At 69.1% G+C, this 81,130-nt stretch carries 69 protein-coding genes and 1 pseudogene; 42 read left to right on the top strand and 28 right to left on the bottom strand.

Features of this window, described 5'->3' with window-relative positions:
• From VN779_RS11780 to VN779_RS11770, 3 genes are all read left to right on the top strand, one after another.
• Positions 1-163: LuxR C-terminal-related transcriptional regulator (locus tag VN779_RS11780; protein WP_414639650.1), on the top strand; the 163-nt coding region annotated here is incomplete at its 5' end.
• Between the two features lie 66 nt (positions 164-229).
• Complete coding sequence (locus VN779_RS11775) at positions 230-1,114, top strand: DUF4097 family beta strand repeat-containing protein (RefSeq protein ID WP_325722525.1); 885 nt, start codon at positions 230-232, stop codon at positions 1,112-1,114.
• A 113-nt stretch (positions 1,115-1,227) separates the two neighbouring features.
• Positions 1,228-2,463, top strand: a complete 1,236-nt coding sequence (locus VN779_RS11770) for an NAD(P)/FAD-dependent oxidoreductase (protein ID WP_325722524.1) — start codon at positions 1,228-1,230, stop codon at positions 2,461-2,463.
• A gap of 52 nt (positions 2,464-2,515) precedes the next feature.
• Here the strand turns inward: VN779_RS11770 and VN779_RS26460 are convergent, their stop codons facing one another.
• The 3 genes and pseudogenes from VN779_RS26460 to VN779_RS26450 all read right to left on the bottom strand — a co-directional run bounded on the left by VN779_RS26460 (position 2,516) and on the right by VN779_RS26450 (position 4,638).
• Entirely contained in the window at positions 2,516-3,307 is a 792-nt protein-coding gene (locus tag VN779_RS26460) for a class I SAM-dependent methyltransferase (protein ID WP_349260744.1), read from the bottom strand.
• Positions 3,308-3,313: 6 nt separating this feature from the next.
• Positions 3,314-3,988: pseudogene (locus VN779_RS26455) on the bottom strand (TIGR04282 family arsenosugar biosynthesis glycosyltransferase); the annotation flags it as partial.
• Positions 3,985-4,638 carry a glycosyltransferase family 2 protein gene (locus VN779_RS26450; RefSeq protein ID WP_414639649.1) on the bottom strand — a complete coding sequence of 218 codons (654 nt, stop codon included), beginning with the start codon at positions 4,636-4,638 and terminating at the stop codon, positions 3,985-3,987. The gene VN779_RS26450 and the pseudogene VN779_RS26455, both read right to left, overlap by 4 nt.
• A 1,829-nt stretch (positions 4,639-6,467) precedes the next feature.
• On the opposite strand from VN779_RS26450, the gene VN779_RS11755 reads away from it, so the two are divergent.
• Genes VN779_RS11755 through VN779_RS11745 form a run of 3 tightly spaced genes read left to right on the top strand, consistent with a single transcriptional unit; the run spans position 6,468 to position 9,130 of the window.
• Positions 6,468-7,331 (top strand): response regulator transcription factor, encoded by an 864-nt coding sequence (locus tag VN779_RS11755; protein WP_325722521.1) that lies wholly within the window; start codon positions 6,468-6,470, stop codon positions 7,329-7,331.
• A complete protein-coding gene (locus VN779_RS11750) occupies positions 7,328-8,509 on the top strand; it encodes a HAMP domain-containing sensor histidine kinase (protein ID WP_325722520.1) in 1,182 nt (393 codons plus the stop codon). Before VN779_RS11755 ends, VN779_RS11750 begins: the two co-directional genes overlap by 4 nt.
• Before the next feature lie 36 nt (positions 8,510-8,545).
• Positions 8,546-9,130 carry a DUF1697 domain-containing protein gene (locus tag VN779_RS11745; RefSeq protein WP_325722519.1) on the top strand — a complete coding sequence of 195 codons (585 nt, stop codon included), beginning with the start codon at positions 8,546-8,548 and terminating at the stop codon, positions 9,128-9,130.
• A gap of 29 nt (positions 9,131-9,159) precedes the next feature.
• Here VN779_RS11745 and VN779_RS11740 read toward each other — a convergent pair whose 3' ends face one another.
• The 3 genes from VN779_RS11740 to VN779_RS11730 all read right to left on the bottom strand — a co-directional run bounded on the left by VN779_RS11740 (position 9,160) and on the right by VN779_RS11730 (position 11,597).
• On the bottom strand, positions 9,160-9,456 hold the full coding sequence (locus VN779_RS11740) for a hypothetical protein (protein ID WP_325722518.1): 297 nt from the start codon (positions 9,454-9,456) through the stop codon (positions 9,160-9,162).
• Positions 9,457-9,620: 164 nt separating this feature from the next.
• Positions 9,621-10,523 carry a hypothetical protein gene (locus VN779_RS11735; RefSeq protein ID WP_325722517.1) on the bottom strand — a complete coding sequence of 301 codons (903 nt, stop codon included), beginning with the start codon at positions 10,521-10,523 and terminating at the stop codon, positions 9,621-9,623.
• A gap of 21 nt (positions 10,524-10,544) precedes the next feature.
• Positions 10,545-11,597 carry an NAD-dependent epimerase/dehydratase family protein gene (locus tag VN779_RS11730; protein WP_325722516.1) on the bottom strand — a complete coding sequence of 351 codons (1,053 nt, stop codon included), beginning with the start codon at positions 11,595-11,597 and terminating at the stop codon, positions 10,545-10,547.
• A 272-nt stretch (positions 11,598-11,869) separates the two neighbouring features.
• Here VN779_RS11730 and VN779_RS11725 point away from each other — a divergent pair, with 272 nt between their 5' ends.
• From VN779_RS11725 to VN779_RS11715, 3 genes are all read left to right on the top strand, one after another.
• A complete protein-coding gene (locus VN779_RS11725) occupies positions 11,870-13,060 on the top strand; it encodes an ROK family transcriptional regulator (protein WP_325722515.1) in 1,191 nt (396 codons plus the stop codon).
• Positions 13,061-13,275: 215 nt separating this feature from the next.
• Positions 13,276-15,207 (top strand): glycoside hydrolase, encoded by a 1,932-nt coding sequence (locus tag VN779_RS11720; protein ID WP_325722514.1) that lies wholly within the window; start codon positions 13,276-13,278, stop codon positions 15,205-15,207.
• 192 nt (positions 15,208-15,399) lie between these two features.
• Positions 15,400-17,841 carry an HAD-IC family P-type ATPase gene (locus VN779_RS11715; protein ID WP_325722513.1) on the top strand — a complete coding sequence of 814 codons (2,442 nt, stop codon included), beginning with the start codon at positions 15,400-15,402 and terminating at the stop codon, positions 17,839-17,841.
• On the opposite strand, the gene VN779_RS11710 is transcribed toward VN779_RS11715, so the two are convergent.
• Together VN779_RS11710 and VN779_RS11705 are read right to left on the bottom strand one after the other, a co-directional pair.
• Complete coding sequence (locus VN779_RS11710) at positions 17,838-18,350, bottom strand: hypothetical protein (RefSeq protein WP_325722512.1); 513 nt, start codon at positions 18,348-18,350, stop codon at positions 17,838-17,840. The genes VN779_RS11715 and VN779_RS11710 overlap by 4 nt on opposite strands.
• Before the next feature lie 5 nt (positions 18,351-18,355).
• Entirely contained in the window at positions 18,356-18,784 is a 429-nt protein-coding gene (locus VN779_RS11705) for a TIGR03667 family PPOX class F420-dependent oxidoreductase (RefSeq protein WP_325722511.1), read from the bottom strand.
• 142 nt (positions 18,785-18,926) lie between these two features.
• Between VN779_RS11705 and VN779_RS11700 the strand changes: the two genes are divergently transcribed.
• The 4 genes from VN779_RS11700 (at position 18,927) to VN779_RS11685 (ending at position 22,821) form a co-directional block, all read left to right on the top strand.
• Positions 18,927-19,805, top strand: a complete 879-nt coding sequence (locus tag VN779_RS11700; protein ID WP_325722510.1) for a GRP family sugar transporter — start codon at positions 18,927-18,929, stop codon at positions 19,803-19,805.
• Positions 19,806-20,002: 197 nt separating this feature from the next.
• Entirely contained in the window at positions 20,003-20,776 is a 774-nt protein-coding gene (locus VN779_RS11695) for an MHYT domain-containing protein (RefSeq protein ID WP_325722509.1), read from the top strand.
• Between the two features lie 162 nt (positions 20,777-20,938).
• Entirely contained in the window at positions 20,939-22,048 is a 1,110-nt protein-coding gene (locus VN779_RS11690) for an ATP-binding cassette domain-containing protein (RefSeq protein WP_349260742.1), read from the top strand.
• Positions 22,045-22,821: an ABC transporter permease gene (locus VN779_RS11685; RefSeq protein ID WP_325722507.1), complete on the top strand. Its 777-nt coding sequence runs from the start codon at positions 22,045-22,047 to the stop codon at positions 22,819-22,821. Before VN779_RS11690 ends, VN779_RS11685 begins: the two co-directional genes overlap by 4 nt.
• Before the next feature lie 55 nt (positions 22,822-22,876).
• Here VN779_RS11685 and VN779_RS11680 read toward each other — a convergent pair whose 3' ends face one another.
• Positions 22,877-23,443 (bottom strand): hypothetical protein, encoded by a 567-nt coding sequence (locus VN779_RS11680; protein ID WP_325722506.1) that lies wholly within the window; start codon positions 23,441-23,443, stop codon positions 22,877-22,879.
• Between the two features lie 274 nt (positions 23,444-23,717).
• Here VN779_RS11680 and VN779_RS11675 point away from each other — a divergent pair, with 274 nt between their 5' ends.
• Both VN779_RS11675 and VN779_RS11670 read left to right on the top strand, forming a co-directional pair.
• Positions 23,718-25,121 (top strand): NAD(P)/FAD-dependent oxidoreductase, encoded by a 1,404-nt coding sequence (locus VN779_RS11675; RefSeq protein ID WP_325722505.1) that lies wholly within the window; start codon positions 23,718-23,720, stop codon positions 25,119-25,121.
• A gap of 233 nt (positions 25,122-25,354) precedes the next feature.
• Positions 25,355-26,383 carry an esterase/lipase family protein gene (locus VN779_RS11670; protein WP_325722504.1) on the top strand — a complete coding sequence of 343 codons (1,029 nt, stop codon included), beginning with the start codon at positions 25,355-25,357 and terminating at the stop codon, positions 26,381-26,383.
• 1 nt (position 26,384) lies between these two features.
• On the opposite strand, the gene VN779_RS11665 is transcribed toward VN779_RS11670, so the two are convergent.
• Both VN779_RS11665 and VN779_RS11660 read right to left on the bottom strand, forming a co-directional pair.
• A complete protein-coding gene (locus VN779_RS11665; RefSeq protein WP_325722503.1) occupies positions 26,385-28,217 on the bottom strand; it encodes a serine/threonine-protein kinase in 1,833 nt (610 codons plus the stop codon).
• 148 nt (positions 28,218-28,365) lie between these two features.
• Complete coding sequence (locus VN779_RS11660) at positions 28,366-29,622, bottom strand: hypothetical protein (RefSeq protein ID WP_325722502.1); 1,257 nt, start codon at positions 29,620-29,622, stop codon at positions 28,366-28,368.
• A 571-nt stretch (positions 29,623-30,193) separates the two neighbouring features.
• Between VN779_RS11660 and VN779_RS11655 the strand changes: the two genes are divergently transcribed.
• Positions 30,194-30,826 (top strand): hypothetical protein, encoded by a 633-nt coding sequence (locus VN779_RS11655; RefSeq protein WP_325722501.1) that lies wholly within the window; start codon positions 30,194-30,196, stop codon positions 30,824-30,826.
• Positions 30,827-30,835: 9 nt separating this feature from the next.
• Positions 30,836-32,845 carry a hypothetical protein gene (locus VN779_RS11650; protein WP_325722500.1) on the top strand — a complete coding sequence of 670 codons (2,010 nt, stop codon included), beginning with the start codon at positions 30,836-30,838 and terminating at the stop codon, positions 32,843-32,845.
• Between the two features lie 116 nt (positions 32,846-32,961).
• Here the strand turns inward: VN779_RS11650 and VN779_RS11645 are convergent, their stop codons facing one another.
• The 5 genes from VN779_RS11645 to VN779_RS11625 all read right to left on the bottom strand — a co-directional run bounded on the left by VN779_RS11645 (position 32,962) and on the right by VN779_RS11625 (position 37,059).
• The gene (locus VN779_RS11645) at positions 32,962-33,837 is read right to left on the bottom strand and encodes a hypothetical protein (RefSeq protein WP_325722499.1); all 876 of its coding nucleotides are present in this window, start codon (positions 33,835-33,837) and stop codon (positions 32,962-32,964) included.
• Between the two features lie 106 nt (positions 33,838-33,943).
• Entirely contained in the window at positions 33,944-34,897 is a 954-nt protein-coding gene (locus VN779_RS11640; protein WP_325722498.1) for an anti-sigma factor family protein, read from the bottom strand.
• A complete protein-coding gene (locus tag VN779_RS11635) occupies positions 34,894-35,457 on the bottom strand; it encodes a sigma-70 family RNA polymerase sigma factor (RefSeq protein WP_349260741.1) in 564 nt (187 codons plus the stop codon). Before VN779_RS11635 ends, VN779_RS11640 begins: the two co-directional genes overlap by 4 nt.
• Positions 35,458-35,521: 64 nt before the next feature.
• Complete coding sequence (locus tag VN779_RS11630; RefSeq protein ID WP_325722496.1) at positions 35,522-36,337, bottom strand: hypothetical protein; 816 nt, start codon at positions 36,335-36,337, stop codon at positions 35,522-35,524.
• A 167-nt stretch (positions 36,338-36,504) separates the two neighbouring features.
• The gene (locus tag VN779_RS11625; protein ID WP_325722495.1) at positions 36,505-37,059 is read right to left on the bottom strand and encodes an ATP-binding protein; all 555 of its coding nucleotides are present in this window, start codon (positions 37,057-37,059) and stop codon (positions 36,505-36,507) included.
• 261 nt (positions 37,060-37,320) lie between these two features.
• Between VN779_RS11625 and VN779_RS11620 the strand changes: the two genes are divergently transcribed.
• The 8 genes from VN779_RS11620 (at position 37,321) to VN779_RS11585 (ending at position 48,968) form a co-directional block, all read left to right on the top strand.
• A complete protein-coding gene (locus VN779_RS11620) occupies positions 37,321-38,142 on the top strand; it encodes a helix-turn-helix transcriptional regulator (RefSeq protein WP_325722494.1) in 822 nt (273 codons plus the stop codon).
• A gap of 2 nt (positions 38,143-38,144) precedes the next feature.
• Positions 38,145-38,387 (top strand): DUF397 domain-containing protein, encoded by a 243-nt coding sequence (locus VN779_RS11615; RefSeq protein WP_325722493.1) that lies wholly within the window; start codon positions 38,145-38,147, stop codon positions 38,385-38,387.
• A gap of 393 nt (positions 38,388-38,780) precedes the next feature.
• Positions 38,781-41,777: a penicillin acylase family protein gene (locus VN779_RS11610; protein WP_325722492.1), complete on the top strand. Its 2,997-nt coding sequence runs from the start codon at positions 38,781-38,783 to the stop codon at positions 41,775-41,777.
• 248 nt (positions 41,778-42,025) lie between these two features.
• Positions 42,026-42,688 carry a helix-turn-helix domain-containing protein gene (locus VN779_RS11605; RefSeq protein WP_325722491.1) on the top strand — a complete coding sequence of 221 codons (663 nt, stop codon included), beginning with the start codon at positions 42,026-42,028 and terminating at the stop codon, positions 42,686-42,688.
• A gap of 11 nt (positions 42,689-42,699) precedes the next feature.
• A complete protein-coding gene (locus VN779_RS11600) occupies positions 42,700-43,455 on the top strand; it encodes an SRPBCC domain-containing protein (protein WP_325722490.1) in 756 nt (251 codons plus the stop codon).
• Between the two features lie 225 nt (positions 43,456-43,680).
• On the top strand, positions 43,681-44,991 hold the full coding sequence (locus VN779_RS11595) for a YhjD/YihY/BrkB family envelope integrity protein (protein ID WP_325722489.1): 1,311 nt from the start codon (positions 43,681-43,683) through the stop codon (positions 44,989-44,991).
• Positions 44,988-45,332: a hypothetical protein gene (locus VN779_RS11590; protein WP_325722488.1), complete on the top strand. Its 345-nt coding sequence runs from the start codon at positions 44,988-44,990 to the stop codon at positions 45,330-45,332. The genes VN779_RS11595 and VN779_RS11590 overlap by 4 nt, the downstream gene beginning before the upstream one ends.
• Before the next feature lie 195 nt (positions 45,333-45,527).
• Positions 45,528-48,968, top strand: coding sequence for an ATP-binding protein (locus tag VN779_RS11585; protein ID WP_325722487.1), 3,441 nt, complete (start codon positions 45,528-45,530; stop codon positions 48,966-48,968).
• A gap of 86 nt (positions 48,969-49,054) precedes the next feature.
• Here the strand turns inward: VN779_RS11585 and VN779_RS11580 are convergent, their stop codons facing one another.
• On the bottom strand, positions 49,055-50,788 hold the full coding sequence (locus tag VN779_RS11580; protein ID WP_325722486.1) for an IclR family transcriptional regulator domain-containing protein: 1,734 nt from the start codon (positions 50,786-50,788) through the stop codon (positions 49,055-49,057).
• 162 nt (positions 50,789-50,950) lie between these two features.
• On the opposite strand from VN779_RS11580, the gene VN779_RS11575 reads away from it, so the two are divergent.
• The 7 genes from VN779_RS11575 to VN779_RS11545 are packed head-to-tail and all read left to right on the top strand — an operon-like array spanning position 50,951 to position 57,239.
• Complete coding sequence (locus VN779_RS11575; RefSeq protein ID WP_325722485.1) at positions 50,951-51,736, top strand: CoA transferase subunit A; 786 nt, start codon at positions 50,951-50,953, stop codon at positions 51,734-51,736.
• Positions 51,736-52,368 carry a CoA transferase subunit B gene (locus tag VN779_RS11570; protein WP_325722484.1) on the top strand — a complete coding sequence of 211 codons (633 nt, stop codon included), beginning with the start codon at positions 51,736-51,738 and terminating at the stop codon, positions 52,366-52,368. The genes VN779_RS11575 and VN779_RS11570 overlap by 1 nt, the downstream gene beginning before the upstream one ends.
• A complete protein-coding gene (gene pcaH, locus VN779_RS11565) occupies positions 52,368-53,228 on the top strand; it encodes a protocatechuate 3,4-dioxygenase subunit beta (protein ID WP_325722483.1) in 861 nt (286 codons plus the stop codon). The genes VN779_RS11570 and pcaH overlap by 1 nt, the downstream gene beginning before the upstream one ends.
• A complete protein-coding gene (pcaG, locus tag VN779_RS11560; protein ID WP_325722482.1) occupies positions 53,228-53,854 on the top strand; it encodes a protocatechuate 3,4-dioxygenase subunit alpha in 627 nt (208 codons plus the stop codon). Before pcaH ends, pcaG begins: the two co-directional genes overlap by 1 nt.
• Positions 53,817-54,839 carry a lyase family protein gene (locus tag VN779_RS11555; protein WP_325722481.1) on the top strand — a complete coding sequence of 341 codons (1,023 nt, stop codon included), beginning with the start codon at positions 53,817-53,819 and terminating at the stop codon, positions 54,837-54,839. Before pcaG ends, VN779_RS11555 begins: the two co-directional genes overlap by 38 nt.
• Positions 54,832-56,046 (top strand): 3-oxoadipate enol-lactonase, encoded by a 1,215-nt coding sequence (gene pcaD, locus VN779_RS11550; protein ID WP_325722480.1) that lies wholly within the window; start codon positions 54,832-54,834, stop codon positions 56,044-56,046. The genes VN779_RS11555 and pcaD overlap by 8 nt, the downstream gene beginning before the upstream one ends.
• Positions 56,047-56,066: 20 nt before the next feature.
• Positions 56,067-57,239 (top strand): 4-hydroxybenzoate 3-monooxygenase, encoded by a 1,173-nt coding sequence (locus VN779_RS11545; RefSeq protein WP_325722479.1) that lies wholly within the window; start codon positions 56,067-56,069, stop codon positions 57,237-57,239.
• A 15-nt stretch (positions 57,240-57,254) separates the two neighbouring features.
• On the opposite strand, the gene VN779_RS11540 is transcribed toward VN779_RS11545, so the two are convergent.
• The 3 genes from VN779_RS11540 to VN779_RS11530 are packed head-to-tail and all read right to left on the bottom strand — an operon-like array spanning position 57,255 to position 59,595.
• Positions 57,255-58,232, bottom strand: coding sequence for an alpha/beta fold hydrolase (locus VN779_RS11540; protein ID WP_325722478.1), 978 nt, complete (start codon positions 58,230-58,232; stop codon positions 57,255-57,257).
• Positions 58,233-58,288: 56 nt separating this feature from the next.
• Positions 58,289-58,888 carry a TetR/AcrR family transcriptional regulator gene (locus VN779_RS11535; protein WP_325722477.1) on the bottom strand — a complete coding sequence of 200 codons (600 nt, stop codon included), beginning with the start codon at positions 58,886-58,888 and terminating at the stop codon, positions 58,289-58,291.
• Between the two features lie 8 nt (positions 58,889-58,896).
• Positions 58,897-59,595 (bottom strand): 4'-phosphopantetheinyl transferase family protein, encoded by a 699-nt coding sequence (locus VN779_RS11530; protein ID WP_325722476.1) that lies wholly within the window; start codon positions 59,593-59,595, stop codon positions 58,897-58,899.
• A 219-nt stretch (positions 59,596-59,814) separates the two neighbouring features.
• Here VN779_RS11530 and VN779_RS11525 point away from each other — a divergent pair, with 219 nt between their 5' ends.
• Positions 59,815-61,464: an FAD-binding dehydrogenase gene (locus tag VN779_RS11525; protein WP_325722475.1), complete on the top strand. Its 1,650-nt coding sequence runs from the start codon at positions 59,815-59,817 to the stop codon at positions 61,462-61,464.
• A 91-nt stretch (positions 61,465-61,555) separates the two neighbouring features.
• On the opposite strand, the gene VN779_RS11520 is transcribed toward VN779_RS11525, so the two are convergent.
• The 3 genes from VN779_RS11520 to VN779_RS11510 all read right to left on the bottom strand — a co-directional run bounded on the left by VN779_RS11520 (position 61,556) and on the right by VN779_RS11510 (position 64,244).
• Positions 61,556-62,503 (bottom strand): hypothetical protein, encoded by a 948-nt coding sequence (locus VN779_RS11520; protein ID WP_325722474.1) that lies wholly within the window; start codon positions 62,501-62,503, stop codon positions 61,556-61,558.
• Complete coding sequence (locus tag VN779_RS11515; protein WP_325722473.1) at positions 62,500-63,087, bottom strand: SigE family RNA polymerase sigma factor; 588 nt, start codon at positions 63,085-63,087, stop codon at positions 62,500-62,502. The genes VN779_RS11520 and VN779_RS11515 overlap by 4 nt, the downstream gene beginning before the upstream one ends.
• A 251-nt stretch (positions 63,088-63,338) precedes the next feature.
• A complete protein-coding gene (locus VN779_RS11510) occupies positions 63,339-64,244 on the bottom strand; it encodes a metal-dependent hydrolase (RefSeq protein WP_325722472.1) in 906 nt (301 codons plus the stop codon).
• A gap of 160 nt (positions 64,245-64,404) precedes the next feature.
• On the opposite strand from VN779_RS11510, the gene VN779_RS11505 reads away from it, so the two are divergent.
• The 3 genes from VN779_RS11505 (at position 64,405) to VN779_RS11495 (ending at position 67,342) form a co-directional block, all read left to right on the top strand.
• Positions 64,405-64,932, top strand: a complete 528-nt coding sequence (locus tag VN779_RS11505) for an NUDIX hydrolase (RefSeq protein WP_325722471.1) — start codon at positions 64,405-64,407, stop codon at positions 64,930-64,932.
• 66 nt (positions 64,933-64,998) lie between these two features.
• Positions 64,999-65,772 (top strand): 5-oxoprolinase subunit PxpA, encoded by a 774-nt coding sequence (locus VN779_RS11500; RefSeq protein WP_325722470.1) that lies wholly within the window; start codon positions 64,999-65,001, stop codon positions 65,770-65,772.
• 13 nt (positions 65,773-65,785) lie between these two features.
• Entirely contained in the window at positions 65,786-67,342 is a 1,557-nt protein-coding gene (locus VN779_RS11495) for an urea amidolyase family protein (RefSeq protein ID WP_325722469.1), read from the top strand.
• 75 nt (positions 67,343-67,417) lie between these two features.
• Here VN779_RS11495 and galK read toward each other — a convergent pair whose 3' ends face one another.
• From galK to galT, 3 genes are all read right to left on the bottom strand, one after another.
• Positions 67,418-68,596 (bottom strand): galactokinase, encoded by a 1,179-nt coding sequence (gene galK / locus VN779_RS11490; protein WP_325722468.1) that lies wholly within the window; start codon positions 68,594-68,596, stop codon positions 67,418-67,420.
• 76 nt (positions 68,597-68,672) lie between these two features.
• Positions 68,673-69,671 (bottom strand): UDP-glucose 4-epimerase GalE, encoded by a 999-nt coding sequence (gene galE, locus VN779_RS11485; RefSeq protein ID WP_325722467.1) that lies wholly within the window; start codon positions 69,669-69,671, stop codon positions 68,673-68,675.
• Positions 69,668-70,765: a galactose-1-phosphate uridylyltransferase gene (galT, locus tag VN779_RS11480; RefSeq protein WP_325722466.1), complete on the bottom strand. Its 1,098-nt coding sequence runs from the start codon at positions 70,763-70,765 to the stop codon at positions 69,668-69,670. Before galT ends, galE begins: the two co-directional genes overlap by 4 nt.
• 168 nt (positions 70,766-70,933) lie before the next feature.
• Here galT and VN779_RS11475 point away from each other — a divergent pair, with 168 nt between their 5' ends.
• Entirely contained in the window at positions 70,934-71,749 is an 816-nt protein-coding gene (locus VN779_RS11475) for a DeoR/GlpR family DNA-binding transcription regulator (RefSeq protein WP_325722465.1), read from the top strand.
• A gap of 133 nt (positions 71,750-71,882) precedes the next feature.
• Here VN779_RS11475 and VN779_RS11470 read toward each other — a convergent pair whose 3' ends face one another.
• A complete protein-coding gene (locus tag VN779_RS11470) occupies positions 71,883-73,865 on the bottom strand; it encodes a beta-galactosidase (RefSeq protein WP_325722464.1) in 1,983 nt (660 codons plus the stop codon).
• A 37-nt stretch (positions 73,866-73,902) separates the two neighbouring features.
• Positions 73,903-76,005 carry a beta-galactosidase gene (locus VN779_RS11465; RefSeq protein ID WP_325722463.1) on the bottom strand — a complete coding sequence of 701 codons (2,103 nt, stop codon included), beginning with the start codon at positions 76,003-76,005 and terminating at the stop codon, positions 73,903-73,905.
• A gap of 219 nt (positions 76,006-76,224) precedes the next feature.
• Between VN779_RS11465 and VN779_RS11460 the strand changes: the two genes are divergently transcribed.
• The 5 genes from VN779_RS11460 to VN779_RS26665 all read left to right on the top strand — a co-directional run.
• Positions 76,225-77,538, top strand: coding sequence for an ABC transporter substrate-binding protein (locus VN779_RS11460; protein ID WP_325722462.1), 1,314 nt, complete (start codon positions 76,225-76,227; stop codon positions 77,536-77,538).
• 143 nt (positions 77,539-77,681) lie between these two features.
• Complete coding sequence (locus VN779_RS11455) at positions 77,682-78,656, top strand: sugar ABC transporter permease (protein WP_325722461.1); 975 nt, start codon at positions 77,682-77,684, stop codon at positions 78,654-78,656.
• Complete coding sequence (locus tag VN779_RS11450; protein ID WP_414639648.1) at positions 78,647-79,525, top strand: carbohydrate ABC transporter permease; 879 nt, start codon at positions 78,647-78,649, stop codon at positions 79,523-79,525. Before VN779_RS11455 ends, VN779_RS11450 begins: the two co-directional genes overlap by 10 nt.
• A gap of 49 nt (positions 79,526-79,574) precedes the next feature.
• Positions 79,575-80,618: a LacI family DNA-binding transcriptional regulator gene (locus tag VN779_RS11445; protein WP_325722459.1), complete on the top strand. Its 1,044-nt coding sequence runs from the start codon at positions 79,575-79,577 to the stop codon at positions 80,616-80,618.
• A 69-nt stretch (positions 80,619-80,687) separates the two neighbouring features.
• Positions 80,688-81,130 (top strand): type II toxin-antitoxin system RelE/ParE family toxin (locus VN779_RS26665; protein WP_414639644.1); only part of this gene is annotated, 443 nt, incomplete at its 3' end.

The following is an 81,130-nucleotide window of genomic DNA, read 5'->3' as shown; positions in this document are numbered from 1 at the left end:
GGAGGGCCGCTCGAACGCCCGGATCGCGCACACCCTGGTCATCACGGAGAGCGCGGTCGGCAAGCACATCAACAACATCTTCACGAAGCTCGACCTGCCGCCCGACGAGGGCGACCATCGCAGGGTCCTGGCGGTCCTGCGCTTTCTGAACAGCGCTTCTTGAACACCCTGCTTATCAAGCATTGCTTGTTTAAGCGTGTGTGCATATTGGGCTAGGGAGGTATTCGGGGTGAATGAGCTCTTTGAGGTCGAGGACGCCAGACCGGCATCGTCCGCCGGCCCGGCCGGGCCGCACTCGGCGGCCGGACCGCCGCACCGCGTGGCTGGTCGAAAGGGCCAGCGCGCGCTGTGGTTCGGCATCGCGGGAATGACCGCCGTCGTCACCATCGCGGCGGTCGGCCTGCCGCAGATCGGCTGGCTCGCGGCGCAGACCACGACGACCACGTGGATCTCACGCCACGCGATCACAGCAGTCGAGGTCGATGTCACCGGCGGCGACCTGACCGTCCGGCCCACCGCCGGCGGCGAGCCGATCTCGCTGCGCCAGACCTTGACCTGGACAGTCAACAAGCCACAGGTCACCGAGACCTGGCAGGGCAACACGCTGTTGATCAACGAGGACTGCGCGGCGCCGTCCTTCGAGATGGTCAACCCGTGCGGCGCGGATCTGGAACTGGCGGTGCCCGCGACGGTCTCCGTGCAGTCCATCCTCGACTCGGGCTCGGTGACGATCAAGCGGATGAGCGGGGCCGTGAACGCCCGAGCCCAATCCGGTGACATTGACCTTGACGGCGACCGCGGCATGATCTCGGCGCGCGCGGACTCCGGGGATATCCACGCCGACGGCCTGGCCTCGCCGCAAGTCAACGCACAGACGCTCTCTGGGGACGTCGACCTCACCTTCTCAAGCGCCCCCGTGTCTGTCACCGCATCGGTCGAATCCGGCGGCGTCAGCGTCACGGTTCCGCGCGGCGCGACGTACCGCGTCTCCGGGCAGACCTCTTCCGGTGATCGTCACGTCGAACAGGGCATCGAGGACGAGGCCTCGCAGCGCAGCATCGACATCAACACCCAGTCCGGCGACGCCTCGCTCAATTACGCGGGTGATAACTGATGCCGTGACCGGTTTGCGGCTAACCTGGTCACCGTGGGTGCCGCGGGCGTCACGCACGTCCGCCGCGCCTTAACGACCCGAGCAGGCGATAGTCGCGGCGACGAGGAGAACCGATGCCAGCATCCGAACCATTCGTCATCGTCGGAGCGAGCCTGAGCGGCGCCAAGGCCGCCGAGGCGCTGCGCGCGAAGGGCTACGACGGCCGGATCGTGCTGGTCGGCGACGAAGAGCACCGGCCGTACGAGCGCCCGCCGCTGTCGAAGGATTATCTGATCGGCAAGAGCGAGCGCGAGAAGGCGTTCGTGCACCCGGAGTCCTGGTACGCCGAGCACGACGTCGAGCTGCGGCTCGGCAGCCACGTCTCCGCGATCGACCGCGCCTCGCACCAGATCCGGCTTGCGGACGCCACACGGCTCGAATACGCCAAACTGCTGCTTGCCACCGGCGCCAGCCCGCGGCACCTGCCGGTCCTCGGCGGAAACGCGGACCGCGTGCTCTACCTGCGCACCATCGACGACTCCGAGCGGCTGCGTGCGCTTTTCGGCCAGATCCAGCGGCTGGTCGTCATCGGCGCCGGCTGGATCGGCCTCGAGGCGACGGCCGCGGCGCGCGGCGCGGGCGTCGAGGTCACCGTCGTGGAGACCGCCGAGCTGCCGCTGCTGCGCGTGCTCGGCCCGGAGATGGGCCGGCACTTCGCCGAGCTGCACCGCCGCAACGGCGTCGAGTTCCGGTTCGGCGAGATCGTCAATGAGATCACCACCGAGGGCGGTTACGCGACCGGGGTGCGGCTGCGCGACGGCTCGGTGCTGCCGACGGACGCGGTGCTGGTCGCGGTCGGCGTCGCACCTAACTCGCAGCTGGCTGAGGACGCCGACTTGGCCGTGGACAACGGCGTGCTGGTGGACGCTTCGCTGCGTACCGAAGACCCGGACATTTTCGCGGTCGGCGATGTGGCGCGGGCCTATCATCCGAAGTACGACAAGCGGATCCGGGTCGAGCACTGGGCCAACGCGCTGAACCAGCCCGAGGTGGCCGCCGCGGCGATGCTCGGCGAGGAGGCCGCGTACACCCGGCTGCCGTACTTCTTCACCGACCAGTACGACCTCGGCATGGAGTACTTCGGCTACGTCGAGCCCGACGGCTACGACGCGCTCGTCACGCGCGGCGACCCGGCCGGCGGCGAGTTCATCGCCTTCTGGCTGGCCGGGGGCCGGGTGCTGGCCGGGATGAACGTCAACGTCTGGGACGTCGGCGACCAGATCCGGGCTCTGATCGAGTCCGGTCAGAGCATTGACGCGGACCGGCTCGCCGATCCGAACACGCCGCTGGAGTCGCTGGTTTCGGCTTGATTAAGTCAGGAGTCTGATCAGCGGCCGGCCGGCAGCCGTCAGCAGGACCCGGTCAGGTCGCCAATGCCATGAAGTTGCGCCCGGCCGACTCCCAGCTCGCTTCGAGCCGGAAACCGAGCGGCCGGGCCAGCGCGAGCAGCGCGCTCGCGCCGACGCTGGCCCACGGCACCGGCGCCCCCTGCTCGCCGAGGCGCAACTCGTGCCGCTCGTCGAGTTCGCCGGCCGCGGCCTCGACCAGGAGTTGCCCGTTGCGCGGCCGCAGCAGCGCCTTGATGCGCGCGAGCAGCGCCCGCGGATCCCCGCCGATCCCGATATTGCCGTCGATCAGCAGCGCGTACGGCCAGCGGCCCTCGCCGGGCAGCCTGTCGAACACCGAGCGGCGCAGCGCGGTCGCTCCGGCGGCCCGCGCGATGAGCAGCGCTACCGGCGTAACGTCCACGCCGAGCGACGGGACGCCGCGCCGCGCCAGTTCGGCGGCGAGCCGTCCGGGCCCGCAGCCGATGTCGAGGGTCGGACCGGTACATCGATCCAGCAGGGAGCTGTCGGTCTCGTCCGGCGCGGCCGCGTACTTGGCGACGTCGAGGTGGAAGACCGCGCCGCTCTCGCAACGCAGCAGGATCGGTTCGTGCTTCTGCGATGAGGCGCGGGAAGCGGCGGACGCGTGCCTCGGCGCCTGCGCGATCGTCTGCCAGAGGGCGCGTTCGTAGCCTGATGAGACCGGCCCGCTCCAGCTGGTGTTCGACGCGGTGATAGCTACGGTTGCTGCTGCCGCTTCGGGCTCGGGTTCGGTCGGCCGCTCAAGCTCGGTTCTAGGTTCGGTTTGGGGCTCGTCTTGGCCAGGCACGATGCAGCTCAGTAAGACGGCGAACCGGGTATTCGGGGCCTGCGCCGCGGCAACACGCGCATCGGCCTCGTGGTCGACGTCCCGCAGCGTCGGCAGGATGCTGATGCGCAGGTCCGCGTCGACGAGCCGGTCATGCTGCTGCTTGCCCGTGTCGTCGCGCGACATCGGCACGCCGACCAACAGGCCGTTCACGCGCGGATGGCCCGGCTCACGAAGTCCCAGTGCCCAGAATCCGCCATCCTCGGCCGGCCCGAAAACCGCGTCCGCGTCGGCGTAAGAACCGGCCGTACCGGAGCCTGCCATGCCCGCGCCGAGCGCCAGCATGCCCTTGCCCAGCACCTCGGCCGTCAGTTGCGGCGTGTCCATCCCGACCAGCAACGCGGGGCCTCGGTCGAGCCGGGCCGCCTCGGCGAAAGCCGCCGCCAGCCGCAGGTCCAGCGTGCCCGATACCTGAGGCACGATAGCGAACCCGTCCCGCAGCGCCCGTGGAAGCCAGTCCCCTGCTTCACCGTCCAGGACGAGCAGCCGATGATCGGCCGGCGCCCGGCGGACCGCTTCGAGCGTGTCCAGCAGCGCCGCGCGAGCCAACGAAGCGGCCTGTTTCGGGGTGAACGCAGGAGAGAGCCGGGTCTTGACGCGTCCCGGCACCGGCTCCTTGGCGATGACAATCAGAGTGCTCATCGACTTGTCGCCTCCCGCCACACCCGGTTCATGTCCCGGATCGCCTGCAGTGTGCCGGTGAGCGTCCCGGTGACCTTCGACTTGCCGGTGCGCGGCGCGTAATCGACCTCTGTCTCATCGATTCGCCAGCCGGACCGCGCGGCCGCGAGCACGGTCTCCAGCGGATAGCCGGAGCGCCGGTCCGCGACGCCGAGCGCGAGCAGCGATTCGCGGCGGGCCGCGCGCATCGGGCCCAGATCGCGCACCTGCACTCCGGTGCGCCGCAACCGGAAGGCGAGCACCTGGTTCGCGACCCGCGCGTGCGGCGGCCACGCCCCGGCGCCGACCGGACGCCGCCGGCCGAGTACGAGGTCTGACTCACCGCTGAGCACCGGACCGGCGACCCGCGGCAGTTGCCGGGGATCGAGCGAACCGTCGCAGTCGCAGAAGCACACCACCGGCGCGGTCGCCGCGGAAAGCCCGGCGTGGCAGGCGGCGCCGAAGCCGCGCCGCTTCTCGGTCACCACCAGCGCGCCGAGTTCGGCGGCGAGCCGAGCGGAGCCGTCGGTGGACCCGTTGTCCACCACGATCGCGCGATATCCCTCGGGCAGCCGCCCCAGGACGTAGGGCAGCGCGCCCTCTTCATTCAGACACGGCAGGACGACGTCCACGAGTGGCACGGCGGGCTCCTCGGCAGCAGCAGGGACGGAGGTAGGGCAGGGTTCGGCGGCAGGCGAGCGGTCGAAGGCAGCTGAGACGGCGTCGAGTGAAGCGGATGGGCTCGGCGTGCGCCGCCGCCGTTCCCGCAGGGCTGTCACGGTGAGCACGACGACCAGCGCGAAGCCGTAGCCGCATCGCAGTGCATTGACCAGGTCGAGTCCGAGCGACTGTGCGATGTCTGAGATGAAGACCGGCACCGCGAGCGCCAGCCATTCCCATCGGCCGTCGAGCGCGACCAGCGCGACCAGCAGGATCGCGTACCACTGGAAGACCGGCGTCGTGGCGAACATGGTCACGCCCGCGATCACGAGCGTCCCGCGCCACGGCCGGCACGGGTCGCCGCGCAACAGCACGGTCAGTGCGGTCGCGCCGATGATCAGCACCGCGGCCGCGCCTGCCACCGCGTTCGGCAGCACCGTGTCGAGCAGCATGAATCCGCCGCCGCCGGCGTAGCCCTGCTCGCGCATGTAACCGGGGATGTAGCCGATGACCTTTGCGCCGACCGCGATCACGTGCGGCAGGTAGACGGCCGCGAAGGTCCCGGCGACCGTGGTGGCGATGAGGATCGGCCGGCGGCGCAGCACGGCGGGCATGGCTATCGCCGGAGTCAGCTTCGCGCCGACGCCAAGGCCCAGAATGAGCGAGCCGATCAGATAGCGTCTGCGCGCCGCCTTGGTGCCCGGCTCGGTCCTGGCTGCCAACGCGAGGCAGCCGAGCGCGCTCACGGTGAGCAGCGCGGCCAGCACGTCGACGTGCGCGCCGTTGCCGGTTTCGAAGGCGATCATCGGGCACCACGCCCACAGCGCGGCGAGCCGTGGATTGCGGCCGAGCGCGCGCAGGGCGAGTAGCAGCGCGATCGTGGTGGCGAGGGCGAGGAGCACCGCGGCGAACTGAATCGGCTTGTAGCGGCTGCCCGGTGGCGAGATCGCGTGCACGCCGAGGAAGTACGCCTCGGAGACCGGCGGGTAGATCGTGTGCACGGCGGGCCGGTTGATCAGCGCGCAACCCCCGACCAGGGTGCCGCCGTCCGGATCCGGCTGGTCCGCTCTGATGCACCAGCGCGTCTTGTAGTCCGGCCAGAGCGCGGGATCGCGCAGCCCGGCGAGTTGCGGCGCGGCGGGGACGTAGTCGTAGGGGTCGATCCCGGCGGCTTGCACCCGGCCGTCCCAGACGTAGCGGTACAGGTCGTCGCTGGTGCGTTCGGGAGCGGTGGCGCACGCGAAGCCCGCCGCGAGTCCACCCAGCAGGATCAGCACGACCGCTGCTCGCGCAGGGACCTTTCGCAGCAACCAGACCGCGATGACGAAGGCCACCCACGCGCCGCCGAACAGCAGGATCGTGGGCCAAATCGAGCCGTGAGCGGGCGGCAGGTGAACGCGTTCGGCCAGGCAGACGACGATCCCCGCGACCGCGACGGCGCACAGGGCGGTGACTGCCAGCGTGCGCAACCGGGCCCCGGGACTGGTTGTCTCGTTCAACGAGACACGGGACTCTGATACAGGCTCGAGACGTTCGGCGCGCTCCCGTGTGGATCGCTGCGCCGGTATCGCCCTAGGAGGCGCGGGCCGCGTGACGTCGGACTGCTCAGCCGCTTGCGAATCTCGCCCGGTAGATCTTGTGGAGCCCATAGCGAACCACCGTGGCAGCCGCGCCGCCTTAAGACCCGTCTTCAGGTCCGACCGTAAGGGCTCCGTAATCGCTGGCCGGCCAGTTCTTACGGAGTAAAGAACCGCATGCCGCGCGGCTACCGGCTCTTGCGGCGGCGCTTAGAGTGGTCGGAATGGAAGCCAGCGCAGACGTGCTCGTCGTCGACGACGACCCCACCGTGTCCGAGGTCGTCGCCGCTTACCTGCGCCGCTGCGGCCACCGGGTCAGGCTCGCCGCGGACGGGCCGAGCGCGGTCGCCTCCGCGCACCTCAAGCGGCCTGACCTGATCGTGCTCGACCTCATGCTGCCCGGTTTCGACGGCTTCGAGGTCTACCGGCGCATCCGCAGGCTCGGCCCGGTCCCGGTGATCATGCTGACCGCGCGCGGCGAGGAGCACGACCGCATCCTCGGCCTGGAACTCGGCGCCGACGACTACGTCACCAAGCCGTTCAGCCCGCGGGAGCTGTCCCTGCGCGCCAACTCGGTGCTGCGCCGGGCCAGGCACAACGCGGCCCCGCCGGACCAGGCCCCGGACATCCGGCGCGTCGGAGAGCTCGAAGTCGACGTCACCGGCCATCAGGCCACGCGCGCGGGCGAGCCGCTGTCGCTGACCGGCCGCGAATTCGACCTGCTCGCTTTCCTCCTCGCGCATCCAGGCCAAGCCTTCACCCGAGCCGAGCTGATGCAGTTGGTATGGGGTTGGGATTACGGCGACCAGTCCACGGTTACCGTCCACGTGCGCCGCCTGCGTGAGAAGATCGAACAGGACCCGGCCGAGCCGCGGCTGCTCGTCACCGTGTGGGGCGTCGGCTACCGGCTCGATTCGCCGGAAGCGCAGGAGGCGCTCGAACCGCCCGCCCCCGCCGGCCACGGTGAACCGGGGCAGCGCGCCCAACGTGGTCAGGCAGACGTGTCCACCGACCACCTGCCCGGCTCCCCATCCAGACCGTCCACCAACCCGGCCCGACCCGGCTCGCCTTCCGGAGCGCACCAGTGAGCGACAACGTCCTGATCGTGCTGATCGGTGGCGGCAGTTCAATCGGCGTCGGCGTCCTGGGACTGCTCGTGCTGCGGATGCTGCGCGGTCGCTCGATTCGCCTGAAGCTTTTCGTCGTCGCGATGTTCACGGTCCTGGCCATGGTCGCCGGGGTGTTGGCGGCGGCGCAGAAGATGTTCCTTTCCCAGCACGACTTCGGCGTCGCGCTGGTGGTGTGCATCGCGGCCGGGGTCGTCGCGCTCGCGATGGCGATACCCCTGGCCCGCAGCGTCACCGCGGACAGCCGCGCCCTGCGCAACGCGATGCGCGCGCTCGGCGACGAAGGGCAGGACTTCGAGTTCTCCTCTCGCGGTGCCGGCCGGCACGCGGCCCCCGGCAACTCGACCGCGGACCGCGCGAACCCGGTCTCGCTGGCCACCGCGGAACTCGACGGCCTCAGCCGCGAGTTGGCCACCACCGCCTCGCGCCTGGCCGAGTCCCGCGAGCGCGAGCGAGCCCTTGAGCGTTCGCGCCGTGAGTTGGTCGCCTGGGTTTCGCACGACCTGCGTACCCCGCTGGCCGGGTTGCGCGCGATGGCCGAGGCGCTGGAGGACGGCGTCGCGACCGATCCAATGCGCTACCACACCCAGATCCGCATGTCGGTGGACCGGCTGGCCGGCATGGTGGACGACCTGTTCGAGATGTCACGGATCCACGCGGGCGCACTGCGGCTGACCCTGGAGCGGGTGCCGCTGACCGATCTGGTGGACGAGGCGGTGATCGGCGCCGATCCGCTTGCCAGGGCTTGCGGCGTGGCCTTGGAGGCGGATGTGCGCACCCCGCTCGCGGTGCGCGTCGACCCGCGCGAGCTGTCCCGCGCGCTCACGAACCTGGTCGCCAACGCCATCCGGCACACCCCGAGCGCGGGCGAGGTCCGCGTGGAGGCGACCGAGCGGGACGGACACGCGGTGCTCGCGGTCGTGGACGCCTGCGGCGGGATCCCCGACGAGGATCTGGATCGCGTCTTCGAAGTGGCCTGGCGCGGGACCGCGGCCCGCACCCCGGAGCCGCTCGCGGGAGCCGGCCTCGGCCTGGCGATCGTGCGCGGCATCGTCGAGGCGCACGCCGGCGAGGTGGACGTGCGCAACGTGGTCGGCGGCTGCCGGTTCGAGGTCCGGCTGCCCGTACCGGTCGGCTAGGGATGTGCTGTCAGCGCCTGTCCCTAGACTGACGGCATGACGAGCACGACCGGTACCACCACCTATGTGGCGCTCCTCGCGGCGGTGAACGTCGGGAAGCGCAAGGTTCCGATGGCTGACCTGCGCGACCTGCTCACCGGCCTGGGCTACCGGGACGTGCGCACGTATCTCGCCAGCGGCAATGCGGTATTCGACGTGCCGGATGACGCCAAAGACTCCGGCAGTTCGGACGCGATCGCCGCGCGGATCTCGGCGGCGCTCGCCGACCGGTTCGGGTTCGACGTGCCCTGCTTAGTGCGCACCGGGGCGTACCTCGAAGCCGTGATCAAGGCCTGTCCGTTTCCGGCCGACACCCTGGAAGGCAAGCAACTGCACGCGGTCTTCTACTCGGCGGACGTCACCGCCGACCGGTACGCCGACCTTGACCAGGCCGCCTTTCTCCCGGAGGAGTTTCGGCTCGGCGAGCAGGTCATGTACCTCTACGCGCCCAACGGGCTCGGCCGTTCCGAGCTGGCTGCCGCGCTGGCCAAACCGGCCGGCCGCCTGAAAGGGATCCAGGCGACCGGCCGGAATTGGAACTCGGTCAAGGCGCTTGCGGAAATGGCCTCGGGCGCCGCGTAGCGTCAACCAGCCTTCTTGTAGCCGGAGCGCTACCTTTCGCCGAGACGGCTAAGGCCGCCGCGCAGGTCATCCGCGCTCATACACGGGATGACTTCGACCTTTGCGTTCAGCTGCGTCCAGAACGGCTCGCACATCGTCACGAGCGACGATTCGTCGGGCGCGTCGACGACCAGCGTCATCGCGCGGTGCCCGTTGTGCGGGTAAAAGTACGCGGCCTCCGGCTTGAGCATGCTGAGGACCTCTTCCATCGACTTGCCCATGGTGCCGTCGGCAATGGCCTTGCTGCCTGCGGTGTTGTCCAACTCCACGAGAAGCATCGTGCGCATCGGGCTGTCTCCCTCCTTGGTTGAGCCAGGTCCTTGTCACGGAGACTGCTCCGCCTGCCCGTACCGCGCAAGGGAACGGTCGCGTAGCGCGTCCGTGCCCTCACCTGAATGGACCTACCCGATGCGTGGCCCGGTCCGGGCGAGCGGGTGACCGGCGCCGGCCGCTAGCTCGCCTTGTACTCGTAGACCGTCGTGGCAGCCGCGCACACGCTCGGCTGGATGATCTCGACCCGCAGGATTGCGCTGGCTGGGTCGTAATCGACGCCCTCGGACTCGAAGCTGCCTGAGCAGATGCTGTTGGTCTGCGGGATCGGGCCGAGGTCGGTGACGTGACCGGCGACATCTCCGCTGGACAGTGCGTGTGACAGGTCAACCTCCAGCAATGGCTTCTGGTCCGGGAAGAGCGACTGGCTGCCGTCGTCCGAGGCGCAGATCAGCTTTGTCGCGGTGACGAAGTCGCAGCCCTGGATGTCGTTGACCGGGTGGTCGAGCTGGATGTAGCCGGACAGCGCCAGGCTGCCGCCGGTCGCGGGGGTCTGCGGGTTGAGGATCGGCGTCGGATACACCTGGAGGTGCGACATCGTGCCCCACTCGCCCGCGACCATCCACTGGGTGTCCGGGGAGACGGCATCGAAGGAGTTGTTGTACTGCTCGCCGGACACCAGGCTGTGGGTGTATTCGTAGGTTGATCCGGAGGGCGTGGTGACCCGGAACATCTTCGAGCTAGGAGCCGAGGCGCCGCTCTGGAAGGCGTCGAAGATGTAGCCGTTCACCGAATCCGGGTCGCCGACGTGGTTGTAGCCCTCCATCAGCACGCTGATTGGAACTGAGGCGACACCGCGGAAGAGCTGGTAAGCCGAACCGCCGGGCGGGTTGACGGTCGCGACCCCTTCGTCGGCCGAGAGGCTGCTCTCCAGGTAGTGGGTGACCTGGGTCCAGCCCGATACCGCCGCGACGGTGGGGCGGGTCGCGGCGTGCGCGGCCGACGCGGGCAGCACGGCGCCGAGCAGGCCGGCCGCACTCGCGGCGGCGAATATACGGGTTCGTGGGTGAATAAGTGGGCGCATGCCCTCAGCATCGTGCGCCCGTCACGCCGGGACAACGAACTGAGCGAGACCATCGGCAAAACTTACGGCAGGTGCCCAGCCGAGCTCGGTGCGCAGCCGCAGATTCGAAGCGGTCACATGCCGCACGTCGCCGAGCCGGTACTGGCCGGTGACGACCGGGATCGGCCCGCCCATCGCCTCGGCGAGGCCGGCTGCCAACTCGCCGACGGTGCGCGGCGTGCCGCTGCCGACGTTGAACGACCGCCCGCTGCCCGGATCCGCCTTTCCAGTCCATTCGAGGGCTGCGACGTTGGCGGTCGCGATATCGCGCACATGGACGAAGTCGCGCCGCTGGCCGCCATCCTCGAAGACCCGCGGCGGCCGCCCGGCCTGGAGTTCGGAGCGGAAGATCGCGGCGACCCCGGCGTAGGGCGTGTCGCGCGGCATCCGCGGGCCGTACACGTTGTGGTACCGCAGCATCGCGACCGTCCCCTCGGCGGCGCGTGCCCACGATGTCGCCAGATACTCCTGCGCCGCCTTCGTCGCGGCGTAGACGTTGCGCGGGTCGAGCCGCGCGTCCTCATCGACCATGCCCGGAGCCAGCGCCTTGCCGCAATGTGGGCACGGCGGCTCGAACTGGCCCGCGGCGAGATCCGCCGTCACCCGCGGTCCCGGTTCGACGCGGCCGTGCTCGGCGCAGTCGTAGCGGCCCTCGCCGTAAACGACCATCGACGATGCGAGTGCGAGCCTTGACACACCGGCGCGCGCCATCGCGGCGAGCAGCACCGCCGTGCCGAGATCGTTGCAACCCGCGTAGTGCGGCGCGTCGTCAAGATTGAGCCCGAGGCCGACCATCGCCGCCTGGTGGCACACCGCGTCGACGCCGCGCAGCGCGCGCTCGACGGCGTCCGCATCGCGCACATCGGCGCGGATGAACTCGACCTCGGACGCGACCCGCTCCCGCGAGCGCTCCGGCTCCGGATGCACGGCCGGCAGCAGCGCGTCGAATGCCACCGGCTCGTGCCCGGCGTCCAGCAGCGACTCGACGATATGCGATCCGATGAATCCGGCAGCTCCGGTGACCAGTACCCTCATGGCAGCCACGCTAGGCGGCAGAGCGCGGCCGAGGGAAAGGGCAGCGCACGGGCGTCACGGCTTCGTAAGGAGTGGCGAAGGTGGCGCGGTCTCACGCCTCGCGGGCGCCGGGCCGGCCGCCGGAGCGCGCCGCGGCGCGCCGCGGGCTCGAAACTCCGCCGAAAATTGCTGGTACCGGCGGTGCCGGCTGGTTGCGCGGGCTAAGCTCTCAGCATTCGTACTGCACGGGATTCGTACTGCACGGGCCTGGTCCACAAAGGGGCGGTCAGTTGGTGAAGCGCACGTCTCGGGATATCCGCCGGGCCAATCGCAATGAGCTGCTGCGCTACGTGATCGCGCAGTCTCCGGTCTCCCGGCAGGAGCTCGCCGCGGCCACCGGGCTGAGCCTGGCCACCGTCGCCAACCTGGTCGGGGAACTGCTCGAGCGCGGCGTGCTCGTCGAGGTCGGGTTCGAGGACTCGGACGGCGGACGGCCGCGCGGGCTGATCGCGATGAAGGCCGACGGCGGCGCGCTGATCGGCGTCGACGTCGCCGAGACGTACATCCACGTCGAGCTGTTCGATCTGGCGCTGCGGCTGCTCTCCCGGGCCGAGGAGCCGCTGTCCGCCAGCGAGAACCGGCCGGAACAGGTGGTCGGGCACATCGCCTCCGGGGTGCGCACCGTGCTCGCCGACGCCGGGGTGGACGCCGGGCTGGTCTTCGGCGTCGGGGTGAGCATGCCGGGTCAGGTCGAGCGCGAGGGCGGCCTGTCCGTGTTCGCCCCCAACTGGAACTGGCACGAGGTGCCGCTGCGCGAAATGCTCGCCGAGCAGCTGGCGTTTCCGATCTATCTCGATAACCCGCTGATGGCCTGCACCGTCGCGGAGCTCTGGTTCGGCGCGGCGCGCGGCTGCGACGACGTGGTGGTGGTGAACCTCGGCACCGGTGTGGGCGCGGGGATCGCGGTGGCCGGCTCGCTGTACCGTGGCGCGTCGAACACCGCGGGGGAGTGGGGCCACACCACGCTGGTTCTCGACGGCCGGGCCTGCCACTGCGGTGCGATGGGCTGCGTGGAGGCGTACGTCGGGGCGTTGGGCATCATCAATACGCTGAGAGAGGTCGATCCGGACAGCGGCATCCTGAGCGTGGATCAGACCACTGCGATAGACGCGCTCGCCGAGGCGCTGGCCAAGGGCGAGGCGGCCGCGGTCGAGACGATCAAGCGCACCGCGCGATATCTCGGCGTGGCCGTGGGCAACCTGGTGAACCTGATCAACCCGCAGGTGATCGTGCTGAGCAGCTGGGTGGCGGCTCGGCTCGGCGACGCGCTGCTCGCCGGAATGCGCGAGGCGGTGGCCGAGCACGCGCTGCCGCGGCCGCTTGAGCACACGCGCATCATGCTGTGCCCGATCGCGACGAACCCGGTGAGTCTGGGTGCGGCGACTTTCGCGCTCGAGGGAGCGTTGGCCCCGAACCGGTCGTAGCCGCACGGGTGGCGCGGCGACGCACCCGTGGCCGTGTAATGTCCGTGATCGCCGAAGTGGGCATGGAATGTGCTGTTCGGGACTTTCTCCATGGGGTTGACGAAGTGTCGGCGTCCGGTTAGCTTTCCGGATCGCACGCCCGACATGACGCCGCGCTCTCAGAGAGGAGAGCAGCAATGTCCCGACCCTTATTCACAGGTCGCCACCCACATCGCGTGCCAGAACCCTCACATCAGCGACACAAGACCCGGCGATCAGCCGGCGGCGCGCTGGCCGGCTTGGCCGGCCTCGCCCTCGTTGCCGCAACCAGCTTCGCGACGTCGAATTCAGCCGCGGTCCACCTAGCCCCGGCCGCCTCCTCCGTCGCGCAGATCACCGCGCCCGCGCAGACCGTGGCCGGATTCGGGGCCTCCGGTGCGTGGTGGGTCAACGATCTGGCGAACTTCTCGGCGGCGAACCAGGCGCAGGCTGCCTCGCTGCTGTTCACCTCGGCCGGGCTGGATCTGAGCCAGTACCGGTACAACATCGGCGGCGGGGGCGTCGGCGTGGCGAGCGGTCCGCGCGCCGCCGCCACCTTCCTTACCTCGTCAGGGTCCTACGACTGGACGAAGGACCCGACCGGCCAGTACTTCCTCAAGGCGGCCGCCGCCGACGGCGTGCCTGACCTGATCGGCTTCGTCAACAGCGCGCCGGAACAGTACACCAGCAACAACAAGAGCTGCGCCGGCACGCTCGTCGCCGCGGACGAGGGCGCTTACGGCAGCTATCTGGCCACCGTCGCCGCGCACTTCGCGTCGCAGGGCGTGCCGCTGAGCGAGATCAGCCCGATGAACGAGCCCGACAACAGCTTCTCCAGTTGCAGCCAGGAGGGCATGAGCGTTCCCGCCTCCGAGCGCGCCGGGACGATCGACGCGGTCGGCTCGGCGCTCAAGTCCGCCGGCCTGTCCACGAAGGTGATCGCGGACGAGTCGAGTAAGACCTCTCAATTGCTCTCCGAGGCGCCCACCTGGCTGGCCGACGCGAACGCGCCCTCGTACATCGGCGCGATCGCGCACCACACCTACGACTTCCCCGGCGCCACGCAGATGGAGTTGGTCGCGGCGCTCGGCGACGTCAACAACAAGGCCAAGTGGGCCACCGAGATCTGCTGCCAGGTCACCGGCGGCGGCTACGGCGCGCAGTACGACCCCACCATCTCCGGAGGCGTCGCGCTCGCGAAGATCGTGTACAACGACTTCGCCTACGGCGACGACAGTGCGTTCCAGTGGTGGACCGCGCTCTCCCCGGTGATGGGCTGCGACCCCAAGAGCAGCTCCTCCTGCGCGACCAGCGTCAACTCCAGCGGCTACAACGACGGGCTGATCTACTACAACCCGAACTACGCCGCCGACAATGATCAGAACTTTTACATCACGAAGCGCTTCTACGTCCTCGCGCAGTACAGCAGGTACGTGCGGCCCGGAGCGGTCAGATACGGACTGACCGGCGCGCCCTCGGGCGTGCAGGCGCTGGCGTTCTGGGCGAACAACGCCTGGACCATCGTCGCCACCAACACCAACTCCTCGGCCACTTCGTTCAGCCTCAACCTGAACAGCGGCGCGATCACCGCGCAGGGTGCTTACCGGACCAGCGCCACGGAGAACACGGCGAGCATCGGCGCGCCCTCGATCTCCGGCTCGACGCTCAGCACCTCGCTGCCGGCGCAGAGCGTGAGCACCTTCGTTCTCGGCAGCTCCGGTCAGCCGGGCAGCGGCGGCGCGAGCGCGTCGCAGCTCGTAGGTGCCCAGTCCGGCCGCTGCCTCGCGGTACCGGGCAGTTCGACCACGAACGGCACGCAGGTCGACATCGAGACCTGCTCCGCCGCGCCGAACCAGGAGTTCACGCTGCAAGCCGATGGCACGGTCACCGTCTACGGCAACAAGTGCCTCGACGCCTACCAGCAGGGCAAGTCCGCGGGCACGATCGTGGACATCTACACCTGCAACGGCGGCAGCAACCAACGCTGGGAGCTTCATCCGGACGGCTCGCTCACCAACAGCGAATCAGGTCTCTGTCTCGACGTGGTCGGCCAGAAGACCGCCTCGGGTTCGCTCGTCGACCTGTGGACCTGCAACGGCGGAAGCAACCAGCTGTGGTCGCAAGGCTGATCGGATAGCGCGCGAAGGCCGTCCGGCCCGGACCGGACGGCCCCGCTCGCGGCAACCCGCACGGCTGGGCCGAATGAGCGATAAGTCGCGTCCTCGATTACCGCGGGTTGAACTCGACCCGCCCTGCGACGAGGCCCGCGGTTAGGGTCTGATCATGGCGACCGTGACGACCTGGCTCCAGATCCCCGGCTCATGACCATCGAGCCGCTGCTTCCCGAGAGCCCGACGCTGCCTTCCGGCGCCGGCGGACTGACCGCAGCGCAGGTCGCCGAGCGGGTCGCGAGCGGCAGGGTGAACGAGGTCCCGGTCCGCTCCAGCAGGTCGACGGCCGCGATCCTGCGCGCGAACATGCTGACCTGGTTCAACGGGCTGATCGGCGCGCTGTTCGCGGTCATGTTGGTGGTGGCGCCGATCCAGGACGCGCTGTTCGGTTTCGTGATCGTGTTCAACGCGGCGATCGGCATCGTGCAGGAATGGCGGGCAAAGCGCACCCTCGATTCGCTCGCCATTGTCGGCGAGGCGCGGCCACGGGTGCGCAGGGACGGGGTCGAGACCCAGGTCGCCGCCGCCGAGTTGGTGCAAGACGATCTTGTGCTGCTGGCCACCGGGGACAAGATTCCAGTGGACGGGCTCGTGCTCGACGCGGAGGCGCTTGAGGTCGACGAGTCGCTGCTGACCGGCGAGGCCGATCCGGTGACGAAGCGCTCCGGCGATGAGCTGCTGTCTGGCTCGTTTGTCGTGGCCGGCTCCGGCGTCATGCGTGCCACCCGCGTCGGCCCGGACGCGCACGCGGCCAAACTAGCGGCGCAGGCGCAGCAGTTCACGCTGGTGCGCTCGCAGCTGCGCGACGGCATCAACCGGATCCTGCGCTATCTGACCTACCTGCTCATCCCGGCCGCCGCGCTGCAGGTGGCGGTGCAGGCCGGTGTGGCCGGCGGATTCAGCCGCGACGGGATCAGCCGGACGGTCGCCGGGATCGTGCCGATGGTGCCGGAAGGACTGGTGCTGCTGACCTCGGTCGCGTTCGCGGTCGGCGTGGTGCGGCTCGGGCGACGCCAGTGCCTCGTGCAGGAGCTACCCGCGATCGAGGGGCTGGCGCGGGTCGACGTCGTGTGCCTGGACAAGACCGGGACGCTCACCGAGGGCGGCATGCGACTCGCGGAGATAAGAGTACTGATTCCCGCCGAGACCGAGCTCGACGTGCGCCGGGTTCTTGGCGCGCTCGGAGCCGCGGAGGAACGACCCAACGCGACGATGACAGCCGTGATCGAAGCTTGCCCCGATCCCGGCGGCTGGCGGCCACAGGCCATCGCGGCCTTCTCTTCGGCGCGCAAGTGGAGCGGCGTGACCTTCGCGGACGGCCACGGCACCTGGCTGATCGGCGCGCCTGACGTGCTCGGCCTGGACACGGAGGCCGCCGAGGAAGCCGAGCGGCTCGGCGCGACTGGACTGCGTGTCCTGATGCTTGCTTCGTCCGCCGACCCGCTTCCCGCGGAGGGCAGCGCCGGCCTGGCCCACGACGCGATCACCCCGACCGCGCTCCTCACGCTGGAACAGCGGATCCGGGACGACGCCGCGCCGACGCTCGAATACTTCGCCCGCCAGTCGGTCGCGCTCAAGGTCATCTCCGGCGACAACGCGGTGTCGGTCGGCGCGGTGGCCGGCTCGCTGGGCCTGCCTGGCGCGGATCATCCGGTCGACGCGCGCGACCTGCCGGACGACCCGGAGGCGCTGGCCGCGGCGCTGGAGGCGAACTCGGTGTTCGGCCGGGTAACCCCGCGCCAGAAGCAGCAGATGGTCGCCGCGCTGCAATCGCGCGGCCATACGGTCGCGATGACCGGCGACGGCGTGAACGACGTGCTGGCGCTGAAGACCGCGGACATCGGCGTCGCGATGGGTTCCGGCTCCGGGGCGGCGCGGGCGGTGGCGCAGATCGTGCTGCTCGACGAACGCTTCGCGACCCTGCCTTCCGTCGTCGCCGAGGGCCGGCGCGTGGTCGGCAACATCGAGCGGGTCTCGAACCTGTTCCTGGTGAAGTCCTTCGAGTCTTTCCTCATGGTGCTGCTGGTTGGCATCGCCCGGCTGCCGTACCCGTTCCTGCCTCGGCACACCACTCTCATCAGCACACTGACGATTGGCACCCCGGCCTTCTTCCTCGCCCTGGCGCCCAATGCGAGCCGGGCCGGATCGGGGTTCGTCGCCAGGGTGCTGCGATTCGCCATCCCGGCCGGATTGATCGCCGGCGCCGCCTCGTTCACCTCGTACTATCTGGCGCGGCTTGAGCCCGGCGCTCAACTCGCGGTCGAGCAAACCTCAGCGATGGTCACCTTGTTCGCGGTTGGTATCTGGGTGCTGACGCTGGTGGCGCGGCCACTCGCGTGGTGGAAGACGGTCCTGATCGCCGTGATGTCCGGCGGGTTCGTGCTGGTCGCGCTGTTGCCGGTGGGCCGGCGGGTGTTCGACCTGCACTTCGGCGGCTGGCAGCAGACCCTCACCGCGCTCGCGGTGGCCGGCTGCGCGGCAGTGGCGCTGGAAGTGTTGTGGCGCATCGACGTACGCCGCACCGCGCGCTTAAGCCTCACGCCGGCTCCGGGGCTGGATATTGAAACGAGAGCCGAAGCGGCCCGAGATTAGTCGCCCTCTGATTGCGTGCCGGGTAAATAGATGTCATCGAGTTCGAATTCGCCTCGCCCGGCGGAATAAGTCATCTGATCCTCTGCCGCTTCGGCGCGGGCGCGCAATTCGGCCGCGAGCCGCAACAACCGGGTCGCATATGGCCCGAGCCCCTGCGCGAGTTCCTGCCGGAATGGTTCGGTGCGCTCGTCACGCCGTCCGGAGAAGGCCAGGTCCCCGGCGTCGCGCAGCATGTGCAGGTGATAGGAGAGCAGGCTGAGCAGTTCATCGCGCGGCTCGGTCAGCGCCGCATCCACTTCCAGGCGCCGCACGCGCTCGTACAACGGCGAGTACGAGCGCGAAAGCCGACCGAGCTCCAGCGCCGCCGCGTCGGGTACCGGCCAGACGCCGCCGCATTGCGCGACCGCCTTGTCCGCGCCGGGTTGCAGCGTGGCGGCCTGCGCGGCGATGTCGGCAAGCGTCGCCACCTGTTCGCGGTAATCCGGCTCCGTCCAGCCGTCTCGATCCACCGTGATCACCGCACGCGGGTGATCCGCACGCGCATCGCCACCGGGTACCTGCGGGCGAAGTCCTCCTCGACGCCGGATACGCGCCGCATTTCCGCGGCGTACTTCTCCACGTAGGGCGGGTACTCGTGCGCGAGTGGGAAGTCCTCCAGCACCTCGGCGTCCCCGGTGAGCACGACGATCTCGCCGCCGCGGCCGTTTCCGTCGAAGTTCAGCGACACCCGAGGGCGGGCCCTGACATGGGCGATCCGGTTGGCGTCCGCGCGGTTGTAAATCAGGATCGTGTCCTCGCCCTCCCACAGGAACCACACCGGGTTGGGCTGCGGCGTTCCGTCCGCGCCGATCGTGGTGAGCCACAGCACGATCTCCTCGGCGAGCCGTTCGCGCACGCGCTTGCCGGACGTGGTGGACGGGTCGGGGAGTACTTCGTTCGCCATAGGGGCAGCCTACGACGGACAGCGCCGCGGCGCCGTGCTTCGCGCGCCTTTCGACTCTCGCGCCGCGCCGCGATCACCCTGGTGATCATCCTCGAAGCGCAAAGAAATTCACCACGGTAAGAGCCTCCGCTATGGTGCGCTTATGACGCTCGTCGCGGCCGCCGCTCCCTCCGCGATCGGCGGTGCGGCGGTAGTCGCGGTCGTCCTCGGCTCAGCACTCTTACACGCGTCGTGGAACGCCCTCACGCACTCCGCGCGCGATCGGGTAGCGACGATGACCTTGATGGGCCTCGCGTACGCCGTGTGTGCACTGCCGCTGCTGTGGCTCGCTCCCGCGCCGGCCCGCGCGGCCTGGCCGTTTGTGGCCGCCTCGATCGTGCTGGAGACGGCGTACTCATACGGACTGGTCCTCGCCTACCGGTATGGCGACTTCAGTAGGACGTATCCGCTCGCCCGCGGCACCTCACCACTGCTCGTAGCGCTGTTCGCCACCCTCGTCCTCGGGCAGCATGCGTCCCTGGCTCAGCTGCTCGGAATCGGCGTCGTGTGCGCCGGACTGCTCATCCTCTCCTTCGCCGAAGGACTGCCGCGACGCGAGGACCGAGCCGCCGTCTGCGCCGCCATCGCCACCGGCTGCACGATCGCCGCGTACACGATCATCGACGGGCTCGGCGTGCGCCGCTCCGGATCAGTGCTCGGATACGCCGCGTGGACCTTCCTCGGCGAGGGCGCCGGCATCGTGCTGATCGCCCTCGCCCTGCGCCGCGCCAGGTTCCCTGAGATCTTCCGCGCGAACGTGCCGCGCAGCCTGCTCGGGGGAGTGGTCGCGATGACCGCTTACAGCCTGGTGCTGTGGGCGCAGACCCGCGGCACGCTGGCCGGAGTGGCGACGCTTCGGGAGACCTCGATCCTGATCGGCTGCCTCATCGGGACACTCCTCTTCCGCGAGCGCTTCGGCCGCACCCGGCTGCTCGCCTCCCTCGGCGTCGTCACCGGCATCCTGCTTATCGCGCACACCTGACGAAAGCCGCCAAATTCGGCCGCATCGAACCACAGTTTCCCTTGCTGCGCAAAGCTTTTCGTAAAAACTGCCATTTCCCGGCAGTGCCATCAGTCTCTTGAATCGATCTCACTAAACCGGATAGGCTGCGGCTCCTGAATAAGGGGGGAAATGTCATGCTGGCGACCGTATTCACAGTTTCTGCGCACGCAATGCAAATGGACGGTCACATAAACGGACCGAGCACCCCGCTGCTCGCCTACGCCATGTCCTGCGTCGGTTCGGCGCTTGGCCTCTCGGCCATGTCGCGGGCTCGCGCCACCGCCGGGGCGGTCCGCTGGCGCTGGCTCAGCCTCGGCGCGGTGTCGATCGGCGGCACCGGAATCTGGGTGATGCATTTCATCGCCATGCTCGGCTACGGGGTCACCGGGATTCAGATCACCTACGACCTGACCACGACGATCATCAGCATGCTCATCGCGATCATCGTCGTCGGAATCGGTCTGGTGATCGCCGTCTCCAGAGGCGCGACGCTGCCCGCACTCGCCACCGGCGGATTCGTCACGGGCATCGGCGTGGCGAGCATGCACTACTTCGGCATCTCCGCGATGCGTATGCCGGCCAGCGTGCATTATCGGCCGCTGATCGTGATCGCCTCAGTCGTGATCGCCGTGGTCGCGGCCACCGCGGCGCTGTGGGCGACGATGAACATCCGCGGTATCTTCGCGACCATCGGCGCCGCGTTGCTCATGGGCGTCGCCGTCACCGGGATGCACTACACCGGCATCGCGGCGATGCTGATCTACGCGGCTCCGGCGCCGGCCGTGTCTGGCATGACCGCGAGCGCGCTGCTCGAACCGCTGATCGGTGGGATCAGTCTGACCACCGTGGTCATCCTGTTCGTGGTCGGCCTCGCCGCCACCGAGAAGGACCTGCTCGAGCAGGCCGAGATCCGCGCCGATCTGCAAAAACTCGCCGAACGCAACGGTTAGGGTCAACCGGACGGTTCTTGTCGGCGCGGTGCCGTAGCTTTTACTTCCTCGGTCAACGCACGCAGCGATTGACTTACTGCACAGTCGACCCCACCGCACACCCAACCCGCTGCACGCAGAAGCAGGAGGCGCCCGATGACGGACTCACCCGGCATCGCCGAGATGATCCAGGTCACCGGGCTGGCCAAGACGTTCAAGACCAAGCGCGGCACGGTAGAGGCGGTGCGCGGCCTCGACCTGAGCGTGCGGGCCGGCGAGATCGTCGGCTTCCTCGGCCCGAATGGCGCGGGCAAGACCACCACGCTGCGCATGCTCACCACCTTGCTGGAGCCCAGCGGCGGCACCGCCGTGGTGGCCGGCGCGGATCTGCTGCGCGAGCCGACCGAGGTGCGCAAGCGGATCGGCTACGTGGCACAGACCGGCGGGACCGACGGCGCGTGCACGGTCGCCGAGGAACTGATCACTCAGGCCGAGCTCTACCGCCTCGGCGCGGCCGAAGCCCGGCAGCGCTGCGCCGCGCTCTTGAAGCAGCTCGACCTGTCCGGGCTCGAAGATCGCTATGTCAAGACCCTGTCGGGCGGTCAGAAGCGGCGGCTGGACATCGCGCTCGGCCTAGTGCACGCCCCGGGGCTGGTGTTCCTCGACGAGCCGACGACCGGCCTCGACCCGCAGAGCCGAGCCAACCTCTGGACACACGTGCGGCGGCTGCGCGACGAGCTGAACACCACGGTCTTCCTGACCACGCATTACCTCGACGAGGCCGATGCGCTGTGCGACCGGATCCTGATCATCGACTTCGGCCGGATCGTCGCGGAAGGCACGCCTGAAGAGCTCAAGCACCGTATCTCCGGCGACCTGGTGACTATCGAACTGCCGGGTGACCGCGACGGCGAGACAGCGCTCTCCGCACTGAAGAACGTTGAGGGCGTACGGGATGCGACGCTGAGCGGCAAGACGCTGCGTGTGATCGTCGACGCCGGCGGCCAGCAGCTGATGGGAATCATGCGCGCGCTGGACGCGGCCGGGGTGCCCATCGCATCCATCCAGCTGGCCCGGCCGACGCTCGACGACGTATTCCTCACATTGACCGGCCGCTCACTGCGCGACGACAGCCCCGGCTCCGGCGCCCCACCGCAACCCGGCGGTGCGGCCGGCGACTCGGCGGGCGCCGCGAACTTGGACGCATCCGACCCTGCGGCCGAGAGCGCTGCCGACGAGACAGCCGCTGACGAGACAGCCGCCCCGAGCGATGTGACCGGGAGCTCCCGATGAGCCTTGCCAGCACTCTGCGAGACACCCGGCTGATCTTCCGCCGGCAGCTGCGCCTTTCGCTACGCAACCCCGCGTGGCTGATCATCGGCGTAATCCAGCCGATCCTGTACTTGGCCCTGTTCGGACCGCTGGTCAAGCACTTCGTCAGCGCTCCCGGCGCGTCCTCGGATCAGGCCTGGCGGATCTTCGTGCCCGGTCTGCTGGTGCAGCTCGGCCTGTTCGGCAGCCTCTTCGTCGGCTTCGCGATCATCGCCGAGTGGCGCGCGGGCGTGATCGAGCGGATGCGCGTCACCCCGGTCAGCCGGTTCGCCCTGCTGTTCGGTCGGGTGCTGCGCGACATGATCGCGCTGCTCGTCCAGTCGACGATCCTGGTCCTCACCGGCCTGATCATGGGTCTGCGCGCGCCGGTCGGCGGGGTGCTGTTCGCCCTCGCGTTCATCGCGGTGCTCGCGATCAGCATGTCCTCGCTCTCTTACGCGGTCGGTCTCGCGCTCAAGAGCGAGGATTCGCTCGCTCCGCTGCTCAACTCGGTCGCCGTCCCGGTGCTGCTGCTCTCCGGCATCCTGCTGCCGATCACCCGCCAGTCCGCACCGAGTTGGCTCTATTACCTGTCCCGGATCAACCCGTTCCGCTACATCGTCGACGCGATGCGCGAGGTTTTCCTTGGTACCTACGCCGACCTCACCGTGTTGTGGGGCACGCTGATCAGCCTCGGCCTCGCCGTCGTCTGCATCATGCTCGGCGTGCGCCGCTTCCAGATCGACAGTGCTTGATCAAGAACGTGCTTGATCAGGAGCGCACCTGATCAAGGCGGTGCCCGACCGCGGCTCAGCTGAACGCAACGGCGAGCCAAAGCGCTGATTCGGCCGCCCAGCGCAGCCAGACGCCGTCGAACTCGGGCGCTTCCAGGTCGAGGCCGGCCAGGCTCGACCAGGACTCGGCCGGCCACCGGGATTCGTCGCGGGGGAGGATGACGGCGACGCGCGGCGGCTTGACTGGAACAAGGCGGGTGCCCGCGCGTTCGCCGTTCCGGCGCTGCTCGGCCCAGCGGTCAAGCAGCGCGGCGAGTGCGGCAGGGGCTTGGTCCTGCATTTCGAGCAGCAGGGCCTTGACGAAAGGCGCGCTGATCGCGACCAGGCCCGGTTCGCCGCCGTTGTGCTCACCTGCGCCGTTGTGCTCCGCCGCCGCGGCGGCGAACGAGAAGTAGGGGCCCGAATCGCGCTGCGGCCGCCAGGACTCGGCCAGTCGCACGACCTCATCCTCAGTCAGATCGCGGTAGCGGCGGCGCAGCGCGACCAACTGCTCCGTCGCGGCGGCGCGCGCGGCCGCCTGGTGCGCGCCGAAGGTCCAGTCCAGCCATTCGGCGCGGATGCGGGCTTCGAAAAACTCGCTCACCAAGCCGAGGCTACGCCAGGCGCGGTCAGAATCGGTCCGAAACCGCCATGGCCAGCCTGCCGGCGCAACTTCGCGGCCGCCGATCCGCTGACGCCCCGGCGGCGCACTGAATCAGCGAGTGAATCAGGATCCGTTCATCCCGGCCGGAACACCGCATGGCGGCTTTGGCTTGACTCGGCCGGTGCTCTGGTGTGGGTTTGGTGGTGACGGGTACGTCTGGAGCACTGGCGGAGAGGTCGCGCGTCGGGCAGTTACCAAAGCTGGGAGGCTGAGCATGACTGAACAGACTGGCCATACGACCGATGAGACCGGTTACCGCACCGATGGGGGCGCCACCCACCGGGTCGTGGTCATCGGCTCCGGATTCGGCGGCCTGTTCGCGACCCGCGCGCTACGTCACGCGAACGTGCAGGTCACCATAGTCGCCGCGACCCCGCATCACCTCTTCCAGCCGCTGCTCTACCAGGTCGCCACCGGCATTCTCTCCCAGGGCGAGGTGGCGCCCGCGACCCGGGAGATCCTGGCCAGGCAGCACAACGCCCGGGTGCTGCTCGGTGAGGTCATCGACATCGACCCGAGCGCGCGCAAGCTCACCGCTCGCGCACCCGGCCGCGGCGACCTGTTCCACGTCGAGTACGACAGCCTGATCGTGGCGACCGGCGCGACCCAGTCCTACTTCGGCAACGACCAGTTCGCCGAGTTCGCCCCCGGCCTCAAGAGCATCGACGACGCGCTCGAGCTGCGCGGCCGGATCTTCGGCGCCTTCGAACTGGCCGAGCTCGAACCGGATCCCGAGGTGGAGCGGCGGCGGCTGACCTTCGTCGTGGTCGGCGCCGGAGCGACCGGAGTGGAGATATCCGGGCAGATCGCCGAGCTGGCCCACCGCGCGCTGGTGGGGGAGTTCCGCCGGATCGACACTCGAAAGGCGCGCATCGTGCTGGTCGACGCCGCGCCGATGGTGTTGCCCACCTTCGGCGATCCGCTCTCCACCAAGGCCGCCGAGCGGTTGCGCAAGCTCGGCGTCGAGATTCACCTCGGTGCGATGGTGGTCGGCCTCGACGCCGGCGGCATCGAGATCAAACTGCACGACGGCGGGCACGAGCGGATCGAGGCGCTGACCAAGATCTGGGCCGCAGGCGTCTCCGCCTCGCCGCTCGGCCGGATTCTCGCGCAGCACGCCGGAGCCGAGGTGGACCGGGCCGGTCGGGTGAAGGTGAACCCGGACTGCTCGCTGCCCGGATTCCCGAACGTCTACGTGGTCGGCGACCTGATGGCGCTGGACAATCTGCCGGGTGTCGCGCAGGTCGCCATTCAGAGCGGCCGGCACGCGGCGCGCCAGATCCAGCTGCGCCTCGAGGGCAAGCCCGCCGGCGAGTCGTTCCACTACCACGACAAGGGCAGCATGGCGACGGTGTCCCGGTTCAACGCCGTGGCCAGCATCGGCAAGCTGAAACTCAGCGGCTTCGTCGCTTGGCTGCTCTGGCTGGTGGTGCACCTGATGTACCTAGTCGGGTTCAAGCACCGGGTCACCACGGTCCTGCACTGGGCGGTTAGCTTTGTCGGCCGCGGCCGTTCCGAGCGCGCCGTCACCGCGCAGCAGGTCTTCGCGCGCACCGCGTTGGAACAGCGCGCCGCGCAAGAGGTGATCGAGGCGGAGACCAGGGCCAGCGTGCAGTAGCAGACGCCGCGATCGCTGCGGGCCAAGTAATGAGGCGGTCGAGGACAGGACAGCAGAACGGCCTCGGCGCGCCTTAGCGTGCTGTTTCCGTGACGTCAATTAATATCTACGCAAAGCCCTTGTCTATGTGACAAGGCTCACTTACCGTCCAGTAATACTACCGGCCGGTAGCTGTGACGGTCGCAATGCCGCGACCGGCTCCGTGCATTTCCTGTCCTGTCACGGAGGACCCCATGGCTCCGGCCCACCCACACCCTTCACAGACCCCTGATTCGGCCCGCCCGGCGCAGCGTCGCGCCGCCCGACGAATTCGCGCTCGCACTCGCGCTCGCACGACACTGTCCGCCCTCGCGGTTGCCGCCATCCTCGGCGCGACCACCGTCGCCACCGCTGCGGGGCCCGCCGCTGCGGCGTCTACCGCGCAGCCGGTCAACAGGCCGGTGCCCTACAGCTTCGCCGCCGGGATCGCCGCCGAACTGCTCACTCCCGGCGCCGCCCCGCCGGGCTCGAATGATTTCGGCTGTAAGCCCACTGCTGCACACCCGTATCCCGTCGTCCTCGTGCACGGCACTTTCGGCGACATGACAGACTCCTGGCAAGCCCTCTCCCCGCTCCTGGCCAACCACGGCTACTGCGTCTTCGCGCTCAACTACGGCGGCGCGGCCGGCAGCATTTTCCAGGGCTACGAGGAGATCGCGGCTGGCGCGGGTCAGCTATCCGCCTTCATCGACCAGGTCCTCAGCGCGACCGGCGCCGCGAAGGTGGACATCGTCGGCCACTCCCAGGGCGGCATGCTCCCGCGCTATTACCTCGACTTCCTCGGCGGGGCGAACAAAGTGGACGCCCTGGTCGGCCTCTCGCCATCGAATCATGGCACCACTCTTGACGGCTTGTTCGGCCTGCTGGCCGCCTTCCCCGGCGGTTCGTCGTTCCTCGGCTCGCTCTGCGCGGCCTGCACTGAACAAGCCGTCGGCTCCTCGTTCCTGACGAACCTGAACGCAGGCGGCGACACCGTGCCAGGAGTGCGCTACACCGTCATCTCGACCAAATACGACGAGGTCGTCACGCCCTACACGTCCCAGTTCCTCTCCGGGCCTTCCGTCACGAACATCACGCTGCAGAACCAGTGCGGCCTGGACTTCGCCGATCACCTGGCCGTCATCTACGACCCGGTGGCGTTGAACGACGTGCTCAACGCCCTGGATCCAGCGCACCATGTGCCGGTCGGCTGCACGCTCGTCCTGCCGGTGCTCGGCGGCTGACTCAGCTGCCGCAGTAGGGAAGGCCGGGCTCGGGCTGGTCGTTCGCACCGCCACTGAGGTCGACCACTGACACCCAGCCGAAGGTACCCTGCGCCGACTCGGTCCAGGCCCACCAGTGATTACGCAGTCCCTGGAAGGTGTGCTCGGCGCCCGAGGACTGGCAGTAGAAGGGCTGCGGCCCGGCGCCGATCGTGCCGGAGGGGTTCAGCGTTTCGGGCTGGAACACCGCCGCACCGCCGTCGCGACCGACGGTGCACTCGAACTGGCCGGGTGCCAGCTTCGTGCAGCCACCGCTGCCGGCCGCGACGGCGGTGTAGCGCAGGTAAGGCGTGATCGGCGCGGGCGGCGTGACATTCGACGTCGCGCCCTGATTCGTCGTCTTCGCGGTCGTGCCGGTGGTGGCGCCGTTTCCGCCGGCGCCGCCTGCGCCACCCGCGCCGCCCATACCCATCGCCGGGACAGAGGGCTTCGCCGCGGTCGAACCCGGCGCGCCACCCATCCCGGCGCCCGGCTTGGCAGCCTGGCTGCCGCCGGTCATCGCGGGAGTATTCGTCGCCTTCGGGCGATCCGCGCTGGGCATCGCACCGATCACGGTCCCGTTGCCGGTCATCGCCTGGCGGCTGAGCACGACGCCGAGGGTCAGGCCCGCGACGATGCTGACGATCAGGAAAGCGGCCGGGGCGCGGCGCTTGCGCCCGGTTTTCACATAGGCGCCGTCAGCACCCTGCCGCTTCGAACCGCCGCGGCCACCGCGCCCGCCGCCCCGGCCGCTGTCGCGGCTCTCGGCGCGCGGCTTCGGCTTTCCGCCGCCTTCGCCGTTCCACTCGCGCAGCGCGTCGAGGCCGAAGTCCGGCGCGGGCTCCTGCTCGAGGTCCAGTTCGACGTACGGCACCGACTGCGTCGCGGTGGTCGCGCCGAACAAGTCGTCAAGGGTCTGCTCGTGCGCGGCCTCGGCGCTCGCGTTCGGATACGCCATGGCCAGTGACTCGAGCCGGCCGGCCACGATCGCCGCGGACGCGGGCCGCGCCGCGGGTTCCTTCGCCAGCATCCACAGCACCAGCTGGTCGATCTCGGGGGCCACCTCCGGGCGCCAGCGCCGCACCGGCGTCGGCTCGTCGTGCAGGTGGCGGTGCAGGATGGTGAGGCTGTCGTCAGCGGGGAACGGCGGCAGTCCGGTCAGCAGAACGTAGAGGATGCAGCCGACCGAGTACAGGTCGGACTGGATGGTCGCCGGACCGCCCATGATCCGCTCAGGGGCCGTATACGCCGGGGTGCCGAGGCTGTTCGCCCCGGTGCGGGTCAGCCGCTCGGTGAACCCGGCGCCCTGCAGGAAACCGGCGATGCCGAAGTCCAGGACTTTCACCATGCCGTCGTGGCTGACCATGATGTTGGCCGGTTTGATGTCCCGGTGCAGCACCCCAGCCTCGTGCGCCGCTTCCAGCGCCCGGCTCATCTGCACGCCGATGGCGAGGGCCGCGCCGATCGGCATCGGGCGCCCGCCGCGCAGCTCGTCCAGGTTGCAGCCGGTGACCAGCTCCATGACCACGAACTGGTGCCGCTGGTATTCGCCTTGGTCGTAGACCGCGACCACATTGGGGTGGGTGATCCGGGCCACCGCGATCGCCTCGCGGGTGAACCGGTCGGCGGTCTCCGGGTCGGTGCTCGGGTCGCCGAGCACCAGCTTGACCGCCACGTCCCGGCTCAGCCGTTCGTCCCGCGCCGCCCACACCTCGCCCATCGCGCCGAGGCCGAGCCAACGCGAGAGCCGGTACCGGCCCGCGATCAGGGCTCCTTCGTCGATCTGCTGCGAGTAGTGGTGGTCGGTGCTGGTCACAGGTCCCCCCTGGTCGGGCTCGCTGCGGAAACGTGGGTGTGTTCGGGACTGGACTCTTACTCAGGGCGTCCCGCGCCGGTGTGCGGCACCGGCGCGGGACGTCGTGGGTATATTCGGATGGACCGTCACTCTGGCGGTCGCGGCCGGATCAGCTGTTGTAGCCCCAGCTGTTCATATCACTACTGCTGTAGTTGTAGCCGCCCCAGTAGTTCCCGTTGCCGCCGTTGCGCAGCGGGCCGACCGCGCTCAGGTTGTTGCCGAGGTCGTTCACGTAGAACAGCCACTTGCCGTCCCAGCTGGGCGCCAGGCCGAACAGCGCGCCCGCGCCCGGACTCGAGCCGGAGACCGCGGTGGTGTCCAGCGCCTTGACCAAGACGACCTGGCCCTTGAGGCTGATCGCGATCAGGTTGCCGTTCGCCGCGTTGACCGTGAGCAGGAAGCCGCCGAACGAGGTCAATCCGAGCGGCATCTTGAGCAGCCCGGCCTCGGCCAGGGTGAATCCGAGCCCTGCGCTGTTGTGCCGGGTCGTGGCCCAGTTGATCTGCGCGATCCGGTTGGCGAGGGAGTCGGCGACGAACAGGGTGTTGCCGATGAGCGTTACTCCGGTCGGGCCCTGTACGAACCCGTCCTTGCTGACCATCTCCGGGAAGCCGGAGCCGACGATCACCGCGGTGTCCAGACGGAAGGTCTGCCGGGTGACATCCAGCTTCAGCCGCACGACAGTGCCCTTGTTGACCTGCTGGCCCATGTGCCCACCCACGCCGTTGAGGACGTTGGTGACGAACAGCTGCACGTCATCGCCGTGCTCCCAGGCCGAAAGGCCCCAGGGTCCGTTGATCCCGTGCCCGGTGATGACCGCCTTGGCGTGTCCCAGGCTGTTGAGCACGATCAGGCAGCCGGAGCCGGCCGTCTTGTAGGTGCCGTCGGTGGTGGGCAGGCTGCCGACGATGACCCAGCCGTTCTGCAGCACCGTCAGCGCGGTGGTCAGTCCGATGCCGCCGGGGCACCTGGACGGAAGCCGCGACTGGGTCAGCCACGAGAACAGCGTCTTCTTGCCGGTGTTCGGGTTGATCTCGACGATGCTCGAGCCGGTGCCGTTGAGGTTGCCCTTGTTGTTGTAGTTGCTCACCAGCACGTCGCCGCGCACCAGGTTGCCGATGCTGCGCGGCACGATCGCGACGCCGTACGGGTTGACGTCGCCGTTGGACGGAACCGTCGAGGAGATGGTCTTGAGGGTGGTGGTGCCCGTGGCGACGTTCGGAGACCACTTCGACGAGTAGCTCGCGTTCGACGAGGAGCTTCCATGACTCCAAGGCGACGCGTAAGCGGTCGTCAGCGCGCCGGCGGCAAGGGCGACCGCCGCGGCGGACCCGATGCCGACCCGGACCTTCGTTCTGCTCAACATGTCGCTGAACACGCTCCTTGAGATTTGTAATGCTTCAGGCTTTGTTCGGCTGATGCCGAGGGCGAGGCTTCGGACGGTTATCGGCCAAGCACGCGGCAAGTGCGGATCCGGTTCAACCCCGCGGCCCGAATCGGTATTACGAAACGCTGACGCGCCTCGCGCGCAGCAATACATCCGACTGTCCGTCAGTTCCTGCATCGCTCGGCACGGCCCCTGGCCGCCTGGGGTTCATCGTCGGATGAACTGGCTGTTGTGCTCGGCGATGCGTCGCCTTGTATACCGCGTCATACACGGCCTGATCCTCGGCACCAGGTGTGCCTGATGCGCCGCTGGTCCGCGGCGGGTGCGCGTTCGCGTTGAACCGCTTTCGAGAGTCCTGCGTGCTAGCGGTCACGCGCGCGCCGAGTCAGTCGGCTTGGCGCCTCGACAGCCACGGAAAGGGCGTGATGAGCACGTGCGCCGTCCTCTAGCAGCCCGCTTATCTGGCCTTGCCGTCCCACTCGGGGCGGCGGCTGCGCTGCTGCTGTCCGTCGGGCCCGCGCACGCGAGTTCCGGGTATGGACAGCTGATTGTGAACCCGGGCAAGGTCGCCCCCGGACAGAGTGTCAGCATTCTCGGCACCTGCCCGAACAACGGCCACGGCCTCGGTGGTGTTTACTCTTCCGCGTTCGTGGGCGGATCGGCGTCGCTGACACAGACCTCGATCAACTTCTCGGGCTCGGCGACCATCGCGTCGAACGCGTCCGGCAGCTACCAGGTGACCGCCGACTGCGGCCCGGGCAGCCCCAACGCGGTGACGATCACTGTTGCCGGCTCGGCGGTCGCGCCACCCACGACGCAACCGGCTTCCGCACCGGCCATGGCGAAGAGCTCAGCGGCCATGCCGCCGGCCGCGACGAGCAAGGCCGCAATGGGCGGCGGAATGAACCAGACCACCGCCAAGCCGGCCTCCCCCACGGCGAGCGGCGGTGCGATGGCCATGGGCGGCGGCGCCCAGGCGATGTCCCCGACGCCGGGCATGACCGCGGCCGGAAACGGGCCGGTGACCAGCACGGGCATCGTGCGGGTCGGCCTGGCCGGATCGAGCCGTTCCGCACTGACCACAGCAGGAGCCGCGGCGATAGCCGTGGCGCTGGCGCTGGCCGGCGGGGTCGGGTTCCTCGTGATCCGCCGCCGTCGCAACACACCTGGTACGCACTTCTAAGGAGCGAGAGTGTCCGCATCGAGTTCGCACGGACGGGACCGGCGCCAACAGCCCGGCCAGCCGTTGCGCAGGACGACGAGGGCTGAGTCGACCCGGGCCCGCCGGGAGCGTCGCAGTTGGCGGACGCGCAAGGTCGGTACGATCTTCGCCGCCATGCCGGTCGTGGTCATCGCCGCTGTAGGTGTAGCCATGGCCTCGCCCTTCCACCATCACCACAACAACAACGGCCAGGCTGCCGGCGCGACAGCGTGTATAAGCCCGGCTGCCGGAATGACCACGACGACCGTGGCCAACACCGGCGCGAATAACGCCGGCACGACCGGTGCGACGGCCAACAACGGTGGTGCGGCCAACAACGGCGGCGCCGCGAACAATGGCGGGACCGCCAACAACGGCGGCGCCGGCATGGCGAGCAGCAGCGCCGCGGCCAACACCAACATGGGTGGCGCTGCCAACCACATGACGACGGTGTACACGAGGCACCACTACGGTCCGAGTGCCTCGCCGACCGCGGCCGCGGCAGGCGCCGCCGGAGCCGGCGCTACCACAGCCGCCGCCGGCACTGGCGCGGCTGCGGGTACGGGCGCCGCCGCCACCACCTCGGCCGCCGCAGGTACCGGTACCGGCGCCGCCGCCGCGACCACCTCGGCCGCCGCCGCGAAGCCGACCTGCACCGCGACCGCAGCCGCGGCCACCACCTCGGCCGCCGCCGCTGCCGCGGCCACCCCGAACCCGAACTGCACCCTGATCGTCCCGGCCAACCCGCTCACGGCGGCCGGCCTGGCCACGCCGTACCAGCTCGTCGCGACCGACGCGGCGATGGGTCCGTGCAACGAGGCCAACGCGGCGCAGTCGGCCTTCGTCGAAGGCGCGATCCTTACCGCGGACGGACAGCTGACGCTGTACGACCCGCTGGTGATCGACAAGGGCACCCAGCCCGCGGCGCCCACGAAGGCCGCACAGGTCCCGGCCGGCTCGACCGTCGGGCTCTGGTTCGGGTTCAACGGCACCAACCTGACGCTTCAGTCCGCAGCGGGAACCAACAGCCTGACGCAGGGCAACTGTGTCAACGGCGCCCAGGGCTCGATCTTCGGCCAGTTCTCCTACTGCAACGCCCCGGCGTTCTTCCAGACGGCGAACCAGGAGATCGGCGCGAACATGCTGCAGGTGCCGCCGGTCGGCACCGCGACGGACGGGCTGCCTTGCCCGACCACGCGTGACTTCTCCCTGGTGGACCAGGACCAGAGCGACAACGTCGTGACCCACTACCTCGCCAACGCGAACGGCCAGACCGCGCAGATGAACGCGGCGTCGATGGCCGCGGTCCCGAACGCCACCGACCTGGCGAACGGCTCGGACAACCTGCTGCTGAACAAGTTCGTGGACCCGACGCTCGGCTGCCAGCCGTGGACCCGTCCGAACCAGTCCAGCGACGGGCAGGCCACTGGCGCTCTGCCGCTCGACGAGCTCTCAGCGATGGCCAACCAGCAGGCTCCGATCGCGATGGTGCCGCTGAACGACCCGATGACCCTGAACAACAACAACATGTCGCAGAGCAAGGCGAACCTGTACCGCGCCGGCGTCGACCAGGGTGCGATCGGTCAGGCTGCTGACAACGGCAACGGTGCCACGTACTGCACCAACCTGTTCGGCAACCCGGCGGGTATCGCGCGGGTGTTCAAGGACATGGCCATCTTCCAGAACGGTCCCTCGGTGGACGCGGCTATGGCCACCAACCTGTTCACCTTCCTGGCGATGCGCGCCAACCAGTCCTTCACCAACCTCAACTGCCAGGGCCTGCTCAACATGCCCAACCCGATCGCGCTCACCACCAACGGCCAGGGCGTCGTGACGGCCGCGGTCATGGTGCCGCTCGGCCAGACCCCGCCGCAGGTCATGGCGGGAGCGGGCGCGGCGGCCGGTGGCGCCAACACGGCCACCACCGCCCCGGCGGCCGGTGGCGCGACTCCCACGCCGACCATGACCATGCAGAAGAAGCCCAAGAAGGTCCGCTGGTAACCGCAGCACCTTGATTCGATAGCAGGGCCCTTTGAAGACTGGGTCCGCTTGAAAGCCTGGCCCGCGTACCTTGGAAAGTCAGGGTACGCGGGCCGGTCGCGCGTCCGAGGCCGCCTCTAGGCGGCGGTCAACGCCGCCTCGATCGCCGCTCCGTTGCGCTCCAGCCAGGCCTCGCGCCGCTTGATCTCGTCGCCGACTCCGGCCTCCCACATGCGCGCCCAGCCGCCTCCCTCCGCCTGCGCGATGTAGCGCATCGAGAACCAGATACGGCGCGCACGCAGCACTGCGACCTCCACGACACGAGAGCGATCGATGTCCGACAGCCCGTACGCGTCGGCGAGGATCCGGCATCGGCGCGGGACGTCGACGTCGCGAAGCAGCGGGTCGCGGTCGGCGGGGTCCTCGAACGGCGCCCAGAAGCGCATCGCGTTCTGTACTTCGTCAACCCTCGAGACCGGCTTGGCCAGGTCGAAATCGATGAGCGCGACCGCCCGGCCGTCCCGGAACACAATGTTGTCCGGTGAGACGTCCATGTGGCCGACCAACTCGACGGGATAGGGCGGAGGCGGTGGCCGGTCCGGGTCCTGCGGCGCCGCCGATCCCTGAAACGCCCGGATCCCCTCAGGTAGCGTGAACCCGGCTGCGGCATCGTCGTATTCGCGCAGGAATTCACCGACCGACACCAGCCGCCGCTCGTCCGCGATCCATGCCGGCCTCGGCCGAGCGGCCACCTCTCCGTGGATGAACGTCAGCACCTCGCGGCCCGCCGCGTCGATGCCGAGGAGCCTCGGCGCGCCCTGGAAACCGACCGATTCGAGGTAGCGCAGCAGCGCGTGCACCAGCGGCGCATTGGCGCCGATCGGCCTGCGCACCGTCTCGCCGACGCGCACGACGCCTTCGGTGACGTCCCCGCCGACAAGCGGGATTTCGGGCTCTGTCTCGCTCGGCTCGGCGTACCTCTGCGTCCCGGTCACCGGGTCGGATGGCGTCACAGTCCCAAGAGCCTATAGAGACACGCCTATCGAGACATACCAACGCCCCCGAAGCGGACCGAGCCGTCTGGTCTCGGCCGCCTCGGGGGCGCCAACCCATCCCGGGTTATGAGTGCTGCACAGGCACGTCCAGCAGGGTCTTGCCGGTGGCCGTCACCACCTGGAACTTCGAGATCTCACTCGCCTGCATCGCCACCCCGCCGGGGATGGTGGCCGTGCCGCTAGACGGAGCCCACCAGGTGCTGGCCACTACGCGATCGCCCTTGCCGTCGACCGCGAGGAGCATGCAGTCGTCGCCCGGCGGGACGTTGTGCATCGTGACCTGGACCCAGCTGCCCCACTCTGTCGCGTGGTACTGGACCGTGCCGGTGATGCCCATCGCCGCGTTGGCCGCGTTGATCGTCGTCGTCACCGGCGCGTTCGAGCCGGCGGTCCCCGCGTACACGCTGATCACCGCGGTCGCGGCCAGGACGCCGCCGGCCGCCGCGATGGAGACGCGGCGCATCAGGCTGCCGGACCACAGGCTCGAAAGCAGGCCGGATTTCTGATGCCCGGCCGACTTCTGCCGCGCCGGACGCCGACGTCGCGCGCGCCCGGAGTGGCTCGAACCGCCGGGGGACAGGTCGAGATCGGGGTCGCCGGCGAATCCGGACGAGCCCGGCCCCGAGCTCCAGGCGGAGGCGGGCGAGGAAGCCGCCGAGTTGGGCACCGCGCCCCGACCCGACGCCTCCCGAGCCGCGGCCTTCTCCAGCAGCCGGGTCAGCAGTTCGCCGTCCGGGGGTACCGGTCCGGCTGCCATTTCGGTCTCGGTGATGCGGGCCAGCACCGCCGGTACCGCGGCAAGCTCGCGGTACTCGGCGCGGCAGGCTGCGCAGTCCACCAAGTGAATACGGACCTGGTCGGCCTCGGCCGGGTCCAGTGCGCCGAGCGCGTAAGAGCCCAGCGCGATGCGTTGATCCGGCGAGCAGGAGTCTGCCGCCGGCGGATAACCGGGCGGGTAGCCAGGCGGTCCGGTCCTTCCCCGACCGGACCCGGCGCCCGCGTGCGAGCGATCGGTCACGGAGTAACCCCCCGTTCCTCACAGGCGAGCCGCAGGGCTCTCAATGCGTAGTAGGTGCGGGACTTTACGGTTCCAGGAGGTATGCCGAGCGTCTTCGCGGCCTGCGCGACGGACGCCCCATGGTAATAGGTTTCCACAAGCACGGCCCGGTGCTCCGGGGAGAGCACGGCCACCACCTCGGCCAGTTCCCAGGCGTCCAGGCTGCGGTCGTACGGGTCGGCGCCGGTGTCGGCCAGCGACTGCGCCCAGTCCTCCCCTAGGCGCCCCTCGCCGACCTCGGGCGGGCGGGTCTTGCGTGCCCTGATGGCATCGATGACCAGGTTGCGGGCCACCGTGAACAGCCAGTTGCGCGGCGAGCCGCGCGACGGGTCCATCGCCTCAGGATGGGTCCAGGCCCGCAGCAGGGTCTCCTGCACCACGTCCTCGGCGGCCGAGCGGTCACCGTGCAGCAGCCGCAGCGCGTATCCGAGCAGCGGGCCGGCGTGCTCCGCGTAGAGCGCCCTCAGCCGGTCCTCGCTGGTACGCGCCGGTTTTCGGGACTGATCCGCCTTGGTTGGCAGGGTCCTGCCAAACGACCGGTTCAACAGTTCCACTCCGAGTGGGTAGGGCTTCGGAAGAGTAGTGCTATCTGCCACGGAGTTCTCGCATGGCTGCTCCGAGCCGGCTGCTCCATCCGCCGCCGCCGGCATCGTACGGCGGTTCGTCCATCTCCTCCTCGCTTTGCGGGCGGGCGCCCTGCGCGGTCTGGCCGAGCCAACCGGCCCAGTCCTCGCTGAGCATCCCACCGAAAGTCTGCGTGGCTTCGGCCGGAGGCAGCGCCGGGGGCGCGCCCAGTCCGGGGACCATGGCCGGGTCCGGGGCCGGGGGAAGCGCGGGCAGCGCCGGCTCGAACTGGCTGGCGGCGAGCGCTGCCTGCTGCTGCGCCGCCCATTGGTAAGCCTGCTGATATGCCTGCGCCATCGCGCCTTCGGTCATGCCACCGGCATTGTTCGACCCATAGCCGAAGCCGCCGCCGAAGCCGTAACCGGGAACGTTAGCGTACCCTGACGCGCCCGGTGGGGCGTATTGCGGATTTGTGCCGAACTGCTGCATGAACTGGTTCTGGCGCAGCTGATCGGCGATCGGGCCGCCGAAGATCATGACCGCGACCCAGCTCTGCCCGTCGCCGAGCATGCGGCCGAGGAACTGCGAGAGCATGGCGGGTCCGGCGTTCGGTGGCAGGCCACCGCCCGCGCCGCCCCACTGCGCGCCGCTGTCCCAGCCGGGTCCCGCTCCGCCGGCGCCGCCGCCCGAGCCGTCGCCGTACGCGGCGACCTCTGAGCCCGAGCCGTACACGTCGGGCAGCTGATAGGCGGGGGGCTGATACGGATCACCGCTGGTGGCTACGAGACTCTCGTAGATCGGTGATCCGGCGATGTTCAGATCAGACGTGCTGGTCATCCGGGCCCTCGCCGTTTCATGTTCCTTCGCTCTTCGAAGGCTGTCCCTGAGGCGAAAGCACGTGCGGATGCCGGGATCGGTTCACCGGCGTCGGGAAAGATTTTTCCGAACGGGCTTGCGGCCCTCTTCCGGCAGCTCATCGCGGCGGTCGGGGCGTCGAGAACCTGTCAGGCGGTGTCGGCGGAGGGCAGAGCCCAGGGCAGCATCGCCCACACGGTACGGCCGCAGCCATGTTCCGTATTCACGCCCCACAGCTGGGCGAGCGCGCTGACCAGAATCAGGCCGCGGCCGCTCTCGGCGTCAGGCTCCCGGACCCGCGGCCCCGACGGGCCGCAGCCCTGATCGGTGATCGCGAGGTACACGGTCTGCGCGGTGGTCTGCAGCTGGCAGGTGATCTCGCTGCTGTCCGTGTGCACGAGCGCGTTGGTGAACAGCTCGCTGACGATCAGCGCCGCGTCCTCATATACCGACTCGCCGACGCCCCAGTCGTGCAGCTGCTCGGTGATCCGGCTGCGCGCGGTGGACACGCTGGCTCCGTGCGCCGGCAGGTGGAAAACGTCGCGGTGCAGGAACCCGGACTCGCCATGGAAGTTATGCGCGGGAAGGACGGCCGTCGTGATGGCGGCCGGACTGGAATGCGCCGGTCCGTCCTCATCGGCTGCGCTCGCGGCGGCATCGAACGCCGCCGGAATGGCCGCCGAGGCCGGGTGGGAACGGTTCACGAGCGTCTCGCCTTCCGCGCCGAGGTGATCGGGCCTCGCGCGGCGCGCCGTCGGCGGCGACTGCGGACGCTGAATCACAGGAATCACTATGCTGTCCGCCAGCAACGGATGGCAAGAGTCAACCTGGAAATTGCAGAATCGGATGAGCAGACTGTTCGCTGCGTTACCGACATGGCACACTGAGCCGCATGGCGGCCGGTGCGGAGGCAGAACGTGAGCGGTGACGTACGGTCGTCGGGTGGCGCCCCGACGGTGATGCGAATGGTCCTTGGCAAGCGACTCGAGGACCTGCGCAAGCAGGCCGGGCTCGGCTACGAGGAGGCCGCGGCGGCCTTGGACGTCACGCATTCCACGATCCGGCGCATGGAGAAGGCTGAGGTCAGCCTCAAGATTCTCTATGTCGACCGGCTCTTGCGCATGTACGGCGTCACCGAGCCCAGCGAGATCGAGGCCTTCCTGGCCCTGGTGCGCGAGGCCAACCAGCCCGGCTGGTGGCACCGCTACCGGGACGTGCTGCCTGACTGGTTCAGCGCGCACGTCAGCCTGGAGGTCGAGGCCGCGCTCATCCGTGCCTACGAGCCGCACTACGTGCATGGGCTGCTGCAGACGCCCGATTACGCACGTACGGTGCTGCGCGCGGGCCTTCCGCACGCCCCCGATCCGGAGATCAACCGGCTGGTCGATCTGCGGGTCGAGCGTCAGTCTTTGCTGAGCCGTGACAACGCGCCACGGTTCTGGGGCGTCATGGATGAGACGGTCTTCCGGCGCGCGGCCGACCGCAAGGTGCTGCGCGCTCAGGTGGACCGGCTGATCGAGGCTTGTTCGCAGCCCAATGTGACTCTCCAGGTGATGCCGTTCGCGGCCGGTCCGCATCCCGCGATGTACGGGCCGTTCTGTATCTTCCGGTTCCGCTTCCAGGAACTGCCGGACATCGTCTACGGCGAATCGCTGACCGGGGCCGTCTACATCGACGACCGCGATGACGTGTCCGTCTACCTGGAGGCATTGGACCGGATGTGCGCACAAGCCGCACCCGCACCATCCACTGAGGCGTATCTCAGTGGCATTCGCAAGGAGATCTAGAAATGACCGACACCGACATATACAACGGAATGCCGGCGACCCACCTGGGTCAGCATGGCTGGATGAAGCCCTGGAGCGGAGGGAACGGCGGAAACTGCGTCGAGGTCCTCAAGCTGCAGGACGGCAGGATCGCGATGCGCCAGTCCACCGACCCGGAGGGGCCGGCCCTGGTGTACACCGTCTCGGAACTGTCCGCCTTCATCGAGGCGGCCAAGACCGGCGGCGCGGACTTCCTGCTCGGATAACACCGCACTATCGCAGTACCGAACAACGCAGTATCGAACAACGCAGCACCGAAACACCGAAAGACCGCAGTACAGAACACCGCATCACCCACGTGACGGTGCACGGGACGTGTCCGGGCGCTGATTACGAATCCTGATACCGTCCCGGTTCCGCCGTACGAGCAGAGCCCCGCCCCCACGGGCCTCACCCCCACAGGTCCCGCGGGTCCCTGCCACGAGGCGGAACCGGGCGTCCACGCACCGCGCGGCCCGTTACGCGGAATTTGAATGATCCTCATGTTTTAGCTCAGTCTTGGCAGTGCGCTGACTGACTCTTTACCCTACTCACGAGTAGGTTGACGCGACGCAAGGCACTCCTCACCGCCTGTTCTTCCTGCCTTCGGAGCGTCAGCAGTGCGCCCAACCCACACCCACACCGTCCCCACCAGCATCCGGCGCCCATTCGGGCGCCGTCCTTACACCCGCCGTCCACACCTGTTCACCGTCGCGGCCGCGACCGCGGCGCTATTGGTGTCGGCAGCCGCCGGTCAGGCGCAGGCAGTGGCGTCGAACGTCGCTTCACGAGCGACCGCCGTCACCTCGCCGACCGACTACTGCGGGGGTCAATGCTCCGACATTCTCCCCCCGGGAGAGAACGGGTCCGAAACCCTCGCCGACATCATCCTGTTCAAGGTCTTCGGCGTACATCCATCGAACAACAACGATCAGCTGACCAAGTATGACAACCTGGTCAATTCCTACACGGGGCTGACGACCGCTCAGATCAACAACTTCTACAACGACTCCTCCCTCGGTGCCACCAGCATCACGCGTACCGAGACACCGGAAACCGGAGTCACGATCCAGCGAGACACCGCTGACATCCCGCACATCTACGGCCAAACCAGGGCCGAGACCGAGTTCGGAGCCGGATACGCGGGCGCCGAGGACCGGCTGTGGGTCATGGACCTGTTCCGGCACATCGGACGGGCCGAGCTGACCTCCTTCGCCGGCGGCGCACCCGCCAACCGAGGGCTCGAACAGAACGTGTGGCGGACCGCCCCCTACACCGAGGCCGATCTCCAGGCGCAGGTCAACGCGCTGGCCGCGGACGGCGCCCGTGGCGCGCAGCTTAAGGCGGACGCGGACAACTACCTGGCCGGCGTCAACAACTACATCTCGGTCGTCAAAGCCGCCAACGACTTCCCCGGCGAGTACGACCTCACCGGGCAGTCGATGGCGAACTTCACCGAGACCGACCTGATCGCCATCGCCGGCGTCATCGGCGGCCTGTTCGGCAACGGCGGCGGCACCGAGGTGCAGTCCGCGCTGGTGAAGGAGGCGGCCGAGTCGGCGTACGGGGTCACTCAGGGTGACGCGATCTGGGCCGCGCTGCGCGAGCAGAACGACCCCGAGGCAACGCTGACCCTGCACAACGGCCAGAGCTTCCCCTACGGCGAGACGTCCGGCGCAGTCACTGGCACCGCGATGCCCGATTCCGGCTCGGTGCAGGGTGTCAACGTCGTGCAGAACGCGACCGGCTCCGCGAGCACCAGCGCGGTGAAGGCCTCGGCCACGGCAAAGGCGGCTACCAATGCCGCGACCGCCAAGGCCGTGCAAGCGGCTGACACCAAGCTTGCCGCGAAGCTTCCGGCCTCGCTGCGCGCGCAGACGAGCGGAAAGCTCAGCGCGCTCAACGGCATTTACAACAACGGCGCGGCGCCCGGCATCGACATGCCCGGGCCCGGCCAGCAGCACCCGGGCATGTCCAACGCGCTGGTCATCTCCGCGGCTAACAGCGCGTCAGGCCATCCGATCGCGGTGTTCGGCCCGCAGACCGGGTACTTCGCTCCGCAGCTGCTCATGCTGGAGGAGATCGAGGGTCCGGGTATCAGCGCCCGCGGAGCCGCCTTCTCCGGGTTCAACCTGTATGTGGAACTCGGCCGCGGCCCCAGCTACTCCTGGAGCGCGACCTCCAGCGAGCAGGACACCACCGACACGTACGCGGTCACGCTGTGCAACGCGGACGGCTCCAAGCCCACCACAAGCTCGACTTCGTACCTGTACCACGGCGTCTGCACACCGATGGACAAGATGGTGGCGCACGACTCGTGGAGCCCGACCGTCGCCGACAGCACCGCGGCCGGCTCCTACGACTTGACGACGTATCGCACTAAGTACGGGCTCGTCGACTACACCGCTACGGTCGGCGGCGTGCCCGTGGCGTATACGGCGCTGCGTTCGACGTACATGCACGAAGCGGATTCCGCCATCGGCTTCCAGATGTTCAACGATCCGAGCGTCATGTCCACGCCGCAGGGCTTCGAGAGCGCGGCCTCGAACATCGGCTACGACTTCAACTGGTTCTACGTCAACTCGGCCCACGTCGCGTACTTCAACTCGGGCCTGAACCCGGTACGCGCGGCCGGGACCGACCCGAACCTGCCGATGTGGGGGACCGCCGCCGACGAATGGCAGGGGTACAACCCGACCACTAACTCGGCGAGCTACACGGCGCCGTCAAGCCATCCGAACTCGATCGACCAGGACTACTACGTCAGCTGGAACAACAAGCAGTCCCTCGACTACAGCGCGGCGGACGGCAACTTCAGCTGGGGTCCGGTTCAGCGGGTCGACCTGCTCGACCAGGGCGTGAAGGCGTACTTGGCGACCGGGGCGAAGTTCACCCGGCCCGCGCTGGTGCAGGTGATGGAGAAGGCGGCGTTGACCGACCTGCGCGGCAAGCAGGTGTTGCCGCTGCTGCTCCAGGTCATCAACAGCCAGCCGGTCACCGACGCGAACCAGAAGGCCTTGGTCGACGAGTTGACGACCTGGCTCAATGCCGGGGCGACGCTCACGCCGACCGCGGCCGGTTCGAAGGCCTATCAGAACGCGGCCGCGCTCCAGGTGTTCGACGCCTGGTGGCCGCTGCTGATCCAGGCCGAGTTCCAGTCCGGAATGGGTACGAACCTATTCAACGCGCTGGTCAACGCGATGCAGGTCAATGAGTCCCCGTCGGCGGGCCAGCAGATCACGGTGAGCGGGACGGTGGTCTCGTCGACCGAAGCGCAGCCGCACAAGGGCTCGTCGTTCCAATACGGCTGGTGGGGCTACGTCAGCAAGGATCTGCGTAAGGAACTCGGACAGAGCGTCACCGACCCGCTACCGGTGGCGTACTGCGGCGGCGGCAATCTGTCCGCTTGCCGGAGCGCGCTGCTCAGCTCGCTGACGCAGGCCGCGGCCGAGTCCGCCGCGACGGTGTACCCGGCCGACTCGACCTGCTCGGCAGGCGACCAGTGGTGCGCGGACAGCATCGTCCAGGACCCGCTCGGTGGCATCACCGACAGTCCGACGAACTGGCAGAACCGGCCGACGTTCCAGCAGGTCGTCGAGTACGCCTCGGGGCCGTGATATCGAATTGCCCGCGGCAATGGATACGGTGTACCAATAGAAGCAGTATCCTGATATAATAAGTTCACACCGAGCAGCCGGCCCGGACCTCGAGGGGAGGTCCGGGCCGACTGCTGTCTCGGGCTCTTCCACGATCGTGGCGGCCCGACCGTGAGCGCGCAGGCTTTCGATACCTGCCGGGCCCAACCACGCTCACCGACAAAAAAAGTTGTCTTGACAAGAACTGCCGTCGGTGGGACGGTGGGGTCATGTTCGAGGTGACGGTGATCGAGGATCCGGCGGCCGCGGAGGCCTCCCTGGATCCGATGCGCGCGAAGCTGCTGGCCGCACTGGCCGAGCCCGGTTCGGCCACCTCGCTGGCCGCCCGGGTCGGCCTGCCGCGGCAGAAGGTGAACTACCACCTGCGCGAACTGGAGCGGCACGGCCTCGTCGAGTTGGTCGAGGAGCGGCGCAAGGGCAACGTCACCGAGCGTGTCCTGCGGGCCACCGCGGCCGCCTACGTGATCTCGCCGGTGGCGCTCGCCGCGGTGCAGCCCGACCCCGGCCGCTCGCCCGACCGGCTCTCCGCGCACTGGCTGCTCGCCCTCGCGGCCAAGCTGGTGCGCGACGTCGGGGAACTGCTGGTCGGCTCGGCCAAAGAGCACAAGCGGCTGGCCACCTTCGCGCTCGACGGCGAGGTGCGCTTCGCCTCCGCCGCCGATCGGTCCGCTTTCGCGCAGGAACTCGCCTCCGCCGTCGCGGCCCTGGTCAGCAAGTACCACGACGAGACCGCGCCGCGTGGCCGGCCGCATCGGCTGGTGGTGGCGGTGCACCCGGTGGTCCGTCCCGGCGAGCCGCAGACCGGCGCGGCCGATACAACAGACGAAGACGAATCTGGGCAATCAACGCAATCCACGCAAGAGACGGACTGAGGGATCCTGAGATGACGCACGAATTCGAGATCAGCGAGCAGATCGAGGTCGAGGGCACACCCGAGCAGATCTGGGACGCCATCGCCACCGGTCCCGGCATCGACTCCTGGCTGATGGGTCGCAACCAGATCGATGCGCGCGTGGGCGGGCGCGGCAGCATGGAGATGGGCGGGTTCGTCAGCGAATCCACGGTCACCGTCTGCGATCCGCTCAAGCATTTCGCCTTCCGCACCGACCCCGGGCCCGACGGCTCCTTCCACGCCTTCGAGTTCCTGATCGAGGCGCGCGACGGCGCCAGCGCCGTGCTGCGGTTCGTGCACAGCGGCTTCCTCGGTGAGGATTGGGAAGCCGAGTACAACGGGCTGCGCAAGGGGGACCCGATGTACCTCCAGAAGCTCGCGGAATACGTCAAGTACTTCTCCGGCCGGTACTCCGCGCCGATCGGCGCCTATGTCGGCGAGACGCCCGACCGGCAGCGCACGTGGGAGTTGCTGCACAGCGCCTTGGGAACCTCCGCCTCGGGCGCGGTAGGCGACGAAGTACGCCTGACGCCGGCCGGGTTGGCACCGATCGACGCAGTCGTGGACTACGTCAGCGAGGACTTCTTCGGGGTGCGCTCCGCCGACGCGCTCTACCGGTTCATCTACGGCTACAACGGAGCGGTCGTGCTCGGCCATCACATCTACGGTGCGCCGGGCCAGCCCGCGCCGGATGTGAACGAAGCCCAGGAGGCTTGGCAGAACTGGCTCGCCGCAGTGTTCGGCTAACCGGCGGCGCAAGTGGCTACGGCGTGGCCCGGCTCGCTTTCGCGAGCCGGGTCACAGTGCTATTGCGGCAGGGTACGGTGCGTAATAACCGCCTTTGCGGGCAACGAGGAAACCGGCCGCCCCGCATGGCCGAGCCGAGAAGAGACTGAGATTCTGGCAATAAGTACGGAAAAGCTCAGGCCGATCGGTCCACGCCAGGTCGGCGACCTTGTTAGCCTGGCGTGCGTGCCCAAGCTCGATGCCCCGAACGGCCGCGTAGTCCTGCCAGGTCCAGGCATCGGCGACGAGGTGAACACGATCGACGCGAACAGCCCGTTCCCGCGGGACGCGGCGCCGCAGCGCCCGGTCTTCGAGGGCACCGCCCTCCAGGGTGCGAACCCCCAGGACCAGGGCTCGAACGGCGTCGCGCGCGGTGAGGGCGCCCCGGCGAAGTACCGGCCGCATTCGCGTCATCCGCATCAGCTTCAGCAGACCGACGAGATCACCGGGATCGAGCCCAGGTCCGCCGGCTCCGCGGTGAAATCCGCCGGCTCTGGCGTGAAGGCCACGGTCCCGGGCGCGAAGTCCGCGGCCAAGGCTGCTCCCGAAGCCGACGCGGAAGTCCACGGCGACGCCGATACCGAGCCGGCGCCGGTGATCATCGCCGAGTCGATCATCGCGGCCGAGGCGACGAAGAGCGCGGGCTCCGAGGTTCTCGCGCCCGGCGCGGCCGAACTGCTCGAAATCCAACTCGGCGGCCGCCCGCACGGCCTGCGCGGCGTCTTGCGCATCGCGCGCGAGCTGGTTGCCCAGACTTACCGGCGCGGCGTCGAGATCGAATTGATGCACCGGGCCTTCGGATTCGCGGCCCTGGGCTTCGTGACCCTCGTGCCGCTGCTGATCGTCGTGGCCGCCGCGGCGCCGCTCAACGGCCGCAGCTTCCCGGCCTGGGCGATCGCCGGGCTCGGCCTTTCCGGCCGGGCGGCCAGCGCGGTCAACGGCCTGTTCGGTCCGGCCGCGCGCGTGCTGTCCACCACCACCGCGCTCAGCGCCGCCGTACTGGCGGTCTTCGGCCTCTCCTTCGTCTCCGTGGTGCAGACCGGGATGGCGCGGGTCTGGGAACTGCCGGCCGCGCGGCTGCTGTCCGTGTGGCGGCAGGCGATCTGGCTGGCCGTGCTGATCGGGCTGCTGATCGTGGGCGCGGACCTGCTCGCGTTGCTGCACGACGGCTGGTTCATCACGACACTGCGATGGTGCGCCACGGCCGGCGGAGCGCTCGCCTTCTTCTGGTGGACCCAGCACTTCCTGCTGGAGAGCCGGGTGCCGTGGCGGGCCCTGCTGCCGGGCGCGGTGCTCACCGTGGCCGGCCTGGTCGGGCTGCGCATCTTCTCCGCGGTGATCTTCAGCCCGCTGATCGTGTCGAGCGCTATCACCTATGGAGCGATCGGCGCGGTCCTCATCGTGGTCTCCTGGCTGATCGGCATCGGCTACGTCATATTCGGCGCCGCCCTGCTCGGCCGGGTCATCTATGAGGCGTTCGGAGGCGAACACACGTGACCGGCCGGGGACTATCACCGCCGGAGCGGTTCGACAGGTTGGTCGGCGAGCTGATCGACCGGCCCGGCGTCAGCTACGGCAAGGACGAGCCGGGCGCCGCGAACCGCTTCGGCTCGAACGCGCTGAAGGTCGGCGGCAAGATCTTCGCGATGCTGGTGCGCGACAGCCTGGTGGTGAAACTGCCGCGGCGCCGGGTGGACGAACTGGTCGACGCGGGCGAAGGCATCCGTTTCGACCCCCGCGGCGGCCGCCCGATGACGCAGTGGCTGGTGCTCGATCCGGCCTCGAAGCTGGGTTGGCTGCCGCTCGCCGCAGAGGCGATGCAGTTCGTAGCGCCGTAGGCCACGTCGAAAGCAGCCCAAAACACCACACGAATGCGGCGTCGAAGAACGGCGCGGCGCGCCTACCTCGCAGATCTGGCTGCTGGACAACGTGTAGGCGAGATGTAGGCGGCCCCTAGCAGACTGTGTCCGGGGCGTCGGTGTGGCGTGAGCACGGGGCATGCCACACCGACGCGGTCGGCGTAACATTCCTGCATGGCCGCTGTAGACGGGGTATCCAGCGACGACGACAAGGCAACCACCGCAACCGACATCGACAAGGCAAGCAAGACCGGCGCACTCACCGGAACCGAGCAGAACGCGACGGCGACCGAGGCGCACGCCGCCATGGACGTGCTCGTACTTGGTCCGGTCGGCGTCGGTCATCCATTTCGCACGCCTTCCTCCAACATTCTGCGCGCGGTTCTCGCCGCGCTAGCGCTGGCCGGGCCGGGCGGGCTCTCCGGCGGGGAGCTTTTCGAGACGGTCTGGGGCTCGCGAGACGCGCGCTCCATGGACTCCACGCTCACCGTGAGCATCCACCGCCTGCGTCAATGGCTGCGTACCTTCGCGCACAGTCACGTGTCGGTAACCCGCACGACGACGGGTTACGCCCTCGATCTCTCCACCGGTGAGGTAGACGCCGACCGATTCCTACGGCTCGTCGAGGCCGCCGAGTCGCTGGAACCTGCCGCAAAGGCCGAGGCGCTCGGCGCCGCGCTCGCCCTGTGGCGAGGACCGGCCCTCGCGGACGTGCCGGACGGAAGCGCGGATCAGGCCGCGGTGATGCGGCTGGAACTGCGGCGCGTAACCGTCGTCGTCGACTACGCACGCGCCCTGTTGGCGATCGGACAACCGGAGCAGGCGGTGCACGCACTCAGCCCGCTCGTCGAGAGCCACCCACTCGATGAACGCGTTATCGGCGCCTGGATCGAAGCCCTTGCCGCTACCGGCAGGCAGGCGGACGCCCTCGACGCCTACGAGCGGCTTCGCCTTCGGTTGCGCGACGAGATGGGCGCCGACCCCGGCCGGGCGCTGAGCCAGGCGCTCACCCGAGTATTGCGGCAGGAGGTGGCGGAGCAGTCCTTCGACGAGGAATTCGAACAGTCCGAGGCGGCGGTTGCGAGCCGCGATGTGCTGACACCGGCTCAGCTCCCGGCCGACACGTACGCGTTCACCGGACGCACCGCGGTTCTTGCGCGCCTCGATGCGTTAACGCGCGACGCTGACTCTCCGGGCCATCGTTACCGCATCGCCACGCTCACTGGTGCCGGCGGTATCGGCAAGACCGCGCTGGCCGTCCACTGGGCGCACCGCGTCGCTCCGCTTTTTCCCGATGGCCAGCTATACGCGAACCTGCACGGCTTTTCCACGGCTAATCCGGAGCGGCCGATCGATGTGCTCGGCCGGTTCCTGCGCGCCCTCGGCGTCACCGGCGGCAGCGTGCCCGTGGATCCTGCGGAAGCCAGTGCGCTGTTTCGCTCGTTGCTGGCGAATCGCCGGGTGCTCGTCCTTCTCGACAATGCCGCTGACGCTGCGCAGGTACGCCCGCTATTGCCCGGCGCGGAGACCTGCCGGGTGCTGGTCACCAGCCGCGACCGCCTGGACGGTCTCGTCGCGCTGGATGGCGCGCAACCGATCAGCTTGGACGTGCTGACCGAGCGTGAGTCCGTCGACCTGCTCGTGCGCATCCTCGGCGAGACCCGCGCCGCGGCCGAGCCAGAGGCGGTCCTCGAACTGGCCCGCGCCTGCGCCGGTCTTCCGCTCGCGTTACGCATCGCCGCGGCCCAGTTGGTGGTTCAGCCCGACCGGTCGATCGCCGAACTGGTCGGGCAGCTCACCGCGGCCCGGCTGGACGCGCTCGTGCTCGGCGGCGATGAGTCCAGCCAGGTGCGCGCCGTGTTCGACCTCTCCTATGTCCGGCTGGATCCGGAGGCCCGGCGGCTGTTGCGGATGATCGGCGCGATTGCGGAAGTCGACCTGACCACCGGTTCCGCCGCGGCGCTGCTCGGTTGTACTCCCGAGGAGGCCGAGCGAGTCCTGGACAGGCTCGCCGCCGCGCACCTCCTGAGCGCACATCTGCCGGGCCGCTACGACTGCCACGACCTACTGCGCGATTACGCGGTCGAGCGGGCCGGCGCTGAGGACGCACCGGAAGAGCGGGAGGCCGCCGCGCGCCGGCTGGCCACCTGGTTCGAAGCCGGAGTCGACGCCGCCGTTGACCTGGTCTATCCGGACCGGGACCGGCTCCCGCCGATCGACCAACCGGACAGCAAGCTCGAGCGCCAGCCGAGCGCGGCGCTCGGGAGCGGCTTCGAGTTCCGGTTCGACGAGGTCGCCGACGCGCTGGCCTGGTTGCGCACGGAGCACCGCAACCTGCTCGCCGTCATCGCGCACGCGGCCGATTGCGGTCCGCGCTCCAGCGCCTGGCGGATGGCCTTCGAGCTACGGGCGCATTTCTACGGCGCGGAACTGCACACGGACTGGTTCGCGGTGGTGGCCTCGGCGCAGCGCGCCTTGGCGGGTGAGTCGGATCCGCTCGGCGTCGCGGCGCTGGGCACCATGCTCGGTGACACGGCGCAGCTGCGCAGCGATCTTCCCGTGGCCAGGGACTACTTCGTGCGGGCAGCCGAGGCCGCGAACGAGGCCGGCTGGCTCTCCGGAGCCGCCACCGCCACCATGCGGCTTGGCCTGAACTACTTCGACGCCGGTGAGGTCGAATCGGCGAAGGCCTGCTTCACCCGCAGCCTGGAGTGGTACCGCCGCAGCGGCTCGAAGTCCGGGGCGAGCCGCGCGCTGGGCAATCTCGGCCTGGTGCACTGCGAGACCGGTCCGCTGAGCGTCGCGATCGAGCTGCTCTCGCAGTACCAGTCCGAGCCGGCCGAACCGGACAGCGATTCCGCGCGCATCCGGGCCCAGAAGCTGTGCGTCCTCGGGTTCGCGCACTCGCTGGCGGGTGACTTCGCCGAAGCACGCCGGCTGCTGGATGGCGCGCTCGACCTTGCCGAGGCCAACGGCGAGACCCGCAGCGCCAGGCTCGCGCACTGCGATCTGGTCGCCGTGCACTGCATCCTGGGTGACTTCGCGCAGGCCCGCTATCACGCGACGCGCGCGGAATCGCTTGGTGAGCAAGCGGGAACGCCACGGGCGATGACGCAGACCGACTATGCGTGGGGTCTGATTCACGAGGGCGAGCGCGACTTCCCGCGAGCGCTCGAGTACTACGACGAGGTGCTTCGCAAGGCCCTGAGCTTCGGCGACTCGGACCACGAACTGTTGGCGCTCTACAGCGGCGCCTCGGTTCGCCGAGCGCTCGGTGCGCTGGAGGAGTCACTGCACGAGGCGCAGCAGGCGCTCGCGCTGAGTCATGAGCGCGGCTGCCGGGTGTACGAGACGCGGGCACTGAACGAGCTCGCGGAGACGCATCTGGCGCTGGGCAACCTGGATCGCGCGCGGCAGCACGCTGAGCGTTCGACGGCCCTCAGCGCCGAGGTCGGTTGCCGGCTCGAGCAGGCGAAAGCGCTGCGGGTGCTCGGCGATGTCCTTCGGCAGGAGGAAGGCGAGCAGGCCGCGTTGCCGCATTGGCGAGAAGCGCATGCGTTGTTCGTCGAACTCGGCTCGCCCGAGGCGCGGCGTTTGGCGGTGCGCGGCGTCTGACGCACCGCTACGTGCGGCGTCACGTTAAGCGACGTGTCAGGTTGCGCGGTGTCAGTTAGGTGCGGTGTCAGTTAGACGCGGCGAGGTCAGGCGGCGCCGAGGTCGAGGCGGTCGCCCATTGCGGCGAGGTCCGCGCTGATGCGCGCCGCGGCCCGCGCAAGCGCGGGAAGGACGGTTTCCCGCGCGTGCTCGGCGTCGATGCGGCCGGCGTGCATGGAGACGTTCACGGCGGCCACCACCCGGCCGCGATGGTCGCGGATCGGCGCTGCCATCGAACGTAACCCCTCCTCAAGCTCCTGATCCACGAGCGCGTATCCGTCCGCTGCGACGTGCTGCAGGAGCGCGGCCAACGCCGCCGGGTCGGTGATTGTGAAGCGGGTCAGCGGTTTGAGGTCGGTGGCGGCGAGCCGTGCATCGCGTTCGGCGGAGGGCAGGGCGGCGAGCAGTACGCGCCCCATGGACGTCGCATACGCGGGGAATCGCGTGCCCACCGTGATGGCGGCTTGCATGATTCGGCTGGTGGCGACTCGTGCGACGTACGAGATCTCTGGTCCGCGCAATACCGCGACTGAGGTCGACTCGTGTACCTGCGTGCTCAGTTCCAGCAGGTGCGGCCGGACCAATTCCTCGATGCCGCGGCCGCAGAGTCTGGCATATCCGAGTTCAAGTACAGCGGGCAGCGGTACGAAGAGCCTGCCCTCGGCATCGAGGCAGTCGGCGTAGCCTTCCTCGCGTAAGGTGATCAAGGCTCTGCGAGCGGTCGCTCGCGGAAGGCCGGTGGCGTCCGCGACCGCGCTGAGCGTCATCCCGCCGCGCCGCGAGCCGAGTGCGACCAGCACCGTAAGCCCACGAGCCAGCGAACGAAGATAGTGCGCGCCGAGATCTCGTTTGGGCTCGTCGATCAGCGCGGCAGTGGGCAACCCGCGCGGAGCCTGGCCGGAACCGGTGCTGGAGCCTGAGCCGGAAGGCGGGCTGGACGCGCGACGCAGCGTGGCCGGCTCTCGCGAACCGGCCAGTTCGTCCTCCATCCGCCGTGCCGCTTCGCGCAGGCGGCCGAGTGCGTGATCCCGCAGCGACTCGGCCGAGTGCCTGCTGGTGTGGCTCACCACGCTCACAGCGGCGACGACGCGGCCGTCCGTTCCATCACGTACGGGCACCGCGACCGCGATCAGTCCCGGCTCGATGAGCTGATCGTCCAGCGCCCAACCCGCCTTCGCGGCGGTGGTCGCGCGTTCATCGAAGGCTGATTCAATCTCCTGCGGCGGGGGACTGCCTGGAACGGGAGGAAGGGGCGAGAAGGTCGTGGACGCGCCGCCTCCGGCCAATCGCCGCGACGTCAGTCGTCGTGACCACTGCGCGCGCTGTTCGGTGGACCAGTGCGGAGCGAACAAGGCTCCAGGGGCGCATCGCTCGGCCGGCAGCAAATCGCCGACTCGGAACGCCAGCGTCATGGTCCGGCGCCGTGGAATCTGCACGACGAAACGCGCGCCGTCCCGGTCCGGCACCGCCACGGACACCGATTCGTCCAGCTCGTCGGCGAGCCGAACGGCGAATGATTCGAGGGCGTCCGGCAGGCCAGAGGCGGCCAGATAGGCATTGCCGAACTGCATCGCGCGCGGAGCCAGCGAAAACGCGCGTCCGTCGGTGCGTAGATAGTCGAGGTGGGTCAGGGTGCTGAGTACCCGGTCTACGGTCGAACGCGCCAGGCCGGTCTCGCGGACCAGATCGCCAGGCCGCACCGCATCCTCGCGGCTCGCGCACAGCGCGCGTAGGACCGCAAGCCCGCGCTCCAGTGGCGCGACGGAGTCGGTAGCAGCCAATGCGCCTCCCTTCACCCGAGCCGTCCACAGCACTATCCATCAGCCGCGAGCGGCCAACGGCCAACCGTTGACAACCGGCCCACCCGAGACGGAAACTCGGGGCAGTCGATTATGAACTTTAGTTCACCAGGCGAACAGACTCAAGGGCAGGCAGGAGCGCGGATGGACAAGGTGGCGGTCTCGGCCGCGGCGGCGGTGGCCGATATCCCCGACGGCGCCTCGCTCGCGGTCGGCGGCTTCGGCCTCAGTGGCGTCCCGAACGTCTTGATCGAGGCGCTGTACGCGGCCGCGGCGAGCGGGCTTTCCGTCGTGTCCAACAACTGCGGCGTGGACGGCGGCGGCCTTGGCGTGCTGCTCGCTGCGCGCAGGATCGCGCGGGTCACCGGCTCTTACGTGGGCGAGAACAAGGAATTCGCGCGCCAATACCTGGCCGGCGAGCTCGAGGTCGAACTGATTCCGCAGGGCACGCTCGCCGAGCGGCTGCGGGCCGGCGGTTGCGGCATTCCCGCCTTCTTCACGCCCGCCGGCGTCGGGACGCAGGTCGCCGACGGTGGCCTGCCCTGGCGCTATGCGGTGGACGGCTCGGTCGCGCTCGCCTCGCCGCCGAAGGAGGTGCGCGAGTTCGACGGCGCGCAGTACGTCCTGGAGCGCGGCATCGTGACCGACTACGCGCTGGTGCACGCGGCAAAGGGCGATCGGCACGGGAACCTGCTGTTCGCAAAGGCCTCCCGCAACTTCAACCCGCTGGCGGCGATGGCGGGCCGGGTCACCATCGCGCAGGTCGAAGAGCTGGTGGAGCCGGGGGAGTTGGACCCCGACGAGGTACACCTGCCGGGGGTGTTCGTGCAGCGGATCGTGGCGCTCAGCCCCGAGCAGGCGGCGGACAAACGGATCGAGCGGCGCACGGTGACGCATACGAGCACTGCGACCGAAATGGCAGGACCCTGATGGCTTGGACCCGTGAGCAGATGGCCGTTCGAGCGGCAGCCGAGCTGACGGACGGCGAGTACGTCAATCTCGGCATCGGCCTGCCGACGCTCATCCCGAACCATCTGCCGGCCGGCGTACACGTGACGCTCCAGTCGGAAAACGGGATCCTGGGCGTCGGACCATACCCGGCCGACGAGGACGTGGACCCGGACTTGATCAACGCGGGCAAGGAAACCGTCACCGTGCTGCCCGGCGCGGCCTTCTTCGACTCGGCCCTCTCCTTCGGCATGATCCGCGGCGGCCACATCGACACCGCGGTGCTCGGCGCGATGCAGGTGAGCGAGCAAGGCGATCTGGCGAACTGGATGATCCCGGGCAAGATGGTCAAGGGCATGGGCGGGGCGATGGATCTGGTGCACGGTGCCCGCCGTGTCATCGTCCTGATGGAGCACACGACCCGTGACGGCGCCCCCAAACTACTTGAGCGCTGCGCCCTCCCGCTCACCGGCCGCGCCTGCGTGCACCGCGTCATCACCGACCTCGGCGTGCTCGACGTCACCGAAAAGGGCTTCGTCCTGGTCGAGACGGCGCCCGGAACCACCGCCGACGACCTGGCCGCGCGCACGGCCGCCACCGTCATCGTCCCCTGATGCCTTCGCAGGAGGTGCCCGCGTTGCTCAACCCGGACGTCGAGAAGCAGTCCGACATAGATGCCGAGATCGAGGCGCTGCATTCAGCGGCGCCGCAATCGGCGTCTCTGCGATCGCCGGCGCAGCGCGACGGCGCGCAGCCGGACTCGGCCACATCGCAGCACCCGCGCCGCGACTACGCCCCATACCGCAGCAGTACGCTGCGACACCCGAAGCAGAGCCCGATCGCGATTACCGATCCCGAGGCGGCCGAGCTGCACGGGCCGGTTTTCGGGGTCGGCGATGTCGCCGCGCTCGACGCGGATCTCACCCGGCAGCACCGCGGCGAACCGCTCGGCGAGCGGATCACCGTGACCGGCCGGATCCTGGACCGCGACGGCCGGCCCATCCGCAGCCAACTCGTTGAGATCTGGCAGGCCAACGCCTCGGGGCGCTACGCGCATCAGCGCGATCAGCATCCGGCGCCGCTCGACCCGAACTTCACCGGCGTCGGCCGCTGCCTGACCGACGGTGACGGCCGGTATCAGTTCACGACGGTCAAGCCGGGCCCGTACCCCTGGCGCAACCACCTCAACGCCTGGCGTCCGGCGCACATCCACTTCTCGCTGTTCGGCACCGCGTTCACCCAGCGGTTGATCACGCAGATGTACTTCCCCGGCGACCCGCTGTTTCGGTACGACCCGATCTTCCAGTCGGTCACCGACGACGCGGCGCGCGAGCGGCTGATCGCCGCATACGACCACGATCTTTCCAGCCCGGAATGGTCGCTCGGCTACCGCTGGGACATCGTGCTCGACGGTCCGGCCGCGACGCTGTTCGAAACCGGCGAGCCCGACGACAGCAATGGAGCAGTGCGCTGATGACCGCCGAACCGAACTCGCCGGCGACCCTCCCGATCACGCCTTCGCAGACCGTCGGCCCGTTCTACGGTTACGCGTTGCCGTTCGCGCTTGGCGGCGAAATGGCGCCCGCCGCGCATCCTGACGCGATTACTGTGCACGGATACGTGCTCGATGGCGCGGGCCTGCCGGTTCCGGACGCGCTGTTGGAGTTCTGGCAAGCCGGCCCCGATGGCTCGCTCACCGGCGCCCCCGGCTCGCTGCGCAGCGATCAGACCACGGGCACGCTGCTCGGCCGGGACCACACCCGATTCACCGGCTTCGGCCGCATCGCCACCGATGCCGACGGCCACTACGCGATACGAACCCTGATGCCTCCTGGACTCGGCGCATCAGCCCCCTACCTCTGTGTCTGCTTGTTCGCCCGAGGGCTGCTGCATCACCTGTACAGCCGCGCCTACTTCTCCGATTTTGAGACCGCTAACGAGGCCGATCCGCTGCTCGCGGCGCTCGAACCACGCCGCCGCAGGACGCTGATCGCCAGTTTGGAGGCGGCGCGGACGTACCGCTTCGACGTGCGCATTCAGGGAGGTGACGGCGATGAGGCCGATGCCGAGACGGTATATCTCACCTTCCCCGTGGGATGACGATCCGCTGGGCACGCTGCTGGAAACCGAAGCGGCGCTGGCGAGGGCCAAGGCCCGGCTCGGCCGGATTCCGCAGGCCGCCGCCGATGCGATCGTGCACGCGACGCGGCAGCGATACGAATACAACGAGGTGCGCGACTTCGGCGAGGAGCACGCGACCATCGTCGTGCCCTTAATCGAGCGGCTGCGTCAGCAGATGCCCGAGGAGTACCACGAGCACCTGCACAAGCCGGCCACAAGCCAGGACGTCATCGACACGGCTCTGATGCTCCAAGCGTCGCGGAACATCGGCTTGACGATCCCGCTGCTCGATCGCTGCGTCGCGGCGGTCAGAAGGTTGACCGCCGAGTTCGGCGAAACACCTCAGCGGGCCCGCACACTGCTTCAGCCCGCGCTGCCGAGCACCTTCGGCAATCTGCTGACCTCCTGGCAATCAGCCGTCGAAGATGCGTGCACTCGCTTGGCCGCGGTCCACGACCACTCCCTCGCGGCGCAGCTCGGCGGCCCGGTCGGCGACCTCGACGATCCCGAGCTCGTTCGCACGTTCGCCGCCGAGCTCGGGCTCGCGGCACCGGAACGCGCCTGGCACACAGTGCGTACGCGCGTCGTCGACGTGGCCACCGCGCTCGGCTTGACCATCGGCGCGCTCGGCAAGATCGGTGTGGACGTGATCGTGTTGTCGCAGCCGGAGATCGGTGAGTTGGCGGAAGGCGCGCTGGGCTACTCGTCCTCGATGCCTGACAAGCGCAACCCGGCTCGTTCCGTTCAGCTCGTCGCGCTCGCCCAGCGCAGCCCTGGTCTCGTCGCGACCGTCTTCTCCGCGCTGCCGCAGGAGCTGCACCGCGCCGCCGGACGCTGGCAGTCCGAGGACGCAGTCATCAGGGAGCTGCTGGTTCTCACCGGGAAGGCCGCACATCACGCGGTCACATTGCTCGAAGGCCTCAAAGTCTTTCCGGACCGGATGAAGGCGAACCTCGATGGCTGATCGACCTCTGCTTCACTACCGCCGCGACGGTCGCGAGGAGAGCGACGACACGCGGCCACCACTGATCCTCGGGCCGTCCATCGGAACGTCGATGCGGCTCTGGGACGAGGTGATTCCGGCGATTGCAGCCGAACACACCGTGATCCGGTACGACCTGCCCGGCCACGGCGGCACACCCTCGAACGTGCTGCCCAGCCTCAAGCCCGGCGCGATGACGATCGCCGACCTCGCTCAGGCGGTCCTCAACCTCGCCAACGCCCTGGGTATCAAGCGGTTCAATTACGCCGGCGTCTCGTTGGGCGGCGCGGTCGGGACCTGGCTCGCGATCCACCGACCCGAGCGGATCGCGTCGCTGGCCATCGTGTGCTCCTCGGCCCGCTTCGGCGATCCACAGTACTGGCAGGCGCGCGCGAAGCTGGTCCGCGACGAGGGCACCGGTCCGGTCGCGGACGCCGCATCAGCACGCTGGTTCACCGACGGCTTCGCCGCTTCCGGGGCGCCTGTCGCCAAGGCATTGCTCGACGATCTGCGCGGCGCGGATCCGTCCGGCTATGCCGCCTGCTGCGACGTGCTCGCCGGGATCGACTTGCGCGAACAGCTTGGCGCCATCGCCGCGCCCACACTCGTGATCGCAGGCTGCGAAGACGTCTCGACCCCGCTCGCGCACGCGCGTGAACTCGCGGACGCGATCCCGGCCGCGGCGCTGCTCGAAGTTGCCGACGCGGCCCACCTTGCCGTTGTCGAGCAGCCGCGCATCATCGCCGACGCGCTGCGCGCCCACTTCGCCTCCGAACCGAATGCGAATCCTGGCACTGGACGCCACGACGCGGGGACGGCAGCGCGCCGTGCCGTACTCGGTGACGCGCACGTGGACCGTGCGATCGCGAACACCACCGCCTTCACCGCCGACTTCCAGGCCTTCATCACGCGCTACGCCTGGGGTGAGATCTGGACCAGGCCCGGCCTCGACCGGCGGATGCGCAGCGCGGTGACGCTCACCGCGCTGGTCGCGCACGGGCATTTCAATGAACTGGCGATGCACCTGCGCGGCGCGCTGAACAACGGCCTCAGTCGCGAAGAGATCGGCGAAATCCTGCTCCAGACCGCCGTCTACTGCGGCGTCCCGGCAGCCAACGCGGCCTTCGCCGTAGCCCAACAGGTCTTCGCGGACCTCGACGGCAGCGGCCAAAGCGAATCAGACACCTGAAAGACGAGGGGGAGGACGACGTGCGTACCAGCGTCGGGATCATAGGCGCCGGACCGGCCGGCCTGCTGCTCTCACACCTGCTGCGCCAGGCCGGGATCGAAAACCTGGTGCTGGAGAACCGGACCCGCGACTACGTCGAGCACCGGCAGCGCGCCGGTGTGCTGGAACAGAACACCGTAGACGTGCTGCGCGCCTCGGGCGCCGGCGACCGCATGGACCGCCTCGGCCTGCGGCACGACGGCATCGAGCTGCGCTTCGCCCGCGAGGCGCACCGGGTCGACTTCCCCTCGCACACCGGCGGCCGCAGCGTCATGGTCTATGCGCAGACCGAGGTCGTCAAAGATCTGATAGCGATCGGTGAGCAGCAGGGCGGCACGGTCCTGTTCGAAGCCGCAGCGCTCGCGATCGAGAAGGCCGACACCGCGACCCCGCTGATCCGCTACCGGCACGAGGGCGCCGAGCACACGCTCGAATGCGACATCGTCGTGGCTTGCGACGGCTTCCACGGCATCGGCCGCGACTCGATCCCGGCCAGTCTGCTGCGCACCTGGTCACACGAGTATCCCTTCGCCTGGCTGGGAATCCTCGCCGACGTACCTCCGTCGTGCGACGAACTGATCTACGCCAACCACGAACGCGGATTCGCGCTGCACAGCATGCGCTCACCGCAAATCAGCCGGCTGTATCTCCAGGTCGCTCCGGACGAGGACCTGAAGGCCTGGTCAGACGAGCGGATCTGGGCCGAACTCGACGCGCGTTTCGAGCTGCCCGGCTGGCGTCTTGAGCACGGCCCGATCACCGAGAAGGGGATCACGCCGATGCGCAGCTTCGTCGCCGAGCCGATGCGGTACGGCCGCCTCTTCCTCGCTGGAGACGCCGCGCACATCGTCCCGCCGACCGGAGCGAAGGGCCTCAACCTGGCGACCGCCGACGCGACATTGCTTGCCGCCGCGATCATCCAGGCGCAGGACAAGGGCGACGAGAGCCTGCTCGACGCGTACTCGGAAACGGCGCTGCGCCGGGTGTGGCGCGCCGAGCACTTCTCCTACTTCATGACGACGATGCTGCACCGCGATCCGCACGCCGACGAGTTCGCGCATCGGCTCCAACTCTCGAACCTGCGCTACATAGCGTCGTCCGACGCCGCGGCCGCCTCGCTCGCCGAGAACTACGTCGGGCTGCCGGTCGTGTGAGCCAGCGGTACTGCGCTACGCGGCTTGTCCCGTTTTGCTGGACACAGAATCCTGATAGGCCTGTGTGCTGCTGACCTGGACGAATGCCACCGCGCTGCGGATCACCTCCGGGTCGCGCAGGATCCGGTTGTGCCCGAGGCCGGTCGTACTCAGCAACTCTGCTCCCTGCCACGCGGCGGCGATCGCCTTACCCATGCCGAACGGGATCTGCTTGTCCGCACGGTCGTGGATGACCAGCAGCGACGGCAGTTGCGCGTCATCGAGTGGCGGTTCGGCCTGGGACACCGCTGTCGCCCGGCCGACCGCGTCGAAGTCTGACATCGGCCGACCGGTCCGCAGTTCCAGCCGCCGCATCAAGCCGGTCCGAACGCGGTCGCCGAAGCCGAGCATCGCGGCGAATCCCCGCATGAACTGCGTCGGGTCAGTCATCGGCGAGATGAGCACGAGGCGCCTCGTGGGCAATCCGTCGAGTACCGCGAGCGCTGCCGACCCGCCGCCGAGCGAGTGGCCGATGACGGCGTGCGCGGGCCCGAACGCCCGCGCGGCGGCCGACAATGCGGCCGTGAACTCGGTGATCAGACTGCGGTTGGCCCCGAACGAGCCGGGACCGGAATCGCCGTGACTTGGCGTGTCGATCGCGACGACCCGGAACCCGGCGGCGGTCAGCGGCGCGACAAACGCGCCGAACTGACTGCGATGACCGCCCCAGCCGTGCAGGAGATAGACGACAGGACCGGAGGTACCCCAGACCTCTGCGACGAACGTCGGTTCCGCATTCCTGTGCAGCGGGATGGTGACGAGGTCGCCCGGTGCGGCCGGCACCGCACGCGACCGGTCCGCATGCTGCACCGTGCACCAAACCCGTTCGGCCCAGCGCGCGCCCAATCGTGGCGCTCGGCGCTCCAGCGTCCGGAAGGCGGCGCGGGTAGCGCGCTGCCGCAACGCGAAAGAAGAACGAACGATCGTGCTTTTTTCGATGAGTGACTCGGTCATTGAGAACTCCGATTAGTTAGCGGTGAGGCTGCGTAAGTCAGGCAGTCAGTCGGCGGCTACGTAATGCGTGGTGTCACGCGTACCGCGTCGATGAGCGCTTCGAAGGCATGCCGGGTGCGGCTCTCCGCCTTCGGGTCGTTGAGCAGCCGGCAGGCGTGGAAGAACCCGAGCATGACGGCGTGCAGGTCGTGCGCGAACTGTTCCGCGTCGGCGTCCGGCCGGAACTCGCCCTCCGCGATACCGGTGCGGAACATCTGCGCCACCGAGTCGGCGAAGTCCCGATGGTCGCGCACCAGCTGGTCACGCACGGGTCCCGGCTGGTCGTCGAACTCTGCGGAGGCGGAGACGAACAGGCACTCGGAGCCGCCGTGGATGATCGTGCGCAGCCAGTGCTCGAACAGCGCACGCACTCGCCGCTCGCCGCGCGGCGCCTTGAGCGCGGGCCGCACGACCTCCTCGCTGAACAGGTCGCGGGCCCGTTCGAGCACCTGAAGCTGAAGCGATTCCTTCGACTTGAAGTGCGCGAAAAGCCCGCTCTTGGACAGTTCGAGCCGGGAGGCGAGCGAGCCGATGGTCAGGCCGGCGAGCCCCAGCCGCGCGGCCGTCCCGACCGCCTCGTCGAGAACCGCCTGTCGAGTCGCCTCTCCTTTGCTCACGCGAACATTCATAGCACGATCGTTCGTTCTGCGGAAGATCCGTTCGGCGCCACCGCTATCGCGGTGAACAGCAACCCGTCCCGCACCAGCCAATGTCCGGTGAATCCGAGCAGCGTGACCCCCGCGACCACCGGTCCCGGCACCAGCAACCGCGCGTAAAACGAACCCGATTCGTGATCAGGCGCCCGGAAGTCGACGCTCGCCTCCTCGAAGTCGAGCCACCGGCCGGTCAGCGGAAACCACGCCTTGTACACCGACTCCTTCGCGCTGAACAGCAGCCGGTCCCAGTGCACGGCCGGCTGTTGCGCCGCGAGCCGTTCCAGCCGCTCGCGTTCCTCCGGGATCGTGACCGTGGTCAGCACCTCCGGCGGCAACGCCTCGTGCGGTTCCGCGTCCACGCCGATGGTCGCCAGCTCCTCGCTGCGAGCGACCACGGCCGCCCGGTACCCGGCGCAGTGCGTCATGCTGCCCACGATGCCGGCCGGCCATTGTGGTGCGCCGCGTAGGCCGGGCAGGATCGCGACGGGTGCGACGCCGAGCCGGGCCAGCGCGCTGCGAGCGCAGTGCCTGACGGTGGTGAACTCCAGCCGCCGCTTCTCCACGGCTAACGCGAGTTCCGCCTGCTCCTCGGGAAACAGCACGGCGTCCGGGGGATCGGTCCGCGTCTCGACGGCAATCGCGCCGGGCGGCAGCAGTTCCTCGATCACGCCCGCTCCTCGATCATGCTCGCAGTGTGTCAGGCACAGTACAGCCGCACCAAACCTCCGAGCGCAGCGGCACCGAACTTCCAATGGACGCGACAGAGTGCAACCGCCCCAAACGTTCGTATGCTTCGTTGAGGAGTGATCGCGCCGCGGCCTACGATCAGCCTGCGACCCGGCGAACAAACCGGTGGAGACAACGCGTAGAGACGAGGTGCGGTCGTCGTGGACACGGATGTCATCGTGGTCGGAGGCGGGCTTGCCGGGCTGGTGGCGACCGCCGAACTGGCCGACGCCGGACGGCGGGTGATCCTCGTCGAGCAGGAACCGGAGGCCTCGCTCGGCGGCCAGGCGTTCTGGTCCTTCGGCGGACTGTTCTTCGTCGATTCCCCGGAACAGCGCCGGATGGGCATCCGCGACTCCCACGAGCTGGCCTGGCAGGACTGGCTGGGCAGCGCCGGCTTCGACCGCGAAGAGGACTACTGGCCGCGGCGCTGGGCCGAGGCTTACGTGGATTTCGCCGCCACCGAGAAGCGCTCCTGGTTGCACGCCCAGGGCGTGCGCCTCTTCCCGATCGTCGGCTGGGCCGAACGCGGCGGCTACCTCGCCGACGGTCACGGCAACTCGGTCCCGCGCTTCCACATCACCTGGGGCACCGGACCCGGAGTCGTCGAACCCTTCGAGCGGCGGGTGCGCGCCGCGGCCGCTGAGGGAAAGGTGCGATTCGCGTTCCGGCACCGCGTCGATGACGTCATCGTGACCGACGGCGCGGTCACCGGCGTACACGGCACCGTGCTCGAACCCAGCGATGCCCGGCGCGGCGCGCCGAGTTCGCGGACCGCAGCCGGCGAGTTCTCCTTTACCGCTCAGGCAGTCGTGGTCACCTCGGGCGGCATCGGCGGCAACCACGAGCTGGTGCGCCGCAACTGGCCGGCGCGGCTCGGTCAGCCGCCACGCAACCTGCTTTCCGGCGTTCCCGCGCACGTCGACGGGCGCATGCTGGAGATCGCCGACGCGGCGGGCGGCCGGCTGATCAACGGCGACCGGATGTGGCATTACACCGAGGGGGTGACCAACTGGAACCCGGTCTGGCCGCTACACGGAATCAGGATCCTGCCGGGTCCGTCCTCACTCTGGCTGGACGCCACGGGACGCAGGCTGCCGGTGCCGCTGTTCCCCGGCTTCGACACGCTCGGCACGCTGGAACACATCATGCGCACCGGGCACGAGTACACCTGGTTCCTGCTCACCCAGAAGATCATCGAGAAAGAGTTCGCGCTCTCCGGCTCTGAACAGAACCCTGACTTGACCGGCAAGAGCATCAGGCAGCTGCTCGGCCGGATCGGTCCGGGCGCCCCGGCCCCGGTCGAGGCGTTCAAGCGGCACGGCGTCGACTTCGTGGTCGCCGACTCGCTGCCGCGACTTGTGGACGGGATGAACGCGCTGACCGACAAGCCGCTGCTGGATCTGGGCGAGGTGACCAGGCAGGTGGAGGCGCGCGACCGGGAGATCGGCAACAAGTTCACCAAGGACCTGCAAGTTACCGCGATCCACGGCGCGCGGGCCTACCGCGGAGACCGGCTGATCCGAGTGGCCGCCCCGCACCGACTGCTCGATGAGAAGGCAGGGCCGCTCATCGCCGTGAAACTCAATATCCTGACGCGCAAGTCGCTCGGCGGCCTGGAAACCGACTTGTCCGGCCGAGTGCTGCGCGCGGACGGGCAGCCGCTACCTGGCCTTTACGCGGCAGGCGAGGTGGCCGGCTTCGGCGGTGGCGGCATGCATGGCTACCGGTCGCTGGAGGGAACCTTCCTCGGCGGCTGCCTGTTTTCCGGCCGCACGGCGGGACGCGAGGCCGCCAAGGCGGTCTCGTGAACCGCAGAGTATCAGGGCTCTAATGCTGTATCGCGAGACTGTCACAGTACTCTGATCATGCCCGTGTCGTGAAAGTTTCACGCTCGGTGCCCTAGAAGCCGCCCTGCGCGCCCGAGGAAGTCGAGCCGTGCGCCGGGTCGGTCGTCACGCTCAGCGAGTACGTGTCACCGCTCGTGTCATGCGGGCTGCTGTCATGCTGGAACTGGGCCGCGATGGTGAACGGGCCGGCCTGGATGGCGTTGCCCTGCTTGAGGGTGAATGTGTAAATGAGACCGCCCGCGTTCGGGTTCACCGACACGTCGAACTGCCCGATGTCATGATCCGACCAGAAATTCTCTTTCGAGTAGCCGGCATTCGGCGTGATCCGGATGGTCAGCTGCAGCGCGGTGACCGGGTCCTGGAGGGTGATGTGCACGTCCTCCTCGGTCCACTGCGCGTTGCTGGACGCAGCGAGCGCGCCGACCGCTCTGACCAGCGACGGACCCGAGCCCGAGGGCGGCGCTGACGCGGAGGCCGGTGGGCTCTCACTCGGGCCGGCCGACTTGGTCGCCGTCTGCGCGCCCTGGCCGTTGGCGCTGGTGTGCGTAGCCGAAGCGGCCGGACCGGCCTGCGAGTGGTCGTTCGCGCCGGATGGCACCCCACTGGCGGCGGGCAGGCCGCTGTGACCCGTGGCGGCTTCCGGCGACGAGTGCGGCTGATCATTCGCGACCGTCGCAGTCACCGCGACAGCCACCGTCGCGCACAGCGCCGCCGCCGCGATGCCTGCGGGAATGCCGGCCAGCCGCATTCCCAGGACTGGAATGCGTACCCCGCCACCGACGCCTCTCGCCTTGCCGCCGCCGTCCTCGAGCCGCTCGTCGAGCAGCGTGCGGATCCGGTGCGTGTCGGGCTCGTACCCGGCGAACTCGGAGTCGAGGACCTCGGTCAGCCACACGCTGCCGAGTTCGGAGCTGCTGCGCACGGCGAGCGCCGCTTCCTCCCGGGCGCCGCCACCCGCGCCGCTCTCGCCCGCCCTGCCACCACGTACCGGGTTTGTCATCGCTGGGCCGCCCCGTCCTTGGCCGCCCCGTTCTTAACCGCGCGCCCGTTCGGACGCGCGCCGAGCAATGTGGCCAGTTCGGCCACGCCCCGCGAGGTCTGGCTCTTGACCGTTCCGACCGATATCCCCAGCGTCGTGGCGGTTTCCTGCTCGCTGAGGCCGTAGTAGTGCCGCAGCACGACGCAGGCCCGCTTGCGCACCGGAAGCCGCCGCAGCGCCTCTCGCACGTCCGCGCTCGCGGCCAGGTCGGGCCCGTCCACCCGATCGGTCCACGCCGCGCCGAGCAGCCGCCAGCCACGCCGCTCGCGCACCAGCCGGCGCACCCGGCTGGCCGCCAGGTTCACCACGATCCGGCGCACGTAGGCCAGTGGCACGTCCGAGCCGGTGACCTGCTCCCAGCGCTTCCAGGCCTGGGTGAACGCTTCCGCGGTCAGGTCTTCGGCCGCGTCCGGGTCGCCGGACAGCAGGAAGGCCAGCCTGGCCAGGTCGCGGTGATGCGCGTCGAAGAACGCGTCGAAGCTGGCCCGGGCCTCCGCGTCGAAGGCCCGCGCCGAGCGCAGGTGAGTCACCGTGGTCGCCGCCACGGTAGTGGACCGTAGCAGCCGTAATCGGATCGCGACAGGGTACGTGACCTTATCTCGCTATGTTCGGGCGCTGATTCACTGCTCGGCGGACGGTGAATTCGATAGCTGATTTCAGTCGGTGACCCGGTCGCCGGCGGGCGCGCGGGACGTGCGGATCACGCCGTCCGCATCGCTTCCCGGTCACATCTTCCCGGTGGCGCCCGTTTCACTCAGGGCTCGGAGACTGTTTCTCACTGACCCCGGAGATTGCCTCAGATCCGTTTCGGTACCGTGACCGCGACCAGTTCGGTGCCGTCCCCGCTCAGCGAGAGGTTGGTGGTCAGCGAGGCGAGTTCGCCGAGCCTGGACAGGTGGGTGCCACCGCAGTCGATCGAGGCGGCGCCCTCGGGCAGCGCGCAGGTCCAGCGCCGGCGCGCGGTCAACTCCGGGCCAGGCGCCTGGACGCGAACCGGTGCGTCGGCCGCGATCCACCCGGCCAGCCGCGCGTTGACCCGCGCGGTGATCTCGCCGAGCGCGTCGGCCAGGCCCTCGGCGTCGAAGCCCTTTCTGCGCAATGACTTGCCGATCCGGTACCGGTCGGTGCTCGCGTGCTCGTCCATCCGCGAACCGTCCATCGCCAGCGCGTCGAAGTCCGGCGAGCCGAGCGCGTCGAGCCGCGCCTGCTTGCGCCAGCGCTCGGCCAGCGCCTCGTTGAGCGCCAGGGCGAGCAGGTGGCAGCCGGTGTGCGCGGCGGAAAGCGCCGCCCGGCGTGCCGAGTCGGCGCGCAGCACGACCGCGCGGCCGAGCAGCGCCTCCGGCTCGGCGGGCGCGCAGGCGAACTCGACCAGGTGGACGGCGAGCCAGGTCCACTGCGGATCACCCCGGCGCACCGGGATCTGCTCGCCGAGCGCGAACTCGCCGGCCGGCCCGACCGCGCCGGTCACACAGTCCACGATCGGGCAGCGTGCGCCGCCGAAGTCGGACGAGTTGACGAACTCCATCGTGCCGGTGTCACCCGGCTGGTCCGGCCAACTGTGGTCGAGCGGATGAAACGGCGTGGTGTCCGTCACGACGCCGATGACGCCGCCAGGTAAGGGCACTGCGGCGACGATGGTCGAGCTGCCCTCCGTGGTGCCGCTGGGAAATGTCACCAGCGTCGTGGTGTGCGGAAACGCCATGGCTCCAGTGTCGCATCTACGGCGCGCCGAGGTCAGACGTTCGCGCAGACCGCTGGCTTGACGTAGGCCGGTCAGGATGAGTCAGACGGGCGAGCAGTGCTGAACGTTTCGCATAATTTGCTACGATATGTCGCGTTCTTGGCCGGGATATGATCCGAACGTGGCTGATGGGACACGAGCGCAGACCCCAGCGGGTGAGGTCGGCCTCCCGGTGCGGCACACTGCGCGCATCATTCTCGCGGACGGCCACGACAGGATCCTGCTCTTCCACTTCGTCGACCCGGAATCGCTGACGCCTGGCGGCGCCTGGTGGGGGACACCCGGCGGCGGGGTTGACGAAGGCGAGTCCCTTCCACAGGCCGCCGCGCGCGAGCTGTTCGAGGAGACCGGTCTGCGCGTCCCGGCGGAGCGCTTCGACCGGATCATCGCGGTCAACAGCGGCGTGGCCCGTTTCGCCGGCCTGGAGCGCTGGTTCGAGAACCACTACTACTTCCTGCGCGCCGAAGGCTTCGAGCTGAACCCGTCCGGCTGGGAGGAGGTCGAGCGCGGCCTCATCGCCGGGCACCGCTGGTGGGCGGCCGGCGAACTGGCGGCGACGGACGCGATCATTCATCCGCCCGGTCTCGCCCGCCTCCTGCCGGACCTGCTCGCCGGGCGGCTGCCAGCCGAGCCTGTCGCGGTTGGTTAGGTCGTTTACCCACGGCCCAGGCTTGACCTCCCCGTTTTCCGCCCGATCGCCCGATATCGTTCCGTCATGGCGCACGGCACCTTGTCCATCGATCTCAACGCCGACCTCGGCGAGGGCTTCGGCCGCTGGCAGCTGACCGACGACGAGGCGCTGCTGGCCATCGTGACCAGTGCGAACGTGGCCTGCGGCTTCCATGCCGGCGACCCGTCCACGATGCGCCGCGTGTGCGCTCTCGCCGCCGCGCACGGCGTCCGGATCGGCGCGCAGGTCTCCTACCGCGACCTGGCCGGATTCGGCCGCCGCGCGATGGACGTCCCGCCGCGCGAACTGGCCGACGAGGTCGCCTACCAGATCGGCGCGCTACGGGTTTTCGCCCGCGCTGCTGGCGCGGACGTGGCCTACGTGAAACCGCACGGCGCTCTCTACAACCGCATCGTGTGGGACGAGGGCCAGGCCGACGCCGTCGTCGACGGGATCCTGCTGTCCGGCGGCGAACTGCCGGTCCTCGGCCTCCCGGGATCGGCGGTGCATCGAGCGGCGGGCGCGGCGCGGCTGCCGATCGTCATCGAGGCATTCGCCGATCGTGCGTACCGGCCGGACGGCACTCTCGTGCCGCGTACCGAACCGGGGGCGGTCCTGCACGACCCGGAGCAAGTAGTGAAACGGTCTGTAGGCATCGCGACGGAAGGCTCGGTGATCGCGGCGACCGGCGACCGCATTCCCGTCGCGGCGGATTCCCTGTGCCTGCACGGCGATACGCCGGGGGCCGTCGACCTCGCCGTGCGGGTGCGCGAAGCACTGACCGCAGCCGGTGTCAGTATTCGACCATTCGTCGCCTAGGCGGGCAGCGGCCGTGATTGCGCTTCGATACGGACCGCACGCACTGCTCGTCGAGTGCGCAGATCTCGCCGAAGTCGCGGCCCTGCACGCCGATCTGCTGCGCCGCCGGGTCGAAGGCACGCTGCCACCGGTCGACGACATCGTCCCGGCCGAGCGAACGGTCCTGATTGACGGTCTCGCTGATCCGGCGCGGCTCGCCGCGCTGCTGGCGAACTGGAAACCAGCCGCCGCCCAAGCCGCGTTCGGCTCCACAATCCGCATCCCCGTCCACTACGACGGCCCGGATCTGGCCGAAGTCGCCAAGGCGTGGGGCGTGTCAGCGGACGAGGTCGCGGCGATCCACTCAGCCCACGAATATCGCGTCGCCTTTTGCGGATTCTCCCCGGGCTTCGCCTATCTGACCGGCCTGCCGGAGCGCTACCAACTACCGCGCCGGGCGACCCCGCGTGCGAGCGTGCCGCCTGGCTCGGTCGCCGTGGCAGGGCCCTACACGGGGGTCTATCCCAGCGCGTCACCTGGCGGTTGGAATTTGATCGGCACGACCGACGCAGACCTCTGGGATCTGGACCGTGCGGAACCCGCGCTGCTCGTTCCTGGCAGCACCGTGCGCTTCGTCCCGGTCAGCGGCGCTTCAGCCGTCGCACGACGTGGCCGGACCGCGGCCGCCGCCACACCCCCGCCGCCGGCCTCCGTACCCGCTATCGAAATCACCCGGGCGGGCGCGCTCACCACGCTCCAGGACCTCGGCCGTCCCGGATACGCGTACCTCGGAGTCCCGCGCAGCGGCGCACTGGACCAGGCCGCGCATCGCCTCGCCAATCATCTTGTAGGCAACAACCCAGACGCCGCGACGCTGGAGGCGACGGTCAGTGGCCTGACGCTCAGGGCGCTAGCGCCGATCGTCGTCGCGGTTTGCGGCGCTGTCGCCCCGGTGCGCGTCGACGGCCGCCCGGCGCCGTGGTCCGCTCCGATCGCGTTGCAGACGGGCCAGACGCTCGACGTCGGCACGGCGACCCAAGGCGTGCGGAACTACATCGCCATCGCCGGCGGCATCACTGTTGCGCCGGTACTCGGCAGCCGCTCCACCGATCTGCTTTCCGGCCTCGGCAGCAAGGGGCGCCTTCGCGACGGCGACCTTCTCCCGATCGGCAAGGCTGCCGGACCACCGCAGCCCGCTGACACCTACCCGGTCACGGTGGCCGCCGCGGCCGATCCCGGGTCGATGATCGAACTCCCGATCGTGCTCGGCCCGCGGCCCGCCGCCTTCCCGGAGTCAGCCTGGCAGCTGCTCACGACGCGCGAGTTCACGGTTTCGCCCACGTCGAACCGGATCGCGCTGCGCCTCGACGGCCCGGCCCTGCCGCGCACCGGGGCGGACACGATCGCGAGCGAGGGCGCGGTCCTCGGCGCGATCCAGGTCCCGGCCGACGGCCACCCGATCATCTTCCTGGCCGACCATCCGCCGACCGGCGGCTATCCGGTGATCGGGGTCCTGCCCGCCGCCGCCCTCGGCCCGGCGGCCCAAGCGCCGCCCGGAACCCGAATCCGCTTCCGGTCCAGCGGCGCCTAAAGCATTGGACGTTCTACCTGGGCGAACGCATCACAGTGCCCTGTGTCTCGCTCGACTGGACACTTTTGCCGTGCCCTAGCGAACCCGGTGCGCACCCTGCGCCGGGATCGCCCGGAAGATCTCCGCCTGCGGCAGCGCCGCCAGCACGCTCTCGCTGACCTGCTCCGCGTCGCCGACCGACACCAGCGCGATCGCGCTGCCGCCGAAGCCGCCGCCGGTCATCCGCGCGCCATGGGCACCCGCACGCAGCGCCGCGTCGACGACGACATCCAATTCGTCGCAGGAGACTTCGAAATCGTCACGCAGGGACACGTGCGACGCTGTCATCAGCTCACCCGCCGCGCGCAGCCGCTCGCCGACCAGCTCGCCCTCCGTCAGCAGGCTGACGAACTGCTCGACCCGCTCGTCCTCGGTCACCACGTGCCGCACTCGGCGCGCGGTGACCTCGTCGAGTTCCCGCTGCGCTCGCTCGAGATCGGCCGGCGTCAGGTCCCGCAGCGCCCGCACGCCGAGCGCCGCCGCCGCCTTCTCGCAGCTCGCCCGCCGCGCCGGATAGCCGGACTCGCCGTGGTCGTGGCTGACCTTCGTGTCGATCACCAGCAAGGTGAGACCGGCCGCGGCCAGATCGAAGGGGTGCGGCGCGATCTCGAACGAGCGGGTGTCGATGAACAGCACCCTGCCATCCTCGCCGAACGCCGAGGCGAGCTGGTCCAGCGGGCCGCACGGGACGTTCGCGTACGCGTTCTCAGCGTACTGCGAAAGGCGCGCGAGGTCCGCGGTGCTGAGGTCCGTCTCGGCTCCGGCCAGCCCGGCGAGAGCCAGGCCGGTCGAGCACTCCAGCGCCGCCGACGAGGAAAGGCCCGCGCCGACCGGGACCGTGGAAACGAACGCCAGGTCAGCGCCGGTGAAGTTCTCCTTCAGGATGCCGGCGCCGCGCAGCGCCCAGGCGACGCCCGCCGGGTACTCGGTCCAGCCCTGCGGAAAGCCCGGAGTGAGCGCCGCCAGATCCACCTCGATCACCCGCTGGTCGCCCGCCGACGACACCACGCGCAACCGGCCATCCGTCCGCTTCGCCGCCGCGACCACCGTGTACCGGTCGATCGCCATCGGCAGCACGAAACCCTCGTTGTAGTCGGTGTGCTCGCCGATGACGTTCACCCGGCCGGGCGCGGCCCACAGGCCCTGCGGCCGGCCGCCGTATACGGACTCGAACAGCTTGGTCGCCTCGGCGGCGATCGGGTCGACGACGTTCACTGACTGCCTGCTTCCCAAGGGCTGAACGGGCGGGAGGAAGAAAGAGAAAAGGGCGAGTTACCGAGCTCGTGCGCTGTTACCGGCCTTCGGCGCGAACGGCCTGCGCGAAGCTCCAAGCGTCGGCGACCATCGTGTCGAGGTCCACATGCTGCGGGCGCCAGCCGAGTTCCGTTTCCGCGCGCTGCGCTCCGGCCACGAGCGTCGCGGGATCGCCGGCCCGGCGCTCCGCCTCCGCCTGCGGGATGTCCCGGCCGGTGACCCGGCGCGCGGCGTCGATCACTTCGCGCACCGTGAAACCGCGGCCGTTGCCGAGGTTGCAGATCAGGTGCTCGCCCTCGTGCGCGCGGTGCAACGCGCGCAGGTGCGCGTCGGCGAGGTCTGCGACGTGGATGTAGTCGCGGATGCAGGTGCCGTCCGGGGTCGGATAGTCGGTCCCGAACAAGGTGATCGCGGGCCGCTCGCCCAGCGCGGCCTTCAAGACCAGCGGAATCAGGTGCGACTCAGGATCGTGCCGCTCGCCGAAGCCGTTGTAGGACCCTGCGACGTTGAAGTACCGCAGCGAAACGGCGGCCAGGCCATGCGCGATCGCCTCGGCCGAGATCATGTGGTCCACGGCCAGTTTCGTCGCGCCGTACGGGCTCGTCGGAGCGGTGCGCGCGGTCTCCAGGATCGGCACCGTCTCCGGCTCGCCGTACACCGCGGCCGTCGAGGAGAACACCAGCTTCCGGACCCCGGCCTCGCGCATCGCGTCGAGCAGCAGGTGCGTGCCGACGACGTTGTTCGCCCAGTACTTCTCCGGCTTCGCGACCGACTCGCCGACCTGTGAGAACGCCGCGAAGTGCAGCACGGCCGCGAACGAGGGGTCGAGCACCTTGGCCGCGGTGTCGTGGATCCGGCCCTCGACGAACTCCGCGCCCTGCGGAACGCCGACCCGGTGCCCGGTGGACAGATCATCGAGCACTGTCACGCGGTACCCGGATTCGAGCAGCCGCGCGGCCACCACCGAGCCGATATAGCCCGCGCCACCCGTCACCAGAACCCGCGCGCCGTCCGCCGGACCGGGCGTCAGAGTCATCCCGCAACCTCTCGCAGTCTCGCGGCCGCCCGCTCGGGCGACACATCGTTCATGAAGGCACCCATCCCGGATTCCGTGCCGGCCAGGTACTTGAGCTTGTCCGCGGTGCGCAGCACGGTGAACAGCTCAAGGTGCAGGGCCAGCTCGGGCCGGGTCCCGGTCGGGGCGACCGGTGCCTGGTGCCAAGCCGCAATGTACGGGGTCGGGGCTGAGCGTCCGGTGAACAGCCGATCAAAACGTCCCAAGAGCTCCAAGTACACGCTGGGGAATGCCGAGCGCTGCGCATCGTCGAGCTTGGTGAAGTCGCCGACCCGCCGGTTCGGGTACAGGTGCACCTCGTACGGCCAGCGCGCGGCGAACGGCACGAACGCCGTCCACTCCTCGTTCTCCAGCACCACCCGGCTGCCGGCCCGCTCCGCCGCGAGCACGTCGTCGAAGAGGTTGCGGCCGGTGCGCTCCCGGTGCGCGGCGGCGCTGTCCACCGCGCGCGCGGTCTTCGGGGTCAGATAGGGGAACGCATAGACCTGGCCGTGCGGGTGCGTCAGCGTGACGCCGATCTCGTTGCCCCGGTTCTCGAAGCAGTACACCTGGCGCGTGCCGGGCAGCGCCGAAAGCTCGGCGGTGCGGTCGGTCCACGCCTCCAGCACCAGCAGCACCCGAGCTTCATCGAGGCTTGCGAAGGTGGCGTTGTGATCCGAGGTGAAGCAGACCACTTCGCAGCGCCCTCCGCCCACGTGCGCGCGATGCGGCAGCGGACCGGTGAGCGTATCCTGCTCCGCCGGGAGCCCGCTGAGCGAAGGGAACCGGTTCTCGAAGACGACGACCTCGTAGTCCGGGGCGGGGATCTCGCTGTGCCACTCGGGCGTCGAGGGGCACAGCGGGCAGCTGTTGGTCGGCGGAAGATACGGCCGGCCCTGCCGGTGCGCGGCCACCGCGACCCACTCGCCCTGCACCGGGTCGAAGCGGGTTTCGCTGGTGGTGTCGACTGGCTCAAGCGGCCGCTGATCGGCGAACGCGCCCCGTGTCTCGGCGTCGCCGGCGTCGTAATAGATCAGCTCACGGCCGTCCGCCAGCTGCGTGACTGTCTTCTTCACCGGTAGCTCCTTCATCGAACATATTCAAACACGGTTGAACGTTAACTCACAAGGGCTAGCATGGTTTCGAACGTTCGACACAGTCGCTCGTCCCGGACGAGAATTGGGCGCAGCCGCACCGCGAACGAGCCGGAACGCGGGGGGTCGCGAAGGCGAGAAGGAGCAGCGATGGCTCAGGTCGACACGGACGACGGCCGAGGGCTGCTGGCCGAACAGCGCCGCGCCGCGATCGCGGCCGAAGTGCGCGCCCGCGGCGGGGTGCGGGTGACTGACCTGGTGCTGCGCTTCGGTGTCTCCGACATGACGGTCCGCCGCGACCTCGACGCGCTGGCCCGCGACGGGCTGCTGGAAAAGGTGCACGGCGGCGCGGTCGCGCTCGGCGAGTCCAGCGCGCACGAGCCGGGCTTCGAGGCCAAGCGCACCCTGGAGACCGCGGCCAAGGAGGCGATCGCCGAGGCGGCCGCGGCCCTGGTCCCACGCGGCGGCGCGGTCGCGCTGTCGGCCGGAACGACCACCTTCGCCCTCGCGCGCCGGCTCACCGACGTCTCCGACCTGACCGTGGTCACCAACTCGATGCGCATCGCCGAACTCTTCGCGCAGCGGTTGCGTCCGCCCGGAGCCCGGCATGGCGCGACTGTGGTGCTCACCGGCGGGATGCGCACCCCGTCTGACGCCCTGGTCGGCCCGGTCGCGGATCAGGCGATCCGCTCGCTGAACTTCGACCTGGCGTTCGTGGGCTGCCATGGCATCTCGATCGGCGCCGGCCTTTCCACGCCGAACCTGGCCGAGGCGGAGACCAACCGGGCACTGATCGCGGCCGCGCGGCGGGTCGTCGCCGTCGCCGACCACAGCAAGTGGGGACTGGCCGGGCTGGCCACCTTCGCCCCGCTGTCCGCCGTGGACACCTGGGTGACCGATGGCGGACTGCCGGAGGTAGCCCGCGCTGAGGCCACCGAACACATCCGCCACCTCCTCATCGCATAACCGACCCGGTCACTCGGGCGCGTCGCGCTTGTTACGCGCCACACGCCCGAGCGCCGTGCGCCGCTAACGCCGATTGTCCGTTGACGCTGCCTGTCCCGCTCAGCGAGACACAGAGTCCTTAGATTCGTGTCAGCTATCCGGCCGTGTGGTCCAGCGTGAACGGATGCACCGATCCATCCGCGCTCACCCGCCGCACCGACTCCAGCGTGTCAGGCGTCTGCGTGTCGAACTCGACGCCCGCGTCAGCCGCCGCACGCCGCAAAATCTCACGCAGCGTCGCCGGATCCAGTCGCGTCGAGACGTACCAGGCCTGGCCCTCGCCGAGCTGATGCCGTGTCACCGCCGGATGCCCGGCCGCCGGACCGTCCGCATACGTCAGCACCGCCTCGGCGCCGCGCAGCTCGACCGGCTCGCTCCACACGGTCCCGCTGCCCGCCACCTCGGCTTCGCTGCCGCCGGTGTCCGCCGCACTGTGCACAGCCACCGACTGTCCCGCCGCCAGCGGCAGAAACTCATCCACGCGCACGCCCAGCACATCGCGCAACGCGCCGGGATAGCCGCCGAGGTGCACCGCGTCGTTCTCGTCCACGATGCCCGAGAAGTACGAGACGACCAGCGTCCCGCCGCCCTCGACGTATCGCCGCAGGTTCGCCGCCTCCTCGGCGCGCAGGACATACGACTGCGGCACCACGACCAGCCGGTAGCGCGACAGATCCATACTCTGGTGCGCGAAGTCCGCCGTCACGTGCGCCCGCCACAGCTGCTCGTAGTAGGCGAACTGCATGTCGAGGAACCGCACGTCCACCGAGGGCCGCGAGTCCAGCTCCAGTGCCCACCACGACTCCCAGTCGAACAGGACCGCCGTGTCCGCCTCGACCCGCGCGCCGCGCACCGGGCGCAGTTCACGCAGCTGACGGCCCAGCTCGACGACGTCGCGCCAGATCCGCGAGTCGGTGCCCGCGTGCGGGACCATCGCCGAGTGGTACTTCTCGGTGCCGGCCCGCGAGGCGCGCCACTGGAAGTACATGATGCCGTCCGCGCCGCGCGCCAGGTGCGCCAGCGAGTTGCGGATCATTTCGCCGGGCAGCTTGGCGACGTTGCGCGGCTGCCAGTTCACCGCGCCGGTCGAGTGCTCCATCAGCAGCCACGGCGCGCCGCCGGCCAGCGACCGGCACAGGTCGGCGGCCATCGACAGCTCGATGTGCCGCACCGGCGAGCCGGCCGTGGTGTAGTGGTCGTCCGAGACCAGGTCCACCTCGCGCGCCCACGACCACAGGTCCATCGGCTTGTTGAGCACTGCCATGAAGTTCGTGGTCACCGGGATGGCCGGGTTGTGCGCCTTCACGATGTCCCGCTGCGCCTTGAACAGCTCGAGCATCGAAGCCGAGCTGAAGCGCGCGAAATCGAGCCGCTGCGCGTGGTTCACGTCAGCCGGGGCCTCGCGAGGCGCGTCGATCTCGTCCCAGGCGGTGATCGTCTGGCCCCAGAACGCGGTACCCCACGCCTCGTTGAGCGCGTCCAGCGTGCGGTACCTCGCCTGCGCCCACTCCTGGAACGCGGTAACCGAAGCAGGGCAGTAGCACTCGGCTACGTGGCAGCCGTACTCGTTGTGGATGTGCCAAAGCACGACCGCAGGGTGGTCGGAGTACCGCGCGGCGAGCTGCTCAGCGATTCGATTGCAGGCGGCGATGTACTCCGGCGCGTGCGGGCAGTAAGTCTGCCGCGAAGCACCGCCGAGCACCTTGCCGTCACGCGTCACCGGCCGGATGTCCGGGTGTGCCTTGAGGAACCAAGCCGGGGGAGCGGCGGTCGGCGTGGCCAAGTCGACCGCGATGCCGCCCTCGTGCAGCAGATCGATGATCCGATCCAGCCAGCCGAACTCGAACTTGCCCGGCTCCGGCTCGAGCTTGACCCAGGAGAAGATGCCGAGGCTGACCAGGTTCACCCCGGCCTCGCGCATCAGCGCGACGTCCTCGGTCCACACCTCTTCCGGCCACTGCTCCGGGTTGTAGTCCCCGCCATACGCGATCCCGTCGAGCCGCGGCCAACCCGCCCGCTCAGCGCCATACGGAACCTGCGCGCCATACCCCGCTGTCACCCCACCCGTGCCAGCCATTGCGATCTCCTCTCACCGATCTTCCGCGCCGTTCGTATCACGCTTCCCGAACGATGCGCACGCTCCCAGCCGGTATGCGGACAGATCCGATGAACGCCTCGCCGGTCAGTAGGTCGACGCCAGACGCCGCTACCGCAGCCTCTTGCTGCCCGTGATTGATCGCGAACAGGTATGACGTGTCATCTGATGCCTTACGCCGCACCAGTTCCAGCGTGTCGGGGGTTTCCGTATCGAACGTGACGCCCGCATCAGCCGCCGCGAGCCGCAAGATCTCACGCAGCGTCTCCGCGTCCGGCCTGGTTGAGACGTACCAAGCGTGCCCATCCCCGTAGGGATGTCTCGTTACCGCAGGCTTACCCTCCGCCGGACCGTCGGCGTACGTCAGCACCGCCTCGGCGCCGCGCAGTTCGACGTCCTCGGCCCACACCGTTGCGGTCCCGATCGTCTCCCCGCCTCCCAGCCCGATCGTCCAGTCCGCCCGCAGCGGCAGAAACTCCTCGACCAGCACACCGAGCAGGTCACGCAGCGCTCCTGGATAGCCGCCGAGGTGAACCGAGTCATGCTCGTCCACGATCCCCGAGAAGTACGAGACGACCAGCGTGCCGCCGCCGCGCACGTACCGCCGCAGATTCTCGGCCCACTCCTCCCGGCACAAGTACATCTGCGGCACGACCACCATCCGGTATTGCGACAAGTCAGCGCTCGGATGCGCGAAGTCGACGCCTACATGCGCGCGCCACAGCGCCTCGTAGTAGGCCAGCTGCCGCTCCTTGAACTCCAGGTCGACCGAAGGCCGGAACGCGTGCTCGAGCGCCCACCACGACTCCCAGTCCCACAGCAGCGCGGCGTCAGCGACCGTTGTCGAGCCCTGGAGCGGACGCAGCGCGGCCAGGTCCGCACCGAGGCTGACCACCTCCCGCCAGATCCGCGAGCGGGTGCCGCCGTGCGGAACCATCGCCGAGTGGAACTTCTCCCCGCCGCCGCGCGAGGCCCGCCACTGGAAGAACAGCGCGCCATCCGCGCCCCGCGCCACATGCGCCAGCGAGTTGCGCCGCATCTCGCCGGGCCGTTTGGCCAGATTGCGCGGCTGCCAGCTGACCGCACTGGTCGAGTGCTCCATCAGCAACCAGGGACCGCCGCCGCCGACCGAGCGGGTGAAGTCCGCGCACAGGGCTAGTTCGATGTGATTGTCCGGTCGCTCCGCCGAGAGGTAGTGGTCGTTCGCGGCGAGGTCGGTCTGCGCGGCCCAGGCCCAGAAATCCAGCGATTTGCAGTTGATCAGCTGCAAGTTGGTCGTGATCGGCACCTCGGCGCGCCCAGCGGCTGTCGTCTGTGCCCTGATCACATCGCGCTCGGCCGTGTACAGCTCCAGCAGCGAATCCGACGTGAAGCGCTGGAAGTCGAGCCGGTGCGTTGGGTTCACATCTGCCATCGGGGCGCGGCGCGGGGCATCGATTTGCTCCCAATCCGAGTACTGCTGGCCCCAGAATGACGTGGTCCACGCGGCATTGAGCGCGTCAAGGCTGCCGTAACGAGCGCGCAGCCAGTCTCGGAACGCGGCCGCTGATACCGCGCAGTAGCACTCCGCGGTCGGTGCGCCGTACTCGTTGTGGACGTGCCACATGACGACCGCCGGATGTGCGGCGTACCGCGCCGCGAGCTGCTCTGCAATCTGCCGGCACGCCGCACGGTACTCAGACGCGTGCGGACAGTAGGTCTGCCGGGCCGAACCGCCGAGCACCACGCCCTCACGCGTCACCGGTCGCACATGTGGGTAGCGCGCGAGGAACCAGGCCGGTGCGGCCGCGGTCGGCGTCGCCAAATCAACCGCGATGCCGGCCTCATGCAACAGGCCGACGACCCGGTCCAGCCAGCCGAACTCGAACCTGCCCGGCTCGGGTTCCAGCAGCGCCCAGGAGAAGATGCCGAGGCTGATCAGGTTCACCCCGGCTTCGCGCATCAGCGCGACATCCTCGACCCACACCTCCTGCGGCCACTGCTCCGGGTTGTAGTCCGCTCCATAGGCGAGCGCGTCGAGCCGCGGCCACCGCGCGGCGGAAGGCCGCGGCGAGGCCGCCGGACCCGTCGCGCCGTCCGCGGCGCGACCGGCCGCGGCCGCCCGCTCTACCTGGAGAGTCATCGAAATACCTCTTGCTTCTGCACGCGGGGCGAGGTGCCGATTGGGAGCGCTCACGGATCGGTAACGGAGTAGTCTCGCTCTGTTCTAGCCCTTGGCGACCTCTTGACAGGAGAAGATCCTGTCATGAATCTGGGAGCGTTCACAACGCCGTAACGGGAAAAGTTACCGCTCACCGTCTGGCTCAACCACCCGCCCACCATCTTTCCCCTTGGAGTGGCAATGAAGCTCTCCCGCGCCGCCACCTCGGCCGCGTGCGCCGTCGCCGCGGTCGCCCTCGCGGCAGGCTGCTCGTCGTCCAGCGGCTCGTCCCACCCGAACGCCGCGGACACGAATCAGAAGGTGAACCTGACCTTCTGGTCCTGGGTGCCGAACATGGACAAGATCGTGGCCGCCTGGAACAAGACGCATCCCAACATCCAGGTCACCTTCACCAAGGCGGCCGGCGGAGACCCTGAGCTGACCAAGCTGCTCACCTCGGGCAAGGCGCACACGATGCCGGACCTCGCGCAGGTCGAGTACCAGTCGCTGCCGACCATGGTGTCCAACAACTACCTGGCTGACATCTCGCAGTACGTCAACAACATCAAGAGCGACTACCCGGAAGGGCTGTGGAACCAGGTCACCCTCGGTACCAGCGCCGTCTACGGCGTACCGCAGGACGCTGCTCCGCTCGCGTACTTCTACCGCACCGATCTGTTCAAGCAGTATGGGCTGACGCCGCCGACCACGTGGGCCCAGTACCAGACCGAGGCCGAGCAGGTGCACAAGGCCCACCCGAACGTCTACCTCGGCGACACCGCCACCACCGATGGCGGCCTGTTCTCCGGGCTGACCCAGCAGGCCGGGGCCAAGTGGTGGTCCGCATCCGGCAACTCGTGGACTGTCGGCATCGACTCCGCGGCCTCGCAGAAGGTCGCCTCGTACTGGGGAAACCTGGTGAAGGAAGGCGCGGTCGACAACAAGACCGCGTGGACCGCCGACTGGAGCAAGGCGCTGGACAACGGCACTTATCTCTCGTGGGTCGCGGCCGTGTGGGCGCCGGGCACGCTGGCCTCCGAGGCGGCGGACACCTCGGGCAAGTGGGCGATGGCCCCGCTGCCGCAGTGGAACGCGGGCGATCAGGTAACCGGTAACTGGGGCGGCTCGGCTACTTCCGTCACATCGGACTCCAAGCACCCGCAGCAGGCCGCTGAGTTCATCACCTGGCTCAACCACCAGAGCGAGGGCGTCAACCTGCTTGTCTCACAGGGCAACGTGTACCCTGCCTCGCTCGCCGCTGAGGGCAGTTCCGCGCTGACCGTCCCGGCCTTCGTCGGCGGCCAGAGCGACTTCTACACGCTGGCGAAGCAGTACTCGCAGCAGGCCGCCACGGCGACCTGGGGTCCGGACGTGAACGTCGCCTACAGCGCCTTCTCTGACGCATTCGGCGCGGCCGCGACGAACAAGGGCGACTTCCTAGCCGCGCTGTCCACCGTGCAGCAGAAGGTGGTCGCGGACATGAAGACCAACGGCTTCACCGTCAGCGGAAGCTGATCTCGCTCGACGTACCGCCGCTTCGCATTCCCGCCGGCTTCTCAATCCACCCGCTCCTCAATACCACCGGGCCCTGCGATCCGCCGCACCGGCTCGCAGGTCCCGGTTTCAAGCCCGTATACCCAGATCCGAGGAGAAGCAACATGACGGCGACCGCAGTCGTCGACGCGCCCGGCAAGTCCGGGACAGCGCCGCGCCGGGCGCGCTGGAACCCGGCTCCGCGCCGTACCCCGTACGCCTTCCTGGTGCCGGCGGTCGTGCTTTTCACCGCGGTGTTCCTCGTGCCGCTGGGCTACACGGTGTTCCTGTCCACCCAGAAGACCCAGATCCAGGGGCTCGGCCTGGGCCGCAACGCGCGCAAACAGGTCTTCACCGGATTCGGCAACTACACGGCCGTGTTCCATGACTCAGAGTTCCGGCACAGCATCCTGCGCGCGCTGCTCTATGGCTGCATCCTGATCCCGCTGATGCTCGGCCTGGCCACGGTTTTCGCCCTGATCCTCGACGCGCAGCGGGTCCGCTTCCAGCGCCTCGGCAGGATCGCGATCTTCCTGCCTTACGCGGTGCCGACGATCATCGGATCGATGCTCTGGGGCATGATGTATCTGCCCTCTGTCTCACCGTTCGTGTCCGTCATGCACACGCTGTTCGGCGTCACGAGCATCAACTTCTTCGGCTCGCGCGCGGTCTACCTGTCCATCGCGAACATCGGTATCTGGGGCGGCACCGGCTTCAACATGATGGTGCTGTACACCTCGCTGCGTTCGCTGCCGCAGGAGGTCTATGAGGCCGCGCGGCTGGACGGCTCAAGCGAGCTGCAGATCGCGCTGCGCATCAAGCTGCCGATGATCCGGCCCTCGGTCATCATGACCGCGATCTTCTCGACCATCGCCACGCTGCAGGTCTTCAACGAACCCAATACCCTGCGACAGGTCTCCTACGGCGTGGTCTCCGCGACGTGGACCCCGCTGATGAAGGTGTATCACGACACGTATACCGGCGATGACGTGTTCGCCGGGTCGGCCGAGTCGATCATCATCGCGGTGCTGATGTTCGCCGTCTCGATCGCCGTGCTGCGCCTGACGAACCGCCACACCTTCGGAGGCGAATCCAAGTGACCACCCTCACCGCCTCTTCCCGCGGCTACGCTCCTCGCCGCCCCCGCCGCACGGCTCTCATCCCGACCGGCATCCTCCTGCTGGGCACGCTCTACGCGCTGCTCCCGGTTGCCTGGGTCGTGATCGCTTCCACCAAGAACAACACCGAGCTGTTCAACCTCTCCGCTTTCAAGCCAGGCTCGGCCCTCTTCCAGAATCTCAGTACGCTGACCTCCTATCGCGGCGGCATCTTCTGGAGCTGGATGTGGAACACCGCGATCTACGCCGGCGGCGGTGCGATCCTGTCCGCCGCGCTCTCCGCCTTGACCGGCTACACCTTTGCCAAGTACCAGTTCCGCGGTAAGTCAGTCCTCTTCAACCTCATCCTCGTCGGCGTGCTCGTTCCCGCGGTGGTGCTCGCGGTGCCGCAGTACCTGCTCGTCGCCAAGCTCAACCTCGCCGACACGTACTGGTCGGTCCTCATCCCGTCCATCGTCTCCCCGTACGGCATCTATCTTGCCCGCATCTACGCCGGCGCATCAGTGCCCGACGAGGTCATCGAGGCGGCGCGAATGGATGGGTCAAGCGAATGGCGCACGTTCCTGCGCATCGGTGTGCCGATGATGGCGCCGGGACTGGTGACGATCTTCCTGTTCCAGTTCGTGGCCATCTGGAACAACTTCCTGCTGCCCTGGTTGATGCTCAGCAGCGACACCAAATACCCGCTCACGGTCGGCCTCTACACGCTCCTGAGCCAAGGCACCCAGCAGCCCGCGCTGTACACGGTGGTGATCACGGGCTCGCTGTTGTCGATCGTGCCGTTGGTCGTGCTGTTCTTCCTGCTTCAGCGGTTCTGGCGGGTCGATCTTTCAGCGGGGTCGGTCAAGTGACAGACTGCTGGCACCAGGCCAGGGTGTGGACGAGGACAGGTGGAGTGCGGTGAGCGGCAACGGGGTCGGAAACGGCGCGCCACCGCGGCGCGTTCGGCCCACGATCGAGGACGTGGCGGCCGAGGCGGGAGTCTCGCGCGGCACGGTGTCCCGAGTCCTCAACGGCGGGGTCAACGTCTCGCCGACCGCGCTCGCCGCGGTGAACAAGGCGATCAAGCAAACCGGCTACGTGGTCAACCACCACGCCCGTTCGCTGGTCACCCAGCGCTCCCGGTCGGTCGCGTTCATCCTGTCCGAGCCGCAGGAGAAATTCTTCGAGGACCCCAACTTCCCGATCCTGCTGCGCGGCTGCACCCAGGCGCTGGCCGAGCACGACATGCCGCTGCTGCTCTCGATCGCGGGCACGGAGGAGGACCGCGAGCGGGTGGTGCGCTTTATCGCGGCCGGCCACATCGACGGCGCGCTGCTGGTCTCCACGCACGCGGGCAACCCGGTGGTCGACCGGCTGACCGGCCTCGGCGTCCCCGCCGTCGCGTGCGGTCTGCCAATCGGTCACGAGCTCGACCTGGCGTACGTCGCGGTCAACGAGGCGGAAGGAGCCCGCCAGGCGACCGCGCACCTAGCCGCCCGCGCAAGGACGAGGATCGGAACGGTCACCGGCCCGATGGACACCCCGGGCGGCCGCGACCGGCTCAAGGGCTACCAGGACGCGCTGCGCACGGCCGGCCTGCCCGAGGACGACGCGCTCATCGCGCACGGCGACTACACGCAGGCCTCCGGCGACGCGGCGATGACCAAGCTGCTGGAGGCGAACCCGGATCTGGACGCGGTCTTCGTCGCATCCGACCTCATGGCGGTCGGCGCGATCGATGCGCTCACGCGAGCGGGAAAGCGGGTTCCCGACGACGTGGCGGTCGTGGGCTTCGACGACTCCCCGGCGGCCCTGACCGCGCGCCCGCAGCTCACCACGGTCCGCCAGCCCTTCCGCCGGATCTCCCAGGAAATGGTCCGCCTGCTGCTCGCCCGACTCGACGGCCAGGACCCCGCCGCCGTGATACTCCCGACCGAGCTGGTTGTTCGGGCCTCCACCTGAGTGCCTAACGGCTTGGCGGCCGGGCCTGCATCCACCGCCGGGCCTAAGCCGCTCCGCTGCGCTCCGTAGATGACGCCTGCGGCTGGCGCGCTCCGCGCGGAAGATCGCCCACTCACCCGCCCTGCTCCGCGTCCTCGCTGGCGCTCGGCCGTCACGCGAATCAGAGCGCTGGCTCATCGTCGACGATCCGGCAAAAGGGTCCCGGAGGTTCGGGGTGATCTCATTTCGGCCGGATCGGCACAGGCGTCTCATAACATCCGTGTTATAAAAGGGGGTACACTTGAGCTGGAGCCTGAAGTTGAAGAGTGGTACGGCAAGCTCGATGACACACGGCGCGCCCAGGCGTATATGCACTTTGAACTGCTTGAGGAGATGGGCATATCGCTCGGGATGCCATACGCACGCCAACTGAATGGGCAGCTCTGGGAGTTGCGTTTCTACTGTGGCGGCGTGCAACAAAGAGTGAGCTACTGGATCGCGCCCGGGCGCCGGATCGTCCTGCTTACCGTCTT

It is taken from the genome of Actinocrinis sp., assembly GCF_035605935.1.
In the GTDB taxonomy this organism is placed as follows: domain Bacteria; phylum Actinomycetota; class Actinomycetes; order Streptomycetales; family Catenulisporaceae; genus Actinocrinis.
Note: the sequence above shows the minus strand (reverse complement) of the source record. Positions and strands in the feature narration are given on the sequence as shown.

Bases quoted from the DNA above. Each gene is read 5' to 3' on its own strand.
- VN779_RS11700 (WP_325722510.1), top strand. From the start codon at position 18,927: ATGACGCTCGTCGCGGCCGCCGCTCCCTCCGCGATCGGCGGTGCGGCG.
- VN779_RS11570 (WP_325722484.1), top strand. From the start codon at position 51,736: ATGGCTTGGACCCGTGAGCAGATGGCCGTTCGAGCGGCAGCCGAGCTG.
- pcaG (WP_325722482.1), top strand. From the start codon at position 53,228: ATGACCGCCGAACCGAACTCGCCGGCGACCCTCCCGATCACGCCTTCG.
- VN779_RS11690 (WP_349260742.1), top strand. From the start codon at position 20,939: ATGATCCAGGTCACCGGGCTGGCCAAGACGTTCAAGACCAAGCGCGGC.
- VN779_RS11675 (WP_325722505.1), top strand. From the start codon at position 23,718: ATGACTGAACAGACTGGCCATACGACCGATGAGACCGGTTACCGCACC.
- VN779_RS11540 (WP_325722478.1), bottom strand. From the start codon at position 58,232: ATGACCGAGTCACTCATCGAAAAAAGCACGATCGTTCGTTCTTCTTTC.
- VN779_RS11575 (WP_325722485.1), top strand. From the start codon at position 50,951: ATGGACAAGGTGGCGGTCTCGGCCGCGGCGGCGGTGGCCGATATCCCC.
- VN779_RS11685 (WP_325722507.1), top strand. From the start codon at position 22,045: ATGAGCCTTGCCAGCACTCTGCGAGACACCCGGCTGATCTTCCGCCGG.
- VN779_RS11770 (WP_325722524.1), top strand. From the start codon at position 1,228: ATGCCAGCATCCGAACCATTCGTCATCGTCGGAGCGAGCCTGAGCGGC.
- VN779_RS11470 (WP_325722464.1), bottom strand. From the start codon at position 73,865: ATGGCTGGCACGGGTGGGGTGACAGCGGGGTATGGCGCGCAGGTTCCG.
- VN779_RS11585 (WP_325722487.1), top strand. From the start codon at position 45,528: ATGGCCGCTGTAGACGGGGTATCCAGCGACGACGACAAGGCAACCACC.
- VN779_RS11465 (WP_325722463.1), bottom strand. From the start codon at position 76,005: ATGACTCTCCAGGTAGAGCGGGCGGCCGCGGCCGGTCGCGCCGCGGAC.
- pcaH (WP_325722483.1), top strand. From the start codon at position 52,368: ATGCCTTCGCAGGAGGTGCCCGCGTTGCTCAACCCGGACGTCGAGAAG.
- pcaD (WP_325722480.1), top strand. From the start codon at position 54,832: ATGGCTGATCGACCTCTGCTTCACTACCGCCGCGACGGTCGCGAGGAG.
- VN779_RS11620 (WP_325722494.1), top strand. From the start codon at position 37,321: ATGGTCCTTGGCAAGCGACTCGAGGACCTGCGCAAGCAGGCCGGGCTC.
- VN779_RS11735 (WP_325722517.1), bottom strand. From the start codon at position 10,523: ATGCGCCCACTTATTCACCCACGAACCCGTATATTCGCCGCCGCGAGT.
- VN779_RS11705 (WP_325722511.1), bottom strand. From the start codon at position 18,784: ATGGCGAACGAAGTACTCCCCGACCCGTCCACCACGTCCGGCAAGCGC.
- VN779_RS11500 (WP_325722470.1), top strand. From the start codon at position 64,999: ATGGCGCACGGCACCTTGTCCATCGATCTCAACGCCGACCTCGGCGAG.
- VN779_RS11615 (WP_325722493.1), top strand. From the start codon at position 38,145: ATGACCGACACCGACATATACAACGGAATGCCGGCGACCCACCTGGGT.
- VN779_RS11670 (WP_325722504.1), top strand. From the start codon at position 25,355: ATGGCTCCGGCCCACCCACACCCTTCACAGACCCCTGATTCGGCCCGC.
- VN779_RS11695 (WP_325722509.1), top strand. From the start codon at position 20,003: ATGGACGGTCACATAAACGGACCGAGCACCCCGCTGCTCGCCTACGCC.
- VN779_RS11730 (WP_325722516.1), bottom strand. From the start codon at position 11,597: ATGAGGGTACTGGTCACCGGAGCTGCCGGATTCATCGGATCGCATATC.
- VN779_RS11460 (WP_325722462.1), top strand. From the start codon at position 76,225: ATGAAGCTCTCCCGCGCCGCCACCTCGGCCGCGTGCGCCGTCGCCGCG.
- VN779_RS11715 (WP_325722513.1), top strand. From the start codon at position 15,400: ATGACCATCGAGCCGCTGCTTCCCGAGAGCCCGACGCTGCCTTCCGGC.
- VN779_RS11755 (WP_325722521.1), top strand. From the start codon at position 6,468: ATGGAAGCCAGCGCAGACGTGCTCGTCGTCGACGACGACCCCACCGTG.
- VN779_RS11630 (WP_325722496.1), bottom strand. From the start codon at position 36,337: ATGACCAGCACGTCTGATCTGAACATCGCCGGATCACCGATCTACGAG.
- VN779_RS11510 (WP_325722472.1), bottom strand. From the start codon at position 64,244: ATGGCGTTTCCGCACACCACGACGCTGGTGACATTTCCCAGCGGCACC.
- VN779_RS11740 (WP_325722518.1), bottom strand. From the start codon at position 9,456: ATGCGCACGATGCTTCTCGTGGAGTTGGACAACACCGCAGGCAGCAAG.
- VN779_RS11475 (WP_325722465.1), top strand. From the start codon at position 70,934: ATGGCTCAGGTCGACACGGACGACGGCCGAGGGCTGCTGGCCGAACAG.
- VN779_RS11520 (WP_325722474.1), bottom strand. From the start codon at position 62,503: ATGACAAACCCGGTACGTGGTGGCAGGGCGGGCGAGAGCGGCGCGGGT.
- VN779_RS11600 (WP_325722490.1), top strand. From the start codon at position 42,700: ATGACGCACGAATTCGAGATCAGCGAGCAGATCGAGGTCGAGGGCACA.
- galE (WP_325722467.1), bottom strand. From the start codon at position 69,671: ATGACTCTGACGCCCGGTCCGGCGGACGGCGCGCGGGTTCTGGTGACG.
- VN779_RS11555 (WP_325722481.1), top strand. From the start codon at position 53,817: ATGCCGAGACGGTATATCTCACCTTCCCCGTGGGATGACGATCCGCTG.
- VN779_RS11745 (WP_325722519.1), top strand. From the start codon at position 8,546: ATGACGAGCACGACCGGTACCACCACCTATGTGGCGCTCCTCGCGGCG.
- VN779_RS11660 (WP_325722502.1), bottom strand. From the start codon at position 29,622: ATGTTGAGCAGAACGAAGGTCCGGGTCGGCATCGGGTCCGCCGCGGCG.
- VN779_RS11605 (WP_325722491.1), top strand. From the start codon at position 42,026: ATGTTCGAGGTGACGGTGATCGAGGATCCGGCGGCCGCGGAGGCCTCC.
- VN779_RS11455 (WP_325722461.1), top strand. From the start codon at position 77,682: ATGACGGCGACCGCAGTCGTCGACGCGCCCGGCAAGTCCGGGACAGCG.